This is a genomic window from Vibrio sp. KMM 9700, from assembly GCF_058545285.1.
This window is the reverse complement of the sequence record NZ_CM178589.1, coordinates 576,716-692,058: the sequence shown is the minus strand read 5'-3', so window position 1 is coordinate 692,058 and position 115,343 is coordinate 576,716. Positions and strand designations below refer to the sequence as shown.

The following is a 115,343-nucleotide window of genomic DNA, read 5'->3' as shown; positions in this document are numbered from 1 at the left end:
CTTCAATAAAGTAGCGATGGTTTCAGAAGATAGTGCTGCGAGTCGTGCTGGTTTTATCAAAGATGATGAAATTATAAGCATTAATGGCGAAAGCGTGGCAACATGGGAAGCTTTTGTTGAAATCGTTAAAGCGAGCCCGAACCAAGTTTTAGAGGTTGGGATTGAGCGTCAAGGCCAAGTATTGAGCTTAAACTTAACACCAGAAGCGAAAACACTCGATAACGGCGAAGTAATAGGGTATATCGGCTTAGCTCCAAGTGTTGGAGAGTGGCCTGAGTCATACATTTTTGAGCAAAAATTTGGCGTACTAGATGCTATTCCACAAGCGATAGACAAAACCGGGCAAGTGATCAGCGTGACCTTTAGTATGGTCAAAAAATTACTTACAGGTGATGTCGGAGTGCAAAACCTCAGTGGCCCAATTTCGATTGCTAAAGGCGCTGGCGCAACGGCAGATTACGGATTGATATCTTTCTTAGGTTTCTTGGCTTTAATTAGCGTAAACCTTGGGATCATGAACTTATTCCCTCTGCCTGTGTTAGATGGTGGGCATTTGCTATTTTTCGCTATTGAAGCGATTATTCGCCGCCCTGTGCCAGAGAAGATACAAGAATTCAGTTACCGCTTAGGGATGGCCGCTGTGTTATCTTTGATGTTTGTAGCCTTATTTAATGATTTTGCGCGTCTTTAACTCTCGCAAGATCACAGCTTAAATTTGCAAGTAGGGTGTGAAATTTTAAGTCATGTTACACTTTTAACACTAACTTGAACTTGCAAATACAACAATAATTATTGGAATTGGTATTAACCTAAGCCCAAAAAATATAAAGGATTAACAATATATTTATGGCGATGAATCGTTTTTTACTCTCGGCCCTAGTGTTGGCGAGCTCAAGTGTTCATGCGGCAAGTTTCGTTGTCGATGATATAAAAATTGAAGGTCTGCAACGCGTTGCGCTAGGTGCTGCTTTGCTGCAAATGCCTGTTCGTGTTGGCGATAGTGTGTCTGATCAAGACATCTCAGAAGTGATTGAGTCTTTATATGCATCGGGCAACTATGACGACGTTCAAGTCTTCCAAGATGGCAATACCCTATATGTGAAAGTTCAAGAGCGTGCGAGTATTGCAAGCATTTCTTTCTCGGGTAATAAAGCGATTAAAGAAGAGCAGCTTCAAGAGAACCTAGAGGCGTCAGGCGTTCGTATCGGTGAATCTTTAGATAGAACGCAACTTAGCCAAATTGAAAAAGGCTTGGAAGACTTCTACTACAGCGTAGGTAAATACAACGCGACAGTGAAAGCTGTGGTCACGCCATTGCCACGTAACCGTGCGGACTTAAAATTTGTCTTTACCGAAGGTGTCTCGGCAAAAATTCAGCAAATTAACATTATCGGCAACGAAGACTTTAGCGATAGCGAATTGCTAGATAACTTTGATTTGAATGCCGATGTCTCATGGTGGAACTTCCTTTCTGATGATAAGTATCAAAAACAAGTTCTCGCTGGCGATATTGAGAAGTTAAAAAGCTTTTATCTTGACCGCGGTTATTTGAAATTCAATGTTGAATCAACCAATGTGGCGATTTCACCAGATAAGAAAGGTGTGTATATCACCTTGAATGTCAACGAAGGTGAACAATACACGGTTAAAGATGTCAAATTCCGTGGTAACTTGATTGATAAACAAGATGAAATCAAGGCGCTTATCCCATTTGAGCTTGGCGCGACGTATAACGGTTCACAAGTCACACAGCTTGAAGAAGATGTGAAAAAAGTGCTTGGTGAGTCTGGTTATGCTTATCCAAAAGTTCAAAGCATCCCAGAGTTTGATGATATCAATAACGAAGTCACCCTCAACATGCAAGTTGATCCGGGTAAGCGTATTTATGTGCGCGATATTCGTTTTACCGGTAACAACATCACTAAAGATGAAGTGCTTCGCCGCGAAATGCGTCAAATGGAAAGTACTTGGCTTAACTCTAAGTCAATCGAAGCAGGTAAAACGCGTCTGAACCGTACGGGTTTCTTTGAAACTGTGGATGTTCAAACTGTACGTGTGCCAGGCTCTGATGACCAAGTGGACCTAGTCTATAACGTTAAAGAAGCAAACTCAGGCAGTGTTAACTTCGGTGTTGGTTATGGTACTGAGTCAGGGGTAAGCTTCCAAGTTGGTTTGCAACAAGATAACTTTTTGGGCACAGGTAACCGTATTGGTATCAATGCTTCGACCAATGATTATCAACAAAATATCAGCCTTGAGTACCGTGACCCTTACTTCACCATTGATGGCGTGAGTTTAGGTGGTAAAGTTTTCTATAACAAATTTGAAGCAGAAGATGCAGGTATCGTTGACTATACCAACGAAAGTTATGGCGGCAGCATGAGCTTTGGCTTCCCTGTTGATGAGCTAAACTATCTGTCATTAAGTGCAGGCTATACCCATAACAAGATCTCAAACCTTGATAGCTATTTACAAATTGAAAAATTCCTAGCTGCGCAAGAAGCTGCGGGAAATGTCGATGATGAAGGAACGCTTGAAGTTGATGACTTTGATTTAACTTTATCATGGACACGTAATAACCTAGATAAAGGCTATTTCCCAACCGCAGGTAACCACCAACGCGCTTATATTAAAGCAACGTTGCCAGGATCTGACACACCATACTACAAAATGCAGTATGATGGCCGTCAGTACTTCCCATTAAATAATGCTCACTCGTTGACCTTATTATTTAGAGGGCGCTTAGGTTACGGTAACGGCTATGGCAGTGAAGATGGCAACGATAATATCTTCCCGTTCTATGAAAACTTCTATGCCGGCGGCTTCTCAACTATTCGTGGTTATGACTCAAATACTGTGGGTCCAAAAGCTGTTTATACAGAAAATAACACCACGAATAACGGGACGACAACGGCAACCGATGAAGCGATTGGTGGTAACGCCACTATGCTAGGTAGTGTGGAACTATTCTTCCCAATGCCATTTATGTCGGATGATTTTAGAAACTCGCTGCGCACAAGTGTGTTCTTTGATGCTGCGAGTGTGTGGGATACTGAGTTCGACTATACAAATAGCGATATAGATAGTGGTGGTAAATACTACTACGACTACTCAGACCCATGGAACTTTAGATATTCTGCTGGTGTCGCCGTACAATGGGTGTCACCACTAGGACCATTGGTGTTCTCACTTGCAACACCAATTAATAGTTACGATGGTGATGAAGAAGAAGTCTTCACATTTACTATCGGACAAACTTTCTAATTAAAGGAAAATATTGTGAATAAATTTATCAAAACAGCAGGTATCAGCCTTGCAATTCTTTCTTCAGCTATGTTTGCGACAGCAGCGCAAGCTGAACAAAAAGTTGGCTATGTAAGCTTTGCGCAAGTGGTCCAGTCAATGCCAGAAAGTAAAGCAGCGGGTAAAAAAATTGAATCACAAGTGAAGAGCCAAAAAGCTCAGCTTGATAAACTAGGTAAGCAAATCCAGACTAAAATCGAAGCACTACGCCGCGATGCAAAAGTAATGGATAAAGCCAAACTAGAAAAAGCACAGCAAGAAATTGCTAACCTTGATAAGAGCTACAAAGAGCGTGCGCAGCAGTACCAACAACAAACTGCTAAGCTACAATCTACTGAGCAAGAGAAAATTGCTAAGAAAGTTCAATCAGCAATCCAAAGCGTAGCAAGCTCTCAAGGCTATGACATCATTGTTGATACGCAAGCAGTACCTTACGGTAACTCTAAATATGACATCACTAGCGCTGTGATGAACAAAGTTAAATAATTAGAGAGTTAGATAATTATTATGCCTCAATTAACGCTTGCAGAAATTGCAGCTTTAACCAAAGGCACGCTACACGGTGACGGTCAAGAGATTGTCACCAGTGTATCGGCTATGGATAAAGCAAGTAAAGGCCAGGTCAGCTTCTTAACTAATACTAAATATCGTAAGCATCTTGCAGATTGCAAGGCGAGCGCTGTATTAATTAAAGAAGCTGAACTTGAGCTATGTACCACCAATGCAATTGTGGTCGAAGACCCATACGTTGCATTCGCTTATGTTGCACAAGCATTAGATACAACCCCTGAGCCTGCTGATAGCATTGCTCAAACCGCTGTGATTGGTGAAAACGTCAACTTAGGTGAAAATGTCACGATTGGTCACAACGCTGTGATCGAGTCGGGCGTGACTCTTGGGGATAATGTTTCCATCGGTGCCGGCTGCTTTATTGGTAAAAACGCAAGTCTAGGTAAAAACACTAAGATTTGGGCCAATACAAGCATTTATCATGAAGTGAAAATTGGCGCTGATTGCTTAATCCAAGCCAACACTGTGATTGGCGCAGATGGTTTTGGTTATGCCAATGAAAAAGGCGAGTGGATTAAAATCCCTCAACTTGGCTCAGTGCAAATTGGTAACCGTGTTGAAATCGGCTCATGTACCACGATTGACCGTGGCGCAATTGAAGATACAGTGATTGAAGATAATGTCATTATCGATAACCACTTACAAATAGCGCACAATGTGCACATTGGCTATGGCAGTGCACTCGCTGGTTGTACCACTGTTGCAGGTAGTGTCACAATTGGTAAATACTGTATCATTGGTGGTGCATCCGTCTTAAATGGCCACATTACGATTGCAGATGGCGTCACCATTACCGGTATGGGGATGGTTATGCGTAGTATTCCTGAGAAAGGCATCTATTCATCTGGTATTCCACTGCAAACCAATAAAGAATGGCGCAAAACAGCGACACGCGTCATGAAGATCGATGAAATGAATAAGCGACTCAAAGCACTCGAAAAAGAAATTCATCAATCTTAATTTTGGTTAGAATAACAATAATAGCGAAGATCGGCCCGTGTCGATCTTTTGCACGTTTTTAATCCCTCCAATGGCTTTCAGAAAAAGTGTGTATTGTGAGGGTAGATAAATAGGACAAGACATTGACTACTGAAACTAAAACTTTAAATATCACTGAAATTCGTGAATTATTGCCGCACCGTTATCCTTTTTTGCTAGTTGACCGTGTGACGGACTACCAAGAAGGTGAATACTTGGTTGCATTGAAAAATGTTTCAGTCAATGAGCCTCAATTTACAGGTCACTTCCCACAATTGCCAATCTTCCCTGGTGTATTGATTTTAGAAGCTATGGCGCAAGCGACTGGTTTATTAGCATTTAAAACTTTTGGCGCGCCAAAAGAGAATGAGCTTTACTACTTTGCAAGCATTGATGATGCGAAATTCCGTAAGCCTGTCATGCCGGGTGATCAGCTAATCATTAAAGTTGATTTTCTAAAAGAGCGTCGCGGCATTGCTATGTTTAATGGTAGTGCAACTGTGGATGGTGAAGTGGTTTGCTCTGCGGTATTAAAATGTGCCCGTCGCGAATTCTCATAAGAAATTGATCACTCCAAAGATTATAAGATAAGAGTAAAGCATTATGATCCATGAAACAGCTCAAATTCACCCATCTGCGGTGATCGAAGACGGCGCAAAAATTGGTGCAAACGTAAAAGTTGGCCCATTTACTTATATCACCTCAGATGTAGAAATTGGTGAAGGCACTGAAATCATGTCGCATGTGGTGATCAAAGGTCACACGACAATCGGCAAAGACAACCGTATTTTCCCACAAGCTGTCATTGGTGAAGAAAACCAAGATAAGAAATATGGTGGCGAAGTCACTTTCGTTAAAATTGGTGATCGCAATGTGATCCGTGAAAGTGCCCAAGTGCATCGTGGTACGGCGCAAGATCGTGGTGAAACTGTGATTGGTAACGACAACCTTTTATGTGTGAATGCACATATTGCACATGATGTGATTATCGGTAACCACACCCATATTGGTAACAACTCTATCTTGGGCGGCCATGTGACGGTTGAAGATTACGCTGGCGTAATGGCGCTTTCGGCTATTCACCCATTTTGTTTTGTTGGTGCTTACTCTTATATCGGCGGCTGCTCTGCTGTGGTTCAAGATGTTCCAGCTTATGTGTTGGCGCAAGGCAATCATGCATCACCATTTGGTTTAAACCTAGTTGGTTTGAAACGTAATGGCTTTGAGCGTGCTGAAATCCGCGCATTACAAAAAGCTTATAAAGAAATTTACCGCGCAGGCAAGACGTTAGATGAGGCGAAAGCGTCACTACGTGAAATGGCGACTGAATGGCCATCGATTATGCGTTTGGTTGATTTACTCGAAACCACAGATCGCGGCATTATTCGCTAATTTTTAGGTTTCTAAGGTTAAAATATATAAGGTCTAATTGCTTTGATTAGGCCTTTTTTTAGTTTTATGATTGGGCGCAGATTAAAATTGATTGTGTCCAATGCCATGGAACAAAGATTCCTTGCACAAGGATGTGCAAGGCATAGCGACCATGGATGGCTCGAGCGTCTTTGTGTAATGGTATGGATACAAGCAATTTATAGTTCGGATGGAAAGCATGAATAAACCACTAACAATAGGCATAGTCGCAGGTGAACTCTCAGGGGATACCTTAGGCGAAGGGCTTATCAAAGCCATCTTAAAGCAGCACCCAGATGCAAAATTTGTTGGCATCGGTGGACCGAAAATGATCGCCGCAGGTTGCGAATCACTCTTTGAGATGGAAACCCTCTCTGTGATGGGTCTTGTTGAAGTCCTAGGCCGCTTGCCAAGTATCCTTAAAGTCAAAAAAGGTCTTGTTGCGCACTATAGCCAAAACCCACCCGATGTGTTTATTGGCATCGACGCACCTGATTTTAACTTGCGCCTTGAAAAAGATCTTAAACAAGCGGGCATCAAGACTGTCCATTACGTCAGTCCATCCGTCTGGGCATGGCGCCAAAACCGTATTCACGGGATCAAAGCCGCCACCAATTTGGTCTTGGCATTTTTGCCATTTGAAAAAGCCTTTTATGATAAATTTGACGCCCCATGTGAATTTATTGGGCATACGTTAGCCGATCAAATTCCACTGGAATCAGACAAAACAAGCGCACGCCAAAAGCTAGGCTTAGCCCAAGATAAAACTTGGTTAGCTGTCTTGCCCGGCAGTCGTGGTGGCGAGCTAAAAATGCATTGTGAGCCGTTTATCAAAGCTTGCCAGATTTTGCATAAGGCGCACCCTGAGCTTGGCTTTGTCGTCGCACTTGTTAATCCAAAGCGTCGCGCTCAATTTGAAGAGGCGTGGCAAAACATTGCGCCAGAGCTAGATTTTGAACTTATCGATGGCACGGCAAGAAATGTCTTGGAAGCCAGTGATGTTGTCATGCTTGCTTCTGGCACAGTGGCGCTTGAAGCCATGTTGGTGAATCGTCCTATGGTGGTTGGCTATAAAGTCAATGCGTTAACCGCAGCGATAGCGAGGCGTATGCTTAAAACCAAATATGTCTCCTTGCCAAATATTCTGGCCGACAAAGCTTTGGTGACAGAATTGCTCCAAGAAGCCTGCACGCCTGAAAACCTTGCACTGGAAGTCTCACTGCTGCTCGATGATCCAAGTGAGCAACAACAAGCTTTCCATGATTTGCATTTATTAATTAAAAAAGATGCAGATACTCAAGCGGCTAATGCTGTGCTTAACTTGATTGGTGTTTGAGTATTGCCGGTGATTGATTGAATTAGCGTATAGCTGTATCAGCGCAGCAAAGTTTTCGAGGCACAAGGATGTGCCGAGTAAAGCGCCCAAGGATGGTTGCAAGCGACTTTGCGGAGTCGATATAGGTATATGCTAATCTGCGAATATATAAAATAACGAAAATAATTATGAAACCAGAACTCGAAATATTTACCTATCCAGAAGGGTATCAGCTTTTCGCCGGCGTCGATGAAGTTGGCCGTGGCCCACTCGTCGGTGATGTCGTCACCGCAGCTGTGATTTTAGATCCCAACCACCCAATTGAAGGGCTAACGGATTCTAAAAAACTCACAGAGAAAAAACGCCTTGCGCTTGTACCTGAAATCAAACAAAAAGCACTCGCTTGGGCAATTGGCCGCTGTAGCGTTGCTGAAATCGATGAGCTCAATATCCTTCAAGCAAGTTTGCTTGCTATGAGTCGCGCAGTAGACGGGCTAGAAATCACACCTGACTTTGTGTTGGTTGACGGCAATAAACTGCCAAAACTCAACCAAGCTGCGCTTGCTGTGGTCAAAGGAGACTTACGTGTGGCAGAAATCAGCGCCGCTTCGATTTTAGCCAAAGTTTGCCGCGATGAAGAAATGCAAGCACTGGATAAAATCTACCCAGAATTTGGTTTTGCTAAGCATAATGGCTATCCAACCAAGGCGCATCTTGCTGCATTGGATGCATCTGATCTTGCAAATCGAGCGGATTTACTCGCCCATTATCGAAAAAGCTATAAACCAGTCAAAAAGCTGCTAGGTTTAATGTAAGATACCCCCTATACACTTGAAATAAATACAACAAGCGATAACTATGCCAGATCCTAAGTTCATCCACCTGCGTGTCCACAGTGACTACTCCATGATAGATGGGTTGTCAAAAGTGCCACCTCTTGTCAAAAAAGTTGCCGAGCTAGGTATGCCTGCGATGGCGTTAACTGATTTTACCAACCTGTGCGGCTTGGTGAAGTTTTATAGTCAGGCGCATAATCATGGGATCAAACCTATTATTGGCGCTGACTTTAAAATGCAATCAAGTGAGCTTGGGGATGAACTGTCGCAACTCACTATTCTTGCCAAGAATAACCAAGGTTATAAAAACCTGACTTTGCTTATTTCCAAAGCTTATTTGCGTGGGCATGTCCAGCATCAGCCTGTGATTGATAAAGAGTGGTTAGTTGAGCATAAAGAAGGGCTAATTATCCTTTCTGGCGGCGCATGTGGCGAGCTTGGAATAGCACTTTTAAAAGGCAACCAAGCCATGGCTGCGCAAATGGCCGAGTTTTATCAGACCCATTTTCAAGACCATTTCTATTTAGAGCTTTTGCGCACAGGTCGCCCAGATGAAGAAACTTATCTGCATTATGCGCTTGAACTTGCTAGCGAAACCCAACTTCCAGTGGTGGCAACCAACCAAGTGGTGTTTTTAAACGCAGAGCAGTTTGACGCACATGAAATTCGCGTTGCGATTCATGATGGTTACACCCTTGAAGATCCACGTCGGCCGAAAAAATACAGCCCGCAGCAATACTTACGCACAGAAGAAGAAATGTGTGAGCTGTTTAGCGATATTCCATCTGCGCTTGAAAACTCAGTTGAAATTGCCAAGCGCTGTAATGTAACGGTGCGTTTAGGCGAATACTTCTTGCCAAACTTCCCAACCGAAGGGATGAAAATTGAAGACTATTTGGTTAAAAAATCCCAAGAAGGCTTGGAAGACCGTTTAGAATTCTTATTCCCAGATGAAAAAGTGCGCCTTGAGCGTCGCCCTGAATATGACGAACGTTTGCAAATTGAGCTTGATGTGATCAACCAAATGGGCTTCCCTGGCTACTTTTTGATTGTTATGGAGTTCATTCAGTGGTCAAAAGACAATGATATTCCTGTAGGTCCTGGGCGCGGCTCAGGTGCAGGTTCTCTGGTGGCTTATGCACTGAAAATCACCGACCTTGATCCGCTTGAATATGACTTACTTTTCGAACGTTTCTTAAACCCAGAACGTGTCTCCATGCCCGATTTTGATATCGACTTTTGCATGGATAAGCGCGATCAGGTGATCGATCACGTGGCGCAAATGTATGGCCGTGATGCGGTATCGCAAATTATCACCTTTGGTACTATGGCTGCCAAAGCGGTTATCCGTGATGTGGGGCGCGTCTTGGGGCACCCTTATGGTTTTGTAGACAGGATCTCAAAACTTGTGCCGCCCGATCCAGGGATGACGCTGGCGAAAGCTTTTGACGCCGAGCCAAAGCTGCCTGAGTTATATAACGCCGATGAAGATGTAAAAGCCTTAATCGACATGTGCCGCGTTTTAGAAGGCTGTACCCGAAACGCAGGTAAACACGCCGGTGGGGTGGTGATTTCACCAACGACGATAACTGACTTTGCGCCGCTTTATTGTGACGCAGAAGGGAACTTCCCCGTTACTCAGTTTGATAAAAATGATGTTGAAACCGCAGGTCTGGTTAAGTTTGACTTCTTGGGCCTGCGTACGCTCACCATTATTGACTGGGCTCTTGGGCTAATTAACCCAAAACTTGCGAAACAAGGCAAAGAGCCGGTGCGTATTGAAGCGATTCCTTTGGATGATCCCGCTTCATTTCGTGTGCTGCAAAACTCTGAAACAACTGCAGTGTTCCAGCTTGAATCACGCGGCATGAAAGATTTGATCAAACGTCTGCAACCAGACTGTTTTGAAGATATTATCGCATTGGTGGCCTTGTTCCGCCCAGGTCCATTGCAATCTGGCATGGTAGATAACTTTATCGACCGTAAACATGGCCGAGAAGATATCTCTTATCCTGATGTGAAATGGCAGCATGAGAGCCTAAAAGAGACCTTAGATCCAACCTATGGGATCATCTTATATCAAGAACAGGTCATGCAAATTGCCCAGATCTTAGCGGGTTACACCCTTGGCGGGGCGGATATGCTACGTCGTGCGATGGGTAAGAAAAAGCCAGAAGAGATGGAGAAGCAGCGCTCTATCTTTAAAGAAGGCGCAGAGAAAAATGGCGTTGATGGCGAACTGGCGATGAAAATTTTCGACTTGGTTGAAAAGTTCGCAGGTTACGGCTTTAACAAATCTCACTCTGCTGCTTATGCTTTGGTTTCTTATCAAACCTTATGGCTTAAAACCCATTATCCGGCTGAATTTATGGCAGCGGTCATGACTGCGGATATGGATAATACGGAAAAAATCGTCGGCCTTGTTGATGAGTGTATCCGTATGAAGCTGAAAGTCTTGCCGCCAGATGTGAACTCAGGTTTATATCGCTTTAACGTCAATGAAAAAGGCGAAATTGTTTACGGCATTGGCGCGATCAAAGGTGTTGGTGAAGCGCCAATTGAAAGCATTATCGAGTGTCGTGAAAAAGATGGTCACTTTAAAGACTTATTTGATTTTTGTGCCCGTGTCGATCTCAAAAAATGCAATAAACGCGTGATTGAAAAGCTGATCCAAGCAGGGGCGATGGATAGACTTGGACCACACCGCGCTGCGATGATGGCATCGGTTGATGAAGCCGTCAAAGCTGCGGGACAATTTCACCAAGCGCAAGCCTTTGGTCAAGAAGACATGTTCGGGGTATTAACCGAAGCCCCTGAAGTGGTCGAGCAAAAATATACCAAGGTAGCAAAATGGCCTGAAAAAGTTTGGCTTGAAGGCGAGCGTGAAACCTTAGGCTTATACTTAACCGGCCACCCGATTAATGCTTATATAAAAGAGCTGAGTCGTTACACCCATTATCGCTTAAAAGATGCGCAGCCGACACGCCGTGATCAATCTGTGACTGTTGCAGGGCTTGTGCTCAATGCACGCACCATGACGACCAAGCGTGGTTCAAATATAGGCTTGATGACGATAGATGATAGATCGTCACGTCTGGATGTGATGCTCTTTTCTGATGCACTAGAGCGCTATGCAGATTTACTCGAAAAAGACAAAATAGTGATTGTTTCGGGACAGGTCAGCTTTGATGATTTCAATGGTGGCTTTAAAATGTCAGCCCGCGAAGTCATGAGCCTTGCCGATGCGCGTGAAAAATATGCGAAAGGTGTCAGTCTTTCGCTTGACAGCTCGCAAGTTAATGACAAGTTTTTTGATAAATTCTTGCAAGTGATTGCACCATATCGTGGTGGCAGTTTACCTGTGAGTTTGTATTATCAAAATAAAGCAGCAAGAGCAAAACTCGAATTTGGCGTCGAATGGAGCGTATCCCCAAGCGATGAGTTGCTTGATTCACTCAAGCTATTACTAGGGGATAAGCAAGTAGAGTTAGATTTTAACCAATAAACTTGCATCAAAGCGTCTAGATGAGCGCAGCAGGCTCATTTAGGTTTTGGCCGATAATCAACACCTTGCTTTTTTTTCAGGTTTAATCTTGATATAGTCGGGTGTTGACAAATTTCTTAACTTGGTTGATAAACTCAATCAGCCAATACGAACTTACAATGAGACATAAGCTTACCAATAAAGGGGTTATCTCATTGAAGTAAATAGAATTAAATTTAATAAAGGATCCTTAGATGAGCCTGAACTCTCTAGAATTTGAAAAGAAAATTGCAGACTTGGAAGCAAAAATTGAAGCACTGCGTAGTGTTTCTCACCATGACGATAAAGATGCAATTGATTTGGATAAAGAAATTGAGCAACTCGAAGCAAAAAGCACAGAGCTGAAAAAGAAAATTTTTAGCGATCTTGATGCTTGGCAAGTGGCACAATTAGCGCGTCATCCTTTGCGTCCTTATACGCTTGATTATATTGAGCATATTTTTACAGACTTTGATGAGCTAGCAGGCGATCGCGCTTACGCCGATGACAAAGCCATTGTTGGCGGCATTGCACGCCTAGATGGTCGCCCTGTCATGGTGATTGGCCATCAAAAAGGCCGTGAAACCAAAGAAAAAGTAAAACGTAACTTTGGTATGCCACGTCCTGAAGGTTATCGTAAAGCATTGCGCTTAATGCAGATGGCTGAGCGTTTTAAAATGCCGATCATCACTTTTATTGACACAGCAGGTGCATACCCTGGCGTTGGCGCTGAAGAGCGTGGTCAATCTGAAGCGATTGCGCGTAACCTAAAAGTGATGTCAGGCTTAACTGTGCCAGTTATCTGTAATGTGGTGGGTGAAGGCGGCTCAGGCGGCGCACTGGCGATTGGCGTAGGTGACTATGTCAACATGCTTCAATACTCGACTTACTCTGTGATTTCACCAGAAGGCTGCGCATCTATCTTATGGCGTGACTCTGACAAAGCGCCACAAGCAGCAGAAGCTATGGGTTTGATTGCGCCACGTCTAAAAGAGCTTGAGTTGATTGATGAAGTGATCGAAGAGCCATTAGGCGGTGCTCATCGTGAGCCAGAAGAAGCGGCGAAAAACATTAAAGCTATGCTACTGACGCAGCTTTCAGCATTAGATAGCCTATCTGATGATGAGCGTTTAGATCGTCGTTATAACCGCTTAATGAGTTATGGCTACAGCGCATAAAAGTGATAATAAATAAAAAAGAGCGAGCAGCAATGTTCGCTTTTTTTGTTTGTGCGTGATGCATCGATACTTTGCTCTAATACGCTCAGCTTGATTAACCTCCATTCTAAGTGACAAATTTATGCCTCAAGATACTCCGACTTCATCATTACTCATGCAAAGCTGTTTTAGCCTGCTGGATCAAGTGCGCGCGAAGCAAAATCATTGGCTGCTGGCTTTAAGTGGTGGGGTAGACTCTATGGTGTTATTAGATCTTCTGGCGCGTTATAAAGCTCAGCACCCAGAAGATAGCTTTGCAGCGATTCATGTTCATCATGGCTTAAGCTGCAATGCTGATTATTGGGCGTCTGAGTGTCAGACACTTTGTGATGGTTATGAGATTCCATTGATTGTCGAGAGAGTTCATCTTGAGTTAGGTGCTCGTATAAGTATAGAAAAAGCGGCGCGTGATGCGCGTTACGCCGCGATTGAAAAGCATACCCAGGCGAATACTTTGGTGCTTACCGCACAACATGCTAGCGATCAAGTTGAAACCTTTTTACTTGCACTTAAACGAGGCTCTGGTCCACAAGGGCTAGGGGCAATGGCGCAAGTGCGCAAGATTGGCCTTGGGAAGCTCGTCCGTCCTTTGCTGGATGTTTCACGCAGCGCAATTGAAGCCTATGCACAGGCTGAAAATTTAACTTGGATTGAAGATGAATCCAACCAAGATCATGCCTTTGATCGTAACTATTTGCGTCATCAAGTGATCCCTCATTTTACGCAGCGTTGGCCTAGTTTTGAAAAGACCCTTGCACGCAGCGCTAAGCTTTGCGCCGAGACAGATAGTCTTTTAAAAGAATTATTAACAGATAAGCTCAGCGCGCTGATGGATAAAGACTCAAGCCTTGCCATTGAACCGCTAGATCTGGTTTCTGGAGCCCAGCGTGATGCAATTTTGCGTTTGTGGCTTGAAGCCTTAGGATTTTGCATGCCAAGCGCGGCGCAGCTTAAACACATCTGGCAGGATGTAGCCAAAGCGAAACAAGATGCCAATCCTGTTTTTTATTATCAAAATATTGAGCTTAGACGTTGGCAAGGCCGGCTGTATGCTTTTGAAAAGCTAACCGATATAGGGTATGAAAAGCTTGTGCTTGATTTAAATCGCTTGGACTCATGGGTGGAGTTGGCGCATAATTTAGGCCACTTGAAGCTCTCCTTGGAAGCGGGTGCTGGGCAAAAAGTTTATCTTGATCCAAATAAAAGCTATCAAATCCAGTTTAACCTTGGTGGGAGCACCAAACTAAAACCACAAGGGCGCCAGCATAGCCGGAGCTTAAAAAAACTGTGGCAAGAATACCAAGTGCCGACTTGGCAGCGCTCGCGTGTGCCTTTTTTAGTCGAGCTAGATGGACAAAATGTGGTCGCTGCGCTTGGTCTTTTTGTTAATCAAGTATTTAGCGATAAGCCCGGGGATAGCTATATAGCCTATTCACTTGAATATCAAATTTGTCGCGAAAGCTCATGATTTATTTATAAATAAACAGTAATATCTAAAGGTTGCTGATTTAAACATTTCAAACATAAGGATATAAAAATGAAGAAGATAGAAGCCATTATTAAACCTTTCAAACTAGACGATGTCCGAGAAGCACTCGCAGAGGTTGGCATTACTGGCATGACAGTCACTGAAGTGAAAGGCTTTGGTCGTCAAAAAGGTCACACTGAGCTATACCGTGGCGCAGAATACATGGTCGACTTCCTGCCAAAAGTAAAACTGGAAATCATTGTTTCTGATGAAAGCTTGGATGAATGCGTTGAATGTATTATTCAAACTGCGCAGACTGGTAAAATTGGCGATGGTAAGATTTTTGTCTCAAATGTTGAGCGTGTGATCCGTATTCGTACGGGAGAAGAAGATGACGAAGCTGTGTAATAACGGCTTTTAACTAGAGGTAAAGCAATGCGTTTTTTGATCGCTTTAGTTGTACTAATGGGACTTTCCAGTTTAGCTATTTGGTATGCGTTTACCGTACCAGAAACGCCGCAACTGGTTTCAATTGATACCCAAAATAAGCAACAAGCAAGTAATTATGACAAGGTTTGTTATGATGCAGAAAAAGCCAACGAAGAGACACAAGCTATTGATGTGGATGGACGTTTAGGCTTACTGGTATGGAATATTTATAAACAAAATGAAGCCAACTGGCAAACCGCGTTAGATGCTTATGCTAAAGATGCACAACTAATGATGCTTCAAGAAGCCAGCCTTAGTGATGAGTTTAAAGCTTGGATTGGCAAGCAAAGCTGGGGCGCTAGTTATGTCAGCGCATTTGAAGTCTTTGATGTGGGCGCAGGGGTATTAAACCTTGCTACATCTTTACCAGTTGAAGCTTGTGCTTATACGGCGCTCGAGCCTTGGATTTTGCTGCCTAAATCTGGTTTATATGCAAGATATAAGCTTTCAAATGGGCAAAGCCTTGCTGTGATTAATATTCATGCGATTAATTTTACAATTGGTACCAATGAATATAAAAAGCAAATTCAAGAGCTTGAAGAGGCAATTAGCATGCATCAAGGCCCTGTGATCATGGCGGGAGACTTTAATACTTGGAGTGATAAACGCACGCAAGAGCTGTTAGGTTTAACCCAGCGTTTAGGGCTCAATGAAGCAAACTTTACACCGGATGACCGTCGCTTGTTTGTGAATGGCTTGCCGCTCGATCATGTGTTTTACCGAGGTTTAAAACTAGTCGAAGCCAAGTCGATTGCAACCGATGCATCGGATCATAACCCAATGCAAGTGAGCTTTGAGTTAGAAGCGAATGAATCCTGATTCCTCTCTAAGCTCAGATGATTGTATAGCTTAGCTATTGAGAAGAAATAACAGATATAAAAAAATCAGCATCGGGCAAGCCTGAGCTGATTTTTTTATTTTACTAATCATATATTTGAACTAACAGTTGCAACGAAAGACTTATATGCGCGAGTGCGTGGGCATATCAAGTTGCATACCTCTCATTTTAGCTCTTCCAGATGACAATTTCTTGACCTACTTGTAGATTTTCTTCACTTTCTATCTGATTCCATGCGATCAGGCTCGCAACTTTTACATTATGTTTCTGCGCGATAACAGATAAGTTATCCCCAGATCTCACTGTGTAAGTTACCTTGTTCGCTTTATCTGATGGATTCGCCTTTGCAATTGCCGTTGGCTGTGCACTGGTTTTATTTTGCATTGCCAACTCAAAACGATCGCCACGTCCAGCAGGTAAGTGAATCACCTTAGGTCCTTGCGCTGGTGTATATGTGCTCAAAAACTCAGGGTTATACTTTTTAATCGTCGCAACTGAAACGCCCGCATAGCGCGCAGCATTCGCTAGGCTCACTTGACCATTAAGCTCCACGCGATCACGTGCAGGCTGATTATCAATTGGTGGTAAGCTGACACCATATTTTTGCGGATTTTTCAAAATCTCAGCCAGTGCGAGTAACTTTGGTACATAACTGCGTGTTTCTTTTGGCAAGTTCAACGCAAAAAAGTCAGTCGATTTACCAGCATTGCGGTTAGCACGGATTGCACTTGAAACGCGGCCACCACCACTGTTATAGGCAGCGATAGCATGTTCCCAGTTGCCACCAAAACGATCGTTTAAGCGGGTTAAATAGGTTAACGCTGCGCGTGTTGATGCATTGACATCTCGTGTGCCATCATACCAACGATTTTTCTTTAATCCTAAGCTGCGACCGGTTGCTGGCATAAATTGCCATAAACCTGTTGCACCACCCCAAGATTTTGCAAATGGGTCAAAGGTGCTTTCTACAGCTGGCAAAAGCGCAAGTTCAAGAGGTAAATTACGTTTTTCAATCTCTTGAGTGATCTCATATAAATATGGCTTTGCACGCTCTGAAAGCACTTCTAGGTGTTCAGGGTGTTTCTTATACCAGTTCAAGTAGTAATTTACTTGATTATTTTTTGGGACCTCAAGTGTTAGCTGCATCGCAATGCGTTGCCAGAGATCCATTTGGCTTTGTGGGGTGCCTTGCTTGGCGATTTGATTGCTTGGCGCTGCTTCTTTAGCACTCGTAGCACTCTTTGCTGCAACCTTAGTCTCGGTTGTTTGAGTGTTCGCTACTTTCTTTGGAGCGCTAGTTGAATCTTGTTTCTTTTGCTCTATCACTTTACCTGTGCGGCGTTGATAAGCTAGCTTGGCTGCTTGTTCACGCTCTTCTTGGGTGACCTGGGTTGAAGGTTTCACCGCAAGACCTGCATTGGTTTCTGGCGAGTCTAGTGTTTGACACCCTGCAATTAAGAGTGGCAAAACCCAAATTAACTTAGATTTCATTCATGCTGCCTTGTTGTAAATTGGTCGCAAATCATACTTGCTTTTAGTAGGGTTTGGCAAGTTAAATTGGCGATTTTTTGTTCGTTTTTTAAAATTTACATGTAACAAAATAACAAAATTAATGAGAATTTAGGTTTGTTTTGACCTCTAGTTAACACTTTATAATTAGAAATTGTTCTTCCATTCACGAAGTGCTGTGAAGACGTTAAGCTCAGTGAGGCTCTCGCATTTATCACTCACAGCCTTCATTACACTTGGTTCTTGGCAACGTAAGAATGGGTTTATTTGCTGCTCAAGTCTAAGCATTGTTGGCACTGTTGGGATATCTTTAGCACGCAGGCGGTTCACTTCACCGCGATAATCTTGCAATGCTTGGTTATCAGGGTCAATCACAAGCGCAAAAGAAAGGTTACTTGATGTATATTCATGTGCGCAATAAACCATAGTTTCACTTGGAAGGGCTTGAATTTTATTCAAAGATTCGAGCATTTCTTCCATTGTGCCTTCAAATACACGACCACAACCTGCGGAGAATAGCACATCGCCACAAAATAGTTTGCTGTCGCCGACATAGCCAATATGCCCTTGAGTGTGTCCCGGTAGGTTAAGCACTAAAAAGGTTTCATCAAAAATTTGGATTTGCTCACCACCTTCAACCGCATGGGTAAGCATAGGAATAGGGTCATTTTTTGGACCAATAACCAAGGCTTGCGGAAAAGCACGCACAAGCTGTGATACCCCACCGGTATGATCTTTGTGATGATGGGTTAATAAAATCGCATTTAGTTCCAGGTTGTGCTCTTCTAAGAAAGCAAGTGAAACCTCTGAGTCACCCGGATCAACTAAAATACACTGGTTGTTTTGAATGATCGCCCAAATATAATTATCTGTGAACGCGGGGATACTTTTTACGATTAACATATTGGATCTCCTGCCTATGATAAGGCATTATAATTTTAATAATATCCGCAAGGTGAGGCTTGCGCTTCAACCGTTTGGATATATACCTAAAACATCAGGTATAAACTTAGGCCACCCATTTTTGATAAGAGATAACTATGATTCAGTCCGCCCGTACAAGTCAGTCTCTGATCCAGCCGTATTCTTGGCAGCAAATTAAGCATGGTGAATTTTATCAACAGGCTTTGCAAACGCATTTAAATGAATCCTGCCCGACGTTTTTTGGTTATCATTTACTCAAAGTTGGTGGTTTAAGCTGTGAGTTTTTAACTGACACTTGTCAAATCAAACATCAAATTCACCTCGATGTAAAGTCACAATTACGAGATATTGAAGCTGATGCATTCGACTTGCCGTTTTGTGAAAAGAGTGTTGATGCAATTTTGCTCATGCATCAGTTTGATTATTGCGCAGATCCGCACCGTTTATTAAGGGAAGCGGATCGCGTGATGGTTGATGACGGTTATCTGATTTTATCTGGTTTTGAGCCTTTAAGTTTTCTTGGCGTCAAACAAGCGCTGCCTTGGTGTAAAAAGCGTCGTGAGAAAAAAGGCCTGCCATGGACTGGGCGTATGTATACGCAAGGCCGGATCAAAGATTGGTTGAGCCTTTTAAATTATGAAGTCACCGAATGTCATTCGGGTGGCTTTTTCCCTTTTATCAACCCAAGTATCATTCGCTGCGCAGATTCGATGTTAAGTCACTGTGGGCAATTTTTTGGCAGCTATTATTTTATCGTGGCGCGTAAGCGTACCTGTCCATTAAAACCGATTCGTCCACATTGGAAGGTCAAGCCAAGGTTTGCACCAGCAGGGGCGCGCTGTAAGACTAAATATGAGCCTTAGTTTTAACATTTAAAGTTATGCTAAAGCTGGCTATGCAAACTCAACTTTGGATCGGATTATTCTGGTTTATAACCCACATCTTCTTGTTTCGGATCGCGCGCAGCCGTGTTGGCAAGTTCATCACAGATTTCATTTTCTCTGTGCCCAGCATGGCCTTTTACCCAATGCCAGTTCACTGTATGTCGCTGACACTCTTGGTCTAAGGCTTTCCAAAGATCGACATTTTTTACCGGTTTCTTTGCACTTGTTTGCCAGTTTCGTTTTTTCCAGTTATGGATCCACTGGGTGATCCCTTGGCGCACATATTGGCTATCTGTCGTTAGATCGACAATACAGGGTTGATTGAGGCTTTGCAGCGCTACGATTGTTGCCATCATTTCCATGCGGTTATTGGTTGTTAAGTGATAGCCTTCAGACAAATATTTTTCTTTATCTTTATAACGTAATACGATCCCATAACCGCCAGGACCTGGGTTGCCCAAGCAGGAGCCGTCGGTAAAAATTTCAACCTGTTTTGTCATCTTTGATTCACTATGTATTTTGAATATGATCGATAGTATAATTACAATTGTAATTACGCGATATACTTGCTTTCATGCTAAGAGTTTGACACAAATATGATAAATAATCCTAATGACATTTTACCATCTGATCTTTCGAGTTTACCAGAGGTAGGCCGAGTTGTGGTACTCGATACCGAAACCACAGGTATGAACCGTGAAGGTGGGCCGGTTTATTTAAATCATAGAATCATTGAAATTGGCGCAGTAGAAATTGTCAATCGCAAACTCACTGGCAAGCACTTTCATGTGTATTTAAAGCCAGATCGCGCCAGCCAACCGGATGCGATTGAAGTTCACGGGATTACCGATGAATTTTTGCAAGACAAGCCAAGCTATCAAGAAGTGCATCAAGAGTTTGTTGATTTTATTCAAGGGGCAGAGCTTGTTGCGCACAATGCGCCCTTTGATACCAGCTTTATGGATTATGAGTTTGAGCGCGCAGGCTTTAACTTAAAAACCGCTGATTTATGCAAGGTGACAGATACCTTAGCCATGGCGAAGAAAATCTTCCCGGGTAAGCGTAATAACCTTGATATTCTGTGTGATCGCTACGGTATAGATAATTCACACCGTACGCTCCACGGCGCTTTGCTCGATGCTGAAATCTTAGCCGATGTGTATTTGCTGATGACAGGTGGGCAAACTGCGCTTGCCTTTAACAGTGAAAGCAGCTCAGATGATACCGGTGAGAATATTATGCAGGCCTCAAGTGGCTTAAATTTACGCGTGATCAAAGCCACTCAAGATGAGTTGGCAGCTCATGAAGAGCGTTTGGATTTGTTTGCCAAGAAGGGCGCTTGTTTATGGCGCAGCGAAGAAGTTGAATCCCATTAGTTTTAAAGACAACTAAATTTTTAAATACAAATAGACAAAAGGCGGTTTGGATTGCTCCAGACCGCCTTTATTCTACATATCAATTTTATGCTACTTGGCTAATGCTTGCTTCTTCTGCGCAAGGTTTTTCTTTTGCCGCTAATGCATCCGGCTCAAAATCATCCACATTGATACTTTCTAAGCGGTGCATCTCTGCATCTCTTAGTAATTGCGCACCTGCTTCATCAATCACACCTTTCGCGAGTGCTTCATCGGCAAACTTATCCAGCATGGTAAATGGACGACGAATGCCGAGCGCTTTACAGGCTTCTATATAAATAGGCTCAGCTTGTAGGATCACGCTTAATGCTAGCTCTAAGCGACCCGCAGGGTTGTGTGCACTTGGCTCAAGGTATTGATTACGCGCCAGACGCGAGCGAGTGGCACTTGGGGTTTGCAAAATTTGCGCCACCTGATGATCTAGCTTATCACTTGGACGACGACGCGTGCGTCCGCGGGGCAAGATAATCCAACGCAGTGGCGTAGAAAGCGCAGGAATTGGGAAGTTGCACAAAAAGTCTGAAATCGCTTCTTCAGTTTGGTACAAGGCATCCCTCACGCTCCAATGCACAAGTGGTAAATCTTCTTCATTTGCACCCTCAAACTCAAAGCGTTTAAGCGCAGCAGTGGCTAAATAAAGCTGACTTAAAATATCCCCAAGTCGTCCAGAGAGGCGCTCTTTACGTTTTAGCTCGCCACCAAGCGCTGCCATCGACATATCAGACAAGAATGCCAAGTTTGCACTGTAGCGGTTAATTTTTTGATAATAAGGTTTAAGCTCAGGGTGCACATTCGGCACATTAGAACCTTTACCATCGACTAAACCAAGCCAGAAACTGCGCACCTTGTTACTCATCACAAAGCCGATATGACCCATTAATGCTTTATCAAACTTAGCTAATGCGTCACTTTTATTTGAATGTGCGGCTTGCATTTCAGTCAGGATATACGGATGGCAACGAATGGCGCCTTGCCCATAAATAATCAGTGAACGAGTGAGAATATTTGCCCCTTCGACTGTCACGGCAATCGGCGCGCCTTGATAGCCTCTAGCTAAGAAATTAGCAGGGCCCATCATGATCCCTTTACCGCCAACAATATCCATCGCATCGATAATGTTGCGCTGACCTCGATGAGTACAATGGTATTTGACAATCGCTGAAATGACAGACGGTTTTTCGCCTAAATCTATCCCGGTTACGGTTAGTTCACTGGCAGCGTCCATCGCATAGGTATTGCCGCCAATGCGCGCTAAGGCTTCTTCAATGCCTTCCATATGACCAATTGGCTGCTTAAATTGGCGGCGAATACGTGCATAAGCACCGGTTGCAAGGGCAGCGGTTTTACTGCCGCCTGTGGAGTTAGAAGGTAAGGTGATGCCGCGCCCGACAGATAAACATTCAACCAGCATGCGCCAACCTTGGCCAGCCATTTCTACGCCACCAATAATAAAATCAAGGGGCACAAAAATATCTTTGCCGCGAGTTGGACCATTTTGGAATGGAATATTTAAAGGGAAGTGACGACGACCAATTTCAACGCCTTCTAAATTTGTTGGGATCAAGGCGCAGGTAATGCCGATGTCTTTTTTATCACCGATTAAGCCATCGGGATCTTGAAGTTTAAACGCAAGCCCAAGCACGGTTGCAACGGGCGCAAGGGTAATATAGCGTTTGTTCCACGTCAGGCGCATGCCAAGAACTTCTTTGCCTTCCCAAATGCCCTTGGTCACAATTCCAACATCAGGAATTGCGCCGGCATCAGAGCCAGCTTCTGGGCTTGTTAGTGCAAAGCATGGAATTTCATCACCATTGGCAAGGCGAGGCAGGTAATGATCTTGTTGATCTTTGGTGCCATATCGTTGCAATAGCTCGCCCGGACCTAGTGAGTTTGGCACGCCAACAGTGGATGACAGCACTGCAGACACGCCGGTTAATTTTTGCAGCACAATAGATTGGGCATAGGCGGAGAATTCTAAGCCACCATATTTTTTCTTGATGATCATGGCAAAGAATTTATGCTCTTTTAAGAAATCCCAAATCGGTTGAGGGAGATCCGCAAGCTCATGGGTGATTTCAAAGTCATTGGTCATTTTGCATAGCTCTTCAACCGGACCATTGATAAAGTCTTGTTCCTCTTGAGAGAGTTTCGCAACTTGAATTTTCTCAAATTCTTTCCAGTTTGGACGGCCTTTAAAAAGTTCTGCTTCCCACCAAACTGTGCCGGCTTCAATCGCTTCTTTTTCTGTTTGCGACATTTCAGGTAAGACCTTGGCAAAGGCTTTAAATGCAGATTTAGTAAAGAGGGCTTGGCGAATGGGTGCATAGCCAATAATCAGCGCAAGCACTAAATAACCAATAAATACGCCAAATGGGAAAGTTCCAGCGCCAATTTGAATTAAAAGGGCAAAGCCAACCAAGCTTAAGCTGATGCTTAAAGAAAATTTGTGGTATGCGCAAATACTGATAAGTATGAGTAGCGCAATCAGACTAAGAAATATAGCCATAGGTTGTTCCTTCTTGTATGGACATTTTGTCCTTGTTGTAGGGAGGAGGAATTGAGTGTTGTGCGATGAGCCAGTACAGCAGTTTTTATATTTACTTATAAATCTGGTCATACCACTTGTTCTATTAGCCTAGAACTAATTTCACCAGTATGTAATAAAGAAAATAAATAAACGTGATCTTGGCTGCATAAAAAAAATACACGGATAGTTTTGTTTTTAAACAGTTAGCTAGCTTTCTATTCAGCGTATAAATGCGAAAGTCGTTGCATAGATTTGTTATCTTGAAGTACGCCGGTGAACTGGGTACACTCAAAGATATTTATTTAATAAAGAGAATCTCTCATGTATCAAGATTTGATCCGCGGTGAACTCACTGAAGCCGCAACTGTGCTCGACAAATTCTTACAAGATGACGCTAACCTAGAAGCGATTGAAGCGGCAGCAAAAATGATCTCAGATTCATTCAAAGCCTCAGGTAAAGTGCTTTCTTGTGGTAATGGCGGTTCTCATTGTGATGCAATGCATTTTGCTGAAGAGTTGACTGGGCGTTACCGTGAAGATAGACCAGGTTTCCCAGGTATTGCGATTTCGGATCCAAGCCACTTGTCTTGCGTCAGTAATGATTTTGGTTATGACTATGTATTTTCACGTTATGTTGAAGCTGTAGGCCAACGTGGTGATGTATTATTTGGTTTATCGACGTCTGGTAACTCAGGTAATATTTTAAAAGCGATTGAAGCGGCAAAAGCTAAAGGCATGAAAACAATCGCTTTAACAGGTAAAGATGGTGGTAAAATGGCGGGTGTAGCGGATATCGAAATTCGTGTACCACATTTTGGATATGCTGATCGCATCCAAGAAATCCACATTAAAGTCATTCACATCATCATTCAATTAATTGAAAAATACATGCAAGAATAAGTTTTATGGAGGAGCCCCATGTGTGAATTACTTGGCATGAGTGCCAATGTGCCAACAGATATTTGTTTTAGTTTTACTGGGCTGATTCAACGTGGCGGCAAAACTGGACCACATCGTGATGGTTGGGGGATCACCTTCTATGAAGGAAAGGGCTGCCGAATGTTTAAAGATCCGGCGCCGAGCTATCAATCTAAAATTGCCCAGCTAGTGCAAAGCTATCCGATTAAAAGCTGCGCTGTGATCAGTCATATTCGTCAAGCCAATCGCGGTGGCGTGAGTCTTGAAAATACCCATCCGTTTACCCGTGAGCTTTGGGGTCACAATATTACTTTTGCTCACAATGGGCAATTGCGTGATTATGAAAACTTACCTGTCGGGCGTCATCGACCAATTGGTGATACAGACAGCGAACGCACATTTTGTTGGCTCTTAAATAAGCTTGATCAAGAATATCCTGAGCGTCCGGCTTGTGAGCAGCAATTGTTTGAGTTTATTGCCAAATGTTGCGATGAGCTAAAAGAGCTAGGGGTTTTTAATATGCTGCTTAGCGATGGTGAGTTTGTGATGGCTTATTGCACCAATCATTTAAACTGGATCACGCGTCGCGCACCTTTTGGTGAAGCTTCATTAATTGATGAAGAAATGACGATTAACTTTCAGCATGAAACTACGCCAGATGATGTGGTTTCTGTGATTGCCACTTCGCCGTTAACCAATAATGAAGCTTGGCATAAAATGAAGCCAGGGGAGTATTGTGTCTTTCGCTTAGGTGAACTAATTTTTGAAAACTCAGCTTCCTTGGTTGCGGTGGATTATGCGCCGCCGCGACAAGCGAATGCGGATGATCACGATGGTTATGTGCCAAACGCATCCTAAAGCATAGCTTTAATTTTTAGCGAAATTTATTAGCCATATAAAAAAAGTACCCAAGTCATAACAACAAGGGTACTTTTTTATTTATAACCGCTTTCTATTTGAGTTAGCTCTTACTCATCAAACGCATGGCCGTGGGCTGGAAGCTTCTCGCCATCAAGCCAAGCTGCGCCATCTTTCATCGCTAAACGATCTGAGACAAACCATTGCGCGACAAGTGGGTAGATACTGTGCTCTTGAGTTAAGACGCGTGATGCCAAGGTTTGCGCATCATCATCTTCAAACACTGGTACTTTCGCTTGTAAAATAACAGGCCCGCCATCAAGCTCTTCGGTCACAAAGTGAACACTAGTGCCATGTTCACTATCACCTGCGTCAATCGCGCGCTGGTGCGTATTTAGACCTGTGTATTTTGGCAGTAATGAAGGGTGAATATTCAATAGCTTACCTTGATAACGCTGCACAAAGCTTGGCGTTAAAATACGCATAAAGCCTGCCAGAATAATTAAATCTGCTTGATAGGTATCAATCACTTCAATCAGCGCTGCATCAAAATCTTCACGGCTATAAGCCTTTGAGTCGACAAAGCTTGTTGGAATCTTGTGCTTTTTCGCACGTTCAAGTCCATAGGCATCGGCTTTGTTAGAAATCACGCCGCAGATCTTTGCATCCAGCTTGCCTTGCTCGCTTGCATCAATCAAGCTTTGCAGGTTAGAGCCGCTACCAGAGATCAGTACTAAGATTTTTTTTGTCATTGATTATTACTCAAATTTTAAGGCTTAAGCTAAGATCTCAACTTGCTCATCAGCATCACCAGCCGCTTGGATTTCACCTAATACCCATGCGTTTTCACCCGCTTGGTTTAGGAAATCAACCGCAGCTTGCGCTTGATCTTTTGGCAATGCAACCACAAGACCCACACCACAGTTAAAGGTGCGATACATTTCGTGAGTTTCGACATTACCAGCTTGTTGTAGCCAGTTGAATACTTCAGGCCACTGCCAGCTGTTGCCATCAACGACAGCTTTTGTATTTGCAGGTAACACGCGTGGGATATTTTCCCAGAAGCCGCCACCAGTAATATGGCTGATAGCGTGGATATCGAACTTCTCGATGCAAGGTAGCATAGATTTGATGTAGATTTTTGTTGGTTCAAGCAAGTGCTCGCCAAGTGTTTTCTCACCTAGAGGCTGGCTTAAATCAGCGTTTGATACTTCTAGAATTTTACGGATCAATGAATAACCGTTTGAGTGTGGACCACTTGAACCTACTGCTATCAGTGCATCGCCTGGCGCAACTTTTGAACCGTCAATCACTTCTTCTTTTTCAACAACGCCAACACAAAAGCCCGCTACGTCGTAATCTTCACCTTCATACATGCCTGGCATTTCAGCGGTTTCACCACCGATAAGGGCGCAACCTGCTTGCACGCAACCTTCACCAATGCCAGCCACAACATCTGCTGCGGTATCGACATCAAGCTTGCCGGTTGCATAGTAATCAAGGAAGAAAAGTGGCTCAGCGCCTTGAACGATTAAATCATTCACACACATTGCAACCAAGTCAATCCCGATGGTGTCGTGTTTTTTCATATCCAGTGCAAGGCGAAGTTTTGTGCCAACACCATCTGTCCCTGAAACAAGCAAAGGCTGCTTGTATTTGGTTGGTAATTCACATAGTGCGCCAAATCCACCAAGACCACCCATAACTTCAGGGCGATGCGTGCGTTTGACCACACCTTTAATACGATCAACTAAAGCGTTACCTGCATCAATGTCGACACCTGCATCTTTATAGCTAAGGGATGTGTTATTACCACTCACGAGAAGATCCTTATTAATTATCAAAAAAGAGAAGATTGAATCACGCGCTGATTGATAGGCTAAATCGCCTGAATTCTAATCAATTTCAGCTGCTGTAATATTTTCTGCGGCTATTCTAACAGGCAAAAAACAAAAAAGGAAAACGTTTGCGTAAGTTTTTTATCTGTTTGATTAAGTTTTTTACAGCCAAAGCTTGGATTTTTGTTTTATTTTGCGGCGGATTTTGATTTCAATGGGATTTATATGTGTTTTATTGGAAACGTTTGCGTATAATTAAGCGGATTTAATATTTAATAGCATGGAGTTAGAAATGAAAGTTGTCGAAGTTAAACACCCATTAGTCAAACATAAATTAGGCTTAATGCGCGAAGGCGATATCAGTACAAAACGTTTTCGTGAACTTGCAACTGAAGTAGGCAGTCTCTTAACTTATGAAGCAACAGCTGATTTCGAAACTGAAAAAGTAGAAATTGACGGTTGGAACGGTAAAGTTGAAATCGACCAACTAAAAGGTAAGAAAATGACAGTTGTGCCGATTCTGCGTGCTGGTCTTGGCATGATGGATGGTGTACTCGAGCATATGCCAAGTGCGCGTATTTCTGTGGTTGGTATTTACCGAGATGAAGAAACCCTTGAACCTGTCCCTTATTTCAACAAGCTTGCTGGTCAAATGGAAGATCGCATTGCAATGGTGGTTGATCCAATGCTTGCCACAGGCGGCTCGATGATAGCAACGATTGACCTTTTAAAAGAAAAAGGTTGTCAGCAAATTAAAGTATTAGTACTTGTGGCTGCGCCAGAAGGGATTGAAGCATTAGAAAAAGCTCACCCTGATGTGGAACTTTATACAGCTGCGATTGACGAAAAGTTAAATGATAAAGGTTATATCGTACCGGGTCTTGGTGATGCGGGTGATAAGATCTTTGGTACAGTGTAAGTTTTATCGCTTTAAGATTTAACTTTCAGGTCTATCACAAATAACTAGGAAAAATAGCTTATGCGAGGTTCTTCCCTTCTTTTGTCTGTGCTTGCGTTAAGTGTTTCACTGGCAACAAGTTCAACTGTTTTCGCTAAAACTAAAGTTGATATTTATGAAGCGAGTGTTCCGATTGCCGCTGATGCAGGGCAAGATGAGCAAAATCAAGCGCTTGAGCAAGGCTTTATTGAAGTTTTACAAAAAGCAACAGGGCAACAAGATTTGCCTAAATCGAGTGCGATAGAATCTGCAAAGAAAGATATTGAAAGCGTTTTGCAACGTTATCGCGTTGAAGGCGAAGGGGAAGATGCCGTCATGCAAGCCAGCTTTTTGCCTGAGCGTATTGACTCCATTATTCAATCATCCAATCTAAGTCTTTGGCCGGCTGAACGTAAAAGCATTCTTGTGTGGCTAGTGGATGAGAATGAATCCGATCCGGATGCGCAAATTGCTTGGGAACAATCTGGACTTGAAGTCTTGACTCAACTGACAGATGCAGCGCAAAAAGTCGGTGTGCCTGTTTTCTTCCCTGTGGGTGATATTGAAGATGTGACCAATATAAGCAGCTCTGATGTAGAAGGAAACTTTACCTCACGTCTAGCTAGTGCAAGTAGCCGCTACCCTGCGGATGCTATTTTAGCAGTGATCAAAAAATCAACTGACTCTGGCCAAGAAGTGCAGTGGCGCTTTTATGATCAAAGCCCTGAAAGCTTATCACGTAAAGCAGGCACTCCTGAGCAAGGAAGTCTGACAGAGCAAGACGCTGACGTTGCATTTGAAAAAATGATGCGTCAATTAAGCAGTCATTTTGTCGCCAATTCTGCGGACAAGAAAAAAGATGCGCCAGTTGTGGATGAGTTTGTTGCAAACTTCAACGGTATCACTAAAGCACGTGATTTAATTGATATGCAAAACCGTTTGAAGAACTTTGCAAGCGTAGGTAATGTGCAAATTTCAGGGATCAAAGGGCGTAGTGCAAGTTTGAATATTCAATTGATTGCACCAAAATCTCAATTTGATCAAGAAATTATTCAAAGCCGTTACTTTATGCCAAGCTCAGAGCCTGTTGCTGCTGATTCGACTGCTACAAGCGGTGGAGAGGATCAAGTTCTTGGCGCGGATTTAGCGAATAATGAAGCACAAGTGATGCAAGCTCAACAAGCGGCAAGTACGCCAAGTGTAGATACCAATTGGTATCAGTATCAGCCTTGATACTTAGCCCGTTCTGCTTTTTCGATTTGAGATAACTTAGCTAAGCCAGATCCTTGTGATTTGGCTTTTTTTCTGCCATAAAAACAGCAAAAGATGAAACTTAAGCTTGTAAGAATGAACTCGATAAGAGCATAAATGTTAAGTTGGATTGTTTTCACCAAAAGTAAGTCACTAAAGATTAAAGTAACGCTGTGAAGAAAATAGATAAGTAAGATAAAGCAGGCCCAGACATGAGTGTAGGCTTTGGCTTGGATGATGCCTTTTAATGGTAAAAGCAGTGGCATCACCCAAGCAAAGAGGAGCCAAGCTTGAGTTGACGGGATGGCGCCATCTTGGATTTCAAAAAAGCCATGCCAAATCACCACCCATAAGATTAAACACAAATAGCTAATCAGTGCAGCCCATCTGAGTTTTTTCAGAGTCTTATCTGGTTTATTTAGGGGATCTGGCATCGGCTTTTTGGATGGCATATCAACTCACTTTTATAAAATCTCTAAGACTTGCTCCGGTGGACGGCCAATACGCGCTTTACCATTGGCAACCACAACAGGGCGCTCCATTAACTTCGGATGCGAGACCATAGCTTCAAAACGTGCTTCGTCTGTGGCGTCTTGTGCATTTAAACCGAGTTCTTTATATTCCGCTTCTTTGGTGCGCATCATATCAGAAACTTGACTCAATCCGAGTTGCGCATATAAGTCTTTTAAGCCTTGTAAATCCAGTGGCGTTTCAAGATATTTCACCACTTGTGGCGTGATGCCTTGAGATTCAAGAAGCTCCAAAGTTTGACGGCTCTTCGAACATCTTGGATTGTGGTAAATTGTGACAGTCATAGTGGATTCCTTTTTACCCTGTGTTGGTTTTTATCGATTATCTAACGGTAGCGATTGGATCTAGTTTAACCCATCTAATGCGGCAAACATTTCACGTTGATACTGAAGCTGATCAATTCGTGCGTCATAACGCGCTTGCTCTAAACTACCATATTTAGCCATACTACTTGCCTGTGAGTAAGAATCAATTGCTTTGTTCCAGTTCGCATTGAGGGCAAACACTTCTGCACGTGCCGCCAGCTCTTCCATACGGTTACCAGATTTACCATTAGCTTTAGATAAAAGCTGCCAGCCTGTTGGATCGCCTGGGTTTCTATGTGTGTAGCGCTGTAAAATGCGAATGGCTGATTTAGGTTGGTTGGCTTCAATATATACATTCGCAAGGTTGATGTTGAGCGCTGCATTATTTGCATCAGCTTTTAGACCATTTTGTAGCGCACTGATTGCTTGATCATATTTTTTCTGACCAATATAGAGATCAGCTAACGCATCCAAGTAAAATGCATTATTCGGGCTTGCTGCAACTAACGGCTGCAATAGCTTTTGTGCTTCGCTAAATTTACGATCATCAATCGCTATCAGAGCATTACCATAATTTGCGGCTTGCTTTTTGACTGGGTTTGAATCTTTTGCGATGCGATTTAAAACGCCTTCAGCTGAGGCGCTTTGATAGCCAGAATAGCGAGCGATAACGCGGGCTTTGGCCAGCCAAAAATCTAATGAAATTGGGCGCGTTACATTTGGGTAGCGCCTTGCTCGTTCACGTGAATCTGTCACCCTCGATTGTGGCAAGGGGTGAGTTAAGAGCATTGGTGGTGGCGTGCTGGCATAGCGATACTGATCAGATAAATGAGTGAAAAAGTCAGGCATAGCACGAGGATTAAAGCCTGCATTAGCTAAAGTTTCAATGCCAAAGCGATCCGCTTCTTCTTCGTTTGAACGTGTATAGTTGATACCTGCTTGAAGGTTACCAGCAGTTGAAGCATTCAGCGCTGCAATCCCTGCTTCAGGGGATGCAATCGCAAGTAATAAGGAGCCAACCATCGCTGCAATTGCATAAGGGGAGCGACGCGCATCACTTTCCATACGGCGCGCTAAATGGCGTTGGGTCACGTGGGCAATTTCGTGAGCAAGCACTGAAGCAAGTTCACTTTCGCTTTCGGCATGTAAAAATAGACCCGTATTGGCTACCACATGACCACCAAAAAAGGCAAAGGCGTTAATCTGTGGGTTGCGCACTAAGAAGAAATAGAAAGGTGTGCGCACATCCCGTGCATTGGAAACAAGTAGGTGCCCAAGATCGCTAATATAAGTATTCATCACAGGATCGCCCAAAATAGGCATCTTAGTGCGTAAAATACGCATATAGGCATCACCGTATTGCTTTTCTTGAGCAATTGAGAGTGTTGCGGCTGCGGCTGTTCCTATGTCAGGGAGATTCAAATCATCAGCGCGCGCGACACTTGATCCTAATAAAGCAAGGCTTAAAGCCAAGTGTGCTGCTATCCTTGTTAACTTATGGTTTTGCTTCATAAAAATACGTGTATCCAATAAAGAGTCAAAAAAATGTGATTCTCTTAATGCCTTGTCAATTCAATGTATCTTGTGGCGGCATTTAGGTATATCATAATTCCGTTCATTTGAGGTTAAATCAAAAGAGAGTCGGATGAAAGTGCTTGATCTAACAAATGAGAGATGCCCAATGGCGCTACTCTTAGCGAAACGCCAAGCGGCCTCAATGAAATTGGGCGACGCGCTTCGAATTGATTCAAATGATCAAGCATCGTGTATTGATATACAGAATTATCTGATTCGACAAGATTTCTGCGTAAAGATTTCACAACGCGATAAAAATTATCAAATATTTGTTTTAAAAGAGGAATAAAGTTTAAATGTTCGACATGATAAAGAATTGGTATTTCCGCCGATTCTCCGATCCCCATGCAGTTAGTCTTGTTGCGATTTTGCTTGCAGGATTTATGGTTATTTTCTTCTTCGGGCATTTAATCGCACCGCTTTTAGTCGCTATTGTTTTAGCTTATCTACTGGAATGGCCAGTGGTCAAGCTGATGAATTTAGGTATGCCTAGATTTTGGAGTGTATGCATTGTTGTCGGCGCATTTATTGGCTTGTTAATGATTGGCTTTTTCTTCATTGTGCCAAATTTATGGACGCAAATAGTCGGTTTTATTGCTGATGTGCCGAAAATGTATAGCGCCAGTTTAAAATATTTAAATACGCTGCCTGCGCGTTACCCTGAAATTGCCGATATGCAGCTTTTTGAAGCAATCGTTAATAATACGCGTGACAAAGTGTTGGGGATAGGCGAGAACTTAGTCAAAGGTTCAATGGCCTCTTTGCTGAGTTTGGCTACGCTTGCCGTGTATTTGATTTTAGTGCCGCTACTGGTGTTTTTCTTACTCAAAGATAAATCCCAAATGCTCGGGATGCTTGGGCGTATCATGCCAAGAAACCGCCGTTTAGCAGACCGAGTTTGGCTTGAAATGCATGATCAAATCTCGAACTATATTCGCGGTAAGGTACTTGAAATTATCATTGTTGGCGTCTCAAGTTACATCGTCTTTGCGCTACTTGATTTACGTTACTCGATTCTGCTCGCTATTGGCGTCGGTTTTTCTGTCTTGATCCCATATATTGGAGCGGCAGCGATTACTGTACCTGTGTTGTTAGTTGGTTTATTCCAATGGGGACTCGAGCCACATTTTTATTGGCTCGCTTTGGCTTATTTTATTATTCAAGCAATTGATGGCAATGTGTTGGTGCCAATCTTGTTCTCAGAAGCAGTGAACTTACACCCTGTGGCTATCATAGTGGCAGTGCTAGTATTTGGCGGCTTGTGGGGATTTTGGGGTGTCTTTTTTGCGATTCCGTTAGCGACATTGGTCAAAGCTGTATTTAATGCCTTCAATAGCCAAGAGATAGGAATTGAGTCGAGTTCATCTTAATTTTTATACTCACTAATGAAGCAACAATAGATTAAAGCCCACTTCAAGCTAAGGTTAGACCGAGTATTGAAGTGGGCTTTGTTATTTATGCTTTATCGATAAATATCTGCTTAATCTCTTGTGGCGTGGTGCCGCAACAACCACCGACGATTTTCACGCCTGCATTTACCCATTGGCGGACATAATCTTGATAGCTAATATTTGCAGAGCTTGATGCTTGCGTATCATGGCTACACCAAGTTTTGGTATCGGGATCATAGGTATTCCCCAAGTTGGCATAAACCACAATAGGCTTTTGTGTTTTTGATTGTATCGCTTGAACCAAGCCTTGGATATATTTCGGCGCCGTGCAGTTCACACCAATCGCGGCCACACAGGCAAAAGCTTCTAAAGCTTCAACACACTCAGCAATGGCTTGACCGTTACTAATCTGAGATTCATTTCTAGCGCTGAAACTTATCCAGCATTGAGCGCCTAACTCTTGCACTATTTGCGCTATGACCAAGGCTTCTTCTAATAATGGAATGGTTTCCACGGCAATCAAATCCAATCCTTGCGCCCATAAAATTTCAATTCTTGGTTTATGAAACTCATATAATGCTTGTTTGGAAAGCGTATAATCCCCTCGATACTCAGAGCCATCGGCTAAAAAGGCGCCATAAGGACCAATCGATGCTGCTGCAATCGGATATAAGCGCTGTGCTGCTTTCCCTTCGGTTTGCCACCACTCCTCTCTAGCATCAAGTAAAAGTTGGGCAGAGGTTTTGATTAAATCTATGGCTTGAGCTTGGCTATAGCCTTGTTTCATATAGCCTTCAATGGTCGCTTGATAACTCACTGTTACGCCAAAATCAGCTCCGGCTTGAAAGTAATCTTTGTGCAGCTGCTTGATGTATTCAGGGTTATCTTTTAATACTTTAGCTGTCCATAAAGCATCGTTTAAATCACAGCCCATAGACTCTAGGTGAGTACCAGCTGCGCCATCTGTGATGAGTAATTTATTTTGCTTAAAAATGCTGACAACATCTTGTCTCATGATCTTTCCTTGAATTTATTTACAAAATCTTTGAATGATTTGCTGATAGCTATGCATAACTTGGTAAACTTGATTTAAATCCACATATTCATCTTGCGTATGTGCCAGCTTAGTATCGCCCGGGCCAAAATAAATTGTTGGCGTATCATAGCGACTAATATAAGCGCCTTCGCCCCAAGCCGTCCAAAAAACAATCTCACTTTGCTGTTGCATTGCTTTGTCTACTGTCTCAACTAATTCCTTGAAATAAGGCGTTTTTTGATCGGTTAGTAGGGCACTCCAATCCCCTTCAAGGTTTATCGTCGCGCGAAAGTTAGGATCATTTTGCTCACAGGTTTTAATCGCTGTTTTGATTTCTTCAAGGCCAGTCGTCACATCTTGGTGCGGTAGATACCGCTTATCGATACGTACTTTTGCATAATCAGGCACCACATTAGGATCTGTGCCGCCTTCAATACATCCGACACTAATTGTTTCTTTGCCAAATTTAGGATCTTCTAAGTATAAGTTTGTGTTACGACGTAGCACTTGTATAAAATCTGCCGCCATATAAATCGCATTTTGACCTAAGTGTGGCAAGCTAGAGTGCGCCGAGAGTCCATGAAACTCAACATTAATCCATGACTGGCCTTTATGAGCATTACAAATCTGTCCATTGGTTGGTTCTGGGATCAGGGCAAAGTCATGTTTTTCTAGAATATTGTTCTCAAGCAAGTGTTTTATGCTAGCGCCTGTGGTTTCCTCATCTGTGGTAAATACTAAGGTTAAGTCGGCTTGCCTGTCAGAATCTTGGGCTGCATCAAGAAAAGCCGTTAGGATACATGCGCAGCCGCTTTTCATATCAACACTTCCCCGTCCATATATAAGTGAGCCGGTTTGCTTTGGAGTAAATTGACTCTCATCCGCGTCCACAACGTCAAGGTGGCCTTCAAGCAGTAACTTAAATGGCTTATGTTTGCCTTGCGTTGCTTTTAATTTAGCAATTAGGCAAGGCTCGATATCCGTATTCACGATTATCTCAGCATCGGTTTTTTCACGTAAGATAGTTTCGACATACTGAATGATTTTACGCTTACCTTCGGGTAGATAAGAGTTAATCGCCATCATGGCTAAAGTATATTGGGTTACGTCCATTTGCTTCGGCGTGAGCGCTTGATGTTTAAACGTCATTGCTTAACTCCCACTTATGCTGCTTGCTTTTATCGATAGATTTGAGAAGCTCGCCGCTATCAATGTCCGCGTTTAAGGCTTTGAAAAATGATGTAAACAAAACGCCAAGGGCTAAAAGCACAGGCAGCGCTGAAATGGTTATCATAGATTGAATGGTGGCGAGAACATTCAAACCTTCTACGGCGTTTTCAAGCAGCAAAATACCAAGTGGGATCACTAAGAATAAAAGTGACCAAAAAACTTTATATTTTGCATTCGGCTCTTCATTCCCCTTTAGACCAATTGAAGTATAAATACTTAAAGATGTGCCGTTCGCAGTTGCTGTGGTCGCAAGGTTAAAGAAGATTAAGATCACAAATACGGCAATACAAATCGGAGCAAGTGGCAGCGTGTTTAATACTTCTAAAGTCACGCCACTGCTACCAAGGTTTGAAATTTCAGAAGAAAGCGGAATGTCGTGTAAAAGCTCTTGAGACATGCCATAACTTCCTAAAATGCCAAAGCTAATCCAACATGCAGCAGTGCCCCAAACACAGTTAGCGATGGCTATTTCCTTAAAGGTTCGGCCATAAGATGTACGCGCAATCCAAATCCCACAAATAAAGGTTAGCGCAACATACCAAGCCCAATAAAAGATAGTCCAGCCTTGAATAAAGCCTGTTTGTCTGACGGAGTCTGAGTTAAAGCTCATGCGTACAAACTCGTTGATTGTGGTGCCAATCGACATTGTGAGGTTGTTTAAGATAAACCCTGTATCGCCAGCAAAAAGGACAAAAGCAAAAAATGCAATCGACAGGCGTACATTAAATGTGCTGATGATCCCCATGCCTTTGGCGATCGTTTTTGAGGTTGAAAGCATGAAAAATGCGCCAAAAACGCAAATCACGCCAATTTTAAAACCAAATGTATCTTCAATGCCTAAAAGGTGGCTAGAAAGTTTGGCGATAACAGGCACACCAATCCCAACCGTGGTCATGATCGCCATAAAGTAACCAAAAACTATGATGGCATCAATAATCAGACGCAAGCTGCGATAAAACAGGCTATCGCCACCGATCACATTGCTACATAAGGCTGATACTCTTAAATCTGTGTTTTTCTTATTCCAATACAAATAGCCGAGCGCCATACCTGGTAGAAGATAGAAACCCCAAGCAGAAAACCCCCAATGGAACATGCCATAAGAAATAGCGTGCTCATAAGCTTCACTTGAACCCGCTTCAATGCCAAAAGGTGTCGTATTGATGTAATACATCCACTCACAAAGGCCAAAAATCAAAATGCCGGCAGCAAGTGCTGAACATAGGTTCATCGAAATCCAAGTAAAAGTCGTGTAATGAGGTTTTGCCTGTTGGCCACCTAAGCGAATATCACCGTATTTACTAAAAATAGTCACCAAAGCACCTAAGGTTGAAAGTATGCCTAGGAGCAAGAAAAACCAAGCTAAATCAGTCGTAATAAAGTCATACACAGATGAAATGAGAGCAATAATGGTGTCGGGGATAAATATAATTGGCAGGATCACTGCGCTTAGGATAATAAAAGCACTTAATATTAGGGCTTTATTGGCATTTTGAAACATAGTTCCCTCTAGATATACGTTTATATGTTTTTACGTTTAGACGTCTAGATGTATCAAATGGCAATGAGTTTTGCAAGCTAAGTTTTCAATCTAGTTAAATCAAGCTAGGATGTGACTATATCAAGATAAAAGTACCGTTGGATTGCTGACAAGGAGCTCGCAATGACCCAAAAAATAAATATCTTTAATCTTAAAGATCTCGCTCAAACGGCCGACTATTCATTGCTCGAGGCTTTAAATGCTGATCCCGATGCAACCTCTGATGGCAACGACTTTTCAGCGCGCCAAGTGTTTTCTGGGCACTACGTGCCAGTGCGTCCGACACCGATTTCAGATCCGTTTTATGTTAGTCATAGCCAAACTTTTTTTAACCAATTAGGTCTGGATGACACCATTGCACACACTGAGGATTTTAAGGCTTTCTTCTCTGGTGATCTCAGCAAGGCCCCAGAGCCGCTTAAAAAATATGGTTGGGCAACTGGGTACGCTTTATCTATTTTTGGCACTGAATATATCGCGCAATGCCCATTTCAAACTGGTAATGGTTATGGCGATGGAAGGGCGATGTCTGTGTTTGAAGGTGTACTCCAAAATAAGCGTTGGGAAATGCAATTAAAAGGGGGCGGCCCAACACCTTATTGCCGTGGAGCAGATGGTCGAGCGGTGTTGCGCTCAAGTGTGCGTGAGTTTTTAGCTCAAGAATACATGCATGCACTTGGCGTTAAAACCAGCCGATCACTATGTTTATTTGTCTCGCAATCTGAAACTGTAGACCGACCTTGGTATAGCGAACACGCATTTGGACAAAATCCAGATCGCATGGTTTCTAATCCTGTTGCAATCACCACCCGAGTTGCGTCATCCTTTTTGCGAGTCGGTCAGTTGGAGCTTTTTGCGCGCAGAGCAAGGGTGCAAGCTGATTCTCCAGCGCAGCAAAATAGCCCTGAAATGCGAGAGCTGAAAATGCTGGTGAAGCACATTATTGAAAGAGAATATAAAGATGAGATAGACCCAAGCTTAGCCTTTTCAAAGCAGCTTATCAGTTTGGCAAAAAGCTTTAGAGAGCGGCTGACCGATTTAATCACCAATTGGATGCGTGTGGGGTATTGCCAAGGCAATTTTAATAGTGATAATTGCGCAATTGGCGGCTTTACTTTAGATTATGGGCCATTTGGTTTTTGTGAGTATTTCGACCCGTATTTTCAGCCATGGACGGGTGGTGGGCAACATTTTGCCTTTTTCAATCAAAGCATTGCAGCGCAAAAAAACTTTGAGAGCTTTTGCTCGGGGTTAAAGCCATTGCTATCACAAGGCTCAGAAGATTGCGATCCAAGTGGTTTGGATGCGCTGAATGAGCTCATCGATGGTTTTGATGTCTTGATCAAAGATAAGCTGAGCCAAATGTGGGCAGATAAACTTGGACTTGAAACTCTTGATAAGCCTTTATTTGATAGTTTGCTTGCGCTGATGATGCGCACTCATCTTGATTACACGATTTTCTTTCGAGAGTTATCACATATCCCGCAAGATGTTAGTGAACTGAGTCAATGCTTTTATGCTGAGCCTAATCAAGAGCTTGCACAATCCTGGGATGAATGGCTGAAAGCATGGCGTAATAAACTTAGCCCTGAGTTGGATAAAGTTGCAACACAAATGAAATTGGTTAATCCCAAATATACTTGGCGTGAGTGGTTAATTGTGCCCGCATATCAAAATGCTGAGCAAGGGGATTTTAGTCTAATTGAAGAGCTGAAACAGGTTCTGGCTAACCCTTATGCTGAGCAATCAAAAGAAGTGGAAGCTAAATATTATCAATTAAGACCGATTGAATATTTCGACAAAGGTGGAGTTTCGCACTATTCCTGCTCGTCATAATTTTTCTTTATAAGCTAGATGCTGCTGCGGGTTGGCTGCATCTAGCTTTACTGGATAAAACTTATTTGTTGTTTAAGTAGTCCAACACCACTTGATGGTGATCTTTGGTTTTAAACTTATTAAATACATGCTCAATCATGCCATTTCCATCAATTAAAAAGCTAATTCGATGCAAGCCGTCATAAACTTTACCCATAAATTTCTTTTCGCCCCAAACGCCAAACTTTTCAGCAGCTTGATGATCTTCATCAGAGAGAAGCGTAAAGTTTAGTTGATCGCGTTCAATAAACTTTGGTAAGCGTTTAACTGGATCAATACTCACGCCTAAAACGACAACATTATGTGCATCGAGCTCAGCTTTGATGTCGCGAAGACCTTGCGCTTGAGTCGTACATCCTGGGGTCATGGCTTTTGGATAAAAGTAGAATAAAACTTTTTGACCTTTAAATTGGCTTAAAGTAACAGGGGTGCCGTCTTGATCCAATAAGGTGACATCAGGTGCTTGTGTGCCTGCGCTAAGCGTATTCATAAAAACTCCTTTTGAGTGAATTTATCGATAAAAAGCTAGTTTAAGCTTAAAAAGCTAGCTTATTTGTAAAAAGATAGTTTATTGACAAAAATCAGTATAAAATTGACTTTCTCATTGGCTTTGGTCTTGCATTCGCTTACTAATCTCGCCAAGATAACACAATTAAGTTGCGCGCCCCAAAATAATTAAAGGAGAGCATTGATGTTTTCAGGAAGTATTGTTGCGTTAATTACGCCGTTAAACTCAGATGGTAATGTTGACTACCCAAGTTTAGAAAAATTAGTGAATTATCATGTTGAGTCGAAGACGGATGCGATTGTTGCGATGGGAACAACCGGCGAGTCTGCAACCTTAACTGTTGCTGAGCACGTCGAAGTGGTGCGTAAAACTGTTGAATTTGCGGCTGGGCGTATTCCTGTGATTGCAGGAACAGGTGCGAACGCGACACATGAAGCGATTGAATTTAGCCGTGCATTAAATGATTCTGGCGTTGTTGCTTTCTTAAGTGTTACCCCTTACTACAACAAACCAACTCAGTTTGGTATGTATCGCCATTTCGAAGAAGTTGCGAAAGCCAGCGAAGTGCCAGTTATTTTATATAATGTGCCTGGACGTACCGGTGTTGATTTACTTCCAGAAACTGTTGCTAAGCTCGCAAAACTCGACAATATCATTGGCATCAAAGAAGCGACAGGTGATTTATCTCGCGTGACACAATTAACTGAACTTTGTGGCAAAGATTTTATCTTACTAAGCGGTGATGATATGACTGGCCTTGAGTTTGTGAAATTAGGTGGTCACGGTGTTATCTCTGTTACAAACAATGTTGCAGCAGCGCAAATGTCAGAAATCTTTAGACTTGCAAGCGCTTGTGAGTATGACCAAGCTAGCCAAATCAATCAGACCTTAATGGGTTTGCATAAAGATTTATTTATTGAAGCCAGCCCAATCCCAGTAAAATGGGTCGCAAAAGAAATCGGTTTAATTGATGATGCAACCGTCCGTTTGCCATTAACGCCACTTAGCGAAGAAGCGATCCCCGCTGTGACCAAAGCGATGCAAGATGCAGGGCTGCAAGCTTAATCCTTTTCGTATTGAAAGGTAGATAAGCTTTATTATTATGTTTTAGGAGCTAATTTTTACATGAAATTTTCTCGTCAGTTGGCGATCGGATCTTTAACTATACTCGCATTAAGTGCGTGTAGCTCAGATCCTACATCTCGTCGCCAAGCGAAAGATGAATTTGGATATACCAATGCAACCTTGACCCAAGGTTGGGAAGTGCTTCCGACAGCGCGTCGTCAGTATTATCGTCAGTTCCAAATCCCAGAAGGGGAGTTTGGTGGTGCAATTGGTGAGGCGGTTGATATTCGCCCACCTCAGCAAATTCTTGAGCTGATCCCTGGTGCGCGTTATACCATTGTTGATACTGGTGTGGTGCTATGGCCAAGTTCTGCGCAGGAAACGGCAAACATCTGGCAAAGCATCCAAACCATGATCGACAAGCGTGGCATTAGCTTGCGCGCTCAAGATGACGTGCATTATGAAACCGATTGGGTTGATTTAACGGCAGAAGATGAGCCGCATCCAATTGCGAGCCGTTATTCTATCGAAAAAGTTCGCCAAGGCAGCCGTTTAGGTATCTTAGTAAGCTTAATTGAATTTAGAGATGATGGTGAAGTGCAAGAGCTAACACCTGAGCTCGTTGACCGTTATTCACGTAATATGGTCAACTATGTGACTTCTCAATATGATAATCAATTGCGTGAAGCGCAGCGTCAGCAAGCTGAGCAGTCGATTTCAAATGTTCAGGTAGCGATGGCAACAGACAGAAGCGGTCTACCTATTTTGGTTGCTCGTGCGCCATATAGCATTATGTGGACGAAACTTGAGCGTGCATTGCCGCAACTTGGTTTCAAAATTGGCGACCGTAATGAATCTCAAGGTCAGATTTCTACCACTTATCGCCGTCAAAGCGATGAGTTCTATGAAGACTTGTTTGTTGAACCTGTGACGTTGTCTAATCAAGCTTACACAGTCTTACTTGGTGATTTGAATAACCGTACTTCAATTAACTTGACTGATAGCGATGGCAAGCCTGTTGAGCAATCAGAGCTTGAGTCACTGATGCCAGCGCTAGAAGCTGTATTATCTAATTCAGATACATCACTTTAAGTCGTTAATGAAAATCTAAGCCTTTAATTTAAAGGCAATAAAAAACCTGTCAGTTAAGCTAAAATGGCTTTAACCGGCAGGTTTTTTTATGTTTATTTGCTCACAACGTTAATATTAGCTGTCAGTTTTTTGAATCAACTACTTGTCTTTTGACTCAGTTTCTTTTGCATGCGTCGTTTGGTTTTCTGAATTCTTTGGGTCTTCTTTTTCACGATAGATTTCTAAAAGCTTATCTAAATCACTTTTATCTTTTTTGCGTTGTCCTGGCAATAAGTTGGACTTGCCTAGGTACTTTAAGGTTGCCAAGTTACCGAGCACAAATATCACAATGATCAGGCTAATTGCCCACGGTTCTAATAACCAATCCATTTTATTCCCTTTATCGCTTCATCAAATGCTTGTGGGTGGGGTGATATTTATAATAAATCTTTGATAAATATCTTCTATATAGTTTAGCGCAATATCAGATCCTGAAAATGGATGCTGCTTCCAAGTTTGAGCGAGTAATCCTGGGGTGACAATGCGTTGCAACCTACTTGCGGTTTGCACGTGGCTAATATGCCAAGGCTCGACAGCTACGCCACCGCGATCACTCGCATAAGGCAAGAAAAAGCCAAACTTTGGCATAGCTTGATGCAGCCAAGCGGCAAATTCTTTTTGATGCCCAGTTTGATATTCCCACGGCTCAAGCTGCAAGTTAACACCTTCAGGCAAGCAATTAGCTGCATATACATCTAAGTCAGTGCCAAAATGATGGCGACTGGCACCGGGCAGGGCTGACCAGCGCAAAATCGCATATAACTTTTCTTTATCTGATAAAGTACTTGGATCAAGCACCTGGCTATCGGAGTCTAAAATAGCGCGTTTGCCTTCAAATTTGGCTGCAAAAATACCGGCTTGACGGTGATAATCACGAAAGCTACTTGCAATACTCAAATCAAACCCTGCATCTTTTGCTGCGCTTACGAGCTGTCCAAAGTCTTGCGCAATGGCTTGATTTAAAAGAAAGCTTTTTGCCCGTACTTGGACTGAGCACAAGTGTTGCTCGGTCAACCCAAGCCCTATATCTGTCAAGTTTTCTGATTTTTGCATGCCAAATCCTTTGCTTAACCTTGATTGGTTAGCGCATAGTTTAACGTCTTTTGATACATATCGGTCAGCTTTTCAAGATCGCTAATCTTGACGCACTCATTCACTTTGTGGATGGTGGCATTGACAGGACCCAACTCTGCAACTTGAGCGCCCATTTGCGCAATAAAACGACCATCAGATGTCCCGCCAGTGGTTAATAGCTCTGGTTTCGTATGATTAACATCTTCAACCGCTTTACACATAGATTCAATCAAGGTGCCTTTGTCGGTTAAAAATGGATGGCCACTTAAAGTCCATTTTAAGTCGTAATCTAAACCGTGCGCATCTAAAACAGAGTGCACGCGGCGCTTGATTTCTACATCGGTGAGTTCAGTGCTAAATCTAAAGTTAAATTGCACATGAAACTCACCAGGGATCACATTCGATGCACCTGTGCCTGATTGCAAGTTAGGAATTTGAAAACTTGTTGGCGGGAAGTATTCATTGCCATTATCCCAAGTGGTTGCAGCCAGTTCAGCTAATGCAGGTAAAGCTTGGTGAACAGGGTTATTGGCAAGATGTGGGTAAGCAACATGACCTTGAGTGCCTTTCACGGTGAGATCACCCGTGATTGAGCCGCGGCGACCATTTTTAATTACATCCCCAACTTGGTTGGTGCTTGATGGCTCACCAACGATACACATATCAATTTTTTCACCACGTGCCATGAGCGTATCAACGACGCGGGTTGTACCATTAATAAACGGGCCTTCTTCATCGGATGTAATTAAAAAGGCGATGCTGCCTAAGTGATCCGGATGCTCAGCAATAAAGCGCTCAACCGCGACCACCATAGCAGCCAATGATCCTTTCATATCGGCTGCGCCACGAGCATGTAGATAACCGTCGATAATTGTTGGTTCAAATGGCGGTGTATGCCAATTCTCTAAATTACCAGCTGGCACCACATCAGTATGGCCGGCAAACGCAAAGAGCGGAGCGTTTTTGCCACGGCGAGCCCAAAAGTTAGTCGTGTCATCAAAGACCATGATTTCGATTTCAAAACCAAGCGCTTTTAAACGCTCCAGCATGACTTCTTGGCATCCTGCATCGCGAGGGGTGACAGATGCGCGACTTAATAAATCCTGCGCGAGAGCTAAAACTGGGCTAGTTGATGCGTGTGAAGTGCTTGACATCCTTGTTCCTTAATAGTGTGTTTGCTTTATTAAATGGCGCTATGTTCTTGATATGTTCGAAACCGCAGCCATTTTTGATTGTTTTAACTTAAATAACTTTATTTAATCGCAAAGTGCTTGATATTGCGCTTCATTAAATCCAACCAAAGAAATTGGATCTGAGATTAAAATTGGGCGTTTAATCATTGAATTGTGTTGAAGAAGAAGGTTTTTAGCGACCTCAAGGCTTGCGTCGTCAGCTAAGGCTTGCTTATCTTCATCACTTAGTTGTCTGTAAGTTGTGCTGCGTTTATTTAAAACTTCAGCACCAAAAGTGTCGAAAAAGCTTTGCACAAGCTCAGCTGATGGTGGCTGCTTTTTATAATCAATAAATTCATAAGCAATTGAATGTGAATCTAAAAACTTCTTTGCTTTTTTCACTGTGTCACAGTTGTTGATACCGTATAGCTGAATACTCATAAAGGTTCCTTTTTTACTCTTATGCGATTAATCCTAACAAAGCGTGTTAAAATTCAAAGTATTTTTTGGTAAATAGAGCAAAATATCTTATGTCGATTTGGTATAATTGGTTTTATTATTAAAAGATTAAGATGGCTCGCCTGATGAATAAAGTAAAAACTTCACCCGAGACACAAGCTGCTGCGATGAAAGTAGCGCGTGCGACGCAAAAGCCCGGCCAAACCAAGGAGCAAACGAAGCTGATTGCCCAAGGCATTGAGCATGGTATTGAGTTGTATAAAAAACAGCAAAAAGCCAAGGCACGCGAAGCCGATAAGCAAAAAAAGCGTGAGCAAAGAGCGCAGCAGCAAGCGCAACAAAACGCTGCAACAAATAATGCTGCGCAGCCAGACCTCGCGCAAGCTAAAACAAACCGTTCAGCGCCACTGGCGTGGGGGCTATTAGTGCTCAGCTGGGTTGGTTTTGGCGCTTACATCTTTTTAAGCAAATAGATTTTAAATAAGGCGTATATTAAGAAGCGCTTGATGAATGTGTTTTTCAAGTCAATATAACTTTGATTTAAAGAGATCTGAATGAAGTACGATTTTGAAGATTACGATAAAAGTGGTTATCTTAAACCGCCTATTTGGCTTATTTTAGGTTGGGTTTTATTAGCACGAGCTTGGCTTGTGTTTGTGGCTTCTTGTGCCTCAAGAGATGCAGGCGTGAAAATTTTAGAAACCCTTTATCCTGCAACGCGTGAGTTGTATCTTGGTATGGCCTTAGGTTTACCGAGTATTATCTTTTTATGGCTTGTTTTTATGCGCTCACCAGAGCGGCCTTGGATTGATAAAATCATAGTTTGGGCAAAAGGAGTGAGCCTTGCGATGGCAGTCGTGCAATTGGGGTTATTAATTGTGCATTTAAAGCAAAGCTTTTGGGGCTTTTCTTGGTTGAATGCAATAACTTTAGTATGCTTATCTTGGTTAATTTTATACTTGGTAAGATCAAAGCGGGTAAGCGATAGTATCAAGCACAATGCTCAACTTGTTTGAGAAATTAAAAGAATAGTTAAACTCATTGTGGCGATATTTTATATATGGTGTATCAGTGGGTCAAAGTTTATATAAATCAATGAGTAAAAGGGAAGTAAATATGACTCAACCTCAAATTGCAATTGTTCCTGAGGCAAATAACTTTGCTAAGTTTGCTGTGTTTAAGGTTCATCAAAATCATGCGCAAGTTCTGGAAAAACTTCAAGCTTTGCCAGCTATGATCGATGAACTAAACCAAGAGCAACAAGGTGCCCAGTTAACATTAGCAATTAGTTTCAGCCATGATTTTTGGTCTCGTTTAAACCAAAACATGCCACCAGAATTAGAAACTTTCACACCGCTTGGAAAAGGCAATGTGACAGCGCCTGCAACAGATGCAGATGTGATGCTACACATGCATTCAGCACGCCCTGATCTACACTTTTATATTCTACGTAGCTTTATGAATCAGGTTCGTGAAGATGTCACTATGCTTGATGAGTCGGATGCATTCCGCTATTTAGATTCGCGTGATATGACTGGTTTTGAAGATGGTACAGAAAACCCTAAAGGTGATGAAAGAGCGCAAGTTGCTTTGATTCAAGAAGGTGAGTTTGCTGGCGGTAGCTATATGATGTGGCAACGTTACGTGCATAAACTCGCTGCTTGGGAGCGTCTATCCATTGCCCAGCAAGAAAAAGTAATTGGGCGTACAAAACCTGATTCAGTAGAGCTAGACAATGTGCCACCTAAATCGCATGTTGGCCGTGTCGATCTAAAAGAAGATGGCAAAGGGCTGAAGATTGTTCGTCATAGCTTGCCATATGGCCAAGTCAGCGGTGAGCATGGTTTGGTATTTATTGCTTATTGTAATCGCTTGTATAACTTCAAAACAATGCTTGAAAGCATGTATGGGCATAGGGACCAACATCAAGATATCATGCTAAACTTTACCGATGCGGTAACAGGTGCTTATTTCTTTACGCCTTCGCAAGAGATGCTAGCAAGTTTGAAAGTAAGTTAATCATTGCATAATGTGATAATAGGGCGATGGGATCGAATGATTGCATTGCCTTTTTTATTCGCTGTTATTTTAGAGAATAAAAACAGCAGGCAATAAAAAAGCAAGGAACATTAGATGCCCTTGCTTTTTTTGTATCTGAATGATTGTTTTACTTTAGATTAAAGTAATTCAATTATTTAGTGATACGTAAAACCGGAGTTTCACCAACAGTTACATTACCAGAAAGCTTGCTCAGCTCTTTGATTTCGTCCATGTTAGAGATAACAACAGGAGTAAGAGTCGATTTTGCTTTCTCTTGTAGGAATTCTAGATCAAACTCGATGATAGTGTCACCAGCTTGAACAGTTTGACCTTCTTCAGCGATACGCGTAAAGCCTTCACCTTTAAGTTCAACAGTGTCGATACCAAAGTGAACAAATAGCTCGATGCCATCGTCAGACTCAATAGAGAATGCATGGTTAGTTTCAAAGATTTTGCCGATTGTACCGTTTACAGGTGCAACCATTTTATTACCGTTTGGTTTGATAGCAACGCCATCACCAACGATTTTCTCAGCAAAAACCACATCTGGCACATCTTCAATGTTTACGATTTCACCAGACAGTGGAGCGATAATTTCAATTGCACTTGTATCAGCGCTATCATCAGAAACTAGTTTTTTAATTTTGTCAAAAAGACCCATGTTGTGCTCCTAAGCATTCATTTTCGTTTTTGGATTAAGCGATTATATTCTTAATTAGCATTTTGTGCGATAAATTTATCTACACAAGCTTCAATTTCTGCGGCAGTCGGCAGAGAAAGTGCTTCTTCAGCCATCTCTTTTACTGCTGCAAAACTTGCGCTGCGGATAATTTTCTTCACGCGAGGGATAGAAATACCACTCATACTAAACTCATCAAGACCCATACCTAGTAGAAGTAGCGTTGCACGTTCATCACCTGCAAGTTCGCCACACATACCAGTCCATTTGCCTTCTTTGTGCGAAGCATCAATAACTTGCTTAATCACAGTTAGAACAGCTGGAGAAAGTGGGTTGTATAGATGAGAGATTAACTCATTACCACGGTCTACTGCAAGTGTGTATTGAGTTAAGTCGTTGGTACCAATACTAAAGAATGACACTTCTTTTGCAAGGTGATGAGCAATTGCAGCAGCAGCTGGCGTTTCAACCATCACACCGATTTCGATGCTTTCGTCAAACGCAAGACCTTCTGTGCGTAGCTCTTCTTTATACTGCTCAATCGCAGCTTTAAGCTCACGGATCTCTTCAACAGAGATAATCATAGGGAACATGATGCGAAGCTTACCATGTGCAGATGCACGTAGGATACCACGTAGCTGATCACGTAAAATTTCACGACGATCAAGGCTAATACGAACTGCACGCCAGCCAAGGAATGGGTTCATTTCTTCTGGTAAATCCATGTATGGTAGGTCTTTGTCACCGCCGATATCCATAGTACGGATAATCACAGCTTGACCATTCATTGCTTCTGCTACTTCTTTATAAGCTTGGTATTGCTCTTCTTCAGTAGGTAGGGCATCACGATCCATAAATAGGAATTCAGTACGGTATAGACCAACACCTTCACCGCCATTGCGGATGATGCCGTCACAGTCTTTCACTGTACCAATGTTACCAACCACTTCAACGTGATGGTCATCAGTTGTCACTGCAGGTAGGTCTTTTAATTTTGCAAGCTCTTCTTTTTCTGCGATGAAGTTATCACGGATAGCTTTTGCTTCATCAAGCTCGGCTTGGCTTGGGTTTACAATGATCTTGTTGTTAATTGCATCAAGAATCAATGTATCACCAGATTTAACTTGTTTGGTGATGTCGTTTGTACCCACGATAGCAGGCAGCTCTAATGAACGCGCCATGATAGAAGTGTGTGACGTACGACCACCTATATCACATGCAAAACCTAGCACATAATCAAGGTTGATTTGCGCTGTTTCTGAAGGCGTTAAGTCGTTTGCAACTAAAATAACTTCTTCATTGATAGTGCTGAGTGAAATGATGTTTAGACCTAAAGCATTTTTCACAAAACGGCTACCGATATCACGGATATCAGTAGCACGCTCTTTAAGGTATTCATCATCTAATGACTCAAGTGCTGTTGCTTGTTCTTCAATCACAGTGTGGATTGCAAGATCAGCAGACATTTTGTCATTTTTAATTAGGGCTAAAATTTCTTCTTCTAGCTCTTCGTCTTCAAGCAACATGATGTGGCCTTCAAAGATAGCTTCTTTTTCTTCGCCAAATGTTTCAAGTGCTTTTTGTTTGATGCTTTCAAGCTGAGCAGAAGCTTTATCGCGTGATTCAAAGAAGCGTTTTACTTCGTTTTCAACTTGGTCGTCTGCAACAGGTGTGGTGTTGAGGACAATTTCATCTTCTTGAAGTAGTAGTGCTTTACCAAAAGCAATACCAGGAGATGCTAGAATTCCAGAAATCATAGCCTTACCTTAATTTGTTTCAATTTAAAAAATGTAGGTTACACAATCTTTTTAGATTAATAATCGTTGTTATGATCAAAAAATCTGGATTAGTGTAGTTCGTCCATTAGTGCAACTAGGTGATCAACCGCTTCTTGCGCTTGAGCGCCTTCAGCAGAAATTGTTACAACAGTGCCTTTTACAAGACCTAGAGTTTGCAGTTTGAAAAGGCTTTTCGCGCTAGCGCTTTTGCCGTTAGAAGTTACAGTGATGTCTGCATCAAATGCTTTTGCTTCTTTAACAAATTGTGCTGCTGGACGAGTGTGTAGGCCGTTTTCTGCAGTGATTTCTACTTGTTTTTCGTACATGTTGGATTACCCCAATTTTTTTAAATTTAATCCCTGCCTCCTTATACTTTCGAGGAAAGTAAGGTGACACAGTTCTCATTATAAGTAATGCTTATTTTTTAAGCAAAATAAGACAGTTGTTTTATTTTTGACCGGTTTATTATTTTATAGACGAAAATAAAACACATGAATATTACCAAAGGCTGAGCGCGAATCAACAAAAAAGCCCCAATTAGGAGCTTTTTTCTTATAAAAATTGATTTAAACCAGTTTATTGCTGGTTTTCTTTCTCTGTGAAAATGCCAGAAAAGAGCGCTGTGCTGAGGTAACGTTCACCCGAACTTGGTAGGATAGCTACGATTTTTTTATCTTTAAATTCAGGTAGTTCCGAGATTTTGTTAGCAGCTACGATTGCAGCGCCAGAAGAGATACCAGCTAAGATTCCTTCCTCTTCCATTAGGCGACGTGCCATTTCAATTGCTTCATCTGAAGTGACGCTTACAACCTTATCCAAAAGAGTTAAATCTAGGTTTCCAGGGATAAAACCTGCACCAATACCTTGGATTTTGTGTGGCGCAGGTTGAATTTCTTCGCCTGCAAGGGCTTGTGCGATCACTGGTGATTCAGCCGGTTCAACGGCAACACTGGTGATTGCTTTGCCTTTCGTATTCTTCAGATAACGTGAGACACCTGTGATGGTTCCACCTGTGCCGACACCGGCAACAAATACGTCGATATCACCATCAGTTGCTTCCCAAATTTCAGGGCCAGTGGTTTGTTCGTGAATTTCAGGGTTAGCTGGGTTATCAAATTGCTGTAGCAGTAGGTATTTTTCAGGATTGCTAGCAACGATTTCTTCGGCTTTAGCAATCGCGCCTTTCATTCCTTTTGCTGCTTCTGTTAGCTCAAGGTTTGCACCGAGTGCTTTAAGTAGTTTACGACGCTCAAGACTCATTGACTCTGGCATAGTGAGCGTAAGTTTGTAACCACGAGCCGCAGCAACATAAGCAAGTGCGATACCTGTATTACCACTTGTAGGCTCTACTAATTCAACGCCAGGTTTTAATTTGCCTGATTTCTCTGCATCCCAAATCATATTTGCGCCAATACGACATTTAACGCTAAAGCTTGGGTTACGGGCTTCAATTTTTGCTAAAACATTACCGTTTGAGACACGGTTTAAGCGAACAAGTGGTGTATTGCCAATTGTTTGTGAGTTGTCTTCATAAATTTTGCTCATGGGAATTCCTTTTAAGTTATCGTATGCCTTGCATATGAGTCGTCTAGCAGATTTAAATTATTACCTAGGATACGAATAAGGCAAAGCATAAGAAAGAAACTATTTGTTATAAGTTATATGTTTGTGATGTGTGATACTTAGAGGGACTAAAAAGGGGAGGAGTTTCTCCCCAAGGATATGAATTTTAAGTGTTTCAGCTTATTACGAGTCAGACGTATGCTCTTCGATTCGAGCGTGTTGTGGGTGTTTGATTTTATATTTTTCGACCCACATCGCAGTCGCGCCACATACCGCCACTGGCATCACAATTAAGTTAAGCAGTGGGATCATAGTGCATATTGCAACTAAGCTGCCAAAACTATAGGCAGTAAACTTATCTTGACGAAGATCGCTCTTCATGTCCTCAAAGCTTATTTTATGGTTATCAAAAGGATAGTCGCAGTATTGAATCGCCATCATCCAAGCGCTAAACAAAAACCACAGAATCGGGCCAAGGGTTTGACCAATTAAAGGGATGAAGAGCAGAATGAAAAGCCCAATCGCCTTTGGAATATAATATTTTAATTTGGTCCATTCGCGCGCCAATATACGCGGCACATCTTTTAGCATTGAAAAGAGTGAATCATCATTTGGACTATGCCCTGTAAGGCGGATCTCTAACTTTTCAGCCAATAAGCCATTAAATGGCGCCGCTAAAATATTAGAGATAGTACTAAAAAAGTAACTAAATAACGCCACTAAGGTCAGCACCAGTAAAGGTTCGATCACGACGCCAATCCAGCTTAAATAATCTGGCAAAGAAAGGATCCATTTATTTATCCAATCTTCAAAGTTTATGTATAGGTAATATAAGCCACCACCAAATAACAGAATGTTAAGGAGCATAGGGATAAATACGAAACGTCGGATCCCAGGCGAAAAACACAGCTTTAAACCATAGAAAAAATAAGCAAAGCCGCTTCGGTTGATAGCTTGGGTTGAAGTTTGAGGATTAAAATTAGAGGAGGACATTCATATTCCTTTTTCTTAAATACTTTTTGGTGTCATCAATAGCGGTTTATCTTACATTATTTTTAATCCGATACAGTAGTAAGTTGTAACAATTTTGCTGCTTAGCTTAGCGCAAAAAGATACTTTTTCACCACTTGGAGTACGGATTCGCTAGTAATTTGTCAAAGTTTCAGTTATTACTTGAAAATAAGGCTTTAATCTTATATCTAAGTGACTTGGGTATATACTTTATTTTTGGTAAAGTAGACGTATGGTTAGGTATGCTTTACATAGATGTCAAAGACTACCTTTGAATAATGGAACATAATGCGTGAGCGTTATAGCTAAACACACAGATTGAGAGTGATCATGCAGGATTTGCAAAATGTACTTGTGTTAGTCGGCGGTTTGGTAGTTTTTTTTATTATCATTCATGGCTTGTGGCAAAGTAAAAAAGAAAAAAATTCAAAATTTGCTCAAGTAAGAGAGAAAGAAAAGACAGCCGCAATCAATAAAAAGCGTCCATCCCAGACTGAGTTTGGAAATGGCGAAGCAGTTAGCGCAGCAAAAACAGTGAAGCCGAATACGCCAAAAGTGCGTAAAGAGCCTGGTTTTTCTGCGATTAGTATTGATGATGATGTCATGGATGATGACGATCCTCTATTCCAAGCACCGTCAGCGGCGACTCATCGTAAGCCATCTACACCTGTTTCTGCGCCTGCAGCATCGCCTGAGCCACAAGCTGAAGTCGCCACTGTTCCAGAAGTTGATGCAGACGTTCAGGTTCAAAAAGTGCAACCAGAGCAGACTCAAGAAGCTTTATTACAAGAAGCGGTTGAAGCTGAACTTGCAGCGAAAGCGAGCGAAGAACCGGCTGTTGATGCTAGCGAGCAATTCGTTGAGCCTGTAATCGAGGCGATGCCAGAACCAGAGCCCGTCGCACCAGTTATTGAAAAGCCTGTTCTGCAAGAAGTCGAAAAACCTCAACCAGAGAATATCGTGCTTAATGTTGTGCATTGCCAAGATGATTTCTTTGGTGGCGCAGAGCTATTTGATTGCTTAGAGCGTCATGGTCTGCATTATAACCGTGGTTATTACCTGCGTCATATGGATAGCTCTGGCAGTGGTGATGTGATCTTTGTTGTCGGCAATACCTTACAGCCAGGTATTTTTGATCGCGACAATCCAAGCGATTTCGCAACCAAAGGTATTTATCTATTGATGCAACTACCAAGTGTTGGTGATGCGAGACAAAACTTTAAGATTATGCTCAGCACTGCGCAGCAAATTGCGGATGACTTAGGCGCACTATTGCAAGACGAAAAACGTAATATGATGACGCCAAACCGTTTAGATGCTTACTTTGAGCAAATTAAAGTCTTCACGAAACGACAAAAAGCCTATCAAGAATATTTAGTTGAGCTTGAGAAGCAAGAGCAAGATCAAGCATAAAAGATGATTGGATTATCCCAATAACCTTATATATCAAGGAAAGGGCTCCTATGTTTAGATGTAGGAGCCTTTTTATATTCAAGAGAAGAAACCATGAGCAAAGATATTGAAAATAAAATCAATCAGTTAAGTGAAACCTTACACCATTATGGGGTGCGTTATTATGTCTATGATGACCCAGTTGTGCCCGATGCTGAATATGATCGCTTAATGCGAGAATTGATTGAGCTTGAAACTCAATATCCTGAGTATGTGTTAGATAACTCGCCAAGTAAGCGTGTCGGTGGCATGCCGCTCGACAGCTTTACCCAAGTGCAACATGAAATTCCTATGTTATCTCTTGATAACGCTTTTGATGATGCAGAGTTAGATGGCTTTGCGCAGCGTTTAAATTCACGTGCTAATCAAGACATTGGTGATTTTTGCTGTGAGCCTAAACTCGATGGTTTAGCGGTGAGTTTACTCTATGAAAATGGGGTTCTTGTCCAAGCTGCGACGCGCGGCGATGGCGCAACGGGTGAAAACATCACTGAAAATGTGCGCACCATTAAATCGATTCCATTAAAGCTTCAAGGCAGTGACTTTCCTACACGTTTAGAAGTGCGTGGGGAAGTCTTTATGCTTCTTGACGGTTTTGAAAAATATAACCAAGCGGCGCTTAAAAATGGCACTAAGCCGTTTGCGAATCCAAGAAATGCAGCGGCTGGTAGTTTACGCCAACTGGACTCAAAAGTGACGGCGACGCGCCCATTAAGTTTTTATGCGTATAGCGTTGGCGTGGTGGAAGGCGGTGAACTGCCAAGCAGTCATTATGAGCGTTTTCTTAAATTAAAATCTTTCGGTTTACCGATGTGCCCAGAAACTAAGCGCGTGGCAAATATCAAAGAAGTGAAAGCTTATTATCAAGATATTTTAGAGCGTCGTGATAGCCTTGCTTATGAGATTGATGGGGTCGTCATCAAAGTCGATAGCATTGCGTTGCAAGAGTCACTTGGTTTTGTCTCACGTGCACCGCGTTGGGCTATTGCGTATAAATTCCCCGCCCAAGAGCAAATGACAGTGCTCAAAGATGTGGAGTTTCAGGTTGGACGAACAGGGGCGATCACCCCAGTGGCCAAGCTTGATCCTGTATATGTTGGCGGCGTAACCGTCAGTAATGCAACCTTGCATAATGCAGATGAGATTGAACGTTTAGATATTCGTATTGGCGATACTGTGATTATCCGCCGCGCAGGGGATGTGATCCCTAAAGTTGTGGCAGTCGTCGCAGAGAAACGCCCACAAGATGCCAAAGCCGTTGAGTATCCAACCCAGTGCCCTGTGTGTCACTCTGATGTCGAGCGTATCGAAGGCGAAGCGGCAACACGCTGCTCTGGTGGGTTAGTCTGTAGCGCGCAGCGCACTGAAGCTTTAAAACACTTTGTTTCGCGTAAAGCGATGGATGTCGATGGCATGGGTGAGAAGGTGATTGAACAGCTTGTCAGCCGTGAGTTAGTCCAGACCCCTGCGGATCTGTATAAACTCAGTGCCGGCGTGTTAACTATGCTGGAGCGTATGGGGCCTAAATCTGCGCAAAAGCTAATTAACGCTTTGCAAGCCTCTAAACAAACAACACTAGCACGCTTCATTTATGCATTAGGAATAAGAGAAGTAGGCGAAGCAACAGCCAATAACTTAGTGCTGCACTTTAAATCACTTGAAGCGATTCAAGCAGCAAATATTGAACAATTGATCGAAGTGCCTGATATTGGCAATGTCGTGGCTGAGCATATAACTGCTTTCTTTGCGCAAGCGCAAAACGTTGAGGTGATTAAAAGCTTAATTGAACAAGGGATCACTTGGGATGAGGTGAGTGAGCCTCAAGTGGCTGAAGATTCAGAAGTTGCAGGTTTAACTGTGGTGATCACAGGATCTTTTAGTCAGCTCAATCGTAATGAAGCCAAAGCACAGTTGCAAGCCCTTGGTGCAAAAGTGACAGGCAGTGTCTCGAAAAAGACGGATATCTTGTTTGCAGGTAGCGCAGCTGGCTCTAAACTCACTAAAGCCCAAGAGCTGGGGATTGAAATTAAAGATGAAGCTGCGCTGATTGAGATCTTAAACGTTTAATTAGTAAAGCATTGCATATAACTTACGGCGATATTGTTTAGCTACAGGGTGATTTTGCCCAAGCGCTGACAATATCGTCATCATCTCCGCTTTGACTTTCCCATCACCAGCATTCATATCTTTCAATAAAACCGCCATTAATAATGCCAACGCATCGTCATCACGGTTAGCTTGATGATAAGCGGTCGCTAATTCACAAATCGCTTCGAAGTCAGTTGGATTCCCTTGAACTTTATCTTCTAAATTTTGAATTTCAGGGCTATTTGCCGCTTGCTCATGCAGCTCAATTTTTGCCATCAAGCTTTGATAGTCAGAGTCTTTATATTGGGTCGGCAAGGCTTCGAGCATGGTTTTAGCTTGTTCAAATTGCGCGGTTTCAACCAAGCATTGTGCATGTAAAAGTTGAACTTCAGGCACTTGTAGGTATTGCTCTGGCAGCGCGCTAATAATAGCTAAGGCTTGAGTGAACTCTTGCGCTTGGATATGCGCTTGCGCCTGCTTTAATTGCATTTCTTCTTGGCTTGGCAGATGTTTCGCTAGCATTTGAGCAATATCTGTCATGGCTTGATTTGGATCGCTTAACTGTGGCCCCGCTAAGCCATCTAGGGCTTGTCCTTGGCTAAGCAATACAACAGTCGGTAAACTTTGAACGCCAAACTGCGAGGCAATTGTTTGCTCAATTTCACAGTTTAATAAGGCAAGTTGGAAGGCGCCCTGATATTGATTCGCAAGCTGCTTTAAAGGCTCAACAAGCGCGCTACTTTCTGGAATTTGCGGCGCCCATAAATGAACAAGAACAGGAGTTTGCTGTGAACTTTCAATGGTTTGACGAAAGTTTTGTTCGGATAATTCGTAGATAAATTCAGCTTGCATCTGAAATCCTTTTGATAATAAAAGTCATGTCTCTATTAGATGCGGCCTTCAGTATCAAAATTCAAGAAAAACTAATAAAAAGTAACAAGGTAATGGCAATACAGAGCCAATTCAATTGATTAAAAGTCATAACCACTCATTTAATGACAAAATAAAAACAAATTAATTATCCTTAATCTGAATGACGTTTTTATGACATTTGTGCAAGTAATCGTCAATAATTAACCTTATTTAACGAAATCATGATGATAACGCAATACTTGGCGCAAAGCAGGGGCAAGGTGTGGAAAGGTAAAATCAAAACCTGTTGCAGTTAAATGCGCGGGTTTGGCGTTAATGCTATCAAGTATTAAGCAACTTGATTCCCCCATAACAATTCTTAACATTGGACTAGGAACCGGCAAGATAGCGGGTTTATTGAGCGCTTTGGCAAATGTTTGGCTAAATTCTTGGTTGGTAACAGGGTGAGGCGAGCAAAAGTTAAAAATCCCTTGCACTTGCTCCATTTTAATCAGATGGCAAATCCCAAGTATCATGTCTTGAATATGAATCCACGGCATATATTGCTGACCATGACCAATTTTTCCGCCTAATCCCAATTTAAATGGCAGCCAAATCTTTTGCAGCATTCCACCGCCAGCACCTAAGACGATCCCTGTGCGTAAAATGCACACGCGGGTTTTACTCGCCGCGGCTAAAGCATGCTCTTCCCATTGCTTGCAGACTTGATGTGGAAAGCCTTGTGGCGAGTCTATCGCAAACGATTCATCGACAATAGTTTCCCCTTGGTCACCATAAAAACCAATCGCCGAGCCACTTATAAAAGTATGTGGAGGAGTGTCACTGTCTAGGATTAATTGGCTGATTTTTTGGGTGGTTTGCCAGCGGCTTTGGCAAATGCTTTGCTTACGCGCTTTGGTCCATGCTTTATCTGCAATCGGTTCTCCTGCAAGATTTATCACAACATCTATATGATTTAAATCATCTAATTCATCTAAAGATTGGATATAATTCATATTTAAAAAGCGAGCATGTTGGAGCGTCTGTTTAGCTTTTTTGATATCTCGGGTGAGCAGGGTTAATTGGTGTTCGGTAAGATGCTTGATCAAGTTTTTGCCGATAAAACCCGTGCCGCCAGTAATGAGAATATGCATGACCCCTCCAAATGTGAAAAATATCTTTTAAATATAGTACTTGGAGAAATAAAAAAACCAAGTGAGGAATACAAATGAGCAAACTTTTTTTTGCATCTGATTTACATGGTTGCCTTGATGCGACCACAAAAGTACTTGAACTATTTGCCCAAAGTGGTGCGGATCAGCTCATCTTGCTCGGTGATTTACTTAATCATGGCCCAAGAAATCCTGTCCCTAAAGGCTACGCGCCAGCTGATGTTGCAACAGCATTGAATCAATTTAAACATCAAATTATTGCAATACGAGGTAACTGTGATAGTGAAGTGGATCAAATGCTCTGCGAATTTCCAATGATGGCTGATTACGTTTGGCTCATGCTTGAACATAAAGGTGGATTAAAGCGTTTCTTTTTAACTCATGGGCATAAATATCAAGCCAATAAAGATAAACTTTCAGCTGGGGCGAGTCTTGCGCCGATTTTCACTGGGGATGTTTTATGTCATGGCCATACGCATATCCCACAAGCGAGTTGGGTGAATGGGATATTCGTATTCAACCCAGGTTCGACAACTATTGCCCGAGAAGATTATGCACCAAGCTATGGTGTTTATAAGGATGGGGTATTTGAAATCTGCGATCTCAATACCAAAGAGAGAATGTTTCGAGCAGAACTTGGTTAAGATGCAGGATCATTTGGAATCGAGTACAAGACAGTCGAAGATTGCCCTAAGCTTGTGATAATAATTGTATTTTTATTTACCACATCGACTCTTCGACTTTGCTGTGAGGTGCTGCGATAAATATCTTTAACCAATTGAATGACCTCTGGTGAGGCTGATTTATCTAAGTTTACCGTCACATCTTTAAACTCATTAGGCGTTAAAAGTAGATATGAATCACTGAGCTTCCAAGTCCCATTTTCTAAAATATGCAGCTGCACAGGTTGGTGGCCATGCTTATAAAAAAGCGTAAGATTCGAGCCTTTTAAGTAAGTATTTGTATTTAAAAACTTCCACGTTGAACGGATTTCAACACGTAGCAAGTGCTTCAAGCCTTCATTCCAAGCATCTACATCCGAAACCACATTGGATTGCCATTCACGCGATTTAAGCATGTGGTTAATCTTTGTGTCACTGGTTTGATATAAGAAACTTAGGCTGATGCTTAACACTAACGCAATAATAGGAAGTATTTTTTTCATTTAAATCTCTATGTGCAGCTTGGGTTGATTTTTGAATGCGGATCTTTGGTATAGATCACTTGAGTATGATTTAAATCAGCCTCTTTGGATTGAAAAATATAGTTGATTGCTACGGATTCATTTTGCCCGCCGCTGACTACAACATAACTTGGTTTTTGTTCAGGATGCTCCTCAACATATCGACCGACACAATTGTTAACTAAGGCAAGCCATGGCTCAAGCTCAATAGTACTTGCTGGGGTCGCAAACATAGGGATTTTTTGAGTCACACCTATTTTTGTAAAATGATTCGTTTTTGGCGCCGAGATATTAAAAATTAAAAAGGGCATCAAGAAAGCTAAAATCCACACCAATTTTGCCCACCAAGGTGTTGGTTTTGAAACTTGAACCAAATGAGCCGTTGGGAGGCCATTTTCTGTCACTATCGAGTGTGATTGACTTATTTCCTCAGCACTCACATGAGGATTTTGAGTCATATTTTCTGCCGCCAGAGGCGTAGAATAGGGGACGTTAGTCTCAAAAGGCGCTATAAATTGATAGCCACGTTTTGGCACTGTTTTGATGTAAACCGGTGAGCGTGTTGAGTCTTTGAGCTGTTTTCTCAATGTAGAAATGGATTGTGTCAGGCTAGAGTCATCCACTTGCACACCTTGATCTCGCCAGACAAGCTGATGCAAATCCTCGCGCGTCACGATGTCTGGAGATGATTCAATTAAAATCCGCAAAATTTGACTCTCGTTACTACCTAAGCGGGTTAAATTATGATTATCCGCCTGATCTAACAATGAGTGATTATGCGGATCAAAGATTATATTATTTGCAAGAATATATTTATTGCCTACACTTGCCATTAACATTCTCATCCTGCTGAATTTAGTCCACATTTTAAGATATTATGGACTTTAATTTGTTGAATAATTATTCTTATACGTGAGAAATTGGAAGTTTCACTAATTTTTTATTAGACCTTATGCAAGGTTTTAATGCAAAACATCTAAAAATGCTACATATGTCACGTTTTGATATGGGTTAGCATAATATGAATTTAGGAAAAAATCACTAAATTGATCCACTTCACCCTTGAATTTGGTTCACGCCTCCCCCATTGATTTAGAAAGTGTTTAGTCCAATCTAATTTAAGGGAGTTGCTATGAGCGATACTTCTCACGATACAATCAATCCAGAAACATCAAACAAAGAAACCCGTGGTTTTCAATCTGAAGTCAAACAATTGCTTCACTTGATGATCCACTCTTTATATTCAAATAAAGAAATCTTTTTACGTGAGTTGATCTCCAATGCATCTGATGCAGCTGATAAATTACGCTTCCAAGCATTATCAAACCCTGATATGTATCAAGGCGATGCTGATTTAGGTGTAAAACTTTCATTTAACCAAGATACCAACACGTTAACCATTAGCGATAATGGTATTGGTATGAGCCGTGATGAAGTGATCGAACATTTAGGTACGATTGCAAAATCAGGTACAGCTGACTTCTTCAAACAACTATCTGAAGATCAAAGCAAAGACTCGCAGCTTATCGGTCAATTTGGTGTTGGCTTCTATTCAGCATTTATCGTTGCAGATAGCGTTACCGTGCGTACGCGCCGCGCAGGCCTTGCCGCAGATGAAGCGGTGCAATGGACTTCTGCCGGTGAAGGTGATTACACCATCGAGACGATCAATAAAGAATCTCGCGGCACAGAAATCATCCTACACATGCGTGAAGAGGGCAAAGAGTTCTTATCTGAATACCGTCTGCGTGATGTGATTTCAAAATACTCAGATCATATCGGTATTCCTGTATCGATCTGGACTGAAAAAGATGTCGAAACCGGTGAAGAAAACGAAGATGGCACTAAGGTCACTAAAAAAGAAGCGCAGTGGGAGCAGATTAACAAAGCCCAAGCCTTGTGGACGCGTGCCAAATCTGAGATCACAGATGAAGAATATAACGAGTTCTATAAGCATGTTTCGCATGACTTTACGGACCCGCTGACTTGGAGTCACAACAAGGTCGAAGGTAAAAACGATTACACTAGCCTTTTATATATCCCAGCCAAAGCGCCTTGGGATATGATGAATCGTGACCATAAGTCAGGGCTTAAACTTTATGTTCAACGCGTCTTTATTATGGATGATGCAGAGCAGTTTATGCCATCTTACATGCGTTTCGTTCGCGGTTTAATTGATTCAAATGATTTACCGCTAAACGTTTCACGTGAAATTTTACAAGATAACAAGATCACGCAATCTTTACGTAATGCTTGTACCAAGCGTGTGTTAACTATGCTTGAAAAATTGGCTAAACGTGATGAAGAGAAATATCTAAGCTTCTGGAAAGAGTTTGGTTTGGTGCTAAAAGAAGGCCCAGCCGAAGATTTCTCAAACAAAGAGAAAATTGCTGGCTTAATGCGTTTTGCATCGACTCACGAAGACAAAGCAGAGCAAAGCATCTCGCTAGCATCTTATGTTGAGCGCATGAAAGAAGGCCAAGATAAGATTTATTATCTAACAGCGGATAGCTATCTTGCGGCGAAAAACAGCCCTCACCTTGAGCAGTTTAAAGCCAAAGGCATCGAAGTTATCTTAATGTATGATCGCATTGATGAATGGCTAATGAACTACTTGACTGAGTTTGATGGCAAGCAATTCCAGTCAATCACCAAAGCAGGTCTTGATTTATCTAAATTTGAAGATGAAGCTGAAAAAGAGCAGCAAAAAGAGAAAGAAGAAGAATTCAAGACTGTGGTTGAGCGCGTGAAAGGCTATTTAGGCGAGCGTGTTAAAGATGTACGCACAACATTCAAACTGGCAACAACCCCTGCAGTTGTGGTCACAGATGAATATGAAATGGGCACTCAAATGGCGAAACTGCTTGCTGCAGCAGGCCAAGAAGTTCCTGAAGTGAAATACATCTTTGAAATTAACCCAGAGCATGACCTAGTGAAACGTATGGCTGATGAAGCCGACGAAGAAGCTTTTGGTCGTTGGGTTGAAGTTTTGCTAGGCCAAGCAATGCTTGCAGAGCGCGGCAGCATGGAAGATCCAACACAATTTGTTGGTGCTATCAACCAATTGCTAACAAAATAAGCAGATCTTTGCTTTAAACTAACCTAAGCCCAGAGTTTGTGATAGACTTCTGGGCTTGTTTTATTAAGATTTCTATACTTTCATACTAAAAATTATGATTGTGAGTATAGGTTTTAAACAATATATATCCCAATTTATACCTAAGCTTTTCAAATTTTTAAATTGATGAGTTTAGATATAATTTAACTATTTTAAGAGGAAGCAACATGCGCATCATTCTTTTAGGTGCTCCGGGCGCTGGTAAAGGCACTCAAGCTCAATTCATCATGGACAAGTTCGGCATCCCACAAATCTCAACTGGTGATATGCTACGCGCTGCAATCAAAGCAGGCACAGAGCTTGGCAAACAAGCAAAAGCTGTGATTGATGCAGGTCAACTTGTATCAGATGATATTATCCTTGGCCTAATCAAAGAGCGTATTGCACAAGATGATTGTGAAAAAGGCTTTTTACTAGACGGTTTCCCACGCACAATTCCTCAAGCTGAAGGCTTAAAAGAAATGGGCGTTGCAGTTGATTATGTAATCGAATTTGACGTAGCTGACGAAGTGATCGTTGAGCGTATGGCTGGTCGTCGTGCGCACCTTGCATCAGGTCGTACTTACCATGTCACTTACAACCCACCTAAGGTTGAAGGCAAAGATGACGTCACAGGTGAAGACCTAGTGGTTCGTGATGATGACAAACCAGAAACAGTGCGTGCACGTCTTGGTGTTTACCATGAGCAAACAGCGCCACTTATCAGCTTCTACAACAAAGAAGCGCAAGCAGGCAAAACAACTTACCTAAAATTTGACGGCACCAAAGCTGTTGAAGAAGTAAGTGCAGACATCGAAAAAGCATTGTCATAATCAAAGATACTTAATAAATTGAATAAATAGGTAAAACCTAAGTTTTATAACGTTTTTCTTTTACCTCAATTTGTTATATTAGAGCTCAGCTTGGTTTATCTAAGTTGGGCTTTTTTTATACCCTGCATATTTGAAGCTGTAGCTGCGTTAACTTCGATGCTTCGCCCTAGTCACATAAGGAAGCGGGGATGGGGTTAAACAAATTTATAATCGAAAGGAAACTGAATGACACAAACCAAAAAACACGGCATCCTGCTCGTAAACTTAGGTACCGCCGATGCGCCGCAGCCACAAGCAATTAAACGTTTTTTAAGTGAATTCTTATCCGATAAACGTGTCGTTGATGCACCAAGTTGGTGGTGGCAACCTTTACTTAAAGGCATCATTTTGCCAATTCGTGCGCCCAAAGTTGCAAAAATTTATCAGTCGGTTTGGTTTGATGAAGGTTCACCGTTACTTGTCTATTCAAAAGCCCAAGTTAAGGCGCTGAGCGAACGCGTCAATATGCCTGTAGCCTTAGGCATGACATATGGTAACCCTAGCACGCTTAGCAGCGTTAACGAGCTTTTAGCCCAAGGTTGCACGGATTTAATTGTCTTGCCATTATTCCCACAAAATTCAGGGACTACCACAGGCGCTGCCAGTGATGCACTCAGCCGAGCTTTGATGCAAACGCGCGCTGTGCCAAGTTATCAGTTTATCCACCAATATTATGATCATCCATTGTACATCAAAGCGCTTGCGCAAAAAGTGCGTGACCATTGGCAAGCAAATGGGAAAGGGGATTATCTCGTCTGCTCATATCACGGGATCCCGCAACGTTATGCTGACTTAGGGGATGTCTATCCGCAGCAATGCGAAGCCACCACCGCGGCGTTGGCAAAAGCTTTAGATCTGGACGAATCACAAATTGGCATGGCATATCAATCACGCTTTGGCCGTGAAGAGTGGCTCAAACCTTATACCTCAACAAGGCTTAAAGAGCTTGCCCAATCAGGCGTAGCAAGTTTGGATGTTATCTCACCAGCTTTTTCTGTGGATTGTATTGAAACGCTTGAAGAAATTGCACAAGAATGTCGTGATGAGTTTTTAGAGGCGGGTGGCAAAGCATTTCAATATATCGAATGTTTAAATGCAGAGCCTTCGCATATAGATTTACTCGAAGATCTGATCCGCACTGCAATGAAATAGATCTGCAAAAAAGCGAGCGTGAACCCATAAAAAAACCGCACTCATCATCTAAAGGTGAGTGCGGTTAAATTTATGTAAGTCTTAAAGTGAAGCGATTAAGCGTTTGCTTCTTTTAACTTCAGCTCTTCATCGATCGCGTGATTACTATGTGCAGCATCTAGCTTACGCATCAAAGGAAGCACTGCTAGGGCAATCAAGGTACAAATTACAGCTGCAATACCTAGTTTGGTAAATAAGCTAGTGTAGACTTCAAGCGTTTGATGCGGATCAGTCATGCCTTCTGGGATACTTGCAAAGTTTGCCACTACACCACCAAGGTATTGAGAGATACCTGATGCAACATAGTATGCACCCATCATAAAGCCGCCCATGTGCGCAGGCACATAACGCGCAATCATCGCAAGACCAAGGCCACTTACTAATAGCTCACCAAGAGAATAAGCACCGTAACCTGCAATCATTACCCAAGAGGTTGTTAGGCCACGCTCATCAGCAAAGTTACCGGCAAAACCATAGATGAAGAAACCGATAGCAACCACTGCAAAACCAAGTGCAAATTTAGCTGCGATTGGTAAATCTTTACCATTTGCGCCAGCTTTTGTATACCAAGCTGCCAAGATAGGGCTAAGTAGCATGATCCAAATTGGGTTTAATGCTTGGAACTGAGCGGGTGACCAAGTCAGAATGTGCGCACCCATAATGGTGAAGTCTAAATCAACGTTACGTAGCGCAAAGAGAGCCAGAGATGTTGACATTTGTTGATAGAAGATGAAGAAGAAAACAGTTTGAACGATAAGGATCAATGCCGCAATCAGACCTGAACGCTCATGCTTTTCACTCTTACGAATCAAGTGATAGAAGATGCCAAGAACAACGATACCCGCAGCATAAACAAAGATACGCGCTAACCATTGATATTCAAGAATAAGTGCTGAAACACCAATCGCAACGACAGATCCTGCAAGTACCATCATTAGTTTTGATTTGTTAACAGGAAGTAGATCGGGTTCTGAGCCATATTTAGTCAGCGTTTTGCGCATTAGGTAGAAGTTAAATAGACCTAAAATAAGACCTAGGCAGCAAACTGCGAACGCTGCGTGCCAACCAAAACCATTTTGTGAGTGTGCATTCACATAGTCTTTGATCCAAGGCGTTAGTAGCATAGAGAAAGTAGAACCAACGTTTACTGCCATGTAATAGATGGTAAATGCGCTGTCTAGTTTAGAATCGTCACCTTCGTAGATTTTACGAACTAGGTTACCAGCATTTGGCTTAAACATACCGTTACCGACAACGATAACGCCAAGCGCAGCAAATAAGAACCAAGTGTTTTCAGTCGGAACTGTCATCAAGGCGTAGCCAAGTGAAAGGATACCCGCACCGATGAGCATGGTACGTTTAGTGCCGAGAACCTTGTCCCCGATCCAACCACCAATAGCAGGTGAAACATAAATTAACGCTGCACATGCACCCCAAACAAGGTTTGCACGTGAATCTTCAAATCCAAGACGCTGGATCATGAAGTAGATAATCAGCGCTTGCATGCCGTAATAGCCGAAACGCTCCCAAAGCTCAATCAAAGACACAGTCGCGAATGACTTAGTCTTTGAGACAGATTGTACTTGTGTTGTCATGTTTACATATCCAAGGTTTTTGCATAGGTACGTTTCTCTATGATTTTCCTTTCTCTTCCTTTAATGCATCATGCAACAGGTGAATCTATCTAAAAAAATGAATATTTACACTAAATATTGATTAATTGAGGTTCATTTCAACGAGAAGATCAGAGATGAAAAATACTAATGCTATTTATTATAGAATCTAATGCCTAGCTATTTATACATATTATTGGAATAAACTGCAATAGTTGATTTTTGTAGTTGTAAATTCTACTTTTTGGTAGGTGTTAATGCTTGGTTACATTTAGAAATAAATGCTTGTATTTAAAGGGATGCGAAGTATATCACAGTATGACAATTTTGAAACAATTTAACTTTTGAACATTATAAGCTGATTAAAACATCTTCAATCAAACCAATTAAACTTGATAAAAGTTTGCATTTAAGTATCGTGAGCAGCTAATGAGTTGAGAGGGAAAAGAAATGAAACACTGGTATTTGCTCTATTGTAAACGTGGCGGGCAAGCGAAAGCGAAAATGCACCTTGAAAACCAAGGTGTTGAATGTTTTTATCCACAAATTCAGGTTGAAAAAATTGTCCGTAATACTAAAAAGCTTGTCGATGAGCCTTTGTTTCCTTCGTATATTTTTGTAAGTTTTGACCCGCAAGAAGTGAGCTTTGTCAGCGTGCGTTCAACCCGTGGTATTTCCAACTTTATTGCTTTTGGGGCGCAACCTGCTGTGGTGCCTGAAACTGTAATCACTCATTTAAAAACTATTGATGCTGAGCAAGCGGAGCGCGTGCATTCTAGTGTGCCGCAAAAAGGTGATAAGGTGATGATTACACAAGGTCAGTTTAAAGATTTCGAAGCGATTTACCAAGAATCAGATGGTGAAAAACGCTCGATCTTATTAATTAATCTGATAAATAAGCCAGTTGAAGTGAGTTTAGAGAATAAAGAAATCAACTTTAAAGACTAAGTTGCACCTCTCTATCTAATATAGCGCAGCGCAGTTGTCAATTGCATTGCGCTATGACTAATCTTTCTTCTTCATCTTTAATATAATATTCAACATCTTATCAATTCTAGTGGTGTAAGGAGGCGCGAGCCACTTCATTGCAGAAAAACGCGATTGATGAAAGACAGGGCGTAGTTTTGAGAAGGTTAAGAAACCTTCATACCCATGATAATGTCCCATCCCACTAGCGCCTACGCCACCAAAAGGTAAATCATGTTGCGCCACATGAAAGAGTGCATCATTTATTGAAACCCCACCAGACATGACATGTTCTAAGTAATAATCGAGTAAATCCTGATCATAGCTAAATGGATAAAAAGCTAAAGGTCTGGGCTTGTCAGCAATATAATGTGTGACATCTTCAGGGTTTTGATATGTTTTCACCATCAGCAATGGGCCAAAGGTTTCGCGAGATTCAATCAGCATTTCTGTGGTGCTATCGCATATTAAATATAAAGGAAACTTACGTGTCTTCGGATCGGCTTCTTGCTTATTAAGCGCAACAATATGCGCCCCCTTAGATTGGGCATCCTCAAGGGTATATTGCAAACGTGCAAAAGATTTATCATCAATAATTGAGGTGTAATCTGGGCTATGGATATCTGGAACGTGTTTGTCTACCCATTCTTTGGCTAAATCAACAAAACTAGAAAGTTGTGATTGATGAACAAATACATAATCAACGCAAGTACAAATTTGCCCCGCATTAAACTGCTTAACAAATAATAAACGCTCAACAGCTTTTTTCATTGGATAGTCAGGTGCGATCACGGCAGGAGATTTGCCGCCTAACTCTAGAGTGACAGGGGTGAGGTTTTGCGCCGCCGCTGCCATGACTTTACGTCCAGTATCGCTTGATCCTGTGAACATTAAATGATCGAAAGGCAGCTTGGAGAATTCTATCCCTGTTTTACCGGTTTCTTTGAAAAAGGAGAGCTTTTCTTTCACAAAGTAATTCGGGCTAATTTTTATTAATAAATCAGCAAAATGTTGCGAGTTCTCAGAAAGTTTAACCATAGCGCGGTTGCCTGCAGCAAAAGCCGCAATAAGCCCTGAGAAGGTTAAATTAAGCGGGAAATTCCAAGGGATAATTAAACCTATCACACCTAAAGGTTGAGGAATGACCATATTCTTTGCACCTGGGTACATACTAAAATCAACATGACGCTTTTGAGTTTTTAGCCATCGTTTAAGCTGTTTACGTGTGCGTGAAATATCACTAATCACAGTTAAGACTTCTGCAATTAAAGTCTCATGGTATGAGCGATGACCATAATCTTTACTTATTGCTTCAATCAAGGCTTCCTGGTTTTCAATTAACATTCGTTTTAAATTATCTAAATGAAATTGACGAACCTTAAGTGGTTCAATGCCTTCACTTTTTGAGAATTTTTTTTGTCTTAATAACACAGCCTGTAAATCACAAGCAATCGCCGTGTTATCTTCGGACAAGTGATTGCTTTCTTGAACTTTAGGCGTGGTTATTTGTGCCTTTGTATTCATATTTTGAGTGCTGTGCATCATGCTAATTACTCACTATAAAAGAAGCCTAATGGTTAACTTAGAGCATAGCACAAGTTACTAAGTGGGTGACATTGCTAATAAAATTATCTTAATTTGAAACTGTCATAAAGCGGCTTATATGAACTTTGCGAACAAGACTTGCTTGAATGCTTGTCTTCGAATTGTCATTTTTATTCCTTATACTGCATCAGGAAAACTATGGAGCAGAAGATATAATGACATCAGCTATTTATGTATTTGATTTAGACGAGACCTTAGTAGCAGGCGATTGTGGAATGATATGGAATCGTTTCTTGGTTGAAAAGGGCATCGCTAAAGATGAGGATTTTATCGAGAAAGATAAAGCCCTAATGAAAATTTATGCCACCGGTGAGCTCGACATGCAGTCTTATCTAGATTTTGCAATGGCACCACTGGCGGATCTGCCTCTTGATACTATTGAGCAACTCGTAGATGAGTGTGTGGAACTGTATATTCAAGAAAAGATTTATCCAGAAGCTAAACAACTGATTGAAAGCCTTCAAGCAAATCAGATTCCTTGCGTGATCATTTCAGCTTCAGTGAGCTTTATCGTTAAAGCTGTAGCTAAGAAGCTGGGGATCAAAAATGCAATAGGCATTGATTTGGTGATTAAGGATAATAAATATACAAGCCAGATATATGGCACGCCAAGCTTTCAAGAAGGGAAGGTAAAACGCATTAAATCTTGGCTAAAAGCAAAAGACTTGCAATCAAGTAAACTTTATTTCTATACAGACTCAATTAATGATTTGCCATTATGCGAGTTTGCCGATCACGCACACTTAGTCAATCCATGCCCTAAGTTGCGAGAGTTTGGTAAAAAAAATAAGTGGCCAATATTTCAATGGAAATTAAGAAATAAGCATCAAGAGACGGCTTAATTATATTTGTGAATAAAAAAGGGCGCCTATATAATGAAGGCGCCTTATTGATGTAATGAATAAATTAATAACGGTATTTACTGCGCTCGATTAACATAATAGACGCAGCAAGATACATCACATCTTTTACCATAAAAAATTCTGTGATAGGAATGCCATCGGTGACTTTAAAAAGACCTGGTGTTGTGAATAAGAAGCTTAATGTGGTAACAAAAATAGCTACCCCAGCAAGACCCGCATAAAACCCAATTTTTGGATTAAATAATGCGACAATAAAGCCTAACCCGACAACTATCTCAGCGCTACCTATGAGGTTAGATACCATTTGTAGGCTCATTACATCATACATCCAGCCCATTAATGGGTGATTTTTTACAAGCCCTTCAATGACAGCGGCCTCTGTTGGGGTAAACTTAAACACACCAAGCCAAAGCAAGATTAATGCGGTGCCAAGGATTGCGAGTGTGTAGCCAATACGGCCTGTGTATGTTTTGTCCATATAAGTTGTTGCTTCCATCATCGCCTCCATTTCAGCGGGTTACTGATTTTTAAATAATGCTATTCATCTGCGCTAAAATAATTATTGTATGAAATGAGCATTTAAATAAAATTAATCTTGGTTAATTTATTCAAAATCGTGATGAAGTTAGCGAGATATAATAAAAATGAGATCTTATACAAAATCTATGCTCTTGATTTATGTCTCAAAAATTAATAATAATGAGATCTATGCTAGAAATAACAAATAAATCAATCAATTGTGAAATAAAATATACCTATCAAAAAGAGTTATATTAGCTTGCTTTAAATCTACAACCCTACTTTTCGAAAATTCACTACATTTTATTCCTATATTCCTATATTCCTATATTCCTTTTTCATTAGTTTTATATCTAAAAATTAGATTTTAATTTTCAATGAGTTATATTTTTATTTAATTTCATATGAAATGATGAAAATTAGCGTAAAACAATGAATTTAATCGCAAAAAAAATGATTATGTAATGTTTTTACGAGATTTTGCTCACGTTTTTGCCTTGAAGATTTGTGTTTTGTGTGATTGACATCACAAAAATCATTGTCTATTATTTAGGCATGGGCTGAGATGACAACTCATCGTCTGTTCGGTTTTAAGGCTTTAGAATTATTCTGTTCATGTTTTATATCAGCAACGAATAAAAAGATAAATAAAGTCTAGGGTTTTAATCTATGGAGAGAAAGATGAAAATTTTTAAAACTAGTGCTTTAGTATTTACTTTTTTATTCGCAGCGCAATCATATGCGCAAATTTCAATGTCAAATAAAGTCGCTTTAAATGGCTTAGTTTGGAGTGCAGATTTAACGACTCCTTATAAAAATACGCAAACCACAGTTCGTTCAAGCACAGGTTTTGGGTATACGCTAACGGATGTTTCTTCTGCTGAATCTTATTCGGCAAAAGGCATTGTCCTGACCCAAGATTCAGTCTCAACTGATAATTTTATTGTGCCAAATTCAACATGGACGCTAGTGTCGTCGAATGATGCAAACTCCAAAGTCGCATTTAACAATAAGCAAGTCAGTTTAGACCCAGATGCATTATCAGACTCTAATACGGCAGACAGTATCAATATTTCAATTGATATGAGTAAACCTCAGTCAGAATCAGAACCGTCACATCTTGTTTTGTCTGTCTTAAACCGCCAAGATGTGTAATGTGATACATATCTTCTGTTAAATATGAAAAGCAACATTCCTCTTAAATTTAAAGCCTAGCTAATCAACTTAGTTAGGCTTTTTTGTGATTTAAATACGTAAAATAGTGTAAAATACGCCTTAATAAATGCACTTACTTTTAATCTTATCGTCTAAAGGATAAAGGTTGCAGTCAGTGTGTACGTATCTCTGATACCTTAATTGATTCGTCATAAGGCAAATAAAAGGATACCTATGAAGATATATCTTTCATTGATTAGTTTGTTGTTGCTTAGTGCGTGTAGTTCGATTCCTAAAAATTTGGAGTCGGATTCGGCGACGCTTGTAACAGACTATCAACTTTGGAAAGCATCTGATCCTGCGCAAAAACTTGAGGTTCGTATGGCGGGAGTGGTCGCAAAAGTTGAGAATAAGCAAGATAAAACCAGAATAGAAGTGGCAAATATCCCAGTTGATTCAGCAGGTAAGCCTAATTTATCGGTTAAACCGCAGGGGCGCTTTATTGCCTATGTCGATGGTTTTGTTGATCCCTTAAATATAAAACCAAACACATATGTCACTTTTTTAGGTGTGACTGAGGCGAGTGAGCAAGCAAAAATTGGTGAATTTGATTATTCTTATCCTGTGATGCGAGTTGAAAGCATGCGCGTTTGGCAAAAATCACAAGTCAATGTAGTCAATCCTCAGTTTAGCTTATGTTATGGCGGGTATCACCATAGACGCCATCGCGGTTTTAACTCACGTTTCTGTTCAGGTTTTTATGGGCCGCAACGTATTGATTCTTATGAAGTGCTTCGTTAAATGTGGGCAGAAGAAGTTCAATTTGATTTACCCCACATCCGCCTGCATGGGAAATGCCTAGGTCAACCAGCAACTGATAAGACTTGTGTCTTGTTTTTACATGGCTGGTTAGACAACGCAGCAAGCTTTGATTCGCTGATTGCACAGATTGGCAATAATTTAACAGCAAACCAAGCAAAGAGTTGTTATTTGCTTAGCCTTGATTTAGCCGGACATGGCTTGTCAGCACATAAATCAGTTGATAATTTCTATGCTTTTCATGAAAACTTGATCGATTTAGATCAATTGATTAAAAAGCTTGAGTTTGAGCGTTTGGTTCTGGTTGGACATTCATTGGGGAGTTTAATCAGTGCTGCTTATGCCAGTGCATATCCTGAAAAAGTAGCACAGTTGGTTTTAATCGAAGGGTGTTTACCTTTACATGAAACCGCAGATAAAAGCGCTCAACGCTTGCGTATGGGCTTAGCCTCAATAGATAGGGCGCTACATAAAAAAACACCAAAAGGCTATACCAGTTTTGAACAGGGGTTATCACATCGTAGTATGCATAACTTACTGTCTGTTGAACTCATTGAGCCAATCGTTAGACGTGGTTTGGTTTTTAATCAAGCCACTAATCTGTGGCAATGGCGCTACGATCCAAAATTAAAATCTGACTCTTTGTATCGGATGACACAAGACCAAGCAATCAGCATGGTGTCGCAGATCACTTGCCCATGCTTGATTATTTTAGGTGAAACGGGCTTTTTTGCACAAGACAAGGCACAAAGCTTTTTGATGGCTTATCATCAACTGCAAGACGCACACTATACTTATGTGAAAGGTGGGCACCATTGTCATTTAGAGAGTCCCGTACAAGTTGCAGAGCTTTTCGTTGAGTTTATTTTTGAAAAATCTGCGCTTTAGGCTATGCTATGCAAGTTTCAAGTTGTGTATCTGTAATTATCTTAACTATATCGCGACAAATTCAAGCATGATCGGCTAATTTTCTCTCATGCGCGCGCGTCAACAAACACAGATCTGCATAATAAAAAGAATATAAAGGATAAAATTTTGCAAAAAAACTGGCTGAATGCTTACCCAAGCGATGTCCCACATACTATCAACCCAGATGAATACTCATCTCTTGTCGATCTCTTTGAACAAGCTGTATTGAAATATGCTGATCAGCCTGCATTTTTGAATATGGGCTCAGTGATGACATTTCGTAAATTAGAAGAGCGCAGTCGCGCCTTTGCCGCGTATTTACAAAATGATCTTAAACTGCAAAAAGGCGATCGTGTCGCATTGATGATGCCAAATGTTCTGCAGTATCCAATTGCTTTATTTGGTATTTTGCGAGCAGGTATGGTTGCTGTAAATGTCAATCCTCTTTATACCCCGCGTGAGCTTGAACATCAGCTAAATGATGCCGATGTTCGTGCGATTGTGATCGTCTCAAACTTTGCGCATACGCTTGAAAAAGTGGTAGCGAAAACGAATGTGGAACATGTTGTTCTTACCAGTCTTGGTCAAATGTTGCCCAAAGTTAAGGGGAAGATGATTGACTTTGTGGTGAAATATTTAAAACGTATGGTGCCTAAATATAACTTGCCTGGTGCAGTTTCGTTTCGCAAGGCGTTGCGTAAAGGCCGACGTTTGCAATATGTCAAACTCCCGGTTGAGCCAAATGACGTCGCATTTTTGCAATATACAGGTGGCACAACAGGTGTCGCGAAAGGCGCTGTGCTGACACATAGAAATATGGTTGCCAATGTATTGCAAGCTAAAGCTGCTTACGGGCCTGTACTCTCCCCTGGGCGAGAGGTCATGGTTACTGCGCTGCCGTTATATCATGTGTTTGCATTAACCGTGAACTGCTTGTTAATTCTTGAGATTGGCGGTTGTAACTTAATGATCACCAACCCTAGAGATATTGATGGTTTTGTCAAAGAGCTCCAAAAATATCCTTTCACTGCGATTACAGGCGTGAATACCTTATTCAATGCGCTGGTTAATAACGAAGACTTTAAAGAAATAGACTTTAGTCAATTGCGTCTTTCAGTGGGCGGCGGGATGGCGATTCAACGCGCAGTGGCTGAAAAATGGCAAAAAATCACTGGCAAATACCTGTTGGAAGGCTATGGTCTTACAGAGTGCTCACCGTTAGTTGCCGCTTATCCGCATAATTTAACGGCTTATAATGGCTCGATTGGGGTGCCGGTTCCATCGACCGATATTCGCTTAGTTGATGATGAAGGCAATGAAGTGACAGAAGAAGGTGGCACTGGTGAGTTGCAAGTGCGCGGTCCGCAAGTGATGGCTGGTTACTGGCAACGACCAGAAGCAACCAAAGAAATCTTAACGGAAGATGGCTGGCTTTCAACGGGTGATATTGTTAAATTTGATGATGAAGGTTATTTGCATATCGTTGATCGCAAAAAGGATATGATTTTAGTTTCAGGCTTTAATGTTTATCCAAATGAGATTGAAGATGTGGTCGCAATGCATCCTAGCGTGTTAGAAGTTGCGGCGATTGGTCAACCCCATCCTGTTTCTGGTGAGATAGTTAAAGTGTGTGTGGTCAAGCAAGATGAGAGCTTAACGAAAGAAGAGCTTATCAAGCATTGCCGTGAACATTTGACCGGCTATAAGATCCCACGTGTTGTTGAGTTTTATGATGAACTGCCTAAATCTAATGTTGGCAAAATCTTGCGTCGTGAACTAAGAGAAAAAACAAGCTAACAAGCAAATGATGCTTAATTAAAAAGGATTCTTGTGAATTTCCAAATTATTACTACCACAGCTGCATTAAACCAAGTTTGCGAGCAAGCACAGCAATCAGATATTGTGATGTTAGATACTGAATTTGTTCGCACTCGGACTTTTTATCCAAATTTAGGTTTGATTCAGCTTTATGATGGGCAAACCTTGTCTTTGATTGATCCACTTGAAATACAAGATATGTCAGCATTTCAAGCCTTATTGATAAATCAAAGCGTGATGAAAGTCTTGCATGCTTGCGGCGAAGATTTAGAGGTCTTTCAAAATAGCTTTGGCTGCTTGCCAACACCTATGCGAGATACTCAGTTGATGGCCGCATTTTTAGGCCATGGTTTATCGACAGGATTTGCTGCATTAGTGAATGAATATCTTGAAGTCGAACTTGATAAGAGCGAGTCACGTACCGATTGGTGCGCGCGTCCATTAAGTCCTAAGCAACTTGATTACGCTGCGGCAGATGTTTACTACTTATGGCCTTTGTATCAAAAACTCGAGATATTAGTGACGGATGCGAACTGGCTCGAAGCGGTTGATCAAGAATCTAAGCTATTGCAAACAAAGCGAATTAAAGATATCAACATAGATAAACTTTATCGTCAAATGAAAGGCGTCTCTCAGTTAGATAATGTGGGATTATGTGTCGCAAAAGATGTTGTTGCATGGCGTTATCAGGAAGCGGTGAAACGTAATCTGGCATTAAATTTTGTGTTAAAAGAAGCAGAAATGCTCGAAGTTTGCATTCACTTGCCACAAAATCTACAACAGCTTAAATCACTAGAGGTCAACCCACACGTTGTTCGTCGACATGGTGACACCTTGATCCGCTTGGTCAAGCAGGGCGTTGACACCGCCAGTCGTGAGACCCTTGATCCTGTGACGCGCTTGGTGGATATGCCTGAATATAAGCAAGTGTTTAAAAAACTGAAAGATAAAGTCACGAGTGTGAGCAAAGAAACTGGACTTGCGCCAGAGTTTCTAGCCTCAAAAAAGCAAATTAATCAGCTGATTTCTTGGGTTTGGAAACGTCATAAAGAAGGCTCATTACCGGATGTAATGCAAGATTGGCGCTATGGATTATTTGGCGCGGAGTTACTTGCAAAACTAGAAGCATAAATTTATTTGCTAACGCAGAAGACAAAAAAGACAGCGAGGAAACATATAGTTATGCTTTCTCGCTGTCTTTTTTATTTGTGAAAAGTTTAGCTATTAAAGCTTAACTCTCTTCATCAGGTAGTTGGACATTTAATTCAAGAACAGAAAGATCTTCTTCTGTTTGATCCAACGTAATATTCACCATAGCCGGGTCAATCGCAACATATTTACGTATTACCTGTAGAATCTCCTCTTGTAGTTGAGGAAGATAAGAAGGTGTACTGGAACCATGATTGCGACGTTGTGCCACAATAATTTGCAATCGCTCTTTGGCTAAGTTAGCTGTGCCATTATTCTTTTTAGGGCGAAAGAACTCAATAATCGACATGCATTAACCCCCAAAGATTCGTTTGAATAAGCCTTTTTTCTCTTCCGTCAAGAAGCGAAATTCTTTTTCTTCTCCTAACAGTCTATCGACTGTGTCTTGATAAGCCAAGCCTGCATCTGATTCTTTTTCAAAGATAACGGGTACACCTTTGTTTGATGCATTGAGAACTGACTGGCTTTCAGGGATCACACCAAGAAGTGGGATATGTAGGATTTCTTCAACGTCTTCAACACTTAGCATATCCCCAGTATTTACGCGGGAAGGGTTGTAACGTGTTAATAATAAGTGTTGTTTAACCGGTGGCTTGCCTTCTTCAGCGCGTTGAGACTTTGAATCTAAAATACCTAAAATGCGATCTGAATCACGAACAGACGATACTTCTGGGTTGGTTGTGATAATTGCTTCATCTGCAAAATAAAGCGCCATGAGTGCGCCATGTTCAATACCAGCAGGCGAATCACAGATAACAAAGTCAAATCCCATCTCATCAAGATCAGATAAAACTTTCTTAACGCCTTCATGGGTCAGCGCATCTTTATCGCGCGTTTGCGAAGCTGGCATAACGAATAGGTTATCCGTTCGCTTATCTTTAATTAATGCTTGATTGAGAGTCGCTTCACCATTAATCACATTGACAAAATCATAAACAACGCGACGCTCACAACCCATCACTAAGTCAAGGTTACGTAAACCTATATCAAAATCGATGACGGCAGTTTTTTTACCACTTAAAGCAAGCCCAGAGGCAATTGCTGCACTCGATGTTGTTTTGCCAACGCCACCTTTTCCTGAAGTGACGACAATTATACGTGCCATTATGTATATTCCTTATGTATTTTAAATGGTGAGCGTTTCAAAAGTTAATTTATTATCTATTAAAGTTAGTATAACTTTTTTCTGCTTAAATTCATTATCTATCTGATCACTTAGCAAATATTGGCCAGCGATAGAAACTAATTCTGAGCGTTGATCATGAAAAATAACGCTAGCATCGGTTTGACCTTTCGCACCAGCAATGACACGTCCACGGCAACAACCATGAATTTGAATGCTTCCATCGGCCATCACTTCAGCGCCTTCACTCACATGGTTAAGCACGATTAAATCACAACCTTTAGCATACACTTGTTGACCAGAGCGAACAGGGTGCTTGATAATTCGAGCCGGTTTATTATTAAATGCTTCAACATCTTGGGAAGTGATTTCAGATTCTGCTTCTAGCGTAGCAGATGTGTCTTGAGGCGCAGCGTCGCTAGGTACAGCTTTAGGTTTTGCTTTGAGCTTACTTTGATACATGATGGCTAAGCCAGACTCGCGAATTTTTTGATATAAATTTTCATCGCGCTCGCAACCACTTACGCCCACAGGAAACATCCCAGCTTCACGTATACCCTGATTTAACATTTCAAAATCAATCAACGCTGGATCTGACTTTTCAATATTAATGACAACAGGCGCTGAGCGAAATAGGTTAGGGGAAGCGTCGACTTTTCCCTTTAAAAAGGATACGCACTCTTCTACGCTGGAGCTGCCAAGATGGAGAACAGAAAGAGAAAAATTGCTCCCTTTGAGATCAACTTTGCTTGAAGCGCTAGGTTGTACATGTGATTGAGTCATGAATGCAATCTCTTAAATCCATTAAATTATTCAATATTAAAGCAAGTTTATTCCAAAATATCAAAGCTGTTAGGTATAATCGTTTCAGATTCGGTATAATATATACCAAAGCTTGAGGTTTCAGTTTTTATTTGTCAAATTTTCGTTGTTTTTACACACTTAGCTTGAAAAACCTTGCCATCTAACCTCATTCTACCTGTTTTATTTGAATTGATAAATATAGCCGATAAGCTTATTTCAAAGGGATACTTATGCTTTGCTCGATTTATAAAAGCCGTAAAAAAGAAGGCGCTTACCTTTATCTTCCACGTAAGGATGATTTTTCAGAAGTTCCAGACCAATTAAGAGAGATTTTTGGTGCTCCTGAACTGGTGATGGTAATCAAATTAGATAAACATAATTTGGCGCTTGCGGATAAACAAAAGGTGATCGATTCAATTAAACAAGAAGGCTATTTTTTACAGCTGCCACCACCACCTGTAAACTTACTCGAAGAATACAAACAATCTAAATTAAAGGACTGAATATGAAGTTAGGAATCAAGTTGCTTTCTTTGACTTTAGCGTTAGGCATGTCAGCAAGTGCATTAGCAGAAACAAAAGTGCCATTTAATGACTATGTCAAAGAGTTAAAACAAGAAGCGGCTCAAAAGGGAATTTCACAACCTATTATCGATAAGGCATTTGCAAATGTGACCTTTAAGCCACGCGCAGTCACGGCAGATAAAAATCAGCCAGAAAAGCGTCAAACCTTAGATGAATATTTACCAAAAGCTGTGCCGGATTGGAAAGTGGCGATTGCAAAACGTAAATATCAAGAAAACTACCCGACTTTGAAACGTATTAGTGATGAGTATGGGGTTGCGCCACAATACATAGTTGCGCTGTGGGGCGTTGAAAGCAGCTTTGGTAAAATCCAAGGCAATTATTCGGTTATCGATGCATTGACGACGCTTGCCTATGATGGCCGTCGTGAAGAATTTTTTCGCAACGAAGTCATGGAAGCGCTACAAATTTTAGATGAAGGCCATATCAGTATTGAGCGTATGAAAGGCTCTTGGGCCGGAGCGATGGGGCAATGCCAGTTTATGCCAAGCTCATTCTTAAAGTTTGCTCAAGATGGTAATGGCGATGGCAAAAAAGATATTTGGTTGAATACGGCGGATGTCTTTGCATCAACAGCGAATTATTTGAAAGAATCCGGTTGGCAAGATGGCTATACTTGGGGCCGTCAAGTGAAAGCACCAAAAGGATTGGGCGAAGCTGTGGTTGGTCGTGAGCAAGAAAAAGCCAAAAAACTAAGTGAGTGGGCAGCGCTTGGCGTGACCAACTTAAACGGTACTGCGCTGCCAACGAATGTTGATATCGATGCATGGCTGATTGAACCAGACGATGAAAATGGTCGCGCGTATTTAATCTATAACAACTATCAAGTCTTAATGAAGTGGAACCGTTCGCATTATTTTGCGCTCTCAGTAAGTATTCTTGCTGATCGTATTATGCAATAAGCTTTCTTTAGTAAGCGCGCTAAAAACAATGCCCCAGTCAAGAATATACTCATGACTGGGGCATTTTAGTCTCTAGCTTACATACAAGTGACTAACTCTGAAGCAAGTCACTCGTTATGGTAAATTAACTATGGAACATCTCACAAGCTATTAAGGTATTCTCGATAAGGCTTGCAACTGTCATTGGACCAACCCCACCAGGCACTGGCGTGATATGGCTGGCTTTTTCTTTGGCAATATCATATTCCACATCACCAACTAAACGGCCATCGTCTAAACGGTTAATCCCAACATCGATCACAACCGCGCCTTCTTTTATCCACGCGCCGGGAATAAAGTTTGGACGACCGACAGCGACAACAAGAATGTCTGCTTGTTTAACAAAGTGTTCTAAATCATGTGTGAATCTGTGGCAGACTGTGGTTGTACAACCAGCGAGCAATAACTCAAGCGACATTGGACGGCCGACGATATTGGATGCGCCGACAACAACCGCATGTTTGCCATGAGTGGTAATTTGAGTGCGTTCCAGCAGTGTCATAATACCTTTTGGTGTACATGAACGAAGTTGCGGAATACGCTGACATAGGCGGCCTACGTTATAAGGGTGGAAGCCATCTACGTCTTTATCTGGTGAGATGCGCTCTAAAACTTTTGTACTGTCAACGCCTTCAGGTAAAGGCAACTGAACCAAAATGCCATCAATGGTCGGATCTTGGTTAAGCGAATCAATTAGCTCTAGAATCTCTGTTTCAGTTGAAGTATCTGCAAGATCAAAAGATTTAGACACAAAACCGACTTCTTCACATGCACGGCGCTTGCTTCCTACATACACCTGAGACGCAGGATCTTGACCGACTAAAACGACTGCCAAACCTGGCGCTCTAAGCCCTGCGGCTACACGGTCTTGGACTTTTTGTTTTACTTCTTGGCGAACAGTTTGAGCAATCAATTTGCCGTCTATATTTTGCGCTGTCATGATTTTCCTTGAATAATAGCAGAGTCAAAAAACGCGCTTATTGTCGCAAAAAAAATCTTAAATAGCTAGAAGCAAACGTTTGCAGTCGACTTGTATTTTTATCAAGCTGAAAATGTTGGATTTTTTTTAAGCAGTTAACAGGCTTTATATAGAAAATAATTGACCTTAGAGATCAAACTCGTATAATCACCCCCACAAAGCGCCCTTAGCTCAGTTGGATAGAGCACGTGCCTTCTAAGCATGTGGCCGCAGGTTCGAATCCTGCAGGGCGTGCCATATTAAGACCCCAACATCAAGTTTATTCTGGTGTTGGGGTTTTTGCTTTTATTCAAACGATAGTCTTGCTTTCAAGCGCTAGAGTCGGTGGATTTTAATCATCCTTACTCATCAAAAGCTTATCTTTTTCTCTTTTATATAAATATATTATATACTTTATAACTTGTTGTTAATCTTTAACAAATCGCATTTTTTTATTGATAATTTTTTCCATACATTAAATATGGTCACTTGATCTAATTCACAAATGCTTAATTTGTGAGATAATGCGCGGCTAATATTTGCGAGCAGTGTGGCACCTAAGTTATTGACTATATAACTTAATGAAAAGACTTATGATTGCCGGCTCAATGGATGAATTCAATTAATTTTAAGTAAGGCAGATGGCCTTGCTGATAGGAATAGTGACAATCATGAAAAAGCTATTAAGTGTTTCAACTCTTATGCCTGTGCTATTAGCAAGCTGGGGGGTGAGTGCTGAAGAGACCAATACAAGCCCATCATCAATACAAGAGCCTAGTGCTAGTTTAAGCCAGCCATTACATGATCCAGAAAATGACCGCATGTTCCCAATCTGGGGGCCAGAAGCACGTGCTCGTGGCTATGAATTACCTAAAGCATACGGCTTTTCATTAAGTTATATGAATATGGATCAACCGCTTCATATTAAAAGCATTGATTTAAGTGGCCAAGCACTAGGCGGAGCCTTAGGTGAGGATCTCGATGACTTATCAGATATCAGTGGCCCTTTGTTTGATGATTTTTTAGATATCTCTGATGCTGATCAAACTGCTGATAACGTTACATTACGCGCCGATATGTGGGTGCTGCCATTCTTGAACTTTTATGGTCTTATTGGTTATACCGAAGGGGATAGCGAAGCGCCGATTACCTGCCGCTCTGATCGCCCTGGCTTCTCATTACGTCCTGATTCACCAGCGGATAATATTTTAGCTGGTATCTTAAATGATAAAGATTTATGTGGCGCTGCTGGTAACGGTGAATCACGTCGCGTTGGCACATTTAAGCTTGATTACGAAGGCTTTACCTATGGTGTTGGGATGACGCTTGCGGGCGGGGTGGGCAATTGGTTTACCATCATGGATCTTAACTTCTCACGCACAGAGCTGGATATCTTAAGTGGTCAAATTGACTCGCTCGTGTTCTCGCCACGTGTCGGTTATCGCTTTAATCCTGGTGGCCATGAGCTACGTGTTTGGGTTGGCGGCATGTATCAAGGTGTGCAGCAAGAAATGGCAGGTAATCTCTCAGATATCTTGAGTGGTCCCATTGGTAATGCCGTTCATGAAATATCACCTGATGGACGCTTTAAAGTCAAGCAAGAGCTAGATTCAGAGTGGAACACAACCCTTGGTGCAAACTATGTGATCAATCGTAGCTGGGGGATTATTACTGAATTCGGATTTGGTGATCGTGACAGTTATTTCGCGGCCCTTGAGTATCGTTATTAATGAAAAAAGCTCTACTTTTAAGTCTATTCTCAATTTTATCTGTGATCAGCGTGAATTCGTTTGCGGTCACGCCTTTATTTGAAGATACGGTCAAAGATCCAAATGCGCCGCAAGGATTTGTCGAAAAGTTTTTAGCCGACATGGGCGCATCAGATACCTATGACAGCAGTAAAGACATAGATTTTTCTGTCCTGCCAGGGCCTTTTTATACCCCAGAGATGGAAGTAGGGCTTGGTTTATCTGCTGTCGGCCTATATCAAATTGGTGATGAGAAAGGCACAGATCACCAACCTTCAAATATTACGATTAATGCTTTCTTATCTTCAAACCTTTCTGCAGGAATAACCGTCAATAGTACGACTTTACTGCATGGTGGTTTACATAGATTTGAATTTACAGGTGAGTTGTCCAACAGCCCAGACATTTATTATGGTGTGGGCTATGATGCCGGTCAGCGCAATCAAAATGAAGTGGACTACACCCGTAAAGTTTTACAGGTCACGCCTAAATATTATTTTAGAATTCGTCCAAATCTTTATTTTGCAACAGGTTTTGATTATAAAAATACCCGTGTGCACAATCCAGAGCCGGAAGAAGATGGTAACCCTGCAGCGGATGATTTAACTGGCAACCAAGAAGCAGGTTTTTTGCTTAACTTGACCTATGACTCACGTGACTTTTTGCTTAATGCATCCGAAGGTTGGTTGATGCAGCTTGATTACGCGCGCTACATTGAAGCCATTGCCGATCATGACTTTTCGACGTATAAATTCAATCTTGCAAATTACGTTGATTTAAGCCCAATGCCAGGTTTGATAGCATGGCAAGTTAAAGGCAGTTTTACCGGTGGGGATGTGCCTTGGACCTATATGCCACTGGTCGGTGGCGGCTCAAATTTACGTGGTTATTTAGAAGGTCGTTATCGTGATCGCCAAGTGGGTTACTCGCAAATCGAATATCGCTTACCGATTAAAGATCGTCATGGAATGGTCACTTGGGTGGGCACTTCTACACTTGGTAATAAATTGCATGATTTAGGCGATGACTTTTTAATGAGTTATGGGGTTGGCTATCGTTTTCGGATTAAAGATAGGGTAAACCTTCGTCTTGATTATGCGATAGGCGAGCATGATTCAACGGTTTATTTTAATGTAAATGAGGCATTTTGATGAAAAAGATATTTCTGGCTTTGATGGCGCTTATTATTAGCGGCTGCTCTTCAACCACAAATCTTTATGCTGAGCGACTCGAATATAAAGCCCAAGCAGATGGTTTTGTTGAGCGCAAAATAGCCTTTACCGACGGCTCAAGCGTGATTCATTTTTGGGATAACCAAAAGCAAGATAAACCTATCGTGCTATTGCTTCATGGAGTAGGAGGGGATGCGATTTCTAACTGGCAAAATGCCATGCATGTCCTTGCTCAAAACTATCATGTATTGGTGCCTGATATTCTTTGGTATGGTCAATCGACAAGTAATTTGCCGGCTAATTTAGATAGTCAAATTCTTGCTATGACGCAATTTTTAGAATTGGCAGCGCCGAACCAAAAAGTGAATGTTGTGGGCCACTCTTATGGCGGCTTTATCACTTATGGCCTCATGGCAAAAACAGATAAAGTGAAATCTGCAACTATCATCTCAAGCCCAGGTGGCAGTTTTGATGCGCAAGACTTAAATACTATGCTTGCCGGCTTTGGGGTTGAAAAACCAAGTGAGCTCTTTGTACCAAGAAATGATAAAGAGTTTAAACGTTTAATTAACGCAAGTAGCTTTTTAAATGTAGATCTTGTTCCAGCAATTAGCTTTGATGGCGTTTATGAACATTATTTCACCGGTAATGCCGAGCAAAAATCGATTATGCTTGATCACTTGATTGAATCACGTGATGAACTGGTGAGTAAGATCGCTGTTAAAAAAGCCCAGCAACAACTGCCGCCAATTCAACTTATTTGGGGTGAAGATGATAGAATTTTCCCGCTTGATAGTGGTATGCGCTTAAGTAAAGAGTTGTCTGCACCTTTATATATTGTCACGGACAGTGCACATAATATATTGCTTGAGAAGCCGGGCACAGTCAGCCGCTTATTGACTGAATTTTTAGTTATGAATCAATGAATATAAATATGACGACGATGAAAAAATTAAATTTGCTTGCCAAAGCTAGTGTCTTCATTGGCTTTAGCGCTTTGCTTGGCGCTTGTTCGAGTTCTCAATGGGATACGCTGCAAACACCGGACGACACCAGTGTTTATCAGATGCTGCAAACCCCTGGTTTGTCTGAGAAGGCAAATTTATTTTTGATGAAAGAGGGCAATATTGATTTGCCTAAAAGTGTTCGTCCATGTTGTGCCTTTGGCAATGAACAATCGGTTGAAGTTGTGAACGTAAAACTGCCTTTGTTTCAATTGCCCAATACTGTCGACCTAGAAAGTATTGGCCCACATATTTATGGCGCCGGTCAATTTGATGCACGTAAACCTGCGGGTAAAGCATTCCCGAAAATTGAAAATAATGGCGTCATGTATACGGTGCGTGGTGGCTTTATTGATTTGGCCCACGTGCGTGATACAGCGGATAACACTATAGGGCTTTTTTATGCTATTTATCCGCAGCTTGGACAAGACTTTCATATTGATCTAAGTTCTGAGCTTGGCGCGCGGAAAATTGAATTTAAAGCCTTTGATACGGCCGATCTCAATGTCAAAGAACGCAAACAACTTTCGATAGAACTTGCTGCTTTTTACGCATTTAAAATGGCGCAAGGGCATGAGATTTCACAGTGGCATGGTTTTGAAAGCTTTCCATTGTTCTCTGAGCTTGTTTCAGCATATTCCATCGAAGATTTGTATTCGAATATGCTTGGGGCAAAACTAGCGGCGAAACTCTTAACCGATGATTTAGCCACTTCGTTTGATGACTATAACCAAAACATGACGATTTGGATTCATAGCGCGCTAAAAGTATTAGGGCCGTACGAGAAAAAACAAACGGCAACTTTATTTAAAGCCGTTGATGGCTCTTGGTGGGATTCAAGTACGCCTATCCCTAATAAATACATGGTGCTTAAGCGTAATTATAATTTAACGACGACTCAAACGCCGGCCTTGATTAAACTTGATGAACTCGATAGTGAGCATAAAGAGTTGGCGGCACCTTTGTTGCGCCCAAACACTAAGCCACAAGTTTTGTCTTTAAGTGAGCAAAGCGCAGGGATTAAGTTCTCGGATATTTCAAAAATGACGATGCATATTAATAACAAATATCTCAAGTCATTTGCTCATGTTCCTGAAAGCCTATATCCAAATCAAGAGCTTAATGCGAAAGATTATGATGCGGTTGCGCAATATGATAAAGCTTTTGATAAGACAGAATATCAAGAATGGCTGAGTGATAAATAAATATCAACAGTTATGAAAGCAGATCTCTTTGTAGATATGCACCACAAGCACTTTAGCTATGAGTAAAATTCCTTTTATTCATCTAAGTGCTTTTTGCATAATAGGGCTATCCCAATTGTCTTGGGGCCGATTGCAATATAACACTAAGGCTAGACATGAAAAATTATCAACAAGAATTCGTATTTGAAAATGGCCAAAAGCTAAAAAATAAAATCGTTATGGCGCCGATGACCACTTGGTCTGGTGATGACGAAGGTTACCTTAGCCAAGATGAAATCGCTTATTATCGCGCACGTAGCACAGGTGTGGGTATGGTGATCACGGCAACGACTTATACAGTTCCAAGTGGTAAAGGCTTTGCAGGGCAATTTTATGCAGGTAGTCCAAGCCATCATGCGCAGCTTAAAACATTAGCAGATGCAATTAAACATAATGGCGCCAAAGCTGTGCTACAAATTTTCCATGCTGGCCGTGCAAGCTCAAGTGCATTACTTGCCGATGCTGACGTGGTGAGTGCATCTGATGTTGCTGCGCTACGCCCAGATAGCGAAAAGCCGCGTCCGTTGACCAATGCAGAAATTGATGAAATCATACAATCTTTTGCGAGCACGACGAAGGCTGCGATTGAGGCTGGTTTTGATGGCGTTGAAATTCACGGTGCCAATACCTACCTGATCCAGCAATTCTTCTCCCCACACTCAAATCGTCGTGATGATTTTTGGGGTGGTGATGTGAAAGCGCGTATGCGTTTCCCGCTCGCAATTATTGATGCTGTGCAGCAAACTGTGCAACAAGCCATTGATGAAGGCAAAACCACACCAAGTTTTCTTGTTGGGTATCGCTTCTCACCTGAAGAGCTTGAAAACCCAGGTATCACTTTAGATGATACGCTCACACTGTTAGATGTATTAGCCGATAAACCACTGGATTATCTGCATATTTCTTTACGTCATTATGCGCAAGAAGTACAACGTGATGAGTCAGATAAACGCATTACGCTTAAAGCTGTAGCAGATAAAATTGCCGGACGTATGCCACTTATCGGTGTAGGCACTGTTGTAACTGAATCAGACGTTATTAAGGCGCAAGAACTGGGCGCAGATTTAGTCGCTGTTGGTAAGCCGCTTATCTATGATCACAAATGGTATGAAAAAACCGTTGCGGGTGAAGTTGTGATTGAAGGTTTAACGACACAATATCAAGCTGATGCTTTGATCCCAGAGCCATTGCATCAAACGCTACATGCAATTAAAGACTTTATGGGCGTGAAAGTTATTGACTAACTAAGTTAGTGCGATAAAAGCACAGCATAAAGACTAATCAACCTACAAGGACTCATACTCTTTGTAGGTTTTTTTTTGTCGAAAAAATAAGCGTGAATGCGTATAATAAATGAGAATTTATTGCATGAAGGTCATTATGAGATTGAAATTATCGACAAGTATCGCGCTTTTATCTTTTAGTTTATTAACTGCCTGTTCAACGACAAGCATGGTGCCAACCTCGTCAACCGTGTTTATTGGCCACACCTGGTATGATGATTATTGGGATTACTGGGGCTATGATTCGCACCCATGTTGCCATCATCATGATGACTTTGAGGATTCGGTTGAGCGCTGGTGGGATAGCCTAAACCAAGATGAAAGAGATCATGTTCGTGATGAACTCAATGACTGGCTTGATGAAGATAAGCCTGATTTTTCGGGTATTGAAAATGCCTTGCAGCGTCAATGGGAGAGCCTTCCAAAAGATAAGCAGCAAGAAATTATCGAAAAAGGCCAAAAGCTTCATGATGCAGGTAAGATAATGCCGGTAGCAGGGGCTGCGCCTTTAGCTGGCAAGGTGAGTGGTGTTGAATTAAGTGATGCACAAAAAGCTAATCTTTCAAATGCTGCACAAGCTAAATATGATTCGCTCACACCAGAGCAACAAGCCGCGGCAAAACAGAAAATTCAATCAATTGATGCAAGTAAAATCAATAAAAGTGCGGTGCAACATAAAGTTCAAAACATGCCTGCTGCGCAAAAAACACAATTGCGAAATCGCGCGCAGCAAATGAAGCAGCAGCGTCCAAATATTAACCGACGTCCCGTACATATTCAAAAACCTGCGGCGATTCGCAGTCGTTTGGGGCGATAAATCGGTAAAGACCTTAGCGTCACTTGGTTGTATTTAGGACGCTAAGGTGCTTATATCGCCTGCCTGGCGGTTTCATGTTTAATCCTTATTTAGCTAAGGTCGGGTAAGCTTCAGTATAAATCCAATCATTATTTTTCGCTGGGATGTGACAGCCTAAGCAATCATTTCTATAGTTTGTGGAAAGGTTGGTTTTATCATCACCGGGTTTAAATAAAGCCCAGCCCCAACCTTCCCCCCAGTTGTCATTCTTGCCTTCAAAGCGCTTGGTTGAATCTTTTACCATAACAAAGGTTTGCTTTACCTTATCATTTGCAAACGAGACATTTGCGCCAGTGGTGTAACTCCCTGAGCTTGCATGGCGCAATTCTTTTATCATCACTGCGCCATCTGGAAATTTTCCGGTTTCACGATAAGCATCCACAGCTTCTTTATTTAAATAAACATCATGAAAGCCACTCGCATCCCCAGTCGGGACAAACCAAGACCCTAAGTGCGTCATATTTTTACGAAAGTCTTCAGGCAGTGTAATCTTACCATCGGCATCAACAACAGCTGAGAAGCTTTCCTCTGCGGCCACTGTGCTTGCCATACAGGCAAAACCAGATAGCAAAACGATGTTGATTAATTTATTCATGTGAGCTCCTTGCAATGTAGTCAAGCTACATTTTATTCCAGTGATTGTTGCTTTATTTTTAGCGGAGCGTGTTTGCTTGATGCTGGTTTATCAACCCCGCTAATACGCATCAAATTAACATATAAGGTATAGAAAAATAGAGCCTGCACATGAGCCTTGTTGAGGATATTGAAAGTAATCACACTTTCGTCGGGGGGATAGTCCATTTTGTGACTTTGTTTGTTTTTTGAACGTTATTTGCTCGGGTGTTACATTTAAATTGAGGGATAGGGGCGGATTGATGCGGATGTATTTGTTTTTAAAAAGCATAAATATATGCAAAACTTTTGCTTTATGCCTTGAAATAAGAAAATGCGTCCCCATTTGTTAGAAATAGAGATTAATCATAGCTATTTACGGTGTTGATAATTTCAACTAATGAGTGTGTTTTGCGCGTTTTTAACACGATTTTTCGTTTAAGCAATCTATTTGCCTTATTTTTGTGTTTAATTGCTGCAAAAATGCACCAGAATTTCTGACTTGGCTCGACAGACTTGTATCATCTCGCTAAAATGTCGCGTCTATATATAATGCTCAGATCCGCTGAGCAAGTTTTGAGGTTTATTTATAATGCAAGCTACTGTTGAAACACTTGAAGGCCTACAGCGCCGTCTAACTATTACTGTTCCTGCAAACAACATCGAAGATGCTGTGACTAAAGAACTACGTAACATCGCAAAAAACCGTCGTTTTGATGGCTTCCGTAAAGGGAAAGTGCCACTAAAAATGGTTGAGAGCATGTATGGTCAAGGTGTTCGTCAAGAAGTGATGGGCGAAGTGATGCACCGTCACTATGTTGAAACTATCATCGAGCAAAAAATCAACCCAGCAAGCGCACCAACGTTTGAACCTGTTGAAATCGAAAAAGGTAAAGACCTAGTTTTCAACGCAACATTCGAAGTTTACCCTGAAATCGAAATCAAAGGCCTTGAAAACATCGAAGTTGAAAAACCACAAGTTGAAGTGCAAGACAAAGACGTTGAAGAGATGATTGAAACGCTACGTAAGCAACAATCAACTTGGAGCGAAGCAGAAGGCGAAGTTGCAAGCGATTCACGCGCAACTATCGATTTCGTTGGTTCTATCGACGGTGAAGAATTTGAAGGCGGCAAAGCTGACAACTTCCCTCTAGAAATGGGCCAAGGTCGCATGATCCCTGGTTTCGAAGACGGTATCCTAGGTAAAAAAGCAGGTGACGAATTCACTATTGAAGTGAACTTCCCTGAAGATTACCACGCTGAAAACCTAAAAGGTAAGACTGCGTCGTTTGCAATTAAACTAAACAAAGTTGAAACACGTGAACTACCAGAAATGAACGACGAGTTCGTTGCTAAATTTGGTATCCAAGAAGGCGGTATCGACGCTCTGAAAGCTGAAGTTCGCAAAAATATGCAACGTGAGCTTAAGCAAGCAGTTAAAACTCGCATCAAAGACCAAGCAATCGACGGTCTAGTAAAAGAAAACGAGTTTGACGTTCCAACTGGTCTTATCGATCAAGAAATCGGTGTACTACGTCAACAAGCTGCACAACGTTTCGGTGGCAACCCTGAAATGGCTGAGCAACTTCCACGCGAAATGTTCGAAGAGCAAGCAGTTCGTCGCGTAAAAGTTGGTCTACTTCTAGGTGAAGTAATCAAGTCTGAAGAGCTAAAAGTTGACGAAGAGCGCGTAAAAGCACTTATCGAAGAAATGGCTACAGCGTACGAAGATCCTTCTGAGTTCATCGCATACCACGAAGAAAACGAAGAGATGAAAAACAACGTACGTAACCTAGCACTAGAAGAGCAAGCAATTGACGCGATTCTAGCAAAAGCAAAAGTTTCTGAAAAAGCAGTTGAATTCAACGCTCTTATGAACCAACAACAAATGCCACAAGCTTAATTTTTAGCTTGCATTTGGTTCAAATAGATTAGCTTATGGCCCGTATGTCGCAGACCTCGGGCCATATTTTTAGTTAAAAAAATGCTTTTGACACAAATTTAGTAAATAGTCACAGGTTTCAGCTAATTAACTATTGAAACTGACCAAAAACAAACGTATAACAAATCAGGTTGTTTTCATTTCTTGAAGATTCAGCCGCAGTCGATATAACTCAAAGGTTTCATAAACGTCTTAAGTTCGAAAGACTTTTGAGTCATTTTGATTGAATTTCAACTCGTTACATAGCCTTTAGGTGCAATCCTTCTGCTTATGTGACATGTAATAGGGAAAGCAAATTATGAGCTATCAGCCAAACAATTCAATGTCTAGTATGCCAGGGATCACCGATGCACTTGTACCTATGGTGGTTGAGCAAACATCGCGTGGCGAGCGTTCATTTGACATCTACTCGCGTCTTTTAAAAGAGCGTGTTATTTTCCTAACCGGTCAAGTTGAAGATAACATGGCAAACTTGATTGTTGCTCAGCTTCTGTTTTTAGAATCAGAGAGCCCAGAGAAAGACATCTATTTATATATCAACTCACCAGGCGGCAGCGTGACAGCAGGGATGTCAATTTATGACACGATGCAGTTTATCAAGCCAAATGTGAGCACTGTATGTATGGGTCAAGCTTGTTCTATGGGGGCATTCTTACTTGCTGGTGGCGCTGAAGGTAAACGCTATTGCTTACCGAACTCTCGCGTGATGATCCACCAACCGCTAGGCGGCTTCCAAGGTCAAGCGTCAGATATTCAAATTCATGCGCAAGAAATTTTAACCATTAAGCAGCGTCTCAATGGTTTACTTGCAGAGCACACAGGTCAGCCGCTTGAAGTCATTGAGCGTGACACTGATCGTGATAACTTTATGTCAGCACAACAAGCAAAAGAATATGGCCTTGTTGACGATATTCTAGAAAAACGCCCAGCTTAATTAATTCTAACGTGCTCATCACTGAATGAGCAGTAGATTGCTATCAAGCAAATAGGCGAATGATAAACAAATCAGCCAAACGAAGCATTTTAGGTTGATTTGTTGTAGACTGATATAAAAGTACAAAGCTAGAGGTTAGCGAATGACAGATAAAAGCAAAGAGGGCGGTAGCTCAAAATTACTCTACTGTTCTTTCTGCGGGAAAAGCCAGCACGAGGTTCGTAAACTCATTGCAGGTCCTTCCGTATACGTATGTGACGAATGTGTTGATTTATGTAATGACATTATTCGTGAAGAAGTAAAAGAGGCTATTCCTCAAAAAGACGCACAAGAAGCACTGCCAACACCAATGCAAATTCGTGAGCACTTAGATGACTATGTTATCGGCCAAGACTTTGCTAAAAAAGTGCTTTCTGTAGCGGTATATAACCACTATAAACGTCTGCGTAATGGCGATAAAACCAAAGATGGCGTCGAGCTTGGTAAGAGTAATATCTTGCTGATTGGTCCAACTGGTAGTGGTAAAACACTGCTTGCAGAAACCCTTGCTCGCTTCTTGGATGTACCGTTTACGATGGCGGATGCAACGACATTAACCGAAGCAGGTTATGTGGGTGAAGATGTTGAAAACATCATCCAAAAATTGCTGCAAAAATGTGATTATGATGTGGCGAAAGCGGAGCGCGGAATTGTCTATATCGATGAAATCGATAAGATCTCACGTAAAGCTGAAAACCCATCAATTACCCGTGATGTGTCAGGTGAAGGTGTGCAGCAAGCACTCTTGAAACTGGTTGAAGGGACTGTTGCTTCTGTGCCGCCGCAAGGTGGTCGTAAGCATCCTCAACAAGAGTTTTTACAGGTTGATACCTCTAAGATCTTGTTCATCTGTGGTGGTGCATTTGCAGGGCTTGATAAAGTCATTGAGCAGCGCACAGCAACCGGCGCAGGCATTGGCTTTGGCGCAGAAGTTCGCGGCAAAGATGATACTGAGTCGATTAGTGAACTGTTCCAAAAAGTTGAGCCAGAAGATTTGGTTAAATATGGCCTGATCCCTGAGTTTATTGGTCGTTTACCTGTGACCACAACACTAACCGAGCTTGATGAAGATGCACTGATGCAAATTCTACGCGAGCCAAAAAATGCGTTAACTAAGCAATATGGCGCATTGTTTGATATCGAAGGTGTGGAACTTGAGTTCCGTGAAGATGCACTGCGTGCGATTGCGAAAAAAGCAATGGAACGCAAAACTGGTGCACGTGGCCTACGCTCAATTTTGGAATCAGTGCTACTTGATACCATGTATGAGTTGCCGTCAAAAGATGATGTTGCAAAAGTTGTGATCGATGAAACTGTGATCCAAGGCGAGTCAGAGCCGCTGTTGATTTATCAAAACAACGACGACACGCCAGCACTTTCAAACGAACAATAACTTACTAATTTTCTTTGGAAAAGATAAACCTAACTTCAAATTTTGGAGTTAGGTTTTTTTATGTCTAACATTTTAGTGTTAGCGATCTCTCAGTTTACATATTATGTATCGGGTTTATATCAAATTTTTAACAACCCCAAATCTCGTTTTTTAATAAATATGCTATATCTATTCACCTATTTTCTATGTGGTTAGGTTGCAATGGATATGTCTTACTTTCATTATAATCCGAAGTATTTGGCTGGGATGCTATTTTCGTCACTTCTTTTGACTGCCTGTGGCGGTGGGGGCGGTAGTAGCAGTTCATCACCTGCTCCTGATACAGGTTCAAGTAAACAAATAAGCATTACGGCAAATGATATTTTAGATAATCAAATTCTAAATCAGCAGCTCACAATTGATCTTAGTGATTCCGTGAATACAAGTGATGGCTCTGCATTTGAGTTACAAAGCATTAAGCCACTCTCTTCAAGTTCTCCGGCATGCCAATTGCTCTCGCAAAATAAGACGCAAATTCGGCTTTCAAGTTCAAGCCCTGCAACCTGTGACTATGAATATCAAGTCAAGGCGCAGCAAGGGACACAAACTGCAACCTCAGTTATTCGCGCAAGTTTTAATTCAACCTATGCCCAAAAAACATTTACAACATTATATGAATCAGCCACGAAAGGCGAAGAACTCGCTATCGATCTCTCAAGTCTAATACCAGAAGGTGCTTACCTCAACTATGAGGTCACTATTTTAGGATCAGGTGCCGCTGATGTGGATACCAATGCGCAAACTATCACTTACATAGCTTCAGATACAGATCAAAACCTAGGCTCACATCGTATTTTATACAGTGTGACTTTAGAAAATGGCGATGTTCAATCAGGGGTGATTGTGGTGACAGTTTCTGGTGGTGAGGGAAATACGCCACCAAGTGCACAAGATATTATTTTTGAAAGATTAGTCGGCTCAGGTGAGGTGCTGACCATTGATGTGGCCGACTACGTGTCCGATCCCGATCAAGTGTTAGATGACAACGGCGACTATGTTTCAGGGGATAAATTACAACTGACGGCTGTAGAAGATTTCAATGCCAGTGTTGCCCCTGTAGATAGTGAAAGCTTTGAAAATATGAGCTTTACGTTTGAATCAGATATCCCCGGTGAGCATTTAGTGAGTTATACCGTCTCTGATCACCAAGGCGGCTATGCTACGGGATTGGCAAAGTTTCAAGTCACATCTGATTTTAGTCTGTTGCAAGATTGGCAAGATATAGTGACGACGGATGTCGTCCAAGGCTTAGATATTCGTTTCCTTGCACCTATGTCTCAAGAATTTGCAGATTACTATAATATAGATTACACCCAAGTGGCACATGAAGATGGCATACAAGGTCCATCTGGCGCCACCATAGTGACACAAACATTCCTTCAAGCTGAAAAATATTGCCGTTTGCGTGATGCTCGTTTGCCAACAGTACGAGAGCTAGGCTTATTAGCAGACATTGATAGCGGTGTTTACGCACAAGAAAATTGGCCAGCATCGGTCAGTTTTTGGTCGGCAGAACATGCTTCAGTTACAAGTGCTTATGCGTTACACCTCTTAACCTCAAACCAAGAAGAAGTTGATGCGAGTGAGGATGCTGGTGAGACTGATGCACGCTATACCACATGTGTGGCACTAGAAGATGGGGTGTCAGATTTTACGTTTAATATTGATGATGCCTTGCTTGAAGTGACACCTATGAGCATAACGCCATATCAATTTAATATTAAAACCCGCGTGTATAATCCAGATGGGGAATTAGCGCCATATGAAACTGTGCGTTTTTCTGGTGTGTTAGGCGCAGGCTTTAATAATGACACTCAATTTAACTTTAGCGCGTCAGCGGTAGCAGATAATTTAGATGAAAATGCTGAGATAACGAAAGAATTTCGTTTAGTGAAGGATACTCATGACGCTGTGAACCTTGAATTACCACATAAAAATATCTTTGAAACAAAAATTATTCAAGTTCAAGACTTTGATTCAACCGATATTAGTAATCAAGATCTGTGGCAGCAATCTTTGCTAAAAGGTCAATCTGGTGTGAATGAGTTAGCTGATCTTGGCACGTTACTTGATGGCAATGGCCCGTATATTACAGCGCCAGCAGGTGTAGAAGTAAATGCAGGAACCGAAGATGATCCCATCAGAGATTTAAGCGCAGTGCGCAAGTTTACTGAGGAGCAAAATAATCAAGTTTATTATTTTGATATAGATGGTGAAGCATTCTCTACTTTAGTTATTGATAATGCTCTGGTTATCTCTGTTGGTGAAGGCAGTAGACCGACAGGGTATGCGACAGAAAGAAGGCATTTGACTGGAGCAGAAGAAGGCATTTTGCCCGCATCTGTTGTTGCCAAATTTACTGGCGCAGATTTGCTCCATCTTGAGCATCGAAATTTATTAGATGGTAGTTCAATGGTGGATGTCAATTCAACCAATGAGAACTTACTTACTCGAGCAATTAATTATCAGTCGCTGCATAGAGGGAAAGGTAATAATAATATTTATAATGATTCATGGACGGGAACAGGTTCTGAACGATTAACTGTGGATGCGATTTGTTCATCTGGTGTCGACGATAACCTTGCTGCGAATGTCATTCATGTATGTGGTGCAATGGAGTCATTTAACTGGACGCCTAATATTAATGCAAATGATAATCCAGGCTATGGCTATGCAAGGTATAAGTTCGACGAGGGTGAGATAGGTGAGAATGAAGTATTAAGGCTTGCTCTTCGCCCAAGTGAAGATACTCAAACAATGGCTTCAGATAACATTAATGTCCTCAGTACCTTATATCAACCAGCGTTAATTGGCCATCAAGAAGTGGTGTTTACTATCAATCGAAGCGATACGTTGAATGGAATCGTTAACATAGTATTGCAACAAAAAACACCAGTGCTTCCAAGCATTGAGAATGGCACCTTAGATGATTGTGACCCAACTTACTATGGCGGTACTTGCCAATGGTTTACTGATAATACAGAGCTTACCCATCAAGGCGCAGAAACCGCAGGACTGCCTGATGGGGAAGGTTTATACATTCAAGTGAATAGCCTAGATCAAACCCTAACCTTGCATTCATCGACAGATGAGTTAGTTGAGACTGAAAATGATAGCGTTAGATTAAGTGAGGTGACGTATAAAGTCACCATAGATGATGGTTCTTTGACGCTTGAAACCAGTAATGATGGCGGAGTCAGTTATGATACGCCATATGTTATTGAGCAAACGGATATAGATATAGAAAACATGTACTGGATAAGCTTTGCCGGCGCACAATTTTATACATCAGGCAGTCAGCAAATTACTAATTTTCGCGTGAATTAAAGGGATCTAAGATGACGTATAGTAAAGTTTCCTATGCTTTATGCATGGCATTTGTTGGCGCTTTAACCGCTTGTGGCGGCGGTGGAGGTGGCGGCAGCTCAAGTTCATCTTCCGGCAATATTGACTCAATCAATGCCAGTATTCAGTCACATGATCTTTTGATCCGTACTAAGGTCAACCAAGCCTTGACGGTTTCTTTAGAACCGAGCGTTAAGCTTGAAGATAGTGATAGTTTTAGCCTGCAGAATGTAACTCTTTTATCTAATAATTCAGCAAGTTGCCAACTAATTAAGCAAGATGCGCAAAGCTTTGATGTGCTGGCGAGCGATGTCACAGCATGTGAATTTGAGTATCAAGTTAAAACCACACAAGGCGATGCATCGAGCAAAGCGCTTGCCCGTGTATCTGCTGCGCAAACTTATAGTGAAACCCAACTTGAGCCATTGTCGGCTGTGACCGATATTCAAACGCCTGTCACGATAGACTTAAGTGCGCATATCAGCGCAGGTTTTAGCCTTGTCGATGCGCCTATTTTCTTAGGATCTGGAGGCAGTCTGAGTCATGACGCAACAAGTATTACATACTCGCCCACTGGCAGTGATACTGATGTCGGTGTACAACGGGTGATTTTTTCTGTGACCGACGGCGAAAATATTGAGCTTGGCACCATAGATATTGCGGTAGCGAAGACCATAGGCAATTCGCAGCCTATTGCTAATAATTATGAATATCCTGATCTTGTTGAAAAAGGCCAAACGATTGTCATTTCTCTTGATTCTGAGACGGTCAGCGACCCAGATGGTGACAACTTAAGTTTGGTTAGCGTGAGTGATTACAATGGTGAAGCGAAGCCTGCAGATGAAGTTGACTTATCCAAACTGCAGATTAGTTTTACCCCACAGATCGCAGGTGTGCATTATATTCGTTATGTGGTGCAAGATGATAATGGGATGATGAACATCGGCTTTATTAAGGTCAATGTCAGCACCGATTTTTCGCTTATTCAAAACTGGCAAGATATAGATCAAAACGTGACTTTCACAGCGCCAGTGTCGCTTAGTCTTGCCAACTATGCGAATTTAAATTTTACCGACTATATAGACGAAGATGGTAGCCTAGGGCCTCATCTTGCTCAAGTAGTGACCTTTGATTATCAGCAAGCGATTGATTATTGTAATAGCCGAGATGCACGTTTGCCAAGTGAGGCTGAATTACAAGCTTTAGCTGGATCTTTTTCTGGTGAAACTGTCTTTGCAGCCGAGAACTGGCCGACAAGTGCAGGGTTTTGGACTTACACTAAAACTGACAATCATATTGCAACGCAAGTATCGCTCGCAACGATTAATGGTACATCAAGTAGCGCAGATATTGACTCTGAAGTTGGGTATACCACTTGTGTCTTAAATTCTGATTCAGCAGGTACGTTTAGTTTAAGCAATATTTCTAAGGTGCTTGAAGTTGGCTCGCAAATTGGTTATCGCTTAACCTTGAATGATCCCGATGGCAACCCTGCGCCTTATCAAAAAATAGAACTTTCAACTTTGAATCATAATGGCATTGTTCGAGACGAAGATACGGGTGATTTACAAGAAGATGCCGTGGTGTATACCGATGCAGATGGCGGGACATATATCGAATATGTTGATAATGCATTAGCAGATGATGTGTTAACCGCGACTTTTAATGACACTTTGCGCGCACAGACAGTGTATGCCTCTCGCGTCTTTCAAAACATTGCAATTGATGTCACCTCAGAAGAAAAATGGCATTCAATAACGACTCTTGTGTTAACTTCATCTAACGGCGATTATGGCCCAGATAGCAATACTTTGAAGCCTTTTAGTGCACAAGGCTTACCTTTATTTCATGGGAATCGAAATCGACAAACAACAAATGTTTATCAAGAGTCTTTCCAAGGTGAAGATTGGCTTTATTTTATGAAATATACAGCGGATGCACCACTAGAAAAAGGGCGTTATGATTTCTTTATCCAACAAGAAAATGCCGAGCCGCAAAAGGACTGGGATCAAGTCAATCTACCAGGCGTGCCACAAAGTGATAAAGCGATCGCTATTGTAGTTGATTTTTTAGCCGAAAATACCAAAGTTTATTATGGTACAGCGGATGCGTCGAATAACGCGGCAGAAGCCTCTACACCAGAAGTGCGCACCACTCAGATCTACCAATGGATCGAAAAACGTGCGGATAAAATGTATTACTACTTTTCGGTAACAGAGCCGATTCGTCCAAGTGAGCCAAGTTATGTGGTTGACTTTGATTGGGCAGGGATAGATCCAACTCAACCTTTCTGGGTAGGGATTGCGGCGCAAGTCAACCCAGGTCAAGAGCCGAAAGGCTATGTCGATGATGGTTATATCACTGAGTTTGGTTTTATCGCTTACGATCCTATGGATTTCTCTTTAAAATAAATCCCCACAGCTAAAAAGCGCTCAATTGATCCTAAAGAGCGCTTTTTGCTTCTTTTTTGCTCAATAAAATATTATTTTTACTCAAAGACTTTGATTCTGCACTATTCATCCCAATATAATCTAAATAATTACATGGAATCAAAAGAATAAGAGAGTGTGCTTATGAACTTGGAACGATCCGAGCGTATTGAAATTCCCGTTCTCCCTTTGCGTGATGTAGTGGTTTATCCGCATATGGTGATCCCTTTGTTTGTCGGACGTGAAAAGTCAATTCGTTGCCTTCAGTCGGCAATGGATCAAGACAAGCAAATCTTACTTGTAGCGCAAAAGCAAGCAGATAAAGACGAACCTGAAATCGAAGATTTATTCGAAACAGGCACAGTGGCAACGATTCTACAAATGCTAAAACTGCCAGATGGGACAGTTAAAGTCTTAGTTGAAGGTCAGCAACGTGCAAGTATTGAGTCGATTCGTCTTGATGATTTTATGATTGCCGATGCGCAATACATAAGTACGCCTGAAATGGATGAAACCGAGCAAGATGTCTTGGTGCGTACCGCTATCAATGAGTTTGAAAGCTTTGTCAAACTCAATAAGAAAGTTCCGCCAGAGGTTTTAACCTCACTTAACGGGATTGATGATGCGCCGCGCCTTGCTGATACCATAGCTGCGCACATGCCATTAAAGCTTAATGACAAGCAAAAAGTCTTAGAGCTTGCAGATGTTACATCACGCCTTGAGTTTTTGATGGGAATGATGGAATCTGAAATGGATATTCTGCAAGTTGAGCAGCGTATTCGTGGCCGCGTCAAAAAGCAGATGGAAAAATCTCAGCGTGATTACTATCTCAACGAGCAAATGAAAGCGATTCAAAAAGAGCTCGGTGAGACAGAAGATGGCGTGGATGAGTTTGAGCAATTAAAACAAAAGATTGAAAGCTCAAAAATGCCAAAAGAAGCCAAAGAGAAAACCGAGCAAGAGCTGCAAAAGCTGAAAATGATGTCTCCGATGTCTGCTGAAGCAACAGTTGTGCGCGGTTATATCGATTGGATGCTTGGTGTGCCTTGGTATAAACGCTCGAAAGTGAAGAAAGATTTGGCGAAAGCTGAAGAAATTCTCAATGAAGATCATTACGGTCTTGAGCGCGTCAAAGAACGTATCTTAGAGTATTTAGCCGTGCAAAGCCGCATGACTAAGCTAAAAGGTCCAATTCTTTGCTTGGTCGGTCCTCCTGGCGTTGGTAAAACTTCACTTGGCCGCTCAATTGCGCAAGCAACAGGGCGTAAATATACCCGTATGGCACTTGGTGGCGTACGTGATGAAGCTGAGATTCGTGGCCACCGTCGTACTTATATCGGTTCGATGCCGGGTAAACTGATTCAAAAAATGAGCAAAGTCGGAGTGAAAAACCCACTTTTCTTACTTGATGAAATCGACAAAATGGCTTCCGATATGCGTGGCGACCCGTCTTCTGCCTTATTAGAAGTTCTTGATCCTGAGCAAAACAATGCGTTTAACGATCATTACCTTGAAGTTGATTATGACTTGTCAGATGTGATGTTTGTAGCAACGTCAAACTCAATGAATATTCCAGGGCCTTTGCTTGACCGTATGGAAGTGATTCGTCTGTCTGGTTATACCGAAGATGAAAAACTAAATATTGCGAAAAACCACCTTGTTGAAAAACAAATGGAGCGCAATGGGGTGAAAAAGGGCGAGTTAATTATTGAAGACTCGGCAATCATCGGCATTATTCGTTATTACACACGTGAAGCTGGTGTGCGTAACCTTGAGCGTGAAATCAGCAAGATTTGCCGTAAAGCGGTGAAAAATATCTTGCTTGATAAAGAGCTTAAACAAGTCACAGTGAGTCAAGATAACTTAAGTGATTATCTAGGCGTGCAACGTTTTGATTATGGAAAAGCGGATGATCAAAACCGCATTGGTCAAGTCACAGGTTTGGCTTGGACGGAAGTGGGTGGTGATTTACTTACGATTGAAACTCAGTCAATGCTTGGCAAGGGCAAACTCACTTACACAGGTTCACTGGGTGATGTGATGCAAGAGTCGATTCAAGCAGCGATGACTGTGGTTCGTTCACGCGCAGAAAAATTAGGCATTAATCCTGATTTTTACGAAAAACGTGATATCCATGTGCATGTTCCTGAAGGCGCAACGCCAAAAGATGGCCCAAGTGCAGGGACAGCAATGTGCACCGCATTGGTATCAAGCTTAACCGGTAACCCTGTGCGCGCTGATGTCGCCATGACAGGTGAAATTACCCTACGTGGTGAAGTTCTGCCAATTGGCGGCTTGAAAGAAAAACTCCTTGCAGCGCATCGTGGCGGCATTAAAACTGTGCTGATCCCAAAAGATAATGAGCGTAATTTGGAAGATATTCCAGCGAACGTGATTGGCGATCTTGAGGTTATTCCTGTGCAATGGATCGACGAAGTATTGAAAGTTGCACTAGAAAATGACCCAAGTGGCGTGTCAATTGGTTAATTTTACGCAGTTTTCACCTGATTTTGGATGTTTTTAGCTTGCATTGAATTCAATGTGAACTCACAATACATCTTCAACGATTAAGCCTTAAGTAAAATAAGCTTAAGGCTTAATAAGCAAAATTATTTTTATTTGAAAATGGATAATAACCGCAACGAGCGGTAGTTAAGGGGTATTAAAGTGAATAAAACTCAACTCGTAGAAAAAATTGCAGCAGATGCTGATTTATCAAAAGCATCAGCTGGTCGTGCATTGGATGCACTGATTGACACGGTAACTGAAACCCTTCAAGCTGACGATCAAGTTGCGCTAGTTGGCTTTGGTACATTCAGCGTTCGCACTCGCGCAGCACGCACAGGCCGTAATCCTAAAACTGGTGAAGAAATCCAAATTGCAGAAGCGAAAGTACCTGCATTTAAACCAGGTAAAGCTCTAAAAGAAGCTTGTAACTAAGAATTATCTGGTTGGGTTAGGCGCTTGACGCTTCATCCGATCTTAGGTTACACATTGCGCTAAGTGACTTATTTTAAGCCTGCTTGAGCCTTTATTTTAGCGCATCATCTTGGTGCGCTTTTTTATTTCTGGTATTATCTTTTCCCAACATATTCAAACAAGTTTGGGTAATGCTAGACCGCCCGTCATCAGGGCATCCAACCTCATTTAAAAGAGAGCAAATAGATTATGATGGATCGACTGCGCGAGAGCGTGAATGGCATCGCGATAAAAATCATTTTAGGCCTCATCATTCTTTCATTCGTGTTAGCGGGTGTGAGTAGCTACCTTGTCGGTGGCGGTAACAGCGCTGTTGCGACAGTTGGTGGTGAAGACATTAGCCGCACAGACTTTGAACGAGCGTATCAAAACGAACGTAACCGCATGCAGCAGCAATTAGGCAGCGCTTTTGGTGAGCTAATGGGTAACCCTGATTATGTGCAGCAATTGCGCGCGCAGACCCTTGAGCAGCTTGTACAAGGCGAGCTTATCGAGCAATATGCCAAAGAATTGGGTTTACATGTTTCTGATGACGCTGTGCATCAAGCACTTGTGACTATGGCTGCTTTCCAAACCAATGGTCAATTTGATCAAGATAAATATGCCGCAACCTTACGTAATGCCGGTTATTCACCAGATGGCTTTGCTGAAACTTTGCGTCAAGATTTACTACGTAACCAAGTTCTAATGGCGACACAAGGCAGTGATTTTGTGCTGGATAACGAGGTTGATTTTGCAGCTAAACTGATTGGCCAAGAGCGTACGATTCGCACGATTACACTTGATACGGCTGAATTTGCAACAAAAGTTGAAGTTAAAGATGCAGACGTCAAAGCATATTATGACGCCCATCCACAAGAATTTACGCGTCCTGAGCAATATAAAGTTTCTTACCTTGAATTTTCAGCTGATAAGCTAAAAGCTCAAGTGGAAGTAACAGAGCAAGATGCAAAAGATTATTACGATCAAAATGCAAGCAAATATGCTGCTGGTGGCGATCGCAAAATTGCACATATCTTTGTTAAAGATGACGAAGCAAAAGCACAAGCAATTTTAGCTAAGTTAAAAGCGGGTGAAGACTTTGCGGCGCTTGCAGCAAGTGATTCAGAAGATGCAGGCAGCGCTAAAAATGGCGGTGATCTGGGCTGGATTGAACGCGGCGTAATGGATGAATCTTTTGAAAAAGCAGCCTTTGCAATGCACACCAAAGGTGATATTTCAGATGTGGTTAAAAGCGATTCTGGTTATCACATCTTAAAGCTTGAAGATATTAAAGCAGAAACTGTGACGCCATTTGCGGATGTAAAAGATGATATCTTAACTGAACTGAAGCACAACAAAGCACTGGATGAGTTTTATGATCTTCAAGAGCAACTAGAAAAAGCTGCGTTTGAATCACCAGACTCACTGGATGAAGCGGCAAAAGTTGTTGACGGCAAAGTGGTTCACACTGACTTTATCTCAGAGCAAGATGCGCCGGCTGTGTTGCAAAACCCTGATGTGATTGCAGCGTTGCAAACCGGTGAAGTGAAAGAGGACGGTTTGAACTCAGAAGCGATTGACCTTGGCGATGAGCATTTAATCGTTGTTCGTTTAGATGATATGCGTGAGCAAACGGTTCTGCCATATGAAGAAGTGAAAGCGCAAGCGACCGAGGCGTGGAAGCGTCAAAAAGGTGAACAGAATGCTCTTGAGCTTGCTGCAAGCGTTGTTAAAGCACTGCAATCAGGTGATGACTCAGTGCTTGAGAAAAACCAACTAAGCTTTACTGAGGCGCAAACCATTGATCGCAGTTCACCACTTGCACGTAATGTGTATGCGATGCCAAAACCACAAGCAGATAAATCTGTTTACGGCAATGCAGTGGATGAGCAAGGCAATACAATTATTATTGCGCTTGATAAAGTAGGTCTTTCTGATCAAGCAGAGCAAATGAAGCCACAACTTGAGCAAATGATTCAAGGTGAAAATGCTCAGCAAGATCAACAAGCTTGGATTAACCAACTACGTGAAATCATTGATGTAAAATATTACGCAATTGATGATACACAAAGCTAAGCACAGCTTTAATAAGCACAATATTTAGCAAAAAAATCAAAGCCGCAGCGAGAGTTGCGGTTTTTTTATATCTGATTATCATGTTTAAGACACAGCTTCTGTTTAATTTTATCTAGTATCTAAGTTGAGTTTGGCATCTAGGCAAGATTATAAGCGCCAAGCCAATCAATATGGACTGATCATGTTTAAGATAAATTTTGGAGGGATGCTGATGTTTGAGCAAATTAAAAAACATACAGTCGCAATAGTTTTGAGCGCAGGTTTCACTTTATTAAGTCTGCAAGTTTATGCAAATGAGCAGCAAGTGGCGATGAACAGCCAAACCGCAGATGCGCCGAAAACCTTGCTTGAAACCACGCCAGTTGGGCAAGATACGGATGTACGCGCAGATGTATACGAAGGCATTGAAGTGATCGTCAATGTGAATCAGGCATCGGCAGATGAACTAGCAACCTTGCTTGTTGGGATAGGCCAAAATAAAGCGCAAGCGATAGTCGATTATCGTGAAGCCAATGGCGCATTCCAATCGGCGCAAGATTTGGTCGCAGTCAAAGGAATTGGACAAGCCACGGTTGAGAAAAATAAATCCCGACTCTTGTTTGAATAAAAGCGATTCAATGACAAATATATGATTCAAGGCTTATCTTTAGCACTTAAAGGTAAGCCTTTATTGATCGGATCAAATAAACATATAAGGCGCCAGTGATTGCGCCGGCAAGGTGTGCGTTGGTTGCAACCTGCGCTTCAATCAGCCCTTCGGTTAATGCATTTGCCCCATAGATTTGTTCATAGCCAATTTTAAGCCACAGGCCAATAAATAGCAGCCAACTTGATTTTCGGCCTTGTACTATTTCTTGTAAGCTGTAAAAAGCAAACAAGCCATGTAAGACCCCAGACAGGCCAACATATTGATTAAAATCACTCCAAAATAAGACGCAACTTATCACAAAGCAGACATCAAAAAAGACAATCACAAAGGCTTTGAGCTGAAATGACTGACGGAAGATAAAGCAAATCAACCATAATGCGGCAAGGTTCATCGCCATGTGCCAAAAATTGGTATGCACTAAGTGCCCCGTTAGCATGCGCCAAAGTTGCCAATCAAAAATTTCCTCTCTTGACCAAGCGAATATTGAAACGAGATCAAAGGCCTGCGCTAGAAAACTGACAGCAGAAATAGTAATCAGGGTATAAATAAGCTTTGCATCTGTGGCTTTCATTTGTATCCTATGACACTTGGTTTGCTAAAAAAGAGAATATCGTGTCCCGCTATTGCCCAAAGTGTTTAAAAGCTAAGCAGATTTGTATTTGTGAGCATATTCAATCTATTGATATACAATCAGAAATTATTTTATTGCAGCACATTAAAGAAGCCAAGCATCCAAAGGGCAGCGCCTATATTCTACCCCTTAGTTTTAATCATCAGGCGGTTAAGGTACATCACTTTATCGGTGAAGTGTTTGAACAAGAACCTGCCTTTCAAGATCTGCTTCAAGATACTAACTATCAGCATATTCTTCTCTATCCCAATCAAGAAAGCCAAACGCTCGAAGCTTTTATTGCGCGCGAGCAAACAAGAAAAGCGCAAACTCGCTTGATTTTAATTGATGGAACATGGAAAAAAGCTTATAAAATCTTTCAATTAAACCCAAGTTTGCATCAATTTCCTAGTGTACATTTAGCCGATGGCATTACAGGGGAATATCAAATCCGTAAAGCGCCAAGCGAGCAGCATTTATCTACCTTGGAAGCGGCATATTACGCATTAACTTGTCTTGAGCCTGAAACTAAGTTTGAACCTTTACTTGAAAGTTTTCAGCATATGATTGCTAAACAAGCGAGCTTTCGCCCAAAAACTTAAAACTTAAAACTTAAAACTTTAGCTTGAAGCTAAGGGTACATTTGATGGTACAAGCGTTTGGCATCTGCATCTGTCATTGCTGAGCTATAATCTGCAATAATCCGCATTTGCAAACCCGGATTTGCTTCAGCCGCCTGCCATTTGGTTTTGATTTGCGGTGGCAATAAGCGCAGAGGATCAGATTGAAAAGCTTCAAACAAACGAATAATCATTTGCTGACCTTGATGCTCATGCAATTGCACATCATGACGTTTGATCACATGCTCAAATACAAAATCCTTAAACACAGCTAAGACTTTTTCCATCGCTGGGGATAAATAAGCATTAAATGCAAGCAAGGGATGATGAAAGCTATGTTGTGGCTGAGCTAAATCAGTTGGCGCAATATGAATACTGGTTAAAAATGCATTTACTATGCCGCCAATGGCATCTTTCCGTTGATAATGTTCCTCAGAAAAAAGCATTTCACTCAAAAGCTTCGCATTCTCTTCAAACCATTTGTCGCCACACTTGGCAAGATTCGGCAGTGCTTGGGTAAACCACTTCTTCTCATTGATAAGCCCCATCACAATCGCATCTTCAAGATCATGCACCGCATAGGCGATATCATCGGCAAGTTCCATAATCGAGCAATCTAAAGACTTAAAGCGAGTTTTTTGGGTTTCTGGATTCACACTGATAAACAAGGCTTTATCATGCTCATCAAAGGGGGCTAGGACCCAATCAAAGCAGCTTTTATCAATATCATAAATACCCTTTAAAGGCAGCCAATCTGACGCTTTAAGCAGTACCTTGTCTTGCTTTAGATGGCGCAAATTAGGTGTTAATGAAGACATTTGGCTGATAAGGCTTGGATACTTGATTAAACCAAGCAGACTGCGACGGGTTAAGTTCATCCCGTGCTCCAGCGTATAAGGCTCAAGGTGGGTTAAAATGCGAAAACTTTGGGCATTGCCTTCAAACCCGCCATGATCGCGTAACAGATAATTGAGCGCAGTTTCACCGCCATGGCCAAAAGGTGGATGGCCAATATCATGCGCCAGACACAAGGTTTCCATTAAGGCATCAGAAGGCAGCAAGGCTTGATATTCGGGTTGCTTGCGCAAGATTTGCGCGGTGATCCCAGTGCCCAGTTGCGACACTTCAAGCGAATGAGTCAAGCGGGTACGATAGAAGTCACTTTCACCTATGCTATGAATCTGAGTTTTAGCTTGCAAACGACGAAAGGCTGCGCTGTGCAGGACGCGCGCACGGTCGCGGCCATAGCCGTCTCGATGATCATCTTTACGTAGTTTTTGCTCTTGGCTAAATCTTTGCTGCCAGATCAAGGGATCAACAGCAGATGTAAACTCGGCTTGCTTGCCATCTTGGCTCATAACTTCCCTTACTTTTATTCTATTCACTCAATGTGATTAGCTGATTTCATCTAAGCTTAATTCAAAGCTTGGCACGAAGACATCTAAAAAGTAGCGCATTTCTGGGGTTTCACGCTTCGCTAAGTTTTGCTCTAAACGATCTTTTGCTTTTTTAAATTCATGGTTGCCGGCACTAAGCTCTTCCAAGCATTTTACATAGGCACACAGCATATCTGCTTGTTTTATCATTGCTTTATCTTCAGGCAGGATGCGCTCAGCTTCAATTAAGGGCGCAAAGTCTTCTTGAAACTCTTCGGGCAGCATGGCGACGAGTTGTTTTTCTGCCGCCAATTCAATTTTTTTATATTCGCTGGCGATGGTTTCATTGTGATACTTAATTGGCGTGGGTAGATCACCTGTGATCACTTCACTGCAATCATGGAAAAGAGCTAATAGTGCCAATTGCGCTGGATCGCAGTCACCGTTGAATTTTTTATTTTTAATCAGGGCAAGGGCATGCACGACAAAGGCAACTTGTAAGCTATGCTCTGAAACGTTTTCTTTGGAAATGGAACGCATTAAAGGCCAGCGCTGAATAAGTTTCATGCGTGCGAGGTAAGCAAAGAAGTGGCTGATTTCCATATCTGAGATTATTTTCCTTTTATTATCTGAGCGGCGCTGAAGCGTTAAATTTATATCAACGCGATCAAGTTGCTTGGCTGCGCTGATATAAAAATAACTTTTGCTTCAGTCAATAAGCTTATTTCTGCTTGTAAGTGGTTAAGAACTTCTCAAAACGGCCAATCGCAGTTTCTAAGTCCTCAACGTGTGGCAAGGTCACAATGCGGAAGTGATCTGGCTTGTGCCAGTTAAAGCCAGTGCCTTGTACAAGCAGCACTTTTTCTTGAATCAAAAAGTCTAAAACTAACTTTTGATCATCCTTAATACCGTACATTTTAGTATCAATTTTCGGGAATAAATACATCGCGCCTTTTGGCTTGACGCAAGTGATCCCCGGAATTTGAGTGATTAAATCATAAGCCTTGTCACGTTGCTCAAGCAAACGTCCACCCGGTAAAATGAGTTCATTAATACTTTGATAGCCACCCAGCGCGGTTTGAATCGCATGCTGCATTGGTACGTTGGCACACAGGCGCATTGAGGCGAGCATATCCAGACCATCCACATAGCCTTTGGCTTGATGTTTAGGACCTGTTAAGAACATCCAACCGCCACGAAAACCACATACGCGGTATGCTTTGGATAAACCGTTAAACGTCACCATTAAAACATCGTCAGCAAGGGTTGCAATCGAGGTGTGGGTTGCACCGTCGTACAAGACTTTATCGTAGATTTCATCGGCAAAGATAATCAGATTATGCTTACGCGCCAGTTCAACCACTTGAAGTAAAAAGTCACGGCTATACACAGCGCCTGTTGGGTTGTTTGGGTTAATTAAGACCAAGCCACGGGTTTTGGGCGTGATTTTAGATTCCATATCTTGAAGATCAGGATACCAATCTGAGGACTCATCACAGATATAATGCACAGGTGTGCCGCCAGCAAGCGAGGCTGCCGCCGTCCACAGCGGATAATCAGGCGCTGGAATTAAAATTTCATCTTGGTTATTTAAAAGGGCTTGCATTGCCATCACGATAAGCTCAGACACACCGTTACCAATGTAGACATCTTCCACATCCAGATCACGCAAGCCATGTTTTTGATAGTGCTGAACCACAGCTTTGCGCGCAGAATAAATGCCTTTTGAGTCGCAATAACCTTGCGAAGTAGGAAGGTTACGGATCACATCGACTAAGATTTCATCTGGGGCATCAAAACCAAATGGGGCAGGGTTACCAATATTCAATTTAATGATTTTATGGCCTTCTTCTTCCATGCGTTTCGCATGTTTCAAAATAGGGCCACGAATGTCGTAACAGACGTTATTGAGTTTTGATGACATTTCGATGTGTTTCATAGCAAGCTGCCTTTTTATACAAGTATTTTATATAATAATTTTATCCTGCCAGAATATCTTGCTTAGACCTGAATTTAAAGATAATTTTTTAAAATAAAATCATAAAAAGGCAGCGAAATTTAGGTAAAAAATATCATTTTTTGATATGCTTATATTTTGTAAATCAATTGCTAAAATGCGAGAGGCTCCGTTGGTTTCATTTCAACAAGCAATTAACCAATTTATTGCTCAGCTCACAGATATTTGCAACGTGGATACAGGTTTTGATCCCCTGCAAAGCTTACGTTTGACTCAAGTTGTCTCACTTGAAGATTTTTCACCTATAGATTGGTTTGATGCGCAAGCCATATACCCTAAGTTTTATTGGCAAAGCCGCGATGCACATGAAGAAGTGCTCGCACTGGGCGCGGCATTAAGTTATCACGATCCTCTCAACGTTTATGCTGATTTATCTGAGGATCAAAGAGTCTGGGGCGGAAAACCATTTGATGAGCAAGCGTCAAGCACTGCTCACACCTACCTTTTCTTACCGCAAATCGAGCTGGCTAGAGTCGATGAAACCTGGCGTTTACATATCAATCTTAATGGTGACATTAATCTCTTAATCGCGCGTCTTAAAGCCCTGGTATTAGATTATCCAGCATTGGAAAAATTGACGCCGCAAAAAGCAAGTCTTGTACACGCGCCAAACTTTGAACACTGGGCACAGATTTTAGACACGGCGCTTGCTAAAATGGCGCACAATGAGTTTGAAAAAGTCGTGCCAGCTCGGCAAACTAAAGTCCATTTGGAAACATCCATTCGCGCCGCAAGCTTACTCAAAGCGAGCCGTGAAAAAAACTTACGTAGTTACCACTTTATGTTTTGTTTTAATCCAGACAAAGCTTTTGTTGGCTCAACCCCTGAGCGCCTGTATCGACGTAGTCTTGAACATGTTGAAACCGAGGCACTGGCTGGGACTATCGGCCGTAGTGATGATCCAAAGGAAGATGCCAAGTTGTCTAATTGGCTGCTTAATGATGAGAAAAACATCCGCGAAAACCAATTTGTTGTGAATGATATCATGCAACGTTTGAACCCGATTTGTGATCAAGTCGTGGTTCAATCGCATGTTGAGTTGGTGCGCCTGCGTAAAGTCCAACATTTACGCAAAAAAGTATCTGCGGTTTTAAAACAAGAAGTTTTCGGCTCACAATTATTAGAAGCCCTTCAACCTACAGCCGCTATCGCAGGTTTGCCAAGGGATACTGCACTTGAATTTTTACGTCAATATGAGCCATTTGAGCGCAATTGGTATAGCGGTAGTCTGGGTTTTATTAGTCATCAAAATGCTGAATTTTGCGTCTCTATTCGTAGTGCCATGATTGAATCAGAACAAGTTTCGTTATACGCCGGCGCCGGCATAGTGCCGGGCTCGCAGGCACAATTTGAATGGCAAGAGCTTGATCGTAAAATTTCAACCTTATTGAGTTTATTTGTTAGTGAAACAGAAATTTCAGAGTAAGTGCATGCAATCAAATATCATTCTGCCATCAAAAGGAGAAGGGCACTCATGAGTCAAGCTGGCTTAAATCGGACGTGGGCAAGAGGCTTACTTGCTTGTATTTACCACGCTGGGGCACGCGATATCTGTATCGCACCTGGATCGCGCTCAACTCCGCTTGCGTTAGAAGCATTATTATTGGCCGATAAATCTAGTGCAAAACCTGACCCTGACAAAGTGACCATTCATACCCACTTTGATGAAAGAGGCTTGGGCTTTTTAGGTTTAGGTCTGAGCAAAGCGTCAAAAAAACCTGTTGTGCTGATTGTTACCTCAGGCACAGCGGTCGCAAACCTGCTGCCCGCAATTGTCGAATCGGGTTTAACCCGTGAACAATTGATCGTCTTGACTGCGGACAGACCCGCAGAGCTGATTGGGGTGGGAGCGAATCAAGCGATAGTGCAAAAAGGAATTTACTCCTCTCATGTGACGCAAGAAATCTTACTTGAGTCACCTTCTGAGCAAGAGAGTTTAAGCGAAGTGTTTAAAGACATTTTGTCTGGTCTTGCGAAGCAGGCGCAATATCGCGGCAGTTTGCATATTAATTGTCCATATCCTGAACCTTTATATATCCAATCAGAAGATGAATTGACTCAATACCAAGGCTTACTCGAGTTTATGACATCAGAGTGGCTGACGCAGCAGTTTAATTTGGCAAGTCGCAGCTGGCGTCACGCATATGATGCCTTGTATAGCAATTTTGGTGATTCCACCGCAGAGCTGATTTCTTTGTTTCCTAAAAAGGGCGTGATTATTATTGGCGCAGTGTCTTTGGATGAAGCGATTAAAATCAAAGCATTTGGTGAAAACTTAGGCTGGCCTGTGTTTGCTGATCCGCAATCAGGGGTATCGACTAAGTTTCAGCACTATGATCTTTGGCTGCAAGCTGAGCAATATAAAGCAAGGTTTGAGGAAGCTGAAGTTATCCTTCAATTTGGCGGACGCTTGGTGTCTAAGCGTTTGCTTGCATGGATCAAAACCCAAGTTGAGTCGCATCAAGCCGGCTATTGGCTGATTGACCCAAGTCTTCCTAAGCTCAATCCAGATAATTTACCTCAACATCGCATGCGTGTTGCTGTAGGTGAGTGCTTAGCTTATTTAACCAGCCTTTATCAAAATCAACATACCTTTGAGCATACCAAATCATTTTGGCTGAGTAAGCGTGATGACTTTGTCAGTCTCATGCATCAAACTTTTCCGAAGTGGACAGATCACGATCATATATGTGAGTGCTTATTTGCGTATAAGCTGCCCCAAGTGCTTGCTGGCATGCAGCATCCTGATCTATTTATTGGCAATAGTCTCATGGTGCGCCTGATTGATATGTTTAGCGCTTTGCCTAATTGTGAAGTCTTTACTAACCGCGGCGCATCTGGCATTGACGGCTTGCTTGCAACTGCTATTGGCGTGCAACGTGCGCGTAATCAAGCTCAGTTATGTCTCTTAGGCGACACGTCTTTGCTCTATGATCTCAATTCACTTTCACTGGCGACTCAAGTTTGCCAACCTTTTGTGATTTTGGTTTCCAATAATGATGGTGGTGCGATTTTTGATATGTTGCCTGTGCCTGATGCGCAAAAGCAAACGCTCTATCAAATGCCTCATGGATATCAATTTGAAGATGCAGCAAAACAGTTTAAACTGGCATACACTAAAGCAAAAAGCATCCAATCTATTATCGAAGATATTTCTCGTTATATTGATGACTTTCAAGCACAAAGGTGCCGGTCTGGTTTACTCATTGAGATCGATGCGATTTCAGGGCAGGCTGCGCAAAACATTCAAATGATAGTCAAAACGGTACAAGATTATGCTCGCTAGTTATTATGTTTCACACAGCCAAGGGCAAAAAGATGCACTTGTGGTATTTTTGCATGGTTTCTTAGGTTCATCGAAAGATTGGTATACGTGTTTATCCTATCTTAAAAGTCAGCATGTTTTATGCATTGACTTGCCTTGCCATGGTGCGAGTCGTTATTGCAGTTTGGAGGCCTTAGGCAGTAGCGCCCAAACATCTGGTTTTGAACAAAGCTGCGCGCAGATCCAAGCGACAATTTTACAACAATTAGCGAAACAAGATTTACCCCAAGATATGCCAGTAATTCTGGTTGGTTATTCTCTGGGTGGGCGCTTATTGATGTATGGACTTGCTGAAGAGGGCTTCCCTTTACTGAATATCCAGGCGTGCGTGGTTGAAGGCGGCAACTTTGGTTTGCAAGATGAAACCGCAAAAATTGCTCGTCGTGAAAACGATAATGCATGGGCCTGCGATTTTGCCACTGAAGCGATTGAAGAAGTGCTTGAGGATTGGTATAGCCAAGCGGTTTTTGCCTCTTTAACAGAAGATCAAAAAGAAAATTATATTCGTTTGCGAAGCGAAAATTTAGGCACTCAAGTGGCGCGTATGCTTCGCGCGACCTCGCTTGCTAAACAGCCATATTTACTCGATAAAATCAAAGCGCTTGAGACGCCATTCTTATACCTTTGTGGGGAACATGACGAAAAGTTTGTCACTCTGGCCAAAGAAAGTGGCCTGCATTATCAAGCGATTAAAGATGCAGGGCATAATGCCCATAGTGAGCAGCCGCTTGCATTTACTCAAGCGATTAACCGTTTTATTGCCGCTTGTTTAGGTTAATTTTTCTCTTTTTCGGATGTTTTTATTTTTATGCGCAATGCAAAACTTTACCGCTATCAATTAGCAATGGATTCTGGCGTGATCTTACGTGAGCAAAAGCTCAACTATAGAGAGGGCTTTATTGTTGAATTAAACCAAGACGGTAAACAAGGTAGAGGGGAAGTTGCGCCGCTGATTGGTTTTAGTCAAGAAAGCCTTGCAGACGTCGAACCTATCCTTATTCAAGCCTTAAGCGCTTGGCTTGAAACTGGTAGCTTTGATGTATTTGATACTTATCCGCCAAGTGTCAGTTTTGGCTTGTCGATGGCGCAAATGCTGCTTGATAAAGAATTGCCAAAGACAGATAAGGTGCAAGTTGCGCCCTTATGTAGTGGCGATCCCGATGAACTGCTAGCAGTTTTTGAAACCATGCAAGGGGAGAAAGTTGCCAAGTTTAAAGTCGGTTTATATGAGCCGATCCGCGATGGCATGCTAGTGAATTTATTTCTAGAATCAATACCAGATCTCAAAGTGCGTTTGGATGCCAATGGCGCTTGGAGCCTAGACAAAGCCCTAAAGTTTGCATCCTATATAAACCCTACCTTTATCCAGCGAATTGCCTTTATTGAAGAGCCGTGTCAAACCCCAACTCAAAGCCTAAGTTTTGCTGAGCAAACAGGGGTGAAGATTGCTTGGGATGAAACCTTGCAAGCGGCAGTCCAAAATAATCAATTAACTGAGTTTATACAAGATCCAAGCACAGGTGCGCATCCAAAGGTTTCGGCTTGGGTTATAAAACCTACGCTTATCGGCTCGGTTGGGCGTTGCCAAATGATTACGAAGCAAGCACATCGCCAGGATAAAGCCGTTGTCATAAGCTCTGCGATTGAATCAAGCTTAGGGCTCAATCATTTGCGCCGACTCAATCACTTTTTACAAACAGATCAGGTCCCTGGTCTTGATACCTTACAATTGTTCCAAACGCAATTGGAAGATGCTTGGCCGGGATCAAAACTTGAGCGCTTGCCTCTAAGCACTCAAACGCTTGTTTGGGAAGAAAGCGTCTCATGACAAAATCTGCCTTATCTACAAAGCCAATGCCTGAATGTTTGGTAACGCACTGGCAACAGCAGCGTCCTTGGGCAATAGCTTATCAATATGACAATCAATCCTTTACTTGGCAGGACTTACATCAAGAAGTAAGCCGGATTTGTCATGCATTCACCGATAAAGGTGTGCAGCCGCGACAAGTCATGGCGTTGATTGGCAAAAACTCTGCTGAGTTGGTGCTGATGTATCTTGCTTGTTTACGTTTAAAAGTCACGCCAGCCATGGTCGCACCTGCGCCAGATCCTGTGATTGAACAAAAACTTATTCAGGTTGGTGCAAACTGGGTTTGGCGACAAACTGAAAGCGGCAGCACTTTTGAGCATTATGCGACAAGTTGTCAACATCAAGCTAGTTTCGCAAGTTTGATCTTTACCTCAGGCTCAGCCGGAGCGCCGAAAGCTGTTGCTCATACGTCTCAAGCGCATATGGCAAGTGCACAAGGATTAATCGAAAGGTTTGAATTTAATTCGACAGATTCATGGCTGTTAAGTTTGCCTATGTATCATGTCTCTGGCATGGGGATCATCTGGCGCTGGTTGTCGCAAGGAGCATGTTTGCACTTGGCAACGGGGGATCTCAATGCCGATCTTGAAAAGGTCACACATGCTTCATTAGTTGGCGTGCAGTTAGGCCGATTTCTTGAGCATTTAAAATCGCTGCGAAACCCTGAGCACAAAGCAAATATTAAATTACAACGTGTACTGCTTGGTGGCAGTCATATCCCGCAAAGCTTGATTTTAACCTCCACGCAAATGGGAATTGAAACTTGGCTTGGCTACGGGATGACAGAAATGGCATCGACGGTGACGGCAAAGTCGTGTAACGCACTGGAAACCTCAGGCCGAGTTTTACCATATCGCGAATTAAAAATAGAGCAGTCACGTATTTTTGTGCGCGGCCAAACGCTCGCCGAAGGTTATTACAAGCAAGGCGTACTTTCGTCATTAGTTGAAAATAATCAATGGTTTGACACCAAAGATCTCGGGAAGTGGTGTGAAAATAACGCAGGTGAACTAGAAATCGTCATCATAGGTCGCGCCGATAATCAATTTATTTCAGGTGGTGAGAATATCCACTGTGAGGAAATTGAACGTTATCTGAGTCAATACCCAGGAGTGCGCCAAGCGATTGTGATCCCCTTTGCCAATAAAGTCTACGGGCAGCGACCAATAGCGTTTGTGCAAGCAAATCAAGTTGCAGCGATAACAGATTATCACGCTTTTTTAAGCACTAAACTTGAAAAATACAAATGGCCAGATGCGGTATATTTGATCCCAGAGGATTTACTTGCCACAGGGATCAAGATTTCACGTGCTGCGCTTAAACAGTATTATCAGAACGTTATCACCGAAATATAAATGCGCTTCACTTATTGTGTGACAGAGTTGGTTGCGCCTTGATTATTTTGCGAATCGTTTTTTGATAAATCAAATAGGCGCAAGTTCCAGCGCAGATATTGCCAAGTAAAGCGCCGATAAATAGACCTTGAAGGCCGCCAATATACGCACCCAGCCAGATACAAGGTAAGAAAAAGGCAAATAAGCGCAAGCCTGAAATCATTAATGCGATATAAGATTTGCCCAGGGCATTGGCGCAAGAAACCATTAGCATGCACACACCGAGCGCGCCAAGGCTAATTGGGACGATTTGCAGGTGCATCGTTAAGGTTTGACGTACTTCTGCCTCAATTGTCATCAGGTTCGCCAATGGCGCTGCGAGCAAATAAGTGATCACTGCGAGGGCCGCTTGCAAGGCTAAAATAAATAATACCGCCATTTTGACCAATTGTTTAATTTGCTTAAACTCGTTTTTACCCAGTAACTTGCCTATCATTGGCGGCATTGACATAGTTAGCGCAAGCACTGTCACTATGGCAAAAAATTCATAACGAGAGCCTAGCGCCCATGCAGCAATAGTGGCTGAGCCAAAACCTGCCACAAGCTTGGTTGCGAGCATCGAAGATAAAGGCGGCAACAGCTGGCTTACCATCGCAGGGCCCATAATATGCGAGATTTTTTGTAGGTTTTGTTTGATATTTAGATCAGAAAAATCAAAGCTTAGCCAATCTTGCTTAATGATTTGATAAATTAAGATGCTAAAGCCAACACTAAAGGCTAGCGTACTAGCAATCGCAGCTCCTTGGATCCCCATATTAAGCTGAAAGATAAAAATCGGATCTAAAATAAAGTTCAGCACACTGGTAAAAACCATCATGCTGCCAGGGATCAAGGTGTTCCCATTGGCGCGACAAATACTATTGGCAAAGTAAAGCATGGCACTGGCAAAAATACTTACCAACCAATACGGCCAATACACATCCACCACAGCAATGACTTGATCGGTTGCGCCAAGCATGCCTAAAACAGGCCCACGCACAGCGTAGACTAATATCGCAAGCCCAATCACAGCGCAAATTCCTATGCTAATAATTAAACCTGCAAGTTGTTTTGCATACAGGGTTTTATTTTCACCTAAAGCGCGTGATATGACGGCTGTGGTCGCGATCCCAAGGCCGACTTGGACACCGACAAAGACCATTTGCATCGGGCTAGTAAAACCTTGCGCAGCCAGAGGTAAAATTCCAAGTTGCCCAATAAAAGCACTGTCAACCAGTTGAAAGCTCATCAAAGATAAAACCCCAAATAGCATCGGCCAAGTACTCTCAAAGAGCTGCTTAGCAAGGGATGGACTTGAGTGGTTTTGCTTTGAAGCTGTTGACATGGTTAGTTTCTCATTTTTTGGGGATACGGCCAGGGTGGGTATTCTAGCAAGACAAAGCCAGAAGTATATTGAATGCTTTTAAACTTGGCTATGCGTCTGGCGCATATCTTAGTAAAAGAAAGGATATTGAGGGGTTTTTAGTTATTAATTAGAAGTAAAATGAATTTTTAAAACCGTCAAAGCCTGACCATAATTGATTGTGCATTAGTCAGTATTCGCTTTGGGGAAATAAACATGAGCAATAAAAACGTAAAGGGTCAAACGGATAACAATTTAGCACAAAGCTCCACGCTGCAAGCCTTATTTAAATATAAGAG

The 115,343-nt window shown here is 41.9% G+C and carries 103 protein-coding genes and 1 tRNA gene (2 of these 104 running past the window's edge); 65 read left to right on the top strand and 39 right to left on the bottom strand.

The window, feature by feature from the left end:
* From rseP to AC2VOY_RS03030, 13 genes are all read left to right on the top strand, one after another.
* On the top strand, nucleotides 1-691 hold the 3' portion of the coding sequence (gene rseP / locus AC2VOY_RS03090; protein ID WP_491832179.1) for a sigma E protease regulator RseP. 668 nt of this gene lie to the left of the window's left edge; only the last 691 of its 1,359 coding nucleotides appear in the window; its start codon lies beyond the left edge, outside the window; it ends in the stop codon at nucleotides 689-691.
* Nucleotides 692-846: 155 nt separating this feature from the next.
* Nucleotides 847-3,264, top strand: a complete 2,418-nt coding sequence (gene bamA, locus AC2VOY_RS03085; protein ID WP_491832178.1) for an outer membrane protein assembly factor BamA — start codon at nucleotides 847-849, stop codon at nucleotides 3,262-3,264.
* A gap of 15 nt (nucleotides 3,265-3,279) precedes the next feature.
* Nucleotides 3,280-3,789 carry an OmpH/Skp family outer membrane protein gene (locus AC2VOY_RS03080; protein WP_491832177.1) on the top strand — a complete coding sequence of 170 codons (510 nt, stop codon included), beginning with the start codon at nucleotides 3,280-3,282 and terminating at the stop codon, nucleotides 3,787-3,789.
* Between the two features lie 21 nt (nucleotides 3,790-3,810).
* Nucleotides 3,811-4,833, top strand: a complete 1,023-nt coding sequence (gene lpxD / locus AC2VOY_RS03075) for a UDP-3-O-(3-hydroxymyristoyl)glucosamine N-acyltransferase (RefSeq protein ID WP_491832176.1) — start codon at nucleotides 3,811-3,813, stop codon at nucleotides 4,831-4,833.
* 122 nt (nucleotides 4,834-4,955) lie between these two features.
* Nucleotides 4,956-5,411, top strand: a complete 456-nt coding sequence (gene fabZ / locus AC2VOY_RS03070) for a 3-hydroxyacyl-ACP dehydratase FabZ (protein ID WP_491832175.1) — start codon at nucleotides 4,956-4,958, stop codon at nucleotides 5,409-5,411.
* Between the two features lie 43 nt (nucleotides 5,412-5,454).
* Nucleotides 5,455-6,243 carry an acyl-ACP--UDP-N-acetylglucosamine O-acyltransferase gene (lpxA, locus tag AC2VOY_RS03065; RefSeq protein ID WP_491832174.1) on the top strand — a complete coding sequence of 263 codons (789 nt, stop codon included), beginning with the start codon at nucleotides 5,455-5,457 and terminating at the stop codon, nucleotides 6,241-6,243.
* Nucleotides 6,244-6,460: 217 nt separating this feature from the next.
* The gene (gene lpxB / locus AC2VOY_RS03060) at nucleotides 6,461-7,597 is read left to right on the top strand and encodes a lipid-A-disaccharide synthase (protein WP_491832173.1); all 1,137 of its coding nucleotides are present in this window, start codon (nucleotides 6,461-6,463) and stop codon (nucleotides 7,595-7,597) included.
* Between the two features lie 152 nt (nucleotides 7,598-7,749).
* Nucleotides 7,750-8,391, top strand: coding sequence for a ribonuclease HII (gene rnhB, locus AC2VOY_RS03055; protein ID WP_491832990.1), 642 nt, complete (start codon nucleotides 7,750-7,752; stop codon nucleotides 8,389-8,391).
* Nucleotides 8,392-8,434: 43 nt separating this feature from the next.
* A complete protein-coding gene (dnaE, locus tag AC2VOY_RS03050; protein ID WP_491832172.1) occupies nucleotides 8,435-11,917 on the top strand; it encodes a DNA polymerase III subunit alpha in 3,483 nt (1,160 codons plus the stop codon).
* A gap of 233 nt (nucleotides 11,918-12,150) precedes the next feature.
* The gene (accA, locus tag AC2VOY_RS03045; RefSeq protein WP_491832171.1) at nucleotides 12,151-13,113 is read left to right on the top strand and encodes an acetyl-CoA carboxylase carboxyl transferase subunit alpha; all 963 of its coding nucleotides are present in this window, start codon (nucleotides 12,151-12,153) and stop codon (nucleotides 13,111-13,113) included.
* A gap of 121 nt (nucleotides 13,114-13,234) precedes the next feature.
* Nucleotides 13,235-14,620, top strand: a complete 1,386-nt coding sequence (tilS, locus tag AC2VOY_RS03040; RefSeq protein ID WP_491832170.1) for a tRNA lysidine(34) synthetase TilS — start codon at nucleotides 13,235-13,237, stop codon at nucleotides 14,618-14,620.
* Between the two features lie 69 nt (nucleotides 14,621-14,689).
* Nucleotides 14,690-15,028, top strand: a complete 339-nt coding sequence (glnB, locus tag AC2VOY_RS03035; RefSeq protein ID WP_491832169.1) for a nitrogen regulatory protein P-II — start codon at nucleotides 14,690-14,692, stop codon at nucleotides 15,026-15,028.
* 27 nt (nucleotides 15,029-15,055) lie between these two features.
* The gene (locus AC2VOY_RS03030; RefSeq protein ID WP_491832168.1) at nucleotides 15,056-15,928 is read left to right on the top strand and encodes an endonuclease/exonuclease/phosphatase family protein; all 873 of its coding nucleotides are present in this window, start codon (nucleotides 15,056-15,058) and stop codon (nucleotides 15,926-15,928) included.
* A 187-nt stretch (nucleotides 15,929-16,115) separates the two neighbouring features.
* Here the strand turns inward: AC2VOY_RS03030 and AC2VOY_RS03025 are convergent, their stop codons facing one another.
* On the bottom strand, nucleotides 16,116-17,438 hold the full coding sequence (locus AC2VOY_RS03025) for a transglycosylase SLT domain-containing protein (protein ID WP_491832167.1): 1,323 nt from the start codon (nucleotides 17,436-17,438) through the stop codon (nucleotides 16,116-16,118).
* A gap of 165 nt (nucleotides 17,439-17,603) precedes the next feature.
* On the bottom strand, nucleotides 17,604-18,359 hold the full coding sequence (gene gloB / locus AC2VOY_RS03020) for a hydroxyacylglutathione hydrolase (RefSeq protein WP_491832166.1): 756 nt from the start codon (nucleotides 18,357-18,359) through the stop codon (nucleotides 17,604-17,606).
* Nucleotides 18,360-18,496: 137 nt separating this feature from the next.
* On the opposite strand from gloB, the gene AC2VOY_RS03015 reads away from it, so the two are divergent.
* Nucleotides 18,497-19,243 carry a class I SAM-dependent methyltransferase gene (locus AC2VOY_RS03015; RefSeq protein WP_491832165.1) on the top strand — a complete coding sequence of 249 codons (747 nt, stop codon included), beginning with the start codon at nucleotides 18,497-18,499 and terminating at the stop codon, nucleotides 19,241-19,243.
* A 56-nt stretch (nucleotides 19,244-19,299) separates the two neighbouring features.
* On the opposite strand, the gene rnhA is transcribed toward AC2VOY_RS03015, so the two are convergent.
* Entirely contained in the window at nucleotides 19,300-19,764 is a 465-nt protein-coding gene (gene rnhA / locus AC2VOY_RS03010) for a ribonuclease HI (protein WP_491832164.1), read from the bottom strand.
* Between the two features lie 96 nt (nucleotides 19,765-19,860).
* On the opposite strand from rnhA, the gene dnaQ reads away from it, so the two are divergent.
* Nucleotides 19,861-20,640, top strand: a complete 780-nt coding sequence (gene dnaQ / locus AC2VOY_RS03005; protein WP_491832163.1) for a DNA polymerase III subunit epsilon — start codon at nucleotides 19,861-19,863, stop codon at nucleotides 20,638-20,640.
* An 85-nt stretch (nucleotides 20,641-20,725) separates the two neighbouring features.
* Here dnaQ and fadE read toward each other — a convergent pair whose 3' ends face one another.
* Nucleotides 20,726-23,185 carry an acyl-CoA dehydrogenase FadE gene (gene fadE, locus AC2VOY_RS03000; protein WP_491832162.1) on the bottom strand — a complete coding sequence of 820 codons (2,460 nt, stop codon included), beginning with the start codon at nucleotides 23,183-23,185 and terminating at the stop codon, nucleotides 20,726-20,728.
* A 342-nt stretch (nucleotides 23,186-23,527) separates the two neighbouring features.
* Between fadE and lpcA the strand changes: the two genes are divergently transcribed.
* Entirely contained in the window at nucleotides 23,528-24,106 is a 579-nt protein-coding gene (gene lpcA / locus AC2VOY_RS02995) for a D-sedoheptulose 7-phosphate isomerase (RefSeq protein WP_491832161.1), read from the top strand.
* Between the two features lie 18 nt (nucleotides 24,107-24,124).
* A complete protein-coding gene (locus tag AC2VOY_RS02990; protein WP_491832160.1) occupies nucleotides 24,125-24,982 on the top strand; it encodes a class II glutamine amidotransferase in 858 nt (285 codons plus the stop codon).
* Nucleotides 24,983-25,092: 110 nt separating this feature from the next.
* Here the strand turns inward: AC2VOY_RS02990 and purN are convergent, their stop codons facing one another.
* Nucleotides 25,093-25,734: a phosphoribosylglycinamide formyltransferase gene (gene purN, locus AC2VOY_RS02985; protein WP_491832159.1), complete on the bottom strand. Its 642-nt coding sequence runs from the start codon at nucleotides 25,732-25,734 to the stop codon at nucleotides 25,093-25,095.
* Between the two features lie 24 nt (nucleotides 25,735-25,758).
* Entirely contained in the window at nucleotides 25,759-26,802 is a 1,044-nt protein-coding gene (purM, locus tag AC2VOY_RS02980; RefSeq protein ID WP_491832158.1) for a phosphoribosylformylglycinamidine cyclo-ligase, read from the bottom strand.
* Nucleotides 26,803-27,112: 310 nt separating this feature from the next.
* Between purM and upp the strand changes: the two genes are divergently transcribed.
* Together upp and AC2VOY_RS02970 are read left to right on the top strand one after the other, a co-directional pair.
* Entirely contained in the window at nucleotides 27,113-27,739 is a 627-nt protein-coding gene (upp, locus tag AC2VOY_RS02975) for a uracil phosphoribosyltransferase (RefSeq protein WP_491832157.1), read from the top strand.
* A gap of 60 nt (nucleotides 27,740-27,799) precedes the next feature.
* Nucleotides 27,800-28,990 carry a DUF8605 domain-containing protein gene (locus AC2VOY_RS02970; RefSeq protein WP_491832156.1) on the top strand — a complete coding sequence of 397 codons (1,191 nt, stop codon included), beginning with the start codon at nucleotides 27,800-27,802 and terminating at the stop codon, nucleotides 28,988-28,990.
* Here the strand turns inward: AC2VOY_RS02970 and AC2VOY_RS02965 are convergent.
* From AC2VOY_RS02965 to bepA, 3 genes are read right to left on the bottom strand one after another with little or no spacing between them, the layout of a single operon-like run.
* On the bottom strand, nucleotides 28,981-29,460 hold the full coding sequence (locus AC2VOY_RS02965) for a DUF2069 domain-containing protein (RefSeq protein ID WP_491832155.1): 480 nt from the start codon (nucleotides 29,458-29,460) through the stop codon (nucleotides 28,981-28,983). The genes AC2VOY_RS02970 and AC2VOY_RS02965 overlap by 10 nt on opposite strands.
* A gap of 12 nt (nucleotides 29,461-29,472) precedes the next feature.
* Nucleotides 29,473-29,823, bottom strand: a complete 351-nt coding sequence (arsC, locus tag AC2VOY_RS02960; protein WP_491832154.1) for an arsenate reductase (glutaredoxin) — start codon at nucleotides 29,821-29,823, stop codon at nucleotides 29,473-29,475.
* A 60-nt stretch (nucleotides 29,824-29,883) separates the two neighbouring features.
* On the bottom strand, nucleotides 29,884-31,356 hold the full coding sequence (gene bepA / locus AC2VOY_RS02955; protein WP_491832153.1) for a beta-barrel assembly-enhancing protease: 1,473 nt from the start codon (nucleotides 31,354-31,356) through the stop codon (nucleotides 29,884-29,886).
* Nucleotides 31,357-31,489: 133 nt separating this feature from the next.
* On the opposite strand from bepA, the gene AC2VOY_RS02950 reads away from it, so the two are divergent.
* Entirely contained in the window at nucleotides 31,490-31,708 is a 219-nt protein-coding gene (locus AC2VOY_RS02950; protein ID WP_491832152.1) for a sulfurtransferase TusA family protein, read from the top strand.
* A gap of 7 nt (nucleotides 31,709-31,715) precedes the next feature.
* Nucleotides 31,716-32,789 carry an AI-2E family transporter gene (locus AC2VOY_RS02945; RefSeq protein ID WP_491832151.1) on the top strand — a complete coding sequence of 358 codons (1,074 nt, stop codon included), beginning with the start codon at nucleotides 31,716-31,718 and terminating at the stop codon, nucleotides 32,787-32,789.
* 85 nt (nucleotides 32,790-32,874) lie between these two features.
* On the opposite strand, the gene mmuM is transcribed toward AC2VOY_RS02945, so the two are convergent.
* Genes mmuM through AC2VOY_RS02930 form a run of 3 tightly spaced genes read right to left on the bottom strand, consistent with a single transcriptional unit; the run spans nucleotide 32,875 to nucleotide 36,577 of the window.
* The gene (gene mmuM / locus AC2VOY_RS02940; RefSeq protein WP_491832150.1) at nucleotides 32,875-33,825 is read right to left on the bottom strand and encodes a homocysteine S-methyltransferase; all 951 of its coding nucleotides are present in this window, start codon (nucleotides 33,823-33,825) and stop codon (nucleotides 32,875-32,877) included.
* Between the two features lie 15 nt (nucleotides 33,826-33,840).
* Nucleotides 33,841-34,995 (bottom strand): M20 family metallopeptidase, encoded by a 1,155-nt coding sequence (locus AC2VOY_RS02935; protein ID WP_491832149.1) that lies wholly within the window; start codon nucleotides 34,993-34,995, stop codon nucleotides 33,841-33,843.
* On the bottom strand, nucleotides 34,985-36,577 hold the full coding sequence (locus AC2VOY_RS02930) for a BCCT family transporter (RefSeq protein WP_491832148.1): 1,593 nt from the start codon (nucleotides 36,575-36,577) through the stop codon (nucleotides 34,985-34,987). The genes AC2VOY_RS02935 and AC2VOY_RS02930 overlap by 11 nt, the downstream gene beginning before the upstream one ends.
* A 162-nt stretch (nucleotides 36,578-36,739) precedes the next feature.
* On the opposite strand from AC2VOY_RS02930, the gene AC2VOY_RS02925 reads away from it, so the two are divergent.
* Nucleotides 36,740-38,452, top strand: coding sequence for a protein adenylyltransferase SelO (locus tag AC2VOY_RS02925; protein WP_491832147.1), 1,713 nt, complete (start codon nucleotides 36,740-36,742; stop codon nucleotides 38,450-38,452).
* 61 nt (nucleotides 38,453-38,513) lie between these two features.
* On the opposite strand, the gene bcp is transcribed toward AC2VOY_RS02925, so the two are convergent.
* Entirely contained in the window at nucleotides 38,514-38,981 is a 468-nt protein-coding gene (gene bcp / locus AC2VOY_RS02920; protein ID WP_491832146.1) for a thioredoxin-dependent thiol peroxidase, read from the bottom strand.
* Between the two features lie 201 nt (nucleotides 38,982-39,182).
* Between bcp and dapA the strand changes: the two genes are divergently transcribed.
* Entirely contained in the window at nucleotides 39,183-40,064 is an 882-nt protein-coding gene (gene dapA, locus AC2VOY_RS02915) for a 4-hydroxy-tetrahydrodipicolinate synthase (protein ID WP_491832145.1), read from the top strand.
* A 60-nt stretch (nucleotides 40,065-40,124) separates the two neighbouring features.
* Complete coding sequence (gene bamC / locus AC2VOY_RS02910) at nucleotides 40,125-41,156, top strand: NlpB/DapX family lipoprotein (RefSeq protein WP_491832144.1); 1,032 nt, start codon at nucleotides 40,125-40,127, stop codon at nucleotides 41,154-41,156.
* Nucleotides 41,157-41,294: 138 nt separating this feature from the next.
* Here the strand turns inward: bamC and AC2VOY_RS02905 are convergent, their stop codons facing one another.
* The 4 genes from AC2VOY_RS02905 to AC2VOY_RS02890 all read right to left on the bottom strand — a co-directional run bounded on the left by AC2VOY_RS02905 (nucleotide 41,295) and on the right by AC2VOY_RS02890 (nucleotide 43,882).
* Complete coding sequence (locus AC2VOY_RS02905; RefSeq protein ID WP_491832143.1) at nucleotides 41,295-41,525, bottom strand: DUF2897 family protein; 231 nt, start codon at nucleotides 41,523-41,525, stop codon at nucleotides 41,295-41,297.
* Between the two features lie 21 nt (nucleotides 41,526-41,546).
* A complete protein-coding gene (locus AC2VOY_RS02900) occupies nucleotides 41,547-42,248 on the bottom strand; it encodes a M15 family metallopeptidase (RefSeq protein WP_491832142.1) in 702 nt (233 codons plus the stop codon).
* Between the two features lie 14 nt (nucleotides 42,249-42,262).
* Nucleotides 42,263-43,423 carry a succinyl-diaminopimelate desuccinylase gene (dapE, locus tag AC2VOY_RS02895; RefSeq protein WP_491832141.1) on the bottom strand — a complete coding sequence of 387 codons (1,161 nt, stop codon included), beginning with the start codon at nucleotides 43,421-43,423 and terminating at the stop codon, nucleotides 42,263-42,265.
* Between the two features lie 102 nt (nucleotides 43,424-43,525).
* Nucleotides 43,526-43,882 carry a Spx/MgsR family RNA polymerase-binding regulatory protein gene (locus tag AC2VOY_RS02890; protein ID WP_491832140.1) on the bottom strand — a complete coding sequence of 119 codons (357 nt, stop codon included), beginning with the start codon at nucleotides 43,880-43,882 and terminating at the stop codon, nucleotides 43,526-43,528.
* A 143-nt stretch (nucleotides 43,883-44,025) separates the two neighbouring features.
* On the opposite strand from AC2VOY_RS02890, the gene AC2VOY_RS02885 reads away from it, so the two are divergent.
* From AC2VOY_RS02885 to AC2VOY_RS02875, 3 genes are all read left to right on the top strand, one after another.
* The gene (locus tag AC2VOY_RS02885) at nucleotides 44,026-44,373 is read left to right on the top strand and encodes a DUF2956 domain-containing protein (protein WP_491832139.1); all 348 of its coding nucleotides are present in this window, start codon (nucleotides 44,026-44,028) and stop codon (nucleotides 44,371-44,373) included.
* Between the two features lie 81 nt (nucleotides 44,374-44,454).
* Complete coding sequence (locus tag AC2VOY_RS02880; protein ID WP_491832138.1) at nucleotides 44,455-44,916, top strand: DUF2919 domain-containing protein; 462 nt, start codon at nucleotides 44,455-44,457, stop codon at nucleotides 44,914-44,916.
* A gap of 100 nt (nucleotides 44,917-45,016) precedes the next feature.
* The gene (locus AC2VOY_RS02875) at nucleotides 45,017-45,919 is read left to right on the top strand and encodes a Dyp-type peroxidase (protein WP_491832137.1); all 903 of its coding nucleotides are present in this window, start codon (nucleotides 45,017-45,019) and stop codon (nucleotides 45,917-45,919) included.
* 172 nt (nucleotides 45,920-46,091) lie between these two features.
* Here the strand turns inward: AC2VOY_RS02875 and crr are convergent, their stop codons facing one another.
* From crr to cysZ, 5 genes are all read right to left on the bottom strand, one after another.
* Complete coding sequence (gene crr, locus AC2VOY_RS02870) at nucleotides 46,092-46,601, bottom strand: PTS glucose transporter subunit IIA (protein ID WP_491832136.1); 510 nt, start codon at nucleotides 46,599-46,601, stop codon at nucleotides 46,092-46,094.
* Nucleotides 46,602-46,651: 50 nt separating this feature from the next.
* Nucleotides 46,652-48,376: a phosphoenolpyruvate-protein phosphotransferase PtsI gene (gene ptsI, locus AC2VOY_RS02865; RefSeq protein WP_491832135.1), complete on the bottom strand. Its 1,725-nt coding sequence runs from the start codon at nucleotides 48,374-48,376 to the stop codon at nucleotides 46,652-46,654.
* Nucleotides 48,377-48,465: 89 nt separating this feature from the next.
* Nucleotides 48,466-48,723: an HPr family phosphocarrier protein gene (locus tag AC2VOY_RS02860; protein WP_491832134.1), complete on the bottom strand. Its 258-nt coding sequence runs from the start codon at nucleotides 48,721-48,723 to the stop codon at nucleotides 48,466-48,468.
* Between the two features lie 250 nt (nucleotides 48,724-48,973).
* The gene (cysK, locus tag AC2VOY_RS02855; RefSeq protein WP_491832133.1) at nucleotides 48,974-49,942 is read right to left on the bottom strand and encodes a cysteine synthase A; all 969 of its coding nucleotides are present in this window, start codon (nucleotides 49,940-49,942) and stop codon (nucleotides 48,974-48,976) included.
* A gap of 201 nt (nucleotides 49,943-50,143) precedes the next feature.
* Entirely contained in the window at nucleotides 50,144-50,953 is an 810-nt protein-coding gene (cysZ, locus tag AC2VOY_RS02850) for a sulfate transporter CysZ (protein ID WP_491832132.1), read from the bottom strand.
* Nucleotides 50,954-51,301: 348 nt separating this feature from the next.
* On the opposite strand from cysZ, the gene zipA reads away from it, so the two are divergent.
* Both zipA and ligA read left to right on the top strand, forming a co-directional pair.
* Entirely contained in the window at nucleotides 51,302-52,384 is a 1,083-nt protein-coding gene (zipA, locus tag AC2VOY_RS02845; protein ID WP_491832131.1) for a cell division protein ZipA, read from the top strand.
* Nucleotides 52,385-52,477: 93 nt separating this feature from the next.
* Complete coding sequence (gene ligA / locus AC2VOY_RS02840; protein ID WP_491832130.1) at nucleotides 52,478-54,490, top strand: NAD-dependent DNA ligase LigA; 2,013 nt, start codon at nucleotides 52,478-52,480, stop codon at nucleotides 54,488-54,490.
* On the opposite strand, the gene AC2VOY_RS02835 is transcribed toward ligA, so the two are convergent.
* Nucleotides 54,491-55,363, bottom strand: coding sequence for a tetratricopeptide repeat protein (locus AC2VOY_RS02835; RefSeq protein ID WP_491832129.1), 873 nt, complete (start codon nucleotides 55,361-55,363; stop codon nucleotides 54,491-54,493).
* A 227-nt stretch (nucleotides 55,364-55,590) separates the two neighbouring features.
* Nucleotides 55,591-56,517 carry a TIGR01777 family oxidoreductase gene (locus AC2VOY_RS02830; RefSeq protein WP_491832128.1) on the bottom strand — a complete coding sequence of 309 codons (927 nt, stop codon included), beginning with the start codon at nucleotides 56,515-56,517 and terminating at the stop codon, nucleotides 55,591-55,593.
* 74 nt (nucleotides 56,518-56,591) lie between these two features.
* Between AC2VOY_RS02830 and yfcE the strand changes: the two genes are divergently transcribed.
* A complete protein-coding gene (yfcE, locus tag AC2VOY_RS02825) occupies nucleotides 56,592-57,179 on the top strand; it encodes a phosphodiesterase (RefSeq protein ID WP_491832127.1) in 588 nt (195 codons plus the stop codon).
* Here yfcE and AC2VOY_RS02820 read toward each other — a convergent pair.
* On the bottom strand, nucleotides 57,176-57,700 hold the full coding sequence (locus AC2VOY_RS02820; RefSeq protein WP_491832126.1) for a regulatory protein ToxS: 525 nt from the start codon (nucleotides 57,698-57,700) through the stop codon (nucleotides 57,176-57,178). The two genes, yfcE and AC2VOY_RS02820, sit on opposite strands and share 4 nt — an antisense overlap.
* Before the next feature lie 8 nt (nucleotides 57,701-57,708).
* Entirely contained in the window at nucleotides 57,709-58,584 is an 876-nt protein-coding gene (locus AC2VOY_RS02815; protein ID WP_491832125.1) for a winged helix-turn-helix domain-containing protein, read from the bottom strand.
* 266 nt (nucleotides 58,585-58,850) lie between these two features.
* On the opposite strand from AC2VOY_RS02815, the gene htpG reads away from it, so the two are divergent.
* From htpG to hemH, 3 genes are all read left to right on the top strand, one after another.
* On the top strand, nucleotides 58,851-60,797 hold the full coding sequence (htpG, locus tag AC2VOY_RS02810; protein WP_491832124.1) for a molecular chaperone HtpG: 1,947 nt from the start codon (nucleotides 58,851-58,853) through the stop codon (nucleotides 60,795-60,797).
* A 206-nt stretch (nucleotides 60,798-61,003) separates the two neighbouring features.
* Nucleotides 61,004-61,648: an adenylate kinase gene (adk, locus tag AC2VOY_RS02805; protein ID WP_491832123.1), complete on the top strand. Its 645-nt coding sequence runs from the start codon at nucleotides 61,004-61,006 to the stop codon at nucleotides 61,646-61,648.
* A gap of 225 nt (nucleotides 61,649-61,873) precedes the next feature.
* Nucleotides 61,874-62,839, top strand: coding sequence for a ferrochelatase (gene hemH, locus AC2VOY_RS02800; RefSeq protein ID WP_491832122.1), 966 nt, complete (start codon nucleotides 61,874-61,876; stop codon nucleotides 62,837-62,839).
* Between the two features lie 95 nt (nucleotides 62,840-62,934).
* On the opposite strand, the gene AC2VOY_RS02795 is transcribed toward hemH, so the two are convergent.
* A complete protein-coding gene (locus AC2VOY_RS02795; RefSeq protein WP_491832121.1) occupies nucleotides 62,935-64,473 on the bottom strand; it encodes a peptide MFS transporter in 1,539 nt (512 codons plus the stop codon).
* A gap of 468 nt (nucleotides 64,474-64,941) precedes the next feature.
* Here AC2VOY_RS02795 and rfaH point away from each other — a divergent pair, with 468 nt between their 5' ends.
* On the top strand, nucleotides 64,942-65,439 hold the full coding sequence (gene rfaH / locus AC2VOY_RS02790; RefSeq protein ID WP_491832120.1) for a transcription/translation regulatory transformer protein RfaH: 498 nt from the start codon (nucleotides 64,942-64,944) through the stop codon (nucleotides 65,437-65,439).
* Nucleotides 65,440-65,496: 57 nt separating this feature from the next.
* Here the strand turns inward: rfaH and AC2VOY_RS02785 are convergent, their stop codons facing one another.
* On the bottom strand, nucleotides 65,497-67,002 hold the full coding sequence (locus AC2VOY_RS02785) for a coniferyl aldehyde dehydrogenase (RefSeq protein WP_491832119.1): 1,506 nt from the start codon (nucleotides 67,000-67,002) through the stop codon (nucleotides 65,497-65,499).
* A gap of 215 nt (nucleotides 67,003-67,217) precedes the next feature.
* Here AC2VOY_RS02785 and AC2VOY_RS02780 point away from each other — a divergent pair, with 215 nt between their 5' ends.
* Nucleotides 67,218-67,904, top strand: coding sequence for an HAD family hydrolase (locus tag AC2VOY_RS02780; RefSeq protein WP_491832118.1), 687 nt, complete (start codon nucleotides 67,218-67,220; stop codon nucleotides 67,902-67,904).
* A gap of 64 nt (nucleotides 67,905-67,968) precedes the next feature.
* On the opposite strand, the gene AC2VOY_RS02775 is transcribed toward AC2VOY_RS02780, so the two are convergent.
* Entirely contained in the window at nucleotides 67,969-68,421 is a 453-nt protein-coding gene (locus AC2VOY_RS02775) for a DUF417 family protein (protein WP_491832117.1), read from the bottom strand.
* 704 nt (nucleotides 68,422-69,125) lie between these two features.
* On the opposite strand from AC2VOY_RS02775, the gene AC2VOY_RS02770 reads away from it, so the two are divergent.
* The 5 genes from AC2VOY_RS02770 (at nucleotide 69,126) to rnd (ending at nucleotide 74,276) form a co-directional block, all read left to right on the top strand.
* Nucleotides 69,126-69,599: a hypothetical protein gene (locus tag AC2VOY_RS02770; RefSeq protein WP_491832116.1), complete on the top strand. Its 474-nt coding sequence runs from the start codon at nucleotides 69,126-69,128 to the stop codon at nucleotides 69,597-69,599.
* A gap of 234 nt (nucleotides 69,600-69,833) precedes the next feature.
* Nucleotides 69,834-70,400: a Slp family lipoprotein gene (locus tag AC2VOY_RS02765; RefSeq protein ID WP_491832115.1), complete on the top strand. Its 567-nt coding sequence runs from the start codon at nucleotides 69,834-69,836 to the stop codon at nucleotides 70,398-70,400.
* Nucleotides 70,401-71,306 (top strand): alpha/beta fold hydrolase, encoded by a 906-nt coding sequence (locus tag AC2VOY_RS02760; protein ID WP_491832114.1) that lies wholly within the window; start codon nucleotides 70,401-70,403, stop codon nucleotides 71,304-71,306.
* A gap of 147 nt (nucleotides 71,307-71,453) precedes the next feature.
* Nucleotides 71,454-73,124, top strand: a complete 1,671-nt coding sequence (fadD, locus tag AC2VOY_RS02755) for a long-chain-fatty-acid--CoA ligase FadD (protein ID WP_491832113.1) — start codon at nucleotides 71,454-71,456, stop codon at nucleotides 73,122-73,124.
* Nucleotides 73,125-73,157: 33 nt separating this feature from the next.
* On the top strand, nucleotides 73,158-74,276 hold the full coding sequence (gene rnd / locus AC2VOY_RS02750; RefSeq protein ID WP_491832112.1) for a ribonuclease D: 1,119 nt from the start codon (nucleotides 73,158-73,160) through the stop codon (nucleotides 74,274-74,276).
* A 100-nt stretch (nucleotides 74,277-74,376) separates the two neighbouring features.
* On the opposite strand, the gene minE is transcribed toward rnd, so the two are convergent.
* The 3 genes from minE to minC are packed head-to-tail and all read right to left on the bottom strand — an operon-like array spanning nucleotide 74,377 to nucleotide 76,260.
* Nucleotides 74,377-74,643: a cell division topological specificity factor MinE gene (minE, locus tag AC2VOY_RS02745; protein WP_491832111.1), complete on the bottom strand. Its 267-nt coding sequence runs from the start codon at nucleotides 74,641-74,643 to the stop codon at nucleotides 74,377-74,379.
* Between the two features lie 3 nt (nucleotides 74,644-74,646).
* Nucleotides 74,647-75,459 carry a septum site-determining protein MinD gene (gene minD / locus AC2VOY_RS02740; RefSeq protein ID WP_491832110.1) on the bottom strand — a complete coding sequence of 271 codons (813 nt, stop codon included), beginning with the start codon at nucleotides 75,457-75,459 and terminating at the stop codon, nucleotides 74,647-74,649.
* Nucleotides 75,460-75,480: 21 nt separating this feature from the next.
* The gene (gene minC / locus AC2VOY_RS02735; protein ID WP_491832109.1) at nucleotides 75,481-76,260 is read right to left on the bottom strand and encodes a septum site-determining protein MinC; all 780 of its coding nucleotides are present in this window, start codon (nucleotides 76,258-76,260) and stop codon (nucleotides 75,481-75,483) included.
* A 251-nt stretch (nucleotides 76,261-76,511) separates the two neighbouring features.
* Here minC and AC2VOY_RS02730 point away from each other — a divergent pair, with 251 nt between their 5' ends.
* Nucleotides 76,512-76,784 carry a YcgL domain-containing protein gene (locus AC2VOY_RS02730; protein WP_491832108.1) on the top strand — a complete coding sequence of 91 codons (273 nt, stop codon included), beginning with the start codon at nucleotides 76,512-76,514 and terminating at the stop codon, nucleotides 76,782-76,784.
* 2 nt (nucleotides 76,785-76,786) lie between these two features.
* Nucleotides 76,787-77,767 carry a lytic murein transglycosylase gene (locus AC2VOY_RS02725; RefSeq protein ID WP_491832107.1) on the top strand — a complete coding sequence of 327 codons (981 nt, stop codon included), beginning with the start codon at nucleotides 76,787-76,789 and terminating at the stop codon, nucleotides 77,765-77,767.
* A 124-nt stretch (nucleotides 77,768-77,891) separates the two neighbouring features.
* Here AC2VOY_RS02725 and folD read toward each other — a convergent pair whose 3' ends face one another.
* Nucleotides 77,892-78,746 (bottom strand): bifunctional methylenetetrahydrofolate dehydrogenase/methenyltetrahydrofolate cyclohydrolase FolD, encoded by an 855-nt coding sequence (folD, locus tag AC2VOY_RS02720; RefSeq protein WP_491832106.1) that lies wholly within the window; start codon nucleotides 78,744-78,746, stop codon nucleotides 77,892-77,894.
* A gap of 199 nt (nucleotides 78,747-78,945) precedes the next feature.
* Here folD and AC2VOY_RS02715 point away from each other — a divergent pair.
* From AC2VOY_RS02715 to AC2VOY_RS02685, 7 genes are all read left to right on the top strand, one after another.
* Nucleotides 78,946-79,022, top strand: a tRNA-Arg gene (locus AC2VOY_RS02715).
* 413 nt (nucleotides 79,023-79,435) lie between these two features.
* A complete protein-coding gene (locus AC2VOY_RS02710; RefSeq protein WP_491832105.1) occupies nucleotides 79,436-80,494 on the top strand; it encodes a hypothetical protein in 1,059 nt (352 codons plus the stop codon).
* Nucleotides 80,494-81,663 carry a BamA/TamA family outer membrane protein gene (locus AC2VOY_RS02705; RefSeq protein ID WP_491832104.1) on the top strand — a complete coding sequence of 390 codons (1,170 nt, stop codon included), beginning with the start codon at nucleotides 80,494-80,496 and terminating at the stop codon, nucleotides 81,661-81,663. The genes AC2VOY_RS02710 and AC2VOY_RS02705 overlap by 1 nt, the downstream gene beginning before the upstream one ends.
* Nucleotides 81,663-82,610 (top strand): alpha/beta fold hydrolase, encoded by a 948-nt coding sequence (locus tag AC2VOY_RS02700; protein ID WP_491832103.1) that lies wholly within the window; start codon nucleotides 81,663-81,665, stop codon nucleotides 82,608-82,610. Before AC2VOY_RS02705 ends, AC2VOY_RS02700 begins: the two co-directional genes overlap by 1 nt.
* Nucleotides 82,611-82,618: 8 nt before the next feature.
* The gene (locus AC2VOY_RS02695; protein WP_491832102.1) at nucleotides 82,619-83,893 is read left to right on the top strand and encodes a DUF4056 domain-containing protein; all 1,275 of its coding nucleotides are present in this window, start codon (nucleotides 82,619-82,621) and stop codon (nucleotides 83,891-83,893) included.
* 155 nt (nucleotides 83,894-84,048) lie between these two features.
* On the top strand, nucleotides 84,049-85,176 hold the full coding sequence (locus AC2VOY_RS02690; protein WP_491832101.1) for an NADH-dependent flavin oxidoreductase: 1,128 nt from the start codon (nucleotides 84,049-84,051) through the stop codon (nucleotides 85,174-85,176).
* A gap of 136 nt (nucleotides 85,177-85,312) precedes the next feature.
* Nucleotides 85,313-86,032 (top strand): hypothetical protein, encoded by a 720-nt coding sequence (locus tag AC2VOY_RS02685; protein WP_491832100.1) that lies wholly within the window; start codon nucleotides 85,313-85,315, stop codon nucleotides 86,030-86,032.
* A gap of 85 nt (nucleotides 86,033-86,117) precedes the next feature.
* Here the strand turns inward: AC2VOY_RS02685 and AC2VOY_RS02680 are convergent, their stop codons facing one another.
* Nucleotides 86,118-86,666, bottom strand: a complete 549-nt coding sequence (locus AC2VOY_RS02680) for a cytochrome P460 family protein (RefSeq protein ID WP_491832099.1) — start codon at nucleotides 86,664-86,666, stop codon at nucleotides 86,118-86,120.
* 609 nt (nucleotides 86,667-87,275) lie between these two features.
* On the opposite strand from AC2VOY_RS02680, the gene tig reads away from it, so the two are divergent.
* From tig to AC2VOY_RS02635, 9 genes are all read left to right on the top strand, one after another.
* Nucleotides 87,276-88,586: a trigger factor gene (gene tig / locus AC2VOY_RS02675; RefSeq protein WP_491832098.1), complete on the top strand. Its 1,311-nt coding sequence runs from the start codon at nucleotides 87,276-87,278 to the stop codon at nucleotides 88,584-88,586.
* A 337-nt stretch (nucleotides 88,587-88,923) separates the two neighbouring features.
* A complete protein-coding gene (gene clpP / locus AC2VOY_RS02670; RefSeq protein WP_491832097.1) occupies nucleotides 88,924-89,559 on the top strand; it encodes an ATP-dependent Clp endopeptidase proteolytic subunit ClpP in 636 nt (211 codons plus the stop codon).
* 142 nt (nucleotides 89,560-89,701) lie between these two features.
* Nucleotides 89,702-90,991, top strand: a complete 1,290-nt coding sequence (clpX, locus tag AC2VOY_RS02665; RefSeq protein ID WP_491832096.1) for an ATP-dependent protease ATP-binding subunit ClpX — start codon at nucleotides 89,702-89,704, stop codon at nucleotides 90,989-90,991.
* A 207-nt stretch (nucleotides 90,992-91,198) separates the two neighbouring features.
* On the top strand, nucleotides 91,199-94,357 hold the full coding sequence (locus tag AC2VOY_RS02660; RefSeq protein ID WP_491832095.1) for a hypothetical protein: 3,159 nt from the start codon (nucleotides 91,199-91,201) through the stop codon (nucleotides 94,355-94,357).
* Between the two features lie 11 nt (nucleotides 94,358-94,368).
* The gene (locus tag AC2VOY_RS02655) at nucleotides 94,369-96,786 is read left to right on the top strand and encodes an adhesion domain-containing protein (RefSeq protein WP_491832094.1); all 2,418 of its coding nucleotides are present in this window, start codon (nucleotides 94,369-94,371) and stop codon (nucleotides 96,784-96,786) included.
* 162 nt (nucleotides 96,787-96,948) lie between these two features.
* Nucleotides 96,949-99,291, top strand: coding sequence for an endopeptidase La (lon, locus tag AC2VOY_RS02650; protein WP_491832093.1), 2,343 nt, complete (start codon nucleotides 96,949-96,951; stop codon nucleotides 99,289-99,291).
* Nucleotides 99,292-99,471: 180 nt separating this feature from the next.
* A complete protein-coding gene (locus AC2VOY_RS02645; protein ID WP_491832092.1) occupies nucleotides 99,472-99,744 on the top strand; it encodes an HU family DNA-binding protein in 273 nt (90 codons plus the stop codon).
* A 228-nt stretch (nucleotides 99,745-99,972) separates the two neighbouring features.
* Complete coding sequence (gene ppiD / locus AC2VOY_RS02640) at nucleotides 99,973-101,841, top strand: peptidylprolyl isomerase (RefSeq protein WP_491832091.1); 1,869 nt, start codon at nucleotides 99,973-99,975, stop codon at nucleotides 101,839-101,841.
* 310 nt (nucleotides 101,842-102,151) lie between these two features.
* Nucleotides 102,152-102,448 carry a ComEA family DNA-binding protein gene (locus tag AC2VOY_RS02635; protein WP_491832989.1) on the top strand — a complete coding sequence of 99 codons (297 nt, stop codon included), beginning with the start codon at nucleotides 102,152-102,154 and terminating at the stop codon, nucleotides 102,446-102,448.
* A 46-nt stretch (nucleotides 102,449-102,494) separates the two neighbouring features.
* Here AC2VOY_RS02635 and rrtA read toward each other — a convergent pair whose 3' ends face one another.
* Nucleotides 102,495-103,061: a rhombosortase gene (rrtA, locus tag AC2VOY_RS02630; protein ID WP_491832090.1), complete on the bottom strand. Its 567-nt coding sequence runs from the start codon at nucleotides 103,059-103,061 to the stop codon at nucleotides 102,495-102,497.
* A gap of 41 nt (nucleotides 103,062-103,102) precedes the next feature.
* Here rrtA and AC2VOY_RS02625 point away from each other — a divergent pair, with 41 nt between their 5' ends.
* The gene (locus AC2VOY_RS02625; RefSeq protein WP_491832089.1) at nucleotides 103,103-103,702 is read left to right on the top strand and encodes a tRNA-uridine aminocarboxypropyltransferase; all 600 of its coding nucleotides are present in this window, start codon (nucleotides 103,103-103,105) and stop codon (nucleotides 103,700-103,702) included.
* 29 nt (nucleotides 103,703-103,731) lie between these two features.
* Here AC2VOY_RS02625 and AC2VOY_RS02620 read toward each other — a convergent pair whose 3' ends face one another.
* The 3 genes from AC2VOY_RS02620 to AC2VOY_RS02610 form a co-directional block, all read right to left on the bottom strand.
* Nucleotides 103,732-105,078, bottom strand: a complete 1,347-nt coding sequence (locus AC2VOY_RS02620) for an anti-phage deoxyguanosine triphosphatase (RefSeq protein WP_491832088.1) — start codon at nucleotides 105,076-105,078, stop codon at nucleotides 103,732-103,734.
* 36 nt (nucleotides 105,079-105,114) lie between these two features.
* Nucleotides 105,115-105,699: a 5'-deoxynucleotidase gene (gene yfbR / locus AC2VOY_RS02615; protein WP_491832087.1), complete on the bottom strand. Its 585-nt coding sequence runs from the start codon at nucleotides 105,697-105,699 to the stop codon at nucleotides 105,115-105,117.
* A gap of 118 nt (nucleotides 105,700-105,817) precedes the next feature.
* Nucleotides 105,818-107,035, bottom strand: coding sequence for a pyridoxal phosphate-dependent aminotransferase (locus AC2VOY_RS02610; protein ID WP_491832086.1), 1,218 nt, complete (start codon nucleotides 107,033-107,035; stop codon nucleotides 105,818-105,820).
* 190 nt (nucleotides 107,036-107,225) lie between these two features.
* Between AC2VOY_RS02610 and AC2VOY_RS02605 the strand changes: the two genes are divergently transcribed.
* The 5 genes from AC2VOY_RS02605 to menE are packed head-to-tail and all read left to right on the top strand — an operon-like array spanning nucleotide 107,226 to nucleotide 113,663.
* A complete protein-coding gene (locus AC2VOY_RS02605) occupies nucleotides 107,226-108,539 on the top strand; it encodes an isochorismate synthase (protein WP_491832085.1) in 1,314 nt (437 codons plus the stop codon).
* A 48-nt stretch (nucleotides 108,540-108,587) separates the two neighbouring features.
* The gene (gene menD / locus AC2VOY_RS02600) at nucleotides 108,588-110,399 is read left to right on the top strand and encodes a 2-succinyl-5-enolpyruvyl-6-hydroxy-3-cyclohexene-1-carboxylic-acid synthase (protein ID WP_491832084.1); all 1,812 of its coding nucleotides are present in this window, start codon (nucleotides 108,588-108,590) and stop codon (nucleotides 110,397-110,399) included.
* A complete protein-coding gene (gene menH / locus AC2VOY_RS02595) occupies nucleotides 110,389-111,216 on the top strand; it encodes a 2-succinyl-6-hydroxy-2,4-cyclohexadiene-1-carboxylate synthase (protein ID WP_491832083.1) in 828 nt (275 codons plus the stop codon). The genes menD and menH overlap by 11 nt, the downstream gene beginning before the upstream one ends.
* A 30-nt stretch (nucleotides 111,217-111,246) precedes the next feature.
* Nucleotides 111,247-112,266 (top strand): o-succinylbenzoate synthase, encoded by a 1,020-nt coding sequence (gene menC / locus AC2VOY_RS02590; protein WP_491832082.1) that lies wholly within the window; start codon nucleotides 111,247-111,249, stop codon nucleotides 112,264-112,266.
* Complete coding sequence (menE, locus tag AC2VOY_RS02585) at nucleotides 112,263-113,663, top strand: o-succinylbenzoate--CoA ligase (protein ID WP_491832081.1); 1,401 nt, start codon at nucleotides 112,263-112,265, stop codon at nucleotides 113,661-113,663. The genes menC and menE overlap by 4 nt, the downstream gene beginning before the upstream one ends.
* A 7-nt stretch (nucleotides 113,664-113,670) precedes the next feature.
* Here the strand turns inward: menE and AC2VOY_RS02580 are convergent, their stop codons facing one another.
* On the bottom strand, nucleotides 113,671-115,026 hold the full coding sequence (locus tag AC2VOY_RS02580) for an MATE family efflux transporter (RefSeq protein WP_491832080.1): 1,356 nt from the start codon (nucleotides 115,024-115,026) through the stop codon (nucleotides 113,671-113,673).
* 234 nt (nucleotides 115,027-115,260) lie between these two features.
* Here AC2VOY_RS02580 and AC2VOY_RS02575 point away from each other — a divergent pair, with 234 nt between their 5' ends.
* Nucleotides 115,261-115,343 carry the beginning of a hypothetical protein gene (locus AC2VOY_RS02575; RefSeq protein ID WP_491832079.1) on the top strand. Its footprint extends 181 nt past the window's final position, so only the first 83 of its 264 coding nucleotides appear in the window; the start codon lies at nucleotides 115,261-115,263; the stop codon falls past the right edge of the window.

What these genes read in the sequence shown, in the direction of transcription:
- gloB (WP_491832166.1), bottom strand. Translation starts at nt 18,359, where the DNA reads ATGTTAATCGTAAAAAGTATCCCCGCGTTCACAGATAATTATATTTGG.
- AC2VOY_RS02930 (WP_491832148.1), bottom strand. Translation starts at nt 36,577, where the DNA reads ATGTTTCAAAATGCCAATAAAGCCCTAATATTAAGTGCTTTTATTATC.
- accA (WP_491832171.1), top strand. Translation starts at nt 12,151, where the DNA reads ATGAGCCTGAACTCTCTAGAATTTGAAAAGAAAATTGCAGACTTGGAA.
- AC2VOY_RS02760 (WP_491832114.1), top strand. Translation starts at nt 70,401, where the DNA reads ATGTGGGCAGAAGAAGTTCAATTTGATTTACCCCACATCCGCCTGCAT.
- bepA (WP_491832153.1), bottom strand. Translation starts at nt 31,356, where the DNA reads ATGAAGCAAAACCATAAGTTAACAAGGATAGCAGCACACTTGGCTTTA.
- hemH (WP_491832122.1), top strand. Translation starts at nt 61,874, where the DNA reads ATGACACAAACCAAAAAACACGGCATCCTGCTCGTAAACTTAGGTACC.
- AC2VOY_RS02925 (WP_491832147.1), top strand. Translation starts at nt 36,740, where the DNA reads ATGACCCAAAAAATAAATATCTTTAATCTTAAAGATCTCGCTCAAACG.
- minC (WP_491832109.1), bottom strand. Translation starts at nt 76,260, where the DNA reads ATGACTCAATCACATGTACAACCTAGCGCTTCAAGCAAAGTTGATCTC.
- minE (WP_491832111.1), bottom strand. Translation starts at nt 74,643, where the DNA reads ATGTCGATTATTGAGTTCTTTCGCCCTAAAAAGAATAATGGCACAGCT.
- fadE (WP_491832162.1), bottom strand. Translation starts at nt 23,185, where the DNA reads ATGGCTATATTTCTTAGTCTGATTGCGCTACTCATACTTATCAGTATT.
- AC2VOY_RS02655 (WP_491832094.1), top strand. Translation starts at nt 94,369, where the DNA reads ATGACGTATAGTAAAGTTTCCTATGCTTTATGCATGGCATTTGTTGGC.
- ppiD (WP_491832091.1), top strand. Translation starts at nt 99,973, where the DNA reads ATGATGGATCGACTGCGCGAGAGCGTGAATGGCATCGCGATAAAAATC.
- AC2VOY_RS02775 (WP_491832117.1), bottom strand. Translation starts at nt 68,421, where the DNA reads ATGGAAGCAACAACTTATATGGACAAAACATACACAGGCCGTATTGGC.
- crr (WP_491832136.1), bottom strand. Translation starts at nt 46,601, where the DNA reads ATGGGTCTTTTTGACAAAATTAAAAAACTAGTTTCTGATGATAGCGCT.
- rfaH (WP_491832120.1), top strand. Translation starts at nt 64,942, where the DNA reads ATGAAACACTGGTATTTGCTCTATTGTAAACGTGGCGGGCAAGCGAAA.
- AC2VOY_RS02610 (WP_491832086.1), bottom strand. Translation starts at nt 107,035, where the DNA reads ATGAAACACATCGAAATGTCATCAAAACTCAATAACGTCTGTTACGAC.
- AC2VOY_RS02765 (WP_491832115.1), top strand. Translation starts at nt 69,834, where the DNA reads ATGAAGATATATCTTTCATTGATTAGTTTGTTGTTGCTTAGTGCGTGT.
- rnhA (WP_491832164.1), bottom strand. Translation starts at nt 19,764, where the DNA reads ATGACAAAACAGGTTGAAATTTTTACCGACGGCTCCTGCTTGGGCAAC.
- AC2VOY_RS02835 (WP_491832129.1), bottom strand. Translation starts at nt 55,363, where the DNA reads ATGCAAGCTGAATTTATCTACGAATTATCCGAACAAAACTTTCGTCAA.
- glnB (WP_491832169.1), top strand. Translation starts at nt 14,690, where the DNA reads ATGAAGAAGATAGAAGCCATTATTAAACCTTTCAAACTAGACGATGTC.
- ligA (WP_491832130.1), top strand. Translation starts at nt 52,478, where the DNA reads ATGAGCAAAGATATTGAAAATAAAATCAATCAGTTAAGTGAAACCTTA.
- folD (WP_491832106.1), bottom strand. Translation starts at nt 78,746, where the DNA reads ATGACAGCGCAAAATATAGACGGCAAATTGATTGCTCAAACTGTTCGC.
- arsC (WP_491832154.1), bottom strand. Translation starts at nt 29,823, where the DNA reads ATGACTGTCACAATTTACCACAATCCAAGATGTTCGAAGAGCCGTCAA.
- cysK (WP_491832133.1), bottom strand. Translation starts at nt 49,942, where the DNA reads ATGAGCAAAATTTATGAAGACAACTCACAAACAATTGGCAATACACCA.
- htpG (WP_491832124.1), top strand. Translation starts at nt 58,851, where the DNA reads ATGAGCGATACTTCTCACGATACAATCAATCCAGAAACATCAAACAAA.
- menD (WP_491832084.1), top strand. Translation starts at nt 108,588, where the DNA reads ATGAGTCAAGCTGGCTTAAATCGGACGTGGGCAAGAGGCTTACTTGCT.
- lpxB (WP_491832173.1), top strand. Translation starts at nt 6,461, where the DNA reads ATGAATAAACCACTAACAATAGGCATAGTCGCAGGTGAACTCTCAGGG.
- AC2VOY_RS03025 (WP_491832167.1), bottom strand. Translation starts at nt 17,438, where the DNA reads ATGAAATCTAAGTTAATTTGGGTTTTGCCACTCTTAATTGCAGGGTGT.
- AC2VOY_RS02580 (WP_491832080.1), bottom strand. Translation starts at nt 115,026, where the DNA reads ATGTCAACAGCTTCAAAGCAAAACCACTCAAGTCCATCCCTTGCTAAG.
- purN (WP_491832159.1), bottom strand. Translation starts at nt 25,734, where the DNA reads ATGACAAAAAAAATCTTAGTACTGATCTCTGGTAGCGGCTCTAACCTG.
- AC2VOY_RS02815 (WP_491832125.1), bottom strand. Translation starts at nt 58,584, where the DNA reads ATGTGGACTAAATTCAGCAGGATGAGAATGTTAATGGCAAGTGTAGGC.
- AC2VOY_RS02780 (WP_491832118.1), top strand. Translation starts at nt 67,218, where the DNA reads ATGACATCAGCTATTTATGTATTTGATTTAGACGAGACCTTAGTAGCA.
- dapE (WP_491832141.1), bottom strand. Translation starts at nt 43,423, where the DNA reads ATGTCAAGCACTTCACACGCATCAACTAGCCCAGTTTTAGCTCTCGCG.
- AC2VOY_RS02660 (WP_491832095.1), top strand. Translation starts at nt 91,199, where the DNA reads ATGTCTTACTTTCATTATAATCCGAAGTATTTGGCTGGGATGCTATTT.
- bamC (WP_491832144.1), top strand. Translation starts at nt 40,125, where the DNA reads ATGAAATTTTCTCGTCAGTTGGCGATCGGATCTTTAACTATACTCGCA.
- AC2VOY_RS02945 (WP_491832151.1), top strand. Translation starts at nt 31,716, where the DNA reads ATGTTCGACATGATAAAGAATTGGTATTTCCGCCGATTCTCCGATCCC.
- rrtA (WP_491832090.1), bottom strand. Translation starts at nt 103,061, where the DNA reads ATGAAAGCCACAGATGCAAAGCTTATTTATACCCTGATTACTATTTCT.
- menC (WP_491832082.1), top strand. Translation starts at nt 111,247, where the DNA reads ATGCGCAATGCAAAACTTTACCGCTATCAATTAGCAATGGATTCTGGC.
- AC2VOY_RS02875 (WP_491832137.1), top strand. Translation starts at nt 45,017, where the DNA reads ATGACTCAACCTCAAATTGCAATTGTTCCTGAGGCAAATAACTTTGCT.
- AC2VOY_RS02770 (WP_491832116.1), top strand. Translation starts at nt 69,126, where the DNA reads ATGAAAATTTTTAAAACTAGTGCTTTAGTATTTACTTTTTTATTCGCA.
- mmuM (WP_491832150.1), bottom strand. Translation starts at nt 33,825, where the DNA reads ATGAGACAAGATGTTGTCAGCATTTTTAAGCAAAATAAATTACTCATC.
- AC2VOY_RS03015 (WP_491832165.1), top strand. Translation starts at nt 18,497, where the DNA reads ATGATTCAGTCCGCCCGTACAAGTCAGTCTCTGATCCAGCCGTATTCT.
- lon (WP_491832093.1), top strand. Translation starts at nt 96,949, where the DNA reads ATGAACTTGGAACGATCCGAGCGTATTGAAATTCCCGTTCTCCCTTTG.
- AC2VOY_RS02880 (WP_491832138.1), top strand. Translation starts at nt 44,455, where the DNA reads ATGAAGTACGATTTTGAAGATTACGATAAAAGTGGTTATCTTAAACCG.
- AC2VOY_RS02635 (WP_491832989.1), top strand. Translation starts at nt 102,152, where the DNA reads ATGAACAGCCAAACCGCAGATGCGCCGAAAACCTTGCTTGAAACCACG.
- AC2VOY_RS02705 (WP_491832104.1), top strand. Translation starts at nt 80,494, where the DNA reads ATGAAAAAAGCTCTACTTTTAAGTCTATTCTCAATTTTATCTGTGATC.
- AC2VOY_RS02680 (WP_491832099.1), bottom strand. Translation starts at nt 86,666, where the DNA reads ATGAATAAATTAATCAACATCGTTTTGCTATCTGGTTTTGCCTGTATG.
- minD (WP_491832110.1), bottom strand. Translation starts at nt 75,459, where the DNA reads ATGGCACGTATAATTGTCGTCACTTCAGGAAAAGGTGGCGTTGGCAAA.
- AC2VOY_RS03030 (WP_491832168.1), top strand. Translation starts at nt 15,056, where the DNA reads ATGCGTTTTTTGATCGCTTTAGTTGTACTAATGGGACTTTCCAGTTTA.
- cysZ (WP_491832132.1), bottom strand. Translation starts at nt 50,953, where the DNA reads ATGTCCTCCTCTAATTTTAATCCTCAAACTTCAACCCAAGCTATCAAC.
- upp (WP_491832157.1), top strand. Translation starts at nt 27,113, where the DNA reads ATGAAAGTTGTCGAAGTTAAACACCCATTAGTCAAACATAAATTAGGC.
- AC2VOY_RS02620 (WP_491832088.1), bottom strand. Translation starts at nt 105,078, where the DNA reads ATGAGCCAAGATGGCAAGCAAGCCGAGTTTACATCTGCTGTTGATCCC.
- zipA (WP_491832131.1), top strand. Translation starts at nt 51,302, where the DNA reads ATGCAGGATTTGCAAAATGTACTTGTGTTAGTCGGCGGTTTGGTAGTT.
- AC2VOY_RS02700 (WP_491832103.1), top strand. Translation starts at nt 81,663, where the DNA reads ATGAAAAAGATATTTCTGGCTTTGATGGCGCTTATTATTAGCGGCTGC.
- lpxD (WP_491832176.1), top strand. Translation starts at nt 3,811, where the DNA reads ATGCCTCAATTAACGCTTGCAGAAATTGCAGCTTTAACCAAAGGCACG.
- AC2VOY_RS02885 (WP_491832139.1), top strand. Translation starts at nt 44,026, where the DNA reads ATGAATAAAGTAAAAACTTCACCCGAGACACAAGCTGCTGCGATGAAA.
- clpP (WP_491832097.1), top strand. Translation starts at nt 88,924, where the DNA reads ATGAGCTATCAGCCAAACAATTCAATGTCTAGTATGCCAGGGATCACC.
- AC2VOY_RS02685 (WP_491832100.1), top strand. Translation starts at nt 85,313, where the DNA reads ATGAGATTGAAATTATCGACAAGTATCGCGCTTTTATCTTTTAGTTTA.
- bcp (WP_491832146.1), bottom strand. Translation starts at nt 38,981, where the DNA reads ATGAATACGCTTAGCGCAGGCACACAAGCACCTGATGTCACCTTATTG.
- menE (WP_491832081.1), top strand. Translation starts at nt 112,263, where the DNA reads ATGACAAAATCTGCCTTATCTACAAAGCCAATGCCTGAATGTTTGGTA.
- AC2VOY_RS02695 (WP_491832102.1), top strand. Translation starts at nt 82,619, where the DNA reads ATGACGACGATGAAAAAATTAAATTTGCTTGCCAAAGCTAGTGTCTTC.
- lpcA (WP_491832161.1), top strand. Translation starts at nt 23,528, where the DNA reads ATGTATCAAGATTTGATCCGCGGTGAACTCACTGAAGCCGCAACTGTG.
- dnaE (WP_491832172.1), top strand. Translation starts at nt 8,435, where the DNA reads ATGCCAGATCCTAAGTTCATCCACCTGCGTGTCCACAGTGACTACTCC.
- lpxA (WP_491832174.1), top strand. Translation starts at nt 5,455, where the DNA reads ATGATCCATGAAACAGCTCAAATTCACCCATCTGCGGTGATCGAAGAC.
- AC2VOY_RS02795 (WP_491832121.1), bottom strand. Translation starts at nt 64,473, where the DNA reads ATGACAACACAAGTACAATCTGTCTCAAAGACTAAGTCATTCGCGACT.
- AC2VOY_RS02970 (WP_491832156.1), top strand. Translation starts at nt 27,800, where the DNA reads ATGCGAGGTTCTTCCCTTCTTTTGTCTGTGCTTGCGTTAAGTGTTTCA.
- AC2VOY_RS02965 (WP_491832155.1), bottom strand. Translation starts at nt 29,460, where the DNA reads ATGCCATCCAAAAAGCCGATGCCAGATCCCCTAAATAAACCAGATAAG.
- AC2VOY_RS02950 (WP_491832152.1), top strand. Translation starts at nt 31,490, where the DNA reads ATGAAAGTGCTTGATCTAACAAATGAGAGATGCCCAATGGCGCTACTC.
- AC2VOY_RS02820 (WP_491832126.1), bottom strand. Translation starts at nt 57,700, where the DNA reads ATGAAAAAAATACTTCCTATTATTGCGTTAGTGTTAAGCATCAGCCTA.
- dnaQ (WP_491832163.1), top strand. Translation starts at nt 19,861, where the DNA reads ATGATAAATAATCCTAATGACATTTTACCATCTGATCTTTCGAGTTTA.
- AC2VOY_RS02935 (WP_491832149.1), bottom strand. Translation starts at nt 34,995, where the DNA reads ATGACGTTTAAACATCAAGCGCTCACGCCGAAGCAAATGGACGTAACC.
- AC2VOY_RS02990 (WP_491832160.1), top strand. Translation starts at nt 24,125, where the DNA reads ATGTGTGAATTACTTGGCATGAGTGCCAATGTGCCAACAGATATTTGT.
- yfcE (WP_491832127.1), top strand. Translation starts at nt 56,592, where the DNA reads ATGAGCAAACTTTTTTTTGCATCTGATTTACATGGTTGCCTTGATGCG.
- bamA (WP_491832178.1), top strand. Translation starts at nt 847, where the DNA reads ATGGCGATGAATCGTTTTTTACTCTCGGCCCTAGTGTTGGCGAGCTCA.
- AC2VOY_RS02730 (WP_491832108.1), top strand. Translation starts at nt 76,512, where the DNA reads ATGCTTTGCTCGATTTATAAAAGCCGTAAAAAAGAAGGCGCTTACCTT.
- AC2VOY_RS02890 (WP_491832140.1), bottom strand. Translation starts at nt 43,882, where the DNA reads ATGAGTATTCAGCTATACGGTATCAACAACTGTGACACAGTGAAAAAA.
- AC2VOY_RS02900 (WP_491832142.1), bottom strand. Translation starts at nt 42,248, where the DNA reads ATGCAAAAATCAGAAAACTTGACAGATATAGGGCTTGGGTTGACCGAG.
- ptsI (WP_491832135.1), bottom strand. Translation starts at nt 48,376, where the DNA reads ATGATTTCTGGAATTCTAGCATCTCCTGGTATTGCTTTTGGTAAAGCA.
- AC2VOY_RS02785 (WP_491832119.1), bottom strand. Translation starts at nt 67,002, where the DNA reads ATGATGCACAGCACTCAAAATATGAATACAAAGGCACAAATAACCACG.
- AC2VOY_RS02830 (WP_491832128.1), bottom strand. Translation starts at nt 56,517, where the DNA reads ATGCATATTCTCATTACTGGCGGCACGGGTTTTATCGGCAAAAACTTG.
- AC2VOY_RS02860 (WP_491832134.1), bottom strand. Translation starts at nt 48,723, where the DNA reads ATGTACGAAAAACAAGTAGAAATCACTGCAGAAAACGGCCTACACACT.
- menH (WP_491832083.1), top strand. Translation starts at nt 110,389, where the DNA reads ATGCTCGCTAGTTATTATGTTTCACACAGCCAAGGGCAAAAAGATGCA.
- AC2VOY_RS02690 (WP_491832101.1), top strand. Translation starts at nt 84,049, where the DNA reads ATGAAAAATTATCAACAAGAATTCGTATTTGAAAATGGCCAAAAGCTA.
- clpX (WP_491832096.1), top strand. Translation starts at nt 89,702, where the DNA reads ATGACAGATAAAAGCAAAGAGGGCGGTAGCTCAAAATTACTCTACTGT.
- tilS (WP_491832170.1), top strand. Translation starts at nt 13,235, where the DNA reads ATGCCTCAAGATACTCCGACTTCATCATTACTCATGCAAAGCTGTTTT.
- AC2VOY_RS02905 (WP_491832143.1), bottom strand. Translation starts at nt 41,525, where the DNA reads ATGGATTGGTTATTAGAACCGTGGGCAATTAGCCTGATCATTGTGATA.
- AC2VOY_RS02710 (WP_491832105.1), top strand. Translation starts at nt 79,436, where the DNA reads ATGAAAAAGCTATTAAGTGTTTCAACTCTTATGCCTGTGCTATTAGCA.
- yfbR (WP_491832087.1), bottom strand. Translation starts at nt 105,699, where the DNA reads ATGGAAATCAGCCACTTCTTTGCTTACCTCGCACGCATGAAACTTATT.
- tig (WP_491832098.1), top strand. Translation starts at nt 87,276, where the DNA reads ATGCAAGCTACTGTTGAAACACTTGAAGGCCTACAGCGCCGTCTAACT.
- dapA (WP_491832145.1), top strand. Translation starts at nt 39,183, where the DNA reads ATGTTTTCAGGAAGTATTGTTGCGTTAATTACGCCGTTAAACTCAGAT.
- AC2VOY_RS02725 (WP_491832107.1), top strand. Translation starts at nt 76,787, where the DNA reads ATGAAGTTAGGAATCAAGTTGCTTTCTTTGACTTTAGCGTTAGGCATG.
- adk (WP_491832123.1), top strand. Translation starts at nt 61,004, where the DNA reads ATGCGCATCATTCTTTTAGGTGCTCCGGGCGCTGGTAAAGGCACTCAA.